Source organism: Algoriphagus sp., assembly GCF_013373065.1.
Taxonomy (GTDB): domain Bacteria; phylum Bacteroidota; class Bacteroidia; order Cytophagales; family Cyclobacteriaceae; genus Algoriphagus.
This window is the reverse complement of record NZ_JABXIN010000005.1, coordinates 57,488-142,615: the sequence shown is the minus strand read 5'-3', so window position 1 is coordinate 142,615 and position 85,128 is coordinate 57,488. Positions and strand designations below refer to the sequence as shown.

At 40.4% G+C, this 85,128-nt stretch carries 77 protein-coding genes, 2 pseudogenes and 1 riboswitch (1 of these 80 running past the window's edge); of the genes and pseudogenes, 39 read left to right on the top strand and 40 right to left on the bottom strand.

Annotated features, from left to right (window positions below; all coding sequences use genetic code 11):
• The 4 genes from HWE15_RS05025 to HWE15_RS05010 all read right to left on the bottom strand — a co-directional run.
• On the bottom strand, nt 1–79 hold a 79-nt coding region (locus HWE15_RS05025; protein ID WP_290506415.1), incomplete at its 3' end, for a cold shock domain-containing protein.
• A 4-nt stretch (nt 80–83) separates the two neighbouring features.
• On the bottom strand, nt 84–329 hold the full coding sequence (locus HWE15_RS05020) for a cold-shock protein (RefSeq protein WP_290506410.1): 246 nt from the start codon (nt 327–329) through the stop codon (nt 84–86).
• Between the two features lie 10 nt (nt 330–339).
• On the bottom strand, nt 340–1,536 hold the full coding sequence (locus tag HWE15_RS05015) for a DEAD/DEAH box helicase (protein ID WP_290506409.1): 1,197 nt from the start codon (nt 1,534–1,536) through the stop codon (nt 340–342).
• An 11-nt stretch (nt 1,537–1,547) separates the two neighbouring features.
• A complete protein-coding gene (locus tag HWE15_RS05010) occupies nt 1,548–2,513 on the bottom strand; it encodes an acyl-CoA desaturase (RefSeq protein ID WP_290506408.1) in 966 nt (321 codons plus the stop codon).
• Nucleotides 2,514–3,062: 549 nt separating this feature from the next.
• Between HWE15_RS05010 and HWE15_RS05005 the strand changes: the two genes are divergently transcribed.
• From HWE15_RS05005 to HWE15_RS04980, 6 genes are all read left to right on the top strand, one after another.
• A complete protein-coding gene (locus HWE15_RS05005; protein WP_290506407.1) occupies nt 3,063–3,479 on the top strand; it encodes a hypothetical protein in 417 nt (138 codons plus the stop codon).
• 112 nt (nt 3,480–3,591) lie between these two features.
• Nucleotides 3,592–4,680, top strand: coding sequence for an efflux RND transporter periplasmic adaptor subunit (locus HWE15_RS05000; RefSeq protein ID WP_290506406.1), 1,089 nt, complete (start codon nt 3,592–3,594; stop codon nt 4,678–4,680).
• 27 nt (nt 4,681–4,707) lie between these two features.
• A complete protein-coding gene (locus HWE15_RS04995; RefSeq protein ID WP_290506405.1) occupies nt 4,708–7,962 on the top strand; it encodes an efflux RND transporter permease subunit in 3,255 nt (1,084 codons plus the stop codon).
• Complete coding sequence (locus HWE15_RS04990; protein ID WP_290506404.1) at nt 7,952–9,406, top strand: TolC family protein; 1,455 nt, start codon at nt 7,952–7,954, stop codon at nt 9,404–9,406. Before HWE15_RS04995 ends, HWE15_RS04990 begins: the two co-directional genes overlap by 11 nt.
• A gap of 137 nt (nt 9,407–9,543) precedes the next feature.
• On the top strand, nt 9,544–10,080 hold the full coding sequence (locus HWE15_RS04985; RefSeq protein ID WP_290506403.1) for a hypothetical protein: 537 nt from the start codon (nt 9,544–9,546) through the stop codon (nt 10,078–10,080).
• A gap of 161 nt (nt 10,081–10,241) precedes the next feature.
• Nucleotides 10,242–10,709 carry a hypothetical protein gene (locus tag HWE15_RS04980; protein WP_290506402.1) on the top strand — a complete coding sequence of 156 codons (468 nt, stop codon included), beginning with the start codon at nt 10,242–10,244 and terminating at the stop codon, nt 10,707–10,709.
• A gap of 36 nt (nt 10,710–10,745) precedes the next feature.
• Here HWE15_RS04980 and HWE15_RS04975 read toward each other — a convergent pair whose 3' ends face one another.
• The 3 genes from HWE15_RS04975 to HWE15_RS04965 all read right to left on the bottom strand — a co-directional run bounded on the left by HWE15_RS04975 (nt 10,746) and on the right by HWE15_RS04965 (nt 13,003).
• Nucleotides 10,746–11,732: an esterase gene (locus tag HWE15_RS04975; protein WP_290506401.1), complete on the bottom strand. Its 987-nt coding sequence runs from the start codon at nt 11,730–11,732 to the stop codon at nt 10,746–10,748.
• Complete coding sequence (locus tag HWE15_RS04970) at nt 11,729–12,214, bottom strand: hypothetical protein (protein WP_290506400.1); 486 nt, start codon at nt 12,212–12,214, stop codon at nt 11,729–11,731. The genes HWE15_RS04975 and HWE15_RS04970 overlap by 4 nt, the downstream gene beginning before the upstream one ends.
• Before the next feature lie 282 nt (nt 12,215–12,496).
• Nucleotides 12,497–13,003 (bottom strand): hypothetical protein, encoded by a 507-nt coding sequence (locus HWE15_RS04965; RefSeq protein ID WP_290506399.1) that lies wholly within the window; start codon nt 13,001–13,003, stop codon nt 12,497–12,499.
• 148 nt (nt 13,004–13,151) lie between these two features.
• Here HWE15_RS04965 and HWE15_RS04960 point away from each other — a divergent pair, with 148 nt between their 5' ends.
• The gene (locus tag HWE15_RS04960; RefSeq protein WP_290506398.1) at nt 13,152–13,847 is read left to right on the top strand and encodes a hypothetical protein; all 696 of its coding nucleotides are present in this window, start codon (nt 13,152–13,154) and stop codon (nt 13,845–13,847) included.
• Nucleotides 13,848–14,046: 199 nt separating this feature from the next.
• Nucleotides 14,047–15,093, top strand: a complete 1,047-nt coding sequence (locus HWE15_RS04955; RefSeq protein WP_290506397.1) for an NAD(P)-dependent alcohol dehydrogenase — start codon at nt 14,047–14,049, stop codon at nt 15,091–15,093.
• 445 nt (nt 15,094–15,538) lie between these two features.
• Here the strand turns inward: HWE15_RS04955 and HWE15_RS04950 are convergent, their stop codons facing one another.
• Nucleotides 15,539–16,252 (bottom strand): DUF2807 domain-containing protein, encoded by a 714-nt coding sequence (locus tag HWE15_RS04950; protein ID WP_290506396.1) that lies wholly within the window; start codon nt 16,250–16,252, stop codon nt 15,539–15,541.
• A 191-nt stretch (nt 16,253–16,443) separates the two neighbouring features.
• The gene (locus HWE15_RS04945; RefSeq protein ID WP_290506395.1) at nt 16,444–17,259 is read right to left on the bottom strand and encodes a sterol desaturase family protein; all 816 of its coding nucleotides are present in this window, start codon (nt 17,257–17,259) and stop codon (nt 16,444–16,446) included.
• Nucleotides 17,260–17,521: 262 nt separating this feature from the next.
• Between HWE15_RS04945 and HWE15_RS04940 the strand changes: the two genes are divergently transcribed.
• The 3 genes from HWE15_RS04940 (at nt 17,522) to HWE15_RS04930 (ending at nt 20,532) form a co-directional block, all read left to right on the top strand.
• Complete coding sequence (locus HWE15_RS04940; protein WP_290506394.1) at nt 17,522–17,971, top strand: GNAT family N-acetyltransferase; 450 nt, start codon at nt 17,522–17,524, stop codon at nt 17,969–17,971.
• Nucleotides 17,972–19,051: 1,080 nt separating this feature from the next.
• Nucleotides 19,052–19,555: a CIA30 family protein gene (locus HWE15_RS04935; protein ID WP_290506393.1), complete on the top strand. Its 504-nt coding sequence runs from the start codon at nt 19,052–19,054 to the stop codon at nt 19,553–19,555.
• 344 nt (nt 19,556–19,899) lie between these two features.
• Nucleotides 19,900–20,532 carry a hypothetical protein gene (locus HWE15_RS04930; RefSeq protein ID WP_290506392.1) on the top strand — a complete coding sequence of 211 codons (633 nt, stop codon included), beginning with the start codon at nt 19,900–19,902 and terminating at the stop codon, nt 20,530–20,532.
• An 88-nt stretch (nt 20,533–20,620) separates the two neighbouring features.
• Here HWE15_RS04930 and HWE15_RS04925 read toward each other — a convergent pair whose 3' ends face one another.
• The 5 genes from HWE15_RS04925 to HWE15_RS04905 all read right to left on the bottom strand — a co-directional run bounded on the left by HWE15_RS04925 (nt 20,621) and on the right by HWE15_RS04905 (nt 28,250).
• Nucleotides 20,621–21,034, bottom strand: a complete 414-nt coding sequence (locus HWE15_RS04925) for a hypothetical protein (RefSeq protein WP_290506391.1) — start codon at nt 21,032–21,034, stop codon at nt 20,621–20,623.
• Nucleotides 21,035–21,623: 589 nt separating this feature from the next.
• The gene (locus tag HWE15_RS04920) at nt 21,624–22,244 is read right to left on the bottom strand and encodes a hypothetical protein (RefSeq protein WP_290506390.1); all 621 of its coding nucleotides are present in this window, start codon (nt 22,242–22,244) and stop codon (nt 21,624–21,626) included.
• 151 nt (nt 22,245–22,395) lie between these two features.
• Entirely contained in the window at nt 22,396–24,375 is a 1,980-nt protein-coding gene (locus HWE15_RS04915) for a DUF2075 domain-containing protein (protein WP_290506389.1), read from the bottom strand.
• 45 nt (nt 24,376–24,420) lie between these two features.
• Nucleotides 24,421–27,960, bottom strand: coding sequence for a chromosome segregation protein SMC (smc, locus tag HWE15_RS04910; RefSeq protein ID WP_290506388.1), 3,540 nt, complete (start codon nt 27,958–27,960; stop codon nt 24,421–24,423).
• Between the two features lie 152 nt (nt 27,961–28,112).
• Nucleotides 28,113–28,250, bottom strand: coding sequence for a hypothetical protein (locus tag HWE15_RS04905; protein ID WP_290506387.1), 138 nt, complete (start codon nt 28,248–28,250; stop codon nt 28,113–28,115).
• A gap of 59 nt (nt 28,251–28,309) precedes the next feature.
• On the opposite strand from HWE15_RS04905, the gene HWE15_RS04900 reads away from it, so the two are divergent.
• The 8 genes from HWE15_RS04900 to HWE15_RS04865 all read left to right on the top strand — a co-directional run bounded on the left by HWE15_RS04900 (nt 28,310) and on the right by HWE15_RS04865 (nt 41,396).
• Nucleotides 28,310–28,864, top strand: a complete 555-nt coding sequence (locus HWE15_RS04900) for a transposase (protein WP_290506386.1) — start codon at nt 28,310–28,312, stop codon at nt 28,862–28,864.
• Between the two features lie 446 nt (nt 28,865–29,310).
• Nucleotides 29,311–33,612, top strand: coding sequence for a PAS domain S-box protein (locus tag HWE15_RS04895; RefSeq protein ID WP_290506385.1), 4,302 nt, complete (start codon nt 29,311–29,313; stop codon nt 33,610–33,612).
• Between the two features lie 54 nt (nt 33,613–33,666).
• Nucleotides 33,667–34,983, top strand: coding sequence for a hypothetical protein (locus tag HWE15_RS04890; protein WP_290506384.1), 1,317 nt, complete (start codon nt 33,667–33,669; stop codon nt 34,981–34,983).
• Between the two features lie 87 nt (nt 34,984–35,070).
• Nucleotides 35,071–35,170, top strand: a riboswitch (SAM riboswitch).
• A 67-nt stretch (nt 35,171–35,237) separates the two neighbouring features.
• A complete protein-coding gene (locus HWE15_RS04885; protein WP_290506414.1) occupies nt 35,238–36,293 on the top strand; it encodes a homocysteine S-methyltransferase family protein in 1,056 nt (351 codons plus the stop codon).
• A complete protein-coding gene (gene metH / locus HWE15_RS04880; RefSeq protein ID WP_290506383.1) occupies nt 36,286–38,979 on the top strand; it encodes a methionine synthase in 2,694 nt (897 codons plus the stop codon). The genes HWE15_RS04885 and metH overlap by 8 nt, the downstream gene beginning before the upstream one ends.
• 4 nt (nt 38,980–38,983) lie before the next feature.
• Complete coding sequence (gene metF / locus HWE15_RS04875) at nt 38,984–39,937, top strand: methylenetetrahydrofolate reductase [NAD(P)H] (RefSeq protein ID WP_290506382.1); 954 nt, start codon at nt 38,984–38,986, stop codon at nt 39,935–39,937.
• A 52-nt stretch (nt 39,938–39,989) separates the two neighbouring features.
• Nucleotides 39,990–40,838 (top strand): hydroxymethylglutaryl-CoA lyase, encoded by an 849-nt coding sequence (locus HWE15_RS04870; RefSeq protein ID WP_290506381.1) that lies wholly within the window; start codon nt 39,990–39,992, stop codon nt 40,836–40,838.
• A 6-nt stretch (nt 40,839–40,844) separates the two neighbouring features.
• Nucleotides 40,845–41,396, top strand: a complete 552-nt coding sequence (locus tag HWE15_RS04865; RefSeq protein ID WP_290506380.1) for a PepSY-associated TM helix domain-containing protein — start codon at nt 40,845–40,847, stop codon at nt 41,394–41,396.
• 1 nt (nt 41,397) lies between these two features.
• On the opposite strand, the gene dprA is transcribed toward HWE15_RS04865, so the two are convergent.
• From dprA to HWE15_RS04800, 13 genes are all read right to left on the bottom strand, one after another.
• Nucleotides 41,398–42,516: a DNA-processing protein DprA gene (gene dprA / locus HWE15_RS04860; RefSeq protein ID WP_290506379.1), complete on the bottom strand. Its 1,119-nt coding sequence runs from the start codon at nt 42,514–42,516 to the stop codon at nt 41,398–41,400.
• Nucleotides 42,503–42,850 carry a MerR family transcriptional regulator gene (locus HWE15_RS04855; RefSeq protein WP_290506378.1) on the bottom strand — a complete coding sequence of 116 codons (348 nt, stop codon included), beginning with the start codon at nt 42,848–42,850 and terminating at the stop codon, nt 42,503–42,505. The genes dprA and HWE15_RS04855 overlap by 14 nt, the downstream gene beginning before the upstream one ends.
• A 126-nt stretch (nt 42,851–42,976) precedes the next feature.
• A complete protein-coding gene (locus tag HWE15_RS04850) occupies nt 42,977–43,681 on the bottom strand; it encodes a 16S rRNA (uracil(1498)-N(3))-methyltransferase (protein ID WP_290506377.1) in 705 nt (234 codons plus the stop codon).
• A 74-nt stretch (nt 43,682–43,755) separates the two neighbouring features.
• On the bottom strand, nt 43,756–45,477 hold the full coding sequence (locus tag HWE15_RS04845; RefSeq protein WP_290506376.1) for a DEAD/DEAH box helicase: 1,722 nt from the start codon (nt 45,475–45,477) through the stop codon (nt 43,756–43,758).
• Between the two features lie 216 nt (nt 45,478–45,693).
• A complete protein-coding gene (locus tag HWE15_RS04840; protein WP_290506375.1) occupies nt 45,694–46,485 on the bottom strand; it encodes a queuosine precursor transporter in 792 nt (263 codons plus the stop codon).
• Complete coding sequence (locus tag HWE15_RS04835) at nt 46,482–47,399, bottom strand: ribonuclease Z (RefSeq protein WP_290506374.1); 918 nt, start codon at nt 47,397–47,399, stop codon at nt 46,482–46,484. Before HWE15_RS04835 ends, HWE15_RS04840 begins: the two co-directional genes overlap by 4 nt.
• Complete coding sequence (locus HWE15_RS04830) at nt 47,396–47,779, bottom strand: STAS domain-containing protein (RefSeq protein WP_290506373.1); 384 nt, start codon at nt 47,777–47,779, stop codon at nt 47,396–47,398. Before HWE15_RS04830 ends, HWE15_RS04835 begins: the two co-directional genes overlap by 4 nt.
• Before the next feature lie 104 nt (nt 47,780–47,883).
• Nucleotides 47,884–48,828: a phosphoribosylaminoimidazolesuccinocarboxamide synthase gene (locus HWE15_RS04825; protein WP_290506372.1), complete on the bottom strand. Its 945-nt coding sequence runs from the start codon at nt 48,826–48,828 to the stop codon at nt 47,884–47,886.
• Nucleotides 48,829–48,897: 69 nt separating this feature from the next.
• A complete protein-coding gene (locus tag HWE15_RS04820; protein WP_290506371.1) occupies nt 48,898–49,974 on the bottom strand; it encodes a toxin-antitoxin system YwqK family antitoxin in 1,077 nt (358 codons plus the stop codon).
• Nucleotides 49,975–50,018: 44 nt separating this feature from the next.
• Entirely contained in the window at nt 50,019–51,200 is a 1,182-nt protein-coding gene (locus HWE15_RS04815; protein WP_290506370.1) for an acetyl-CoA C-acyltransferase, read from the bottom strand.
• A 44-nt stretch (nt 51,201–51,244) separates the two neighbouring features.
• Nucleotides 51,245–51,856, bottom strand: a complete 612-nt coding sequence (locus HWE15_RS04810; protein ID WP_290506369.1) for a hypothetical protein — start codon at nt 51,854–51,856, stop codon at nt 51,245–51,247.
• Nucleotides 51,846–52,490: a hypothetical protein gene (locus HWE15_RS04805; protein ID WP_290506368.1), complete on the bottom strand. Its 645-nt coding sequence runs from the start codon at nt 52,488–52,490 to the stop codon at nt 51,846–51,848. Before HWE15_RS04805 ends, HWE15_RS04810 begins: the two co-directional genes overlap by 11 nt.
• A 2-nt stretch (nt 52,491–52,492) precedes the next feature.
• Nucleotides 52,493–53,458: a VWA domain-containing protein gene (locus tag HWE15_RS04800; RefSeq protein ID WP_290506367.1), complete on the bottom strand. Its 966-nt coding sequence runs from the start codon at nt 53,456–53,458 to the stop codon at nt 52,493–52,495.
• A 139-nt stretch (nt 53,459–53,597) separates the two neighbouring features.
• Here HWE15_RS04800 and HWE15_RS04795 point away from each other — a divergent pair, with 139 nt between their 5' ends.
• From HWE15_RS04795 to HWE15_RS04770, 6 genes and pseudogenes are all read left to right on the top strand, one after another.
• Nucleotides 53,598–55,991 carry a TonB-dependent receptor gene (locus HWE15_RS04795; protein WP_290506366.1) on the top strand — a complete coding sequence of 798 codons (2,394 nt, stop codon included), beginning with the start codon at nt 53,598–53,600 and terminating at the stop codon, nt 55,989–55,991.
• Nucleotides 55,991–56,824 carry a DUF4249 family protein gene (locus HWE15_RS04790; protein WP_290506365.1) on the top strand — a complete coding sequence of 278 codons (834 nt, stop codon included), beginning with the start codon at nt 55,991–55,993 and terminating at the stop codon, nt 56,822–56,824. The genes HWE15_RS04795 and HWE15_RS04790 overlap by 1 nt, the downstream gene beginning before the upstream one ends.
• Before the next feature lie 131 nt (nt 56,825–56,955).
• Complete coding sequence (locus HWE15_RS04785) at nt 56,956–57,330, top strand: BlaI/MecI/CopY family transcriptional regulator (RefSeq protein WP_290506364.1); 375 nt, start codon at nt 56,956–56,958, stop codon at nt 57,328–57,330.
• Nucleotides 57,327–58,061 (top strand): annotated as a pseudogene (locus tag HWE15_RS04780) (M56 family metallopeptidase); the annotation flags it as partial. The gene HWE15_RS04785 and the pseudogene HWE15_RS04780, both read left to right, overlap by 4 nt.
• A 219-nt stretch (nt 58,062–58,280) precedes the next feature.
• Nucleotides 58,281–58,601 (top strand): annotated as a pseudogene (locus tag HWE15_RS04775) (energy transducer TonB); the annotation flags it as partial.
• 17 nt (nt 58,602–58,618) lie between these two features.
• Complete coding sequence (locus HWE15_RS04770; RefSeq protein WP_290506363.1) at nt 58,619–59,032, top strand: energy transducer TonB; 414 nt, start codon at nt 58,619–58,621, stop codon at nt 59,030–59,032.
• 48 nt (nt 59,033–59,080) lie between these two features.
• Here the strand turns inward: HWE15_RS04770 and HWE15_RS04765 are convergent, their stop codons facing one another.
• On the bottom strand, nt 59,081–59,860 hold the full coding sequence (locus tag HWE15_RS04765) for a DUF1080 domain-containing protein (protein ID WP_290506362.1): 780 nt from the start codon (nt 59,858–59,860) through the stop codon (nt 59,081–59,083).
• 122 nt (nt 59,861–59,982) lie between these two features.
• On the opposite strand from HWE15_RS04765, the gene HWE15_RS04760 reads away from it, so the two are divergent.
• The gene (locus HWE15_RS04760; protein ID WP_290506361.1) at nt 59,983–60,876 is read left to right on the top strand and encodes a neutral zinc metallopeptidase; all 894 of its coding nucleotides are present in this window, start codon (nt 59,983–59,985) and stop codon (nt 60,874–60,876) included.
• Here HWE15_RS04760 and HWE15_RS04755 read toward each other — a convergent pair.
• The 5 genes from HWE15_RS04755 to HWE15_RS04735 all read right to left on the bottom strand — a co-directional run bounded on the left by HWE15_RS04755 (nt 60,873) and on the right by HWE15_RS04735 (nt 68,284).
• Nucleotides 60,873–61,793, bottom strand: coding sequence for a universal stress protein (locus tag HWE15_RS04755; protein ID WP_290506360.1), 921 nt, complete (start codon nt 61,791–61,793; stop codon nt 60,873–60,875). The genes HWE15_RS04760 and HWE15_RS04755 overlap by 4 nt on opposite strands.
• Before the next feature lie 442 nt (nt 61,794–62,235).
• Entirely contained in the window at nt 62,236–63,711 is a 1,476-nt protein-coding gene (locus tag HWE15_RS04750) for a lipopolysaccharide biosynthesis protein (RefSeq protein ID WP_290506359.1), read from the bottom strand.
• Nucleotides 63,712–63,877: 166 nt separating this feature from the next.
• The gene (feoB, locus tag HWE15_RS04745; protein ID WP_290506358.1) at nt 63,878–66,013 is read right to left on the bottom strand and encodes a ferrous iron transport protein B; all 2,136 of its coding nucleotides are present in this window, start codon (nt 66,011–66,013) and stop codon (nt 63,878–63,880) included.
• A 3-nt stretch (nt 66,014–66,016) separates the two neighbouring features.
• Nucleotides 66,017–66,241: a FeoA family protein gene (locus tag HWE15_RS04740; protein ID WP_290506357.1), complete on the bottom strand. Its 225-nt coding sequence runs from the start codon at nt 66,239–66,241 to the stop codon at nt 66,017–66,019.
• A gap of 783 nt (nt 66,242–67,024) precedes the next feature.
• Nucleotides 67,025–68,284 carry an FAD/NAD(P)-binding oxidoreductase gene (locus tag HWE15_RS04735; RefSeq protein WP_290506356.1) on the bottom strand — a complete coding sequence of 420 codons (1,260 nt, stop codon included), beginning with the start codon at nt 68,282–68,284 and terminating at the stop codon, nt 67,025–67,027.
• Nucleotides 68,285–68,541: 257 nt separating this feature from the next.
• Between HWE15_RS04735 and HWE15_RS04730 the strand changes: the two genes are divergently transcribed.
• On the top strand, nt 68,542–69,198 hold the full coding sequence (locus tag HWE15_RS04730) for a Crp/Fnr family transcriptional regulator (RefSeq protein WP_290506355.1): 657 nt from the start codon (nt 68,542–68,544) through the stop codon (nt 69,196–69,198).
• A gap of 1 nt (nt 69,199) precedes the next feature.
• Here HWE15_RS04730 and HWE15_RS04725 read toward each other — a convergent pair whose 3' ends face one another.
• Complete coding sequence (locus HWE15_RS04725; RefSeq protein WP_290506354.1) at nt 69,200–70,000, bottom strand: universal stress protein; 801 nt, start codon at nt 69,998–70,000, stop codon at nt 69,200–69,202.
• Nucleotides 70,001–70,287: 287 nt separating this feature from the next.
• On the opposite strand from HWE15_RS04725, the gene HWE15_RS04720 reads away from it, so the two are divergent.
• The 4 genes from HWE15_RS04720 (at nt 70,288) to HWE15_RS04705 (ending at nt 72,631) form a co-directional block, all read left to right on the top strand.
• Nucleotides 70,288–71,097, top strand: a complete 810-nt coding sequence (locus HWE15_RS04720) for a sulfite exporter TauE/SafE family protein (RefSeq protein ID WP_290506353.1) — start codon at nt 70,288–70,290, stop codon at nt 71,095–71,097.
• Nucleotides 71,098–71,106: 9 nt separating this feature from the next.
• Nucleotides 71,107–71,982, top strand: coding sequence for a sterol desaturase family protein (locus HWE15_RS04715; protein ID WP_290506413.1), 876 nt, complete (start codon nt 71,107–71,109; stop codon nt 71,980–71,982).
• Nucleotides 71,961–72,215: a hypothetical protein gene (locus HWE15_RS04710; RefSeq protein WP_290506352.1), complete on the top strand. Its 255-nt coding sequence runs from the start codon at nt 71,961–71,963 to the stop codon at nt 72,213–72,215. Before HWE15_RS04715 ends, HWE15_RS04710 begins: the two co-directional genes overlap by 22 nt.
• Nucleotides 72,216–72,295: 80 nt before the next feature.
• Nucleotides 72,296–72,631, top strand: a complete 336-nt coding sequence (locus HWE15_RS04705; protein WP_290506351.1) for a rhodanese-like domain-containing protein — start codon at nt 72,296–72,298, stop codon at nt 72,629–72,631.
• 31 nt (nt 72,632–72,662) lie between these two features.
• Here HWE15_RS04705 and HWE15_RS04700 read toward each other — a convergent pair whose 3' ends face one another.
• Nucleotides 72,663–72,947 carry a TIGR03643 family protein gene (locus HWE15_RS04700; RefSeq protein WP_290506350.1) on the bottom strand — a complete coding sequence of 95 codons (285 nt, stop codon included), beginning with the start codon at nt 72,945–72,947 and terminating at the stop codon, nt 72,663–72,665.
• 39 nt (nt 72,948–72,986) lie between these two features.
• Between HWE15_RS04700 and HWE15_RS04695 the strand changes: the two genes are divergently transcribed.
• The gene (locus HWE15_RS04695) at nt 72,987–74,456 is read left to right on the top strand and encodes a deoxyribodipyrimidine photo-lyase (protein WP_290506349.1); all 1,470 of its coding nucleotides are present in this window, start codon (nt 72,987–72,989) and stop codon (nt 74,454–74,456) included.
• 1 nt (nt 74,457) lies between these two features.
• Nucleotides 74,458–74,619, top strand: a complete 162-nt coding sequence (locus tag HWE15_RS04690) for a DUF2256 domain-containing protein (protein ID WP_290506348.1) — start codon at nt 74,458–74,460, stop codon at nt 74,617–74,619.
• On the opposite strand, the gene HWE15_RS04685 is transcribed toward HWE15_RS04690, so the two are convergent.
• Nucleotides 74,591–75,238: a sulfate ABC transporter permease gene (locus HWE15_RS04685; protein WP_290506347.1), complete on the bottom strand. Its 648-nt coding sequence runs from the start codon at nt 75,236–75,238 to the stop codon at nt 74,591–74,593. The two genes, HWE15_RS04690 and HWE15_RS04685, sit on opposite strands and share 29 nt — an antisense overlap.
• A gap of 110 nt (nt 75,239–75,348) precedes the next feature.
• Here HWE15_RS04685 and HWE15_RS04680 point away from each other — a divergent pair, with 110 nt between their 5' ends.
• The 6 genes from HWE15_RS04680 (at nt 75,349) to HWE15_RS04655 (ending at nt 81,555) form a co-directional block, all read left to right on the top strand.
• Nucleotides 75,349–76,512, top strand: a complete 1,164-nt coding sequence (locus HWE15_RS04680) for a tol-pal system protein YbgF (RefSeq protein ID WP_290506412.1) — start codon at nt 75,349–75,351, stop codon at nt 76,510–76,512.
• A 209-nt stretch (nt 76,513–76,721) separates the two neighbouring features.
• Nucleotides 76,722–77,204, top strand: coding sequence for an Lrp/AsnC family transcriptional regulator (locus HWE15_RS04675; RefSeq protein ID WP_290506411.1), 483 nt, complete (start codon nt 76,722–76,724; stop codon nt 77,202–77,204).
• Nucleotides 77,205–77,258: 54 nt separating this feature from the next.
• On the top strand, nt 77,259–77,804 hold the full coding sequence (locus HWE15_RS04670; RefSeq protein WP_290506346.1) for an NUDIX hydrolase: 546 nt from the start codon (nt 77,259–77,261) through the stop codon (nt 77,802–77,804).
• The gene (locus HWE15_RS04665; protein ID WP_290506345.1) at nt 77,801–79,144 is read left to right on the top strand and encodes an MATE family efflux transporter; all 1,344 of its coding nucleotides are present in this window, start codon (nt 77,801–77,803) and stop codon (nt 79,142–79,144) included. The genes HWE15_RS04670 and HWE15_RS04665 overlap by 4 nt, the downstream gene beginning before the upstream one ends.
• Nucleotides 79,145–79,195: 51 nt before the next feature.
• Nucleotides 79,196–80,548 (top strand): M24 family metallopeptidase, encoded by a 1,353-nt coding sequence (locus tag HWE15_RS04660; RefSeq protein ID WP_290506344.1) that lies wholly within the window; start codon nt 79,196–79,198, stop codon nt 80,546–80,548.
• Between the two features lie 125 nt (nt 80,549–80,673).
• Complete coding sequence (locus tag HWE15_RS04655; protein WP_290506343.1) at nt 80,674–81,555, top strand: sterol desaturase family protein; 882 nt, start codon at nt 80,674–80,676, stop codon at nt 81,553–81,555.
• Between the two features lie 49 nt (nt 81,556–81,604).
• Here HWE15_RS04655 and HWE15_RS04650 read toward each other — a convergent pair whose 3' ends face one another.
• From HWE15_RS04650 to pfkA, 4 genes are all read right to left on the bottom strand, one after another.
• Nucleotides 81,605–82,783 (bottom strand): MFS transporter, encoded by a 1,179-nt coding sequence (locus HWE15_RS04650; RefSeq protein ID WP_290506342.1) that lies wholly within the window; start codon nt 82,781–82,783, stop codon nt 81,605–81,607.
• Between the two features lie 42 nt (nt 82,784–82,825).
• Nucleotides 82,826–83,927 (bottom strand): peptide chain release factor 2 gene (prfB, locus tag HWE15_RS04645; RefSeq protein WP_290506341.1). Its coding sequence is split into 2 segments (ribosomal slippage): nt 82,826–83,866 and nt 83,868–83,927, totalling 1,101 coding nucleotides; the frame shifts between segments, so codons are not numbered across the junction.
• A 67-nt stretch (nt 83,928–83,994) separates the two neighbouring features.
• On the bottom strand, nt 83,995–84,501 hold the full coding sequence (locus HWE15_RS04640; RefSeq protein WP_290506340.1) for a hypothetical protein: 507 nt from the start codon (nt 84,499–84,501) through the stop codon (nt 83,995–83,997).
• A gap of 130 nt (nt 84,502–84,631) precedes the next feature.
• Nucleotides 84,632–85,128, bottom strand: partial view of a 6-phosphofructokinase gene (gene pfkA, locus HWE15_RS04635; RefSeq protein ID WP_290506339.1) — the 3' portion only. 490 nt of this gene lie beyond the right edge of the window; the window shows 497 of its 987 coding nt (coding positions 491–987); its start codon lies beyond the right edge, outside the window — the gene reads right to left on this strand; it ends in the stop codon at nt 84,632–84,634.

Genomic DNA, 85,128 nt, shown 5'->3' with positions numbered 1-85,128 from the left:
TATCTTCGCTGTTGTCAGATGGGGTAATGAATCCAAATCCTTTGGAGTCATTAAAGAATTTTACTGTTCCTTCATTCATAATTTTACTTGTTTTGTACAGCGCCTTTGCTGTGTGTTTTGGATTGATTTACTTGTTTTTTTGGTGGGGTTGGCTCAGGCGGTGAGTCGGAAAAATTCCCGAATTCATCGACATAAACCATCATATTTTCAAGACTTCCGTCTTTTGGTTGTGCTTTTCGTTCAAGTCGTTGTTCGAATTTTTCCTTTTTCTTCCTTCGCTTGAGTTCGGCTTTTTGTTTTTTGATAAATGAGTTTTGGTTTTTTGACATAAATAAATGTTCAATTGATAAAGGTGATAGCCTGACCGGTTTTCCCAGCTCTCCCGGTTCGGCCGATTCTATGGATATAGGAATCCATGGTCATAGGTATTTGATAATTGATGACGTGACTTACGTCTACCACATCAATCCCTCTCGCCGCCACATCTGTGGCTACCAGTACACGGATGGATCCCTGTTTGAAATCACTAAGGATTTTATTTCTGAAATTTTGGGATTTATTTCCGTGTATTTGTCCTGCCGGAATTCCGCATTGATTCAATTTTTTGGAAAGCCGGTCTGCAAGTCGCTTGGTTTCTGTAAAAAGGATGACCTTTTTAAGCGCTCCGTTTTGAAATAGATTCTGTAGAACCACAAACTTATCTTCCCCTTCCGATACTCGAATGGTTTGTTGGTCAATATGCTCATTTGCTGATGTTCCCGGATCTACATGGATTTCCTCTGGGTTATCCAGGAGGTCAGCAATTAGTTTTTCTTGTGTGGGATCCAAAGTCGCTGAGAATAAAAGAGTTTGTTCCCTCAATCCAATCAAAGCTACCAGTCGCTTGACATCATGGATAAATCCCATATCCAGCATTCGGTCAAATTCATCCAAAACTAAGGTGTTTACCGATTTTAGATGGAGTGCCTGCTGATTAGATAAATCCAATAATCTTCCCGGCGTTCCTATAATTACATGTGGCTTTTGAGCTAAATGCTTTCGATCCATATTGATGTTGGTGCCTCCAATGAACGTAGCAAAGCGTAAGGACATGCCTTGTGTAAGCCCTTTGAATTCATCTCCTATCTGTAAGGCAAGTTCTCGGGTAGGTGCGATGATTAAAATTGAACCGTTCTGAGGTTTCTTTAAGAGCCGTTCGATGATAGGGATTAGAAATGCTGCTGTTTTACCCGAACCTGTTCGGGCGATGGCTAGCATGTCTATTCCTTTCAAAAGAACCGGAATAGCCATTTCCTGAATAGGGGTTAGGTACTCATATCCTTTCTTTTGGATAGCTTCCTGAAGTTTGGCCTGAAGATTTAATTCCTGAAACTTTTGCCCTTTGAGTGCAGAAGAAACAGCTGAAACAGGTTTGGCTTTTTTAACCAAAAGATTGGGGTCTAGGGAAGAAACAGGCTTTCTTTTGGACTGATTTCTCCCTGGACTTGTATGTGTGCCCCGAAAATTGGAGCGTGTGTTTTTTCGAAATGTGTTCATAAATAAAATAATTAGCTTTTTACCGGGACAGTTTCTACCGTTCCCAAGTGGTGAAGCATTTGGAAATGGGCTTTAAGAGCCTCAAAAAAGGATTTTTTAGAATAATAAGGTAGCTGGAATTCAGCGGCAGTTTTTTTGACAATAGGAGCAATATGTCGGTAATGTACGTGACAGATGTCTGGGAATAAATGATGTTCTACCTGGTAGTTCAATCCTCCAATCATCCATGAAAATATTCTGCTTTTTGGAGCATAATTACAGGTGGTGACCAATTGGTGTACCAATCGCTCTCCTTCTATCATTCCATTTTCATCCGCTACCGGAAAAACAACGTCAGGCATAATGTGAGCCGTTTGAAAGACTAAGGAAATACACAGTCCTGTTACAAAATGCAGTGCAAAAAAGGCTAACAGAATTTCCCAAAATCCAAAAGGAGAGAAGATGAGGGGAAGTCCCAGTGTGAAGGCAAAATAAACTACTTTCCAGCCTAAAATCTTTAGAAAATGGTTTCGGTAACTGTTTTTTCCTTTGATCAAACCCATCTTATGGTAGCGATTCAATCGAATAAAATCCTTAGTCGTTACCCAAGAAAGCGTAGATAGACCATAAAAGAACCAGGTATACCATTGCTGATAGGCGTGCAATTTGTTTTTCTTGACATTGGGAGAAAATCGTAAAAAAGCAGGGGCATTGATATCGTCATCACCTTCGTGGATATTCGTAAAGCTATGGTGAAGAACATTGTGTTGAACGCGCCAAACGTTGGCATTAGCTCCGACCATATTTAAGGTATAGCCAAGCAGTTTATTGATCCCCGCATTGGAAGAATAGGTGCCGTGAATTGCATCGTGCATAATCCCCATGCCGATACCTGCCATACCAAATCCGCTTAGAATGAAGCAGGCGAATAATTGCCAAGTGTAGGTAAGCAATCCCGAACTAACTAATAGCACGGGAACAAAGTATAATGATAGCATAAAAATGGTCTTGAGAACCATTTCTCTATTTCCGAACTTGTTTTTTTTAGAGGTTTTGAAATAAGAATTGACGCGGCTGCGCAGGGTAAGAGAGAAATCAGATAAAGCTGATTCCGAGAATCGAATGGTCTTAATAAGAAAAGGTATTAAATAAAATAAAGTAGTTAATCAAAGTGTATTAAAATCAAACTGCGGTATTCAATTCATAGAGTGGCATTGCCTTTCTCAAGAATTAAAAGTAGAAGAGAAGAATTGAAACCGTTGGGAAAAACTCTTTTTACTACTTGCTGCAGGGTAATTTACCGATGCATTGTTGATGAATTGGCCGAATATTTTCAATTTAGGCTAATTTCAACTAGACAAAGGTACGGAAACATTCGGTCTTTATGCTTTTTAATTAATTTTTTTTAAAAAGTTTAGGTGAATTTATTTTTAGAGGATGAAACTTCTGTGCTTTATTTTCATTTTTGGATCAGATTGATGATTTCCTTGCCAGTTTGAAAAAAAATCTTTTGGATAAATGAAAAATATTCAAATACATTTGTAACGATGTATAGAAAATCCTACAGGGTTATTGGGCTGATGACAGTGATTTCCTCACTGCTTCTGACTTTTTTTGTCCCAGGTCTTGTCTCTGGATTGCAGTTTTCCAATTATATCCAGAAGGACTTTAAGGAAACTGCTTTTTCTACTTCCCATGAATCTAACTTCATTGTAAACAGCCCCGAGGAGTTAAAATCTCAAGCAAATCTTCTTTTATCTGCAGAACCTGAAGGACTTGAGCAGCTTGAAGAAAGCTTCTTTGATCTGGATTCAGAATTGAAGATGGCTCTTTCTGCCATTTGGTTTTGTCTTTTGGCATTCAGCCTTGGAAAAGATCAGACGCGTTTTCTACGTTTCTGCAAAAACTTCTTTAAGCCGACTTCTAATCGGCTACACATTTACCACTGCGTTTATCGTATTTAGGATTTTTTGATTGGGCCAAATAGGCCATGGTACGAGTTCCGGAGCAAGTATGCCTATCATCGCTCAGGAACTGATTTATTTTCTTTTTACCTACATTTCAAAATTCATAAATATGAAAACTACCAGGAATTTATTGTTCCTAGCAGTGGGCTGTGCGATGTTTTTTACATCCTGCGGTTCATCACATGATACTCACGAAGAAACTGCGACATTCAAAGTTTCTCAACCTATTAAACAAGACACAGTCTTAATCAAAGAATATGTCAGTCAAATCCGGGCCATTCAACACATTGAGCTTCGGGCCTTGGAAAAGGGGTACCTTCAGAAAATTTTCGTAGATGAAGGTCAGCATGTCAAAAAAGGTCAATTACTCTTTCAGATTCAGCCTACCATCTATCAGGCTGAGTTTCAAAAAGCAAAATCTGAAGTTGAGTTTGCCCGCGTAGAATATGAAAATACCAAAGCGCTTGCGGATAAAAATATCGTTTCCCAAAACGAAGTTGCCTTAGCAAAAGCACAATTGGAAAAGGCAAAAGCCGAATTGACCTTGGCTGAAACGCACTTGAACTTTACTGAACTGCGAGCTCCTTTTGATGGCATCATCGGGAAATTCGAAGAAGTGCGTTTGGGAAGTTTGTTGGATGAAGGGGAATTATTGACAACCCTTTCAGATAACAGCAAAATGTGGGTGTATTTCAACGTACCGGAAGCGGAATACTTGGACTATGCCATGACGGAGAAAGATTCTGCTGAAATGGTTCAGTTACGATTGGCTAATAATCGGGTGTTTTCAGAACCTGGGGTGATTGAAACGATCGAATCCGATTTTAACAATGCGACGGGTAACATTGCTTTCCGGGCTACTTTTTCAAATCCAGCAGGCTTACTTCGACATGGCCAAACCGGAAATATCCTTTGGCCTAAGCCATTGTATGAGGTGACGATGATACCACAGAAAGCCACTTTTGAAGTTTTGGACAAGAAATTTGTCTTCTTGGTAGATGACGAAGGAAATGTACGTTCCCAAGAAATCAAAATTGAAGGAGAGCTGAACCACGTTTATTTGGTTAGTGCCGGGTTAACGACCCTGGACAAGTTTCTTTTGGAAGGCCTGAGGAAGGTGCAAAATGGTGGAAAAATTCACTTTGAATTGATTCAGCCAGAGGAAGTATTTGAGGGATTGCGTTTGCATGCCGAATAAGTTCCATCACCTTAAAATCCGAAAGAAATGTTTAAAGATATATTAAGAAGGCCTGTATTGGCTATTGTAGTCTCATTCATGATTGTGTTTGTGGGATTACTGGCCATTACCCAATTGCCTATTTCGCAGTTTCCTGAAATCGCACCTACTACCGTCAATATCTTTGTAGCCTATCCAGGTTCCAGTGCGGACGTTTTGACAAAATCCACCTTGATTCCTTTGGAAACCTCCATAAATGGGGTGCAAGGAATGCGATACATTGCATCCGACGCAACCAGTGCGGGTGAAGGAACCATTCGTGTGGTGTTTGAACCAGGAACCGATCCAAACCAAGCGGTAGTCCGGGTAAAGACACGAGTGGACCAAGTGATGCCTAATTTACCTCCCTTGGTTCAACGGGAAGGTGTAATTATTACCCCTGTTCAGCCAAGTATGCTCTTGTATGTTGACATCTATGGCGAAGAGGGAGCTGATATTGATGAAAAATTCCTCTATAACTATGCCTATACCCGGATTATCCCGGAATTGCAGCGGATTAACGGGATTGCACAAGCCCAGATTCTAGGTTCCAGAAAATATGCCATGCGAGTATGGTTGAAACTGGATCGCATGCGCGCCTACAAAATCTCCGCTGAAGAAGTGCTTGAAGCCATGGATGAGCAAAGTGTGATCGCCCGTCCAGGTCGATTAGGTCAAAGTTCCGGTAAGCAAGCCCAATCCGTGGAATATGTATTGACGTATCAGGGTCGATTCAATGAACCCGAGCAATACGAAAACATCATTATCCGAAGTAACGAGGAGGGGGAACTGATCAAATTGAAGGATATAGCTGAAGTCGAATTGGGAAGTGAATTCTTCGACATTTACTCCAATTTGGATGGTCGGCCATCTTCTTCCATCGTATTGAAGCAAACCCCCGATAGTAACGGTAGTGAGGTAATCGAACAGGTCAAGGAAAAACTCAAAGAATTGGAGGTTGATTTTCCTGTAGGGGTTCATTATGAATACAGCTACGACGTATCCAAATTCTTGGATGCTTCTATTGAGCAGGTGGTTCATACCATTCGGGATGCCTTTTTCTTGGTGGCCTTGGTTGTGTTCCTCTTCTTGGGAGATTGGCGATCCACTTTGATTCCAATCATTGCAGTGCCGGTGTCCTTAATTGGGGCGTTTTTTGTCCTCCAGCTTTTTGGTTTGTCAATCAACTTGATCACGCTATTTGCCTTGGTTTTGGCGATAGGGGTGGTAGTGGATGACGCGATTGTGGTGGTAGAAGCCGTCCACGCCAAAATGGAGGAAGATCCGCATTTGACTCCGTACAAGGCGACCCAAAAAGCTTTGGGAGAATTGAGTGGTGCGATCATCGCGATTACCCTTGTAATGACCTCCGTGTTCGTTCCTATTGCCTTTATGAGCGGTCCGGTTGGGGTTTTCTACCGACAATTTTCCATTACCATGGCAAGCTCCATTATTATCTCGGGGATTGTCGCTTTGACTTTGACACCTGTTCTCTGTGCGATGATTTTGAGAAATCATCATGGTAAGCGAAAGAAATCCCTTTTCGATCGCTTTATCGATGGTTTCAATAAATTATTTGAACGGTTTACAGGGCATTACATTCGGGTGCTCAACGTAATCGTGGCTAGAAGAATCGTAACCTTCGGAATTTTGGGACTTTTCGTCGCTGGAATAATCTATACGAATGAAATTCTTCCTTCCGGCTTTGTTCCAAATGAAGACCAAGGTACTATCTACGCCATTATTCAAACTCCTCCAGGCTCCACTTTGGAATTGACCAATAAAGTCGCTCAGGAACTCCAGCAAATTGCTGAGGAAGTGGAAGGCATCGAATCTGTAACCTCTTTGGCTGGTTATGAAATTATGACAGAAGGGCGGGGATCCAATGCAGGTACTTGCTTGATCAATCTCAAACCATGGTCTGAGCGCGATAAGAGTGTCCATGAAATCATGGAAGAGTTGGAAGAAGAGACCAAGGATTTGGGAGCTGTAGTGGAATATTTCGAACCACCGGCTGTTCCGGGATTTGGTTCTTCAGGTGGTTTTTCACTTCGTCTCTTGGACAAAACCGGTGGAGATACCGACTATGATGAATTTGACAAGATCAACCAGGAGTTTTTGGCCGCTCTCCGTGAGCGAAAAGAACTCAAGGGATTGTTTACCTTCTTCGCTGCCAATTATCCGCAATATCATTTGGAGATTGATAATCAGGCAGCCATGCAGAAAGGAGTAACCATTGGTAAAGCCATGGAAAACCTGAATATTCTTATAGGTAGTACTTATGAACAAGGCTTTATTCGCTTTGGTAGATTCTTCAAAGTATATACGCAGGCTGCACCGGAGTTTCGTCGCTATCCTTCCGATTTGACTGATTTGTTTGTGAAAAACGAAGAGGGCGAAATGGTTCCTTATTCATCTTTTATGAAGGTATCTAAAACCCAGGGACCTAATGAGATTACCCGATACAACCTCTTCAATTCCGCAGCGATTCGTGGCTTACCAGGAGATGGATTTACTACCGGGGATGCCATTCAGGCCATACGGGAAGTAGCTGCGCAAACACTGCCAAAAGGATATGACATTGCCTGGGAAGACTTGTCATTTGATGAATCGAGAAGGGGGAATGAGGCTATCTATATTTTCGCAGTGGTTGTACTCTTTGTCTACCTTGTTTTGGCAGCCCAATATGAAAGTTTTGTATTGCCTCTTGCGGTACTTCTTTCTCTTCCTATAGGGATATTCGGTTCATTCGCAATGCTCAAACTCATGGGGCTAGCCAATGACGTTTACGCCCAGATTGGGATGATTATGTTGATCGGTTTGCTGGGTAAAAACGCCGTGTTGATTGTGGAGTTTGGGGTGCAGCGTCACCGCGAAGGAGCTACAGTTTTGGCGGCTGCCATTGAAGGGGCTAAGATGCGTTTCCGTCCTATTTTGATGACCTCTTTTGCCTTTATCGCTGGTTTGATTCCTTTGGTCATCGCACATGGTGCAGGAGCTGTAGGAAACAAGACTATTGGTTCATCTGCCATGGGAGGGATGTTTCTCGGGACGATGATTGGGGTTTTGGTGATTCCAGGTCTCTATTACTTCTTCGGTAGTATGATTGAGGGTAAGAGTCTATTGCAAAATGAGGCAGATTCTTCGCTTTCTGAAGCATTTGTAGAAGAAGGTCAAAACAGAGCATCCCTTTTGAAAAAAATCGGAAAACTCAGTGTGTTACTTCAGGCCGCAAAACGAAACAATAGAAAAAATGACAAGTAAACGTATTAATCTATATACAGGAATTTCCTTGGTCATGTTGGTTGGATTTTGGGGCTGTAAATCCCAGGAGATCACCTTCAAGGAACCAACAGAAAATCTTCCTGAGGAGTATAATCAGCAAGGGGAGGATACTACAACCATTGCTAGTTTGGATTGGCGTGGCTACTTCGAAGATGAGTATTTGAATGCTTTGATCGATTCGGCTTTGCTGCACAATCAGGAACTGAATATTGTCTTGCAAGAGATAGAAATCAGTAAAAATGAAGTCCTTGAGAAGAAGGGCGAATACCAACCATTTGTTAACCTTGGATTAGGAGCAGGGGCGGAAAAACCCGGAAGATTTACTCGGGATGGTGCTGTGGAGCATAATCTGGAAATCAAAGAAGGAAAAGAGTTTCCCGAACCCTTGGGAGATTTTGTCTTGGGAGCCACGGCTTCCTGGGAAGTGGATATTTGGCGAAAACTTCGTAACGCCAAGGATGCCGCCCAACTTCGCTATTTGGCTCGGACAGAAGGCAAGAGCTTTTTGGTGACTCAATTGATTTCTGAGATCGCTGAATCCTACTATGAATTGATGGCTTTGGACAATTTGCTTCAAATCATCAATCAAAACCTGGAGATTCAGAAGGATGCTTTGGAAAAAGCCCGTCAATTAAAGGAGTATGCGAAAGCCAATCAATTGGTGGTCAATCGGTTTGAAGCGCAATACCTCAATACCAAGAATCAGCAATATGCGATTCGTCAAAAATTGGTGGAAACTGAAAACCGTATTTACTTCTTGGTGGGAGCTTATCCAAGCCGGATTCCTCGAAATTCGGACAGGATGATGGAAATCACCTTGGATAGCCTTCTGGCTGGCATTCCAGCTCAATTGTTAGAGAATCGTCCGGATATACGTCAGGCTGAGCTGGAAATGGCAGCAGCTAAACTGGATGTGAAGTCAGCCAAGGCCAATTTCTACCCAAGCTTAGATCTGAGAGCGGGAATAGGGTACCAAGCCTTTAACCCGTCCTATTTGTTCAATCCAGAATCTTTGATTTTCAATGCTGCAGGCGATTTGATGGCCCCTCTTATTAATAGGAAGGCCATTCAAGCGCAGTTTAATATGGCCTCAGCTCAGCAGATTCAATCGGTGATTGCTTATGAGCAAACCTTGCTTCAAGCCTACACCGATGTGCTGAATCAGTTTGCCAAATTGGATAATTACACCCAAAGCCTTGAAACCAAGTCTCAGGAAGTGGAAGTGTTAAATCAATCGGTTGATGTAGCAAATAGCCTATTCCAGTTTGCCAAGGCCGACTATGTAGAGGTTTTGTTGACGCAAGAGGAGGTACTAGATGCTCAAATGGAGCTTATCGAAACTAAATTGAAGCAGCTTCAAGCCAAAGTACAAATCTACAGAGCCTTAGGTGGCGGCTGGGATCGAGATGCCATAGTTGAGTGATAGGTAAAAAGATAGGCTTTTGAGTGGAAACCATCCGGCTTGTGGCTGGATGGTTTTTTTAATCATATCCAAAAACTACTATTCTTTTATTTTTTTATGATATTATTTATTTTGTTGGTTTAGAAATTAGAATCACTATGAAAATAAAGGTTCCTGTAGTAATTGTTCTAATCCTTTTTTACATCGTGCTAAGCCATGTCTCTTTTGCACAAACTGAAAAAATTCATTTGCAGAATGTGAATCAAGAAAAGCTTGAAATCAAGGCCCTAATTGACAGTTTGTATGCGGGATTTCGGGTCGAAGGAGATCTGGTACCTGATTTTCAAAAGATCAGGACTTATTTTAGCCCGGAAGCAAAAATGGGCTCAGTCGTTGACGGAGATTTACGTTTATCCAGTCCAGATGATTATTTAACAGGAATGGAAAAAATGGTTAAAGAAGATCCTCCTAAATTATTGAAGGAGTTGGAATTAAGTGGCAAAACTCAAGTTTTTGGACATCTTGCACAGCATATTAGCTCCTATGGGGTTTATTTCAATACCACGGATTCCTTTGCTGAAAAAGGGGTGATTGCATATCAATTAGTGAAGCTTGATGGCAAATGGAAAGTACTTTCAATGATTTGGGATAAAGAAACAGAAACTAGACCTATTCCTGATTTTGGTTCTAATTAAGTTTATTTACTAGACCTTATTATGAAAGCTATAAGGAGTTACTTTTTCCTCGTTTTTGGTGTTTTGACATCTTTTTCCTGAAAAAACTTACCGCCTGAATTGATTAATGTCATGTTTCAAGTTTAGTGAATAATCTAGGTTTGAGGATTAACCTTAATCCTATGAATCACTTTACTACACTGGGACGCGTCTCCCTCTTCCTCATTTATTTCTGGTTTGGCTTTTTGAAAGTCATTGGGATTTCCCCAGCAGAACCTTTGGTTCATAACCTATTCGATCAATTATTTGCTGGTTGGATTCCTTTCGAGCTGTTTAATCCGCCTTTTGGACTATTCGAATGCCTGATTGGAGTCATTTGGTTAATTCCTCGTTTCACCAAATGGGCACTTTATCTGCTCTTGGCTCATATGGTCATGACTTTTCTCCCGGTCTTTTACCTGCCAAATGACACTTGGCAAACCTGGTTTACCCCAACCTTAGTAGGGCAGTATATCATTAAAAACTTTGCCCTGATCTCCTTAGGACTTCTGATTTTCAAAGAATACCAATTGAAGGTTGTTATTAAATCTCCTGAAGAATTGGCTAAGAATTTTATTGCAGAAGAAGTAAGTAGAAAAAATGTAGCTTGATTTTGGCTTTTGACTGATAGCGGTTGTCCAAATTATTTATTGGGACAGGGCTATTTCCACCATTTTCTGAAAAGTTTGTTCTTGATTGTTTCTATCTAGTGCTGAAACAACTTCTACTCTTCCTTGCAGGCGTGTAAACACATGTAAAGCTGAATTGATCATCTTGATATCAAGTTGGTTGGCAGGACTCAACTCTTTATTGATCAGTACAGCACTGGCTGGATCTGCTGTTGGATCTTGAATAGATTTAAAAACAAATAATTTTGTTTGTGAGGGTAGGATTACGCCTTTTTGTAAAGCAATGCGAACCTTTTTGAGTAGTTCCTGGAGTTCCTGAAGTGTCTCTTGTGGTCTATAAGTATACCAATAGGATTTTTCTCCCTCTGTATTATTTGATTCCATATATCCGATTAGGGGACCTACTACACCTATAAGTGGTAGGAGCTTGTCTGAGGGAAGGACAATTGGGTCGATAAGTATAATGTTTCTTGGTGGATTGATTCCTTTGAAATAACCAGAAGAAATGGCCTCTAAAATAAGCGCTCCACTAGCGGATGACCCAACCAAATGAATATTTGTGTAACCAGCTCCAATGAGTGCCTCATATTCATCAAATATAGATTGCTGCCATTCTTCCCAAGAGGAAGATTTAAAATCTTCATAGGATTTCCCATGACCACCTAGAAGTACCCTTGAAGTATAGTAGGAATCAGTTTCCCCAGACCATTCGACAAATTCAGACCATTCAAATGTAGTAGCACTATAGCCATGGCAAAGTATAAATACAGGTCTTGAAGCTTCTTTTGGACTGGGGTTTGGATTGCTGACAGATATCAAATAATTCTCCGGTGTCATTATAGAAGGATCAATAATCAACTTCCCGTCTAAGAGATCATCTCCAATATTGGATGGATCGCCACAAGACCCCAAACTGAAAATAACTAGGAAAATCAACCACAATGGAAACTTTAAAAAAGATGCTAATAGGGGCGATTTTAGGGCAGGATAGGTGTAGGGTTTCATTTCAATGGATAGAAAAGATTAAGCTGTGCGAATGTAGGGTATAAAGTTCCAGGACCTTTTTCACCATTCCCAGAGATAAAATTATACCCTAAAGCGAGGTTGATTTTCAATTGGAAAGGGGATGCCCACTCCAAGCCCGCATTAGTTGAAATTAAGGCTGATTGGTGATCCAATTGCCTAAAAACATCCGATTCATAATCCGCACTAAAGAAGCCACTTCCTACGCTAATAAATGGTCTAAACTTTTTCCCCTTCATTAGGTAATATGAAAGCCAAATTTGGAAATTATCCTGTTTAATAGCGTTGGTGCCAAGGGCGGATCCTATTCTGCTGGTGATATATCCAGCACCCAAGTAAAACCTTTGAGGTACAAATTTTTCAAAGGAGAATTGCGTGACAATTCCATTCTCAAAGTAAAGGCCAAAGGATTTTTGACTTCGAAAACCCAACTCGATATGAGTTTGCTGGGATGTAGATTCCATGGGATAAATCGAAAGAACCAGGAACAAACAAATAGCGAGATATTTGAGCTTTCTTTCCATTTTAAATTCAAAAAAACCGAGAACGAAATAATTGGCCAGATAGATTTTTGAATATCTGACTAAAAGAAAGTTACGTATTAATTTCCGTATGTAAATCAAGTAAGGAATGAAAAATTTATATCATAAAAAGCTTAAGATTTCTTTCAATAATTGAGAAAAAAAATTGAATAAAAAGTCTGGTTTTGAGTTAAAATAGAATGACTTCTAATGGGAGAATGTGGATCAAAATGATAACCCCATTCCAAAATAAATTGATTCTGGTAAAGCTATTCCGGCTCGATATAGGAAGCTTTTCCCTGGCCTTTGGTGCCTATAGCCAATGCTTGCTGCTACAGGCAATTTCATATCTCCATTGACAACGAAGTTAGGACCAGCACTCATTTCAAAATGACCAGCTTTTTTTCCTGTTAAAAAACCATATTGGATAAATAGATATTGTCCAGAATCCCCCCAAGCACCGTAAGTCCCATAGCCAACTTTTGCAAATGTTGCTGTAATTTTTTTGTCAAGGGATTGGGTTACCATCCGCTCCAAATTGATTGTAGCCGAACCATAAAGCACTGCAAAACCTAGTCCTCCATGTAAAGTGGTTTTTAGATAGGAATTTTGAATGCTCTTGGTTTCCTGAGCGTGCAGGCTTGCTGTAATACACCCAATAAAAATGAGAGTAAGGAAGACTTTTTGAGGATTTTTGTACCAAAAATGAGTGATGAAGTTCGGAATGGTCATAGTATTTATTCAATTGATTCGTGAGAAAATGATTTATACTTTCGAATTGTACTCTACGCTTTATTCAAATCACAGCACCATTCCTTCTGTGACATAATTTACTGAATTTTAGGAGTAAATTTTTAAATTTTGATTTTAAAAATTTGCGATGATTCAAGGCCCTTCTTGCAAGTTGGAAGATAAAAACAAAGCCTGCTGTTCTTCGGAAAAAACCAGCGAGAAAGAATTTTCTATTTCTAAGCATTGGGATCAGGCTTACCTCAATAGCCCAGAAGGGAAATTGGGATGGTATGAGGACGATTTCAGTCCTAGTTTTCGGCTGATCAACCAATGCCAAATGAATGAAAATGATTCTATTTTACTAGTCGGTTCAGGAAATAGCCGATTACCAGATCAACTACTAGATAAGATATCTTCTGAACTTTGGGTTTCTGATGTCTCTGGAGTTGCCCTTCAAGAAGTGAAAACAAGACTTGGTGAGCGAATAAATTATCGGGTGGGGGACATTTTAACTCCGGATACTTTGGAAGGAATACCTCCAGTAAATTTATGGTTTGATCGGGCTGTGATGCACTTTTTCATGGATGAGAGAGAGCAGTCCGTCTATTTTCAGAATTTAAAGCAAAAAGTAAAATCCGGCGGTTATGTGATTTTCGCTGAATTTCATCTTTCGGGAGCTGATAAATGCTCCGGTTTGTCAGTTTTTAGGTATGATGAAAAAATGTATCAGGAGCGATTGGGAGATGAATTTATTCTATTGGATTCTTTTATCCATACCTATCACATGCCTTCTGGAGAGGAACGTCCGTACAGTTATGCTCTTTTCAAGAGAATAAAAAACTAAAGGTTATAAAAAGTTAGTAGTGATAAAAATGGAGATTGCTGGACAGATATTTCTATTTAAAAAGAGCCAAACCCTTTACAGATTAATTAACAAAGAATAAATATTCATTTTTCAAAAGTTATTTAAAGATCAACCATATCAATTCAGTTATTTTTTGTAGAATCACATATCATCCAAATACAATTTAAATTCCTTAGTCATGCCCATTGTAAAAGCCTATGCTGCCACCCAAGCCGATCGTCCTTTAGGTCCTTTTGATTTAGAACGAAGAGAAATCGGTTCTTTGGATGTTCAAATTGAAATCCTGTATTGTGGGGTTTGTCATTCGGACATTCACACAGCTAGAAATGAATGGGGAGCTACCATGTATCCCGTAGTCCCCGGTCATGAGATCGTAGGGAAGGTCAGTGCTATTGGGGATCATGTTACACGGTTCCAAGTGGGAGATACCGTAGGAGTAGGGGTATTTGTGGATTCCTGTGGACATTGTGCCAATTGTCATGAGCATCTGGAACAATACTGTGAAAATGGTCATTCCCAAACCTATAATTCCCTTTTGCAGGATAAAAAGACCATTACTTATGGTGGATATTCTACTCACATTGTTGTGACTGAGAAGTTTGTCTTGCGGGTTCCGGGCAATCTACCATTACCAGGAGTGGCACCATTACTTTGTGCTGGTATTACTACTTATTCACCTTTACGTCATTTAAATGTTAAAAAAGGCGATCGAGTAGCAGTGGTAGGCTTGGGAGGATTGGGACATATGGCTGTGAAACTGGCTGCGGCGATGGGAGCAGAGGTGACTATGCTCAGTCGAAGTCCCGAAAAAGCCCAGGATGCCAAGAAATTGGGGGCACAACATTTTGTATTGACTACTGACGCCGAACAGATGAAAATGGCAAAGTCCTATTTTCATTACATTATCAATACGGTTTCGGGAGTGCATGATTACAACACCTACATTCCCATGTTAAAAACTAATGGAACAATGGTGGTTTTGGGTGCTCCTCCTGAACCAAGTACTGTTCAAGCAGGACTCTTGCTTCGTGGAAGGAAAAGTATTCTAGGATCTTTGGTTGGGGGAATCAAAGAAACCCAAGAGATGCTGGATTTTTGTTCCGAACATGGGATCGTGTCGGAAGTGGAGGTGATTCCTATTCAGCAAATCAACGAAGCCTATGAACGCACCATTGCAGCGGATGTACATTATCGTTTTGTTATTGATATGGCTTCCTTGAAGTAAAAGGGATTAAGTAAAATCTATCAACTACCGGGCTTTCGTACGCTTTTCTTCTTCATGGATAGTTGTCCCATCGTTCCACCACAAACAAAGATTGTTATTGCAGGCATTGTAGAATTATTGTTTTTAGTTTATTAATGTCCTTTCGAAGGGCAAAACAGTCTCTTTTCTTCCTGTTCTTTTGCCTTGACGCAAAAGAACCAAAAGGTCAAGACGCAGCAAAGCTTCCTCGCGCATATCCAACGCGCACCCCGCTGCTGCGTCGGGCCACCGCGCACCTTATGCAATAATTAGTACAGTTTTTTACTTTTCTGATAACTGCTGATAGGCACTGAATGAGGGTAAAAAAAAGGTCCTAATATTTTCATCCGTGCCGTAGGTACGGAACTATCCAAGAGCCGGTTTTTTACCTTTGTTTAAATAATGCTTTGAAATTTAGCGGGTTAATTTAATTCCGATCAACTCCACCTAATCCCTTGATTTCTTCTTTTAGGATGGTAGGGTTTCCAGTGTAGCTCACCATTCCCATTCCTTCCGCTGTGATGGATAGCTCTCCTTCGCAATGGACAGCCACCCTTCCCATGCCTTTGGAATTAATGTCCATTTTTTGGGTGATTAACTTTGAGGCTTCCAGATTTCCCATACCTTCAAATTGAATGTTTGCTACTTCAGCCTTTCCCGAAAGTTTGGTATTTCCCATCATGTCAAAATCGGCATCCAATCTATCTGCCTCAAAGTCTAATTCCAAATTGACAACACCTTTACCTTTTAATGTTAATTCCCCTAATTGCAATTGATTTTTGGTTCGGATATTTCCAACACCGTCAAAGGTTAGCTTATTTAGGTCGCTGAGAGTCAAATGAATTTCAGGGGTTTTGTCATCCAAAAAATCCGCTTGCTCTGGATCAAAATCAATCAACAGTTCGGAGCCATTTTCAGAAATGATCAAATAATCCATGACTTCTTCGTAGGCATTGATTTCCAGGGATTCATCATCCCCTTGCCGGAGATAAATATTAAAAACTCCATCAAGTTTTAATTCATTAATGCCGCTGATCGCTCGGGTTTCAGTGATCAATTCTCCCAAGTTCTTTTCTGAACGGGGATTACAAGCTAGGGCTAGGAGAGCCACTAGGAAGATAAGTGTGGTTTTAGTTTTCATACTATTGCTGGGTTGGTTTCTATAAAGTACGAAATTTTGCTAGGAATAGATGTTATACAGTTCAAAAATCAAGGTTGGCTTCCAAGGGGTTTCAGGGGATACCTCGAATAGAAACCCATTTTCCAGCAAGGCAGATAAAAAAAGCGTAGATTATTTAGTCTACGCTTTAGATAGAAATCAAGGTTTTTTAATTAATCCGTTTTGATGGATTTGTTTAAAGGAAGCCCTAGCTGATACCCTAAATTCTCATCCTTTGAAGGATCTGTAACGTCTACCCCATATAGGATTTTTTTAGGGTCATCATAGACGAAGGTTCCAAATGCACGATCCCAAAAGGAAAAGATATTGCCAAAGTTAGTGTCGGTCCAAGGACGCTCGAAATGATGGTGGAACTTATGCACATTGGGAGTGATAAAGACATAGCTCAACGGCTTGTCAATCCATACCGGCAAAGAAATATTAGCATGGGTCACATAGGTGAAAAACACCGTGCAAATTCGATAGAAAACATAGAAGGCTACCGGAATCCCAAATACGATGACTGTCGCGATGGAAAAGAGTTCACGGATAAAGTAATCTCCAGGATGGTGACGCGTACCTGTGGTCGCATCTACTTTGGTATCACTGTGATGAACCAAGTGAAACTTCCACATCCATCGTACCCGGTGCAAAAGGTAATGAGCCACATACTGAGCAAAAAAGTCCAAAGCCATTACGGCAATCAGAAGTTCCGCCCAAAAGGGTAAATCAACTAGGTTTAAAAGACCAAATTTGGAGGTGCTGATCCAATAGAAGACACCCACTGTAGCGATGCCTACCAATACATTGATCACCATGGACATGCTTAGAAAAACCAGGTTGATGCCATCATGACGGACTTTATCGTATTGGTGGCGAACCAGAGGGATGATTAATTCCAAGGTCCAAACAAAGCCCAGACAGGCAACGACCCAAAGGAGTTTGTAGAGCGGGGAAAGGTCTTCGAAATAGGTAATAAACTGTTCCATAAAGATTCGTATTCGCTCAAAATATAATCAATTTGATCTTTTTTTGTTTGTGGTTTTATGTGAAGAAAAGGGAAGATCTTTTTTGAGTTTGAATGCCTTTTTCCGATTAAGTTGCATTGGATGAAAGTATTAAGAAAATTTAGGGTCATCACATAAAGGGAAGGCTGTGGGTAGAGGCAAAGAATTACGGCCAATTCTTCTGAATACAGCTATATTTGATCTTCCATAAAATGAATGAGTAATTAACCGGAATTCTAACCCCATGAATCTGTCGCATCGCCTCAAAGCATTTTACGAACTCACCTTGGATGAATTGTATAATTTGCTTCGGTTACGAAGTGAGGTTTTTGTGGTTGAGCAAGACTGTGTTTTTCTGGATCAGGACAACAAGGACCAAAAATGTCATCATCTTCTCCTTTACCAAGAACAGGATTTGGTTGGGTATTGTCGGATCGTTCCTGCAGGATTATCCTATGAAGAAGTGGCAATAGGTCGAGTAGTAACAGCCCCTTCTGTGAGACGCAAAGGTTTTGGGAGAAAGGTCATGGAGCTAGGGATTGAAGCCTGCCAAGAACTCTATGGGCCATGTGCTATTCGATTGGGAGCTCAAACCTATGCCTTAGGTTTTTATGAATCCTTGGGTTTTCAATCAGAAGGAGATGTCTATGATGAAGATGGGATTGAGCATATAGAGATGGTAAGGAGGATTTGAATAGGATTGAAAGATTTGAAGATTTAAAATTGGTCTGGGTTCAACGGAATTCGTTCGATGATAATTGCCGCTAGGCAATTGATCTGGGTAGAAAAGGTTGTTCCGAAATCTTTTCCCGTGCCGTAGGTACGGCATTTTTTATATGTTCTTTTGGCCCCGATAAATCGGGACAGGCTTTGACCCAAAAGAACCAATCCCGATAGCTATCGGGACAAGTCGCACCCCGATAAAAATCGGGGCTCCCCGCGCATTTTCAGCGCGCTCCATGCTCCTGTCTGTTACAGGCACGGCTGCGTCATCCCACCGCATACGTTGGCAAAACGGAATTTTCTTTGAAGTCCTCCTGATTGTGGACTAGTGCCGTTAGGCACTTGATCTGGGTAGCAATAAGAATTTCATAATCCATTCCCGTGCCGGAGGTACGGAATATTTTTTATGTTCTTTTGGCTTAACCCAAAAGAACCAATCCCGATACCTATCGGGACAAGACGCACCCCGATAGCTATCGTGATTCCACCCACAAACCTACCGCACACCCCGTTCATGCCTGCTGCAGGCGGGGCTGCATCGGCTCACCGCACACGGTGGTTAGACTTTTAATTATGGTTTTTCTTTGCTTTGTGTCGAAACGTCACTGCGAGTCCCGAAGGGCGAAGCAGTCTCAATGTGTGGATCATTGATTAATCTATATTTCTTGAAAAGTGCCGCTAGGCACGGAAGCTGGGTAGCTAAAGGCAATACGATGTAATTGCAAGTGCCGTAGGTACGGAATAAAAGGGGATGGAATTCAACCTTTCGTGAAGACCTGCCTGCAGCAAAGGCAGGCACGAACAGTGGCGGCTTGTAAGTAGTAAAGGGTAAGTGGTAAACAGTCACTACCTACCATTAACCACTCACTTTTGCAATACTATTTCCAGCTTCTAAGTCATTACTTATCCTATTAGAAGCCCGACAAGCAGTGCATGGAACACCCAAGAATTTTTCTCCTAAAGCAAACAAAATCCTGCCTTTCGCTATTGTCCAAGTATGTGGCTGTTCGGTATTTCCTTATTATTTTGGTTAAATGTTAACCCGCTGATTATGAAAGAGGCATTGATTTTTGATTTTGGAGAGGGCAAGGATTTTGGAAGGTGGTCAATTGTCAATGACGGGGTAATGGGAGGACTTTCCCAATCCCAAGCGAAATTGAGTGCCGATGCTTTACTGTTTGAAGGAAGAGTTTCCTTGGAGAATAACGGAGGTTTTGTTTCCCTTCGAAGTCCATACGGAAAGTATGACTTGTCTTCCTACAGCTATTGTGAGGTACGCTTTAAATCCGATACCAAGCGTAAGTTTGAGATTTTGATTGAAAAAGATCTTCCTTTTTACTTACCCAAGTACCGAGCAAAGTTTGGAGCTGAGTCTCAGGAATGGGTGACTGTAACCATTCCTCTAAAGGATTTTGAGATCAGCCGGATGGGTTCCACTTTACAGCAAGGTATAGATCCCCAGCGCTTGAAGGATATTCAGCGGATAGGTTTTATTCTTGCTGATAAGCAGGAGGGAAGCTTTCACTTGTGGATTGATTATTTGAAGTTTTTCTAAAGCTTATTCTCGTATGAGCTTTTGAAAGGCTCGAGGTTCGATTTTAAAATAAGCAAAACTTCAATCTGCAAGGCCAACTCAAGCCTCACTGTCGCCTTGATCCATCGCACACATTGACGAATCTATTTTTTTATGCATTCTTATTTATATCAAGTGCCGGTATTTGGAACAAATTGCTCTTTGTGAAGACAAGAACTGGGGCAATCTCTTAAAGGCTGGTTTTTTATTTCATTCCTACAAGCATGATAATTATCACCAAACTCCCTGATGCCTATACTTTGTTTGAAGGCTATTGATTGATATCTTTTTGATGTTGTTTGATCTAATTTGAAATACAATAAAAAATGCTGGCTGAACTGAAAACAATGATTTTAAAGGTAATGATTGGTTTGACTTTTCTTTTATTGATCATTGGATTTTCCTCTTGTGAGGATGAAGAGCCTCAACGGCCCGAAATGGCCATTCATTATTTTCCGATTATGAGAAATAATTCTTGGAACTATGAGGTGAATATGGTCAAAGATAATGGGGAGGTTACAAGTACCCACCATGAAACTTGGACTGTGGGAGACGGTCGTATTGATAAAGAGAGTGATTCTCCCCATTTTGGTGGGTATTGGATTATGTACATAGGTGGTGATACAAATATCTACAATGTAGTAGGGGAGTTTTTAACGACTCGATATATCAAAGAAAAGCCTTCAGAATGGTTTCTTTTGTATCACAGAGAAGACAATATCCCTGCTTGGCATTGGATAATGGGTGGGAAAAAAGTAATTAATGGTCAGGAATACCTTATTGCAAAGGACTCTTTAGCTTATGATCTCTCCCAAAGTAGGGTAAGGATTTATACATTTCAAAAGGGGGTTGGGATTTCTGAAAAACGAGAACTATTCTATACGATTGATCAAAATGGAGTGGTTACCAAGAGTGATTCTGATCGGGTTCATACGTTGACAGGTTACCAACTTCGATAGGCAAAAGAGATCGTTTTTGAGGAATTAATCAGATGCTTTATAGTTTAATTTTTTCAAAAAAGCTGGGAATAATCCATTTAGAAGAAACTCAAAAGGAAAACCCTCCAAAATTCATATTTGAAATCGCCGTGTCAATCATAATGTAAATTCCAAGTGCAGTAAGACCTGAAAGAAGAATTGTAAGTGGAATATCTGGTTTTGATACTTTTAACTCATCAATTTCCTGTAGGGCAATTTTAGTAGGGAATTTATTTTTAGGCATATTAAATTTTGCATACAAGGTATCCGATGTATGTGATTCGTAGGTTAGTTCTAGTTCCCGTCCTGATTTGGTTGAAATTTTTATATCAGCATCTTTTTCTAACAAGCTGAGGTATTGTTCGATAAGTTCTGAATGATTTTCTGCTGTAGTTTCTGGAAGGTTTTCCGATGCAATTGGCTTATACGTTTGACAAGAAAAGATTAGCCAAAAAAATGCTAGAATGGGGCTAAGTGATCTCATGGTTTTACAGCTTTTGATTTAATAATTTACATATTTTTTTCGAGTATACTATTGGTTTATAGAGGCTTATAGCTATTCAATCGTACCGGTCTACTTTGAACTTGAGCAAAAAAATTTCCAAGAGATGCTGTCGATTCTTGCTAAGTGCCGCTAGGCACGTAATCTGGGTAGTAATCGGCAAATCGAAATTTTCCTCGTGCCGGAGGTACGCAATCATGCCATGGGGTTTGTAAGTAGTAAAAAGTAAGTGGTAAGTAGTACTACTTACTTTTTACGATTTACTGTTTACAAAAAACCTTCCATTATAAAGGTATTTCTTTCCATCAACCATTACCGTAGGTACGACACAATCTTATAGCCCTGGTTTTTAATCCAAAGGCTATGAGTTTATTATTTATTCCAGCGCTGGCCCTTAAATTACCATTCGGAAAATGAATCCGAATGCCAGCGTAATGAAGATGTGAAATAGGCTTCTGAAGTGGGAGAGGGTACTTGGGAAGCTTTGACAAATAATTCGATACTCTATTATTTATGATATGAGAAAAGATACAATTTTTTCTTAGTTGAGAAAATAACTTATTCTTTTTATCTAAACGCTTTCAAAAAATTGGGTTGCGAACTTACAGAATTCAATGATTACCTCCTTATCTAAATCAAATTCTTTTCTTGATACCAAGTAATTTTTTGATTCCGGATTGATTTCCTTTCCATCCATCAATTCCGGTACAGTTATACATTTAATATGTTTTTTGGACACCAAAATAATGTAGGCGTTTGCATAAGGATAATTCTTGGGAAGGTCATTTTTAGTAAATGTACCATTAGCTCGAAACTTCACTTCAATAAAATAGACTTCCTTATTAACAGGATTTTGCATGACAAAGTCTGGCATTCGGCGGATTTCATGAGCTACATCTGTCCGAACTCCTTTTAGTAATTCCATAATTCCAGGAATGGTATTTTCCATCCCAAATCGAAATACATTGAAATTCAAACTCAAAAATAATTCTTGAATTAATGTCTCAGCAATTCGCCCTTTGATCATGTTATACCTATACCGCTTTTGGTCTTCTGGAAGACCTGATTTTGGCTCGACTTCTAGATTATCATTTTCTTCTGCTCTATGAGTTTCATTCTTTTTGGAATAGCAGGAAATACAAAGGCCTCCGGTAAACTTGGTGTACTCACCGCAAATAATACATGTTGCCATAACGTAATTAGTTTGTGGTTAAAAGTTATATATAGAAAAGAATGAGTTTAGCTTTAAAGGAAATTAAATTTCATAGGGATATAAAATGTTATTGGTAATTTATAATTAGCAGAAGGAAGCATTTCCTAATAAATAAGCGCCGTGATATTAGTTAACTTATAGTTCGTAATCCCATAGACTTAAAATATTCAAATGTTTTATCATAAAATTCGGGCAACCTTGAGTGATCTTCTGGATTACCTTCAGGGACTACCAGTACCATTCCTTTCCTAGCTCGAGTTAAAAGCACTCGATAAGCATTGATTAGATACTTTTGTCTTTCTTCTTTATTGATTTTTTGCCATTTATTTCCTTTAAATGAAAATGTTTTCCATCCGGAATCTGAGTATCTCAAATCTCCATCCCAAGTCACGCATGCCCAATCAAGTTCTAATCCTTGGACTTGGAATTCAGTAGCAACATCCTCTAAAAAATAGGATGATCTTATGTCATCTTTCCCATTAAGAAACCAATGAACAGGATTTATTGGTGATCTTACATCAATTGCAAGTGGCTTTAATCTATATGCTTGGGAGGACACAACAATACCATATCTTTCAGAACCTCTCGCTTTTTCCTTTAACCAAGTTTTTGCAGATTCAATTGATCTTGTTATAACAATTGGATATTGTTCTTGAAAACTTTCCAAAGTTTGTTTTGATTCTTCTTTCTTTAAATCCAATAATTGCTTTACAAAAAGAGAAAGTTTTTCTGCTCTAATTGATCGCATAGAAACACCTAGATGGAGATCGGGATTAAAAACTACCTTGCATTCATTTTTTAGATCAAGAATTGAATCCATGGCATTATACTCTGAATCAAAAAGGTGAGGAGAAATATGAGTTTCCCAATCTCGAAATTTAGTCTTAATTGCTGTTATCCATTCAGAAATTCCTGCTTCCCCTGTGTTAATTTCCTGTCCTCCTCCCACTAGGCAAACAATTACTGCCCAATCTTTATGTCTGTCTAAGCAAGAAATAAGGAATTCAGGTTCTGAGGAATCAAAGCCTAATATCCCTTTCTTCCTTACCATGAAATTTATTGTTTGGTCTTTTGTCCAAGCTCGTTGGGCTTCATCAAAAATAGCTACATGGTCGTATGGAGCTGATTTATCACGAAGGTATTCGTCTCTGTAGTGGTGTATTATTTGTATAAATGATTTTACACCTTTTAATGCCTCATTCTTCGTGATTCGATTTCCTTTGGATCTTTCTTGCTCTACTTTATCTCTTGCCAGGGCTTCTTGTAAAACAGCAACTAATGGACCATTTCCAGATAAATAAACACTAGAATCCCCAAGTTCTTTATCCAAATGGTCAGTCGCTACCTTTAATCCAACTAGAGTTTTACCAGCACCAGGGACACCAGTTACAAAACAAATTATCTTTTTTCCAAAGGATTTGGCAAATCTGATTTGTTCTGAAATGTAATTCGTAGTTCGATTTAGGTTTTTTGCATCCGAATCACTTTTTGTTATTTCTTCAACAGTATGATTTTTGTATAAACTAACCGCTGCTTCAATAATTGTAGGAACGGGTTGGTAACTTCCCTTTGCATAGGAATTACCTATTTTCCTTTCGAGGTCCCCAAAAGAATCTAAAGCTTTTTCGATTGCAATTTTAAGGTCACTTGCATTTGTTTTAATGGGTTTAAATAGAAAGTCATTATGAGAGGTAGTTTTAAATTCAATTATTGAATTTTTAGCATTAGTTGCGATAAGTATTGGAATCAAAATAGAATCATGACTTGGTTGATGAAAACTTTTTAAATCAAGTGCATAATCCCATACCTGTTCAATATTATGAGTATGGAATTCTTTTTCCCCAACTTTGAATTCAAGAATAAATACGATGTTTTGAATAATGAGGAGGCAATCAATTCTCTTTCCCATTCTTGGAACTGAAAACTCAAAGTATAAAAGGCCATCTTTACCTCCTAATGCCTCTTTAAGAATTTTGATCTGGTTTTCCCAGGCAAAAACTTCATTCTGGTTATTTCCAAATTGATTTGTTATAGCTATTTCACCAATGATAGATTCAATACTTTTTTCTAGAAAAAGATTTATTGAATCACTGTAATAAAAATTAAGCATTCATTAAAAATTCAATTCAAAATCAAAAATAATCAATTAGTTTTTTCAAGCCAACTCCCTTAAATCCACTGGAACCACTCTTGAAACCCCTGCTTCGATCATGGTGATGCCGTAGATGATATCAGTGCTGGCCATGGTGCGCTTGTTGTGGGTCACGATGATAAACTGGCTCTCCTCGCTGAAGCGGTGGATGATCTGATTGAACTTGTCGATGTTGGCATCGTCCAGCGGGGCGTCCACCTCATCGAAGATACAGAAAGGCGCCGGCTTCAGCAGGTAGATGGAAAAGAGGAGGGAAGTGGCCGTCAGGGTTTTTTCCCCACCGCTAAGCTGATTGATAGTCAGGGGACGCTTGCCCTTGGGCTTGGCCATGATTTCGATGCTGGACTCCAGGGGATTGTCCGGATCAGTGAGCTTGATATCGCAGTCGTCCTGCTCGGTAAAGAGGGACCGGAAGACCTTGACGAAGTTGTCCTTGATTTTGCCGAAGGCATCCAAGAAGGTCTCCTTGGCGACTTGATCGATCTCGGAAATGGTGGTAAGCAGGGATTCCTTGGCCTTGACTAGGTCTTCCTTTTGCCCTTGGATAAAGGTATGGCGCTCCTTGATCTCGTCGTAGGCCTCCATGGCCATGGGGTTGATCGGACCCATCTTTTCCAGTTTGTCCTTTTGTTTTTGCACCAAGTTGCGGAGATTCTCTTCGGAAAAGTCTGCAAATTCGGCATCCAGGGCTGGATTTTCCTGCATCAGTTGATCCAAGTCCAGTTCGAATTCAACGCTGAGGCGCTCCTTCATGGAGGTCATTTTCAGCTTGATCTCGTTGATTCCTTGCTGCAGCTCCTGTAGGAGAATATCATGCCCTTCCTTGGCTTTTTGCAGGCTGCGGATTTTTTGATCGGTCTCATCGATGAGTCCCCTGCTGCCGTAGTAATCCTTTTCTGCCTCAGTCACGCCCTGTTCGATGCCTTCTTTTTCAGCATACAACTCGATCAGTTCCTCATCCTTGACCTCGTTGTTTTCGAGTAGGCTTTTGATCTCGGAGTCGAGCTGTCCGAGTTCCTGTTGGGATTTCTCGATGCGCTCCTTGGAGGAATCGTAGGCATTTTGCTTGAATTCAATTTCCTGATTCAGGCTATTGACGCGGTTGAGTTGTTGATGGTAGAGAATGTTTTCCTGATTGTAGGCCTGGGACTTTTCGGAAAGTACCTGGGATTCCTTTTCCACTTCCTCGGTGAGGATGTCCAGGTCTTGGGCCAGGGATTCAAACTCTGCCCGCTCCTCCAGCAAGGCCGGTTGAATGTCGGTCAGGCTCTCTTCCAGTTCGGAGATGCGATCCAGAATATCCTCCCGCTTGTTGGCATTGGAGGAAAGAAGTTCGGCGAGCTGTTCCTTTTTGGTGCGAACCGATACATAGGATTGGTTGAGCTCGTTGAGTTGAGCCTGCTTTTCTTCCAGTTGCTTTTTGAAGGAAATTTCCTTCAGCTTGGAGAGCTCGGAAAGCTTTTGGTCCAGATTGGCGCGGGTAGCGGAAACCTTTTTATTGAGGTCTTTGATTTCCTTGTCCAGCTTTTCCAGGTTTTTGGCCCGGCCGATACGCTTTCCTTCGAAGAGACCTACCGAACCCCCGGAAAGGGAAAACTTCCGCTTGGTGTATTTGCCGCTTTCGGCAATGAAAATGGCTTCCGAATCCGTTGGGAAATCCTTGTATTCCCCCTGCACGATGTAGACATTGTCCAGGATAAAATTGATCAAGCGACTGTATTTGACATCGAATTCGATGATTTCTGTGGCCGCGATGGCATTGGAAAATAGCTTGGTTGGGCTGGGCTTGAAGCGCTCAAAATGCTCCAAGACAAAGAAATTGGCCTTGCCTCGAGAAGCATCCGAGAGTAATTGGATGGCGGCGATGGCCTGGGCTTCGGTATCTACCACATAATAATTCATGTAGCCCTCTAGGTAATTCTCAATGGTCACGCGGTACTGTTCGTCCGTTGTCAGGAGATCGGAGAGGAGAGGTACATCCTTGGCCCAGGTGGAGTTTTTCTTAAGGAATTTGATGGCTTCGGGGAAACCTTCCAGATTTTCTACCAAGGATTTGGTGAGATTAAACTCGTTTTGTTTGGAATCCAGCTTGCGGGAAGTCGTGGTCAGTTCTTCCCGGATCATTTCGATCACGCGGGAAGACTCTTCCATCTTTTGATCCAGGTCTTCCTGTTTGCTTTTCAAAACCTCAAATTCCTTGTTTTCCTGATCGAGTTCTCGGGAGAGGTCCATCATTTTGGCTTCGAAGTCCACCAAGGAAGCTTCCTGATTGGAATCATCCGTGGATGTCCGCTCCAATTCCTGCTTAAGGGTAGAAAGCTGGATTTGTTTGATCTCCAAATCCTTATTGAGCTGATATACCCGTTCTTTCAACTGCTCATAGCGCGCTTGAAGGCTTTTTTGCTGGTGCTGCTTTTCCGTTTGGATTAACTTTTGGGAGTCATAGGCTTCCCGGAGTTCTGCAACGATGTGTTCTTTTTCTGCCAGCATTTTTTCGGCAGATTCGAGCTCCTGTTGCAGGGAACGAATGGAGAAACCTGCGCGGTCATTTGATTTGCGATCTGCATCGATTTGTTCGCGCAACTTTTGGGAGCGGTCTTCTAAGAAACGGAGGCGTTCGTTTTTGATTTTCTTTTCTGATTCGAAGGAGCGGATTTTATTAACATGCTCGTTGAGGGTGCGCTGTCGAGAAGCGAGCAGCTTTTCCTTGGAGATCAGCTCGGTCTTTAATTGAGAAAGCAGGGCTTCCTGATCCGCGATTTGTGATTGGATTTGGACTTTTCGATCCGTTTCCTCCTGAATGCGCCGATTACTATCGAGCAGGGATTGACTTTGCTTCTCGATGCTTTTCTTGGCCAGATTGATGCTAGCCGTTTTGTATTCCGCTTTGATCTCAAAGTATTTGGAAGCTTGTCTGGCCTGCTTTTCCAGAGATTTGAGGTTTTTCTCGATCTCATAAAGCAAATCTTCCACGCGATCTAAGTCTGCGTCGGTGTCTTCCAATTTTCGGAGGGTTTCTTTTTTGCGGGTTTTGAACTTGGAGATTCCTGCTGCCTCTTCGAATAATTCGCGTCGGGAGTTGTTTTTATCATTCAGCAACTCGTCGATCATTTTGAGTTCGATGATGGCGTAGGAGTTGGAGTTGATCCCTGTATCCATAAAGAGGTTGGTAATATCCTTCAAGCGGCAAGTGACGCCGTTGATTTGGTATTCACTTTCACCGGAACGGTAATAGCGCCGGGTGATGGTAACATGCGTGTACTCAGTAGGGAGGAGGTTTTTGGTATTTTCAAAAGTCAGAGAAACTTCAGCCAAGTTGGAAGGCTTCCGGTTTTTGGTCCCGTTGAAGATGACGTTTTCCATCTTGTCGGAGCGCAGCATGCGGGTTTTTTGTTCACCTAAAACCCAGCGAATGGCATCGACTACGTTGGATTTTCCGCATCCATTTGGCCCCACCACACCGGTGATTCCTTTATCAAAATGGATGACCATGCGGTCCCCAAAACTCTTAAAACCCTTGATCTCCAGTTTACTAAGTAACATGTAGTTTTTTCCTCCTTGTAAAAAGGAACAAAATAGTAGGAAAAATTGAAAGATTAAACTGAAAAAGGGAAATAGGCCTTTAGCGAAATGGGGTTACTCATTCTAGCGCAAGTCTCCCGACTTGTGCATCAATCAATACAGTCTTCAGACTGTTAGTTGGATTGGTTGGCAGTCAAAATTCTGCCTATTCGATGTTCCAAGCCTGCCTGACGGAAGGCAGGTCTGGAGACTTGAACCAGATTCCCTTTAACCCATAGCGCAAGTCTTCTGACTTGTGCTTTAAATAACACAGTCTCCTGACTGTATTTTTATTTATAAATATTATTTTAGTTAACAGGAAATCAATCAGATGAGTAGAAAGTACAAAATATGGGATCAGGAAAAATTGTATTTCGTGACTTTTACAGTTATTGAGTGGATTGATGTATTTACAAGACAAGAGTACAGAGATATTTTCTTGAATTCACTGAGGTACTGCCAACAAAACAAGGGGTTGGATTTGTGTGCCTTTTGTATTATGTCCAATCATATTCATTTAATTATTGGAAGAAATGGAGAATCAAGAATTGAAGATCTAATAAGGGATATAAAAAAATACACATCTAATAAAATTATTGAAGCAATTAAAAAATCCTCCTCAGAAAGTAGGAGAACCTTTTTATTAGAAAGATTTGGGAAGGCAGGAAGGAAAAATGTTAACAATACAAATTTTCAATTTTGGCAGCAACATAATCAACCAATAGAATTAAATACGAATGATAAGGTAATCCGATGTTTGAATTATATCCACCAAAATCCTGTGAAGTCAGGAATTGTGTGCCTAGCTGAAGAATATTTGTACAGTAGTGCAAAAAATTATGCTGGATTACCTGAAAAACTAATTGATGTTATTTTGATCGATTAGGATGATTGAATAGCAGTCTGAAGACTGCCTTTCCAATGGTCCAAGCCTGCCTGACGGGAGGCAGGTCTGGAGACTTGAACCACTTAAGCCTGCGAGACAGAAGGCAGTTCCTGAAACTTGAACCAGTTCCTCCTTAACCCATAGCGCAAGTCTTTTGACTTGTGCATCAACCAATACAGTCTTCAGACTGGTTGTTTGGATTGATTGGCAGTCAAGAGACTGCCTATTCGATGGTCCAAGCCTGCCTGACGGAAGGCAGGTCTGGAGACTTGAACCAATTAAGCCTGCCTGACGAGAGGCAGGTCTGTAGACTTGAACCAATTAAGAGACTTGATTTTTTCTCAAATTCCCTTGTTACCCCTAGGATAAATATCTCTTAAACTTGTTTTTTAAGTGATCTTTTTGTGATATTAGGGCCATCAACACCCAAGCTCTATTACTTTTTCATGAGTAATTTTAAACAATTTGATATTTCTGATTTTCTGAATGAGATTCAAGAGCCTTTGTTCTTGATGGATCGGGAGGAGATTATTTTTTGGAATCGTTACTCAACAGAGAATTTTAAAAATCTGCCCCAAGCTTGGGAGACTTGGTTTTCCCAACCGGAATTAATCGAACAGATTCAATCCTTTTATGAAGGGGGAGAAGTTCCTAATTCCCGCTATTTCAAGTCTATTGAGCAAAAAGACGGGAAAATGTTGCGGATGGAATGGTCCTTTACCAATCTGCCTTCTACCTATAGTTCTCGATTTTTGATCGTCAAGGCAAACCCGATCCGTTATTTCGGGGATTCGGTAGGGGAGAATTTCTTGTTGGAAAAGGATATCGAAGCCCGGGAGGAACTCAGCTATATGCAGAGTATTTTGAATCACAGTCATGATTTGATTGCGATTCTGGATGAAAAAGGGAATTACAAGTTTATTTCTGATTCGGTCAGCGAAAAATTAGGCTTTCCTTCCGAGGCGATTGTAGGACGGAATTTTAATGAATTTATCCAAGCAGGAGTCATCCAAATCGTGAAGGGGAGTTTTGAAGACGTATTGCTTTCTGATCGGGAGGTCGCTGTTGATTTTTGGATTAATCGCCAAAATGGAGAGCGGATCTACCTAGAAAGTTTTGCAAAAAACTTGCTCCATCACCCGGAGATTAACGGGGTTCTCTTTTCAAGTCGGGATATTACCGATTTCATACAGATGGACCGGGACTTGCAGCGCCGTTATGAAATTGAAAACCTGATCAATCAGGTATCTGCTCGTATTATCAATGCCTCCCTTACACAGCCTGAAAAGGAATTTCAGTTTTTATTGGAAAAATTTGGTCAGTTCCTGCATGCGGAATTAGGACAAATATGGATTGTCAATCGGGATACAGATGAACAGGAACTCCTGAATAGTTGGGTTAGTGGCGAAAACACCAAGACGAATTTTCAAGATATTCATCAAGAGATCACGGCCCGAAAAACCCGGTTGGAAAAGGGGATCGTCAAATTGGTGGAATGTCCTGATAAAAAGGAAAACTGGCGCTATTTGTTATTGATCCCAATGATCTCTGCGAACAAGCTTCGTGGCGTTTTGAGCTATGAGATTGTGAGCGCTAAATTGGAATACACAGAAAAACAATTGCAGATCTTCCGACAGCTGGGAGATATTTTGGCAGGAGCTTATTCGGGTAGTTGGTTGACAAGAAGAATTCAACGGAATGAGAGTTTGCTGGCCACGACCGAGCGACTTTCTAAATCTGGCTCTTGGCGTTACAGTACCCAAAAAGACCTTTTCTACATTTCAGGTGGATTGGCCGAACTTTTTGGATTGGGAACAGAACCTTTGACGGCGGAATTTTCCACCTTGATTTATAAGATTGACAAGGGGACTCGGTCAGATTTTGTCAAAAAGTTAAAGAAAAGCATTCAGGAAAAAAGTCAGGAATCTGGGGAGTTTACTATAAAAAATGACTCTGGAGGAACAGCCTTTATAGCTTATGAAATAGAAACCCGTGAAAACTTCCTGAGTCAGGGACTGGAAGTTACAGGCTTTTGTACGGATGTGACCCATAAGCGCGCTGCTGAGGAACATTTGCGGTTACAATCCCAGATTTTGGCACAGGTAAGCGATCCGATTGTGGTGACTAATTTGAATTTGGATGTCATCTACCTCAATGGGGCTGCCATACAACTTTGTTGTCCGGAAACTTCCGCTTCCTTTCGGGGAAATGTAGATGACTTGTTGCAATGTGATGTCGAAAATGGTTCGCCATCTATTTCTACCTTAATTAAAAAGGTCGAGGAGGGGAAAGTTTGGAAAGGTGAAGTGACATTGGAGACGCTCCATACTCCCATTTCTCCTTTTGAAATTTCTATTCAGGCTATTTATTCAGAAAATCAGGATAAGATTGGCTATTCACTGATTCTGAGGAATTTGAGTGAAAAACGTGAAAGTGAGAAGTTGGCTTCCCGAGCTCGAATGATTGCTGAGAATAGTCCTGCGGTTTTGTTTCAGGTGGACCCGAACGATAATTACCGCATTGAATACATCTCGGAGAATATCAGTCAATTTGGCTATCAGTCGTCTGAATTGATGGGAAAAAATATTTCATTCCTAGACTTGATCCATCCGGATGACCGTGATGCTATTGTTTCCCTTCGCGATTCAAGAAAAACGGATTCAGGAATCCTTTCTTTTTCCGGAGAGTATCGAATTCAAAATGCTGCAGGTGACTATGTTTGGGTAGAGGACAGGACTTCCGATGTACTGGATTTTCAAGGAAAAATCACCATGCATCAGGGCTTGTTCCAGGATATTACTGAGCGAAAAAACTTTGTTCAGTTTAAAGAGGAAAAAGAAAAGCAGTATCGGATGTTGGCATCCCAAATACCCGGAACCAATATTTTCCTGCTTGATAAGGATCGGAAATATATTTTGGCCGAGGGTACCAATTTTGAAAATTGGGGTTTTAGCCGTGATAATTTTGAAGGAAAATACCTTTCAGATATCTCAATCACTAATTCAAAAGAAGTCTCCTCTATTTTGGATCGGGTGTATCAGCATCAGGAGGTGGTCGAATCCGAATTTGAGTTTAAGGATCGAAATTATCACCGGATCATTCGTCCCATTATCGAAAATGGGGAAGTTGCCTATGCGCTGAGCATTATTCGGGATGTGACTGATGAATATCTGGCTAAAAAACAGCTGGAAGATTCAGAAGAAAAATACAGAACCTTGGTAGAGGAATCCACGGAGATTATTTTCTCTTTGACGGACAGTTATGTTTTTGATTATATCTCACCCAATGTCAAGCAATTCCTAGATTATGAGGTTGAGGAAGTGGTAGGTAGAAGCATTTTTGATTTCCTCCATCCGGATGATTTGAACGTCTTTCAGGAAATGCAGCAGGAAAGTCGAGACTTCCTCTCCGAACATCAATTTTTGGAATTCCGATTGATGCATAAAAACGGCGAAACCCGAATTTTTAATTCCCATGGAAAGATCATTTCCGACAAAGACGGAAAACGCCGTCTTTACACCGGTATTGCTCGGGATATTTCCAAACTGAAGGAGGCTCAAAAAGAGTTGGTGAAGGCAAAGGAAAATGCAGAAGAAGCTTCGCGTATCAAGTCCCAGTTCTTATCGGTGATGAGTCATGAGATTCGGACTCCTATGAATGCGGTGATTGGACTTTCCCATTTCTTGATGGAAGATGACCCACGTCCAGATCAATTGGAAAACCTCAAGACGCTTCAGTTTTCTGCGGAAAGTCTGATGGCGCTTATCAATGACATTCTGGATTACAATAAAATTGACTCCGGAAAAATTGAATTGGAGCATTTGCCTTTGGACCTACGCCACCTTTTACATCGGATTATTCATTCACATAGTTTCCAAGCGCATGAAAAAGGCTTGAAAATTTCCTGTGAGTTTGATGAGTCTATTCCACAATGGTTATTAGCAGACTCGCTGCGCATTGGACAGGTGATTAATAATTTGGTGAGTAATGCCATCAAGTTTACCGAAAAGGGTTTCATTCGAATCCGTCTTCAGGAAAGGGGAACCGATCCAGATGGACGAATCCGGGTTCAGTTCCGTTTTGAGGATACCGGAATTGGGATTCCTGCCGATAAAGCAACACACATTTTTGAAGCCTTTACCCAGGCTTCGTCGGATACAACCAGAAAATATGGAGGAACAGGTTTAGGTTTGGCGATTGTCAAGCGCTTGGTTGAGCTTTTTGAAGGAGAAATCAACTATTATCCGAATCCGGAAGGTGGAAGTATTTTTGAATTTGAGGTACCATTCCAGGTTGACCGACGGCATCTGGAAGAAGATCAAGAGCCTGCCCATGCAGCTTCCCGTTCCCTAGAAGGGTATTCGGTTTTGGTGGCAGAGGATAATGCGGTAAATCAGGTTTTGATTAAAAAATTCCTTCAAAAGTGGAAGGTGGGGCATTTGGAATTGGCTGTGGATGGGAAGGATGCCATGGATAAATTCGATCATGAAACCTTTGATATTTTATTATTAGACTTGCAAATGCCACATTTGGATGGTTTTGAAGTAGCTAAAAAAGTAAGGAAGAATCCAAACCCAAAAAAGGCTCAGGTTCCTATTCTTGCCTTGACGGCATCTTCCTTGGAAGAAGTTAAGAATGAGTTGCTTGAGGCGGGCATCAATGATTACGTGCCAAAGCCATTTTCTCCTGAAGTTTTGTTTGAAAAACTCTCAAAATACCTGCGTGCAAAAAGTCTTTTATCGGATTAGCACAAATTTTGCCACAAAGGCTGATAAATTTGTTTACCGAAAAAGCCATCTATAATGCCTAATTTTTTCAGGATATTCATTCTGATTTCTTTATTGCTTTCACCAGCACTAAGCCGTTCTCAAGGATTGATAACGAAGCGAAGTACTTTTTACGCTGTGATGGGCACTAGTGGGGCCAAGCTCAATCAGTTTAATCAAATGCTGGAAGATCGAGGACTGACGCCCTTGCGAAATCGCTATCAAACAATAGGGCTGGGCTATCAGAATCGAATCAATGATTTTGTATTGGGTTTGGAACTTTACCATAATCAAGGGAAAAGAAGCGAATTGGATGGCTATCGCCTAAGTTATAGGACCTCACGCGTATTGTTGAACGTTGGGTATTCTTTTACCGAAGAATCCAAGTTCCAGTTGATTCATTACATGTCTTTGGGAATGGGTTTTTTGAATTTTCAAATGCTACCCAAGGAAGCACCAAACAATCTGGTGGATTTTTTAGCAGATCCTGAGTTGGGTTTTATTCTGCGAGAAAACAATATCCATAAAGGTAGCAGGAAGTATGGGGATTTTTTAACGGAGATTGGATTTCAGCTGAGCTACGATTTTCCTCTTCCCGGGAGAAAAGAATCCTTGGACGTGATCGCCAAGCTCGGATATGCTTTTAGCCCTTTTGAAGGAAAGTGGAATCTTTCGGATATGTCCTTTCAAAATACCCAAAGTGGGGCCTTTATTCGGGTAGGGGCAGGATTAAGTATTCCCGATCGTAATTTCTTTTACAAGGATGCCTCCATCGCTTTACAATTGGTTTCAGGTATTCACTTTACAAAACCTGATCGTCTGAATAATCAATTGGAAGAGGCTGGTTATGAACCATTGAAGGGCAGGCCATCTAACCTGGGTATTAAAATTACCGGGGAAACTGAAGGTGTTCTGTATGGCGTGGAAGTCTATAATCTGTCTATGGATGGTTCGGCTAATTCATTAAAATCCCAAACGCTGAATAGTCTTCGAATCTATGCCAATGGAGGATTGAAGTTTTTGAAATACAAAAATTTTGGCATGGGTGCTTTGGGTGGTGTGGGCTTTGGTAATATCCGCTATACCTTGAGTCAGGTCGAAAAACCTGATTTTCCAGAGCTATTTGAACAGCGAAAGTTTGACGGGTATTTAAAAAACAGTGGCTTGATGGCCAAACCGGAAGTATTCGTAGAGTATGCGCACCCGATGACCAAACGAAAATGGTTTGATTTAGTCTTTTCGGTATCCATGGGCTATGAATTGGCCTTGGCCAATTACCGTTTAGGTGAATTGGATATGGCTGGATATATGTCAGCTCCTTATCTGATGTTTGGGATTGGTGTAAGACCTTAAGGGTAGACTTGAAGGATACCTTTACATGCATACTGCTTTTCATCCGGATCATCTAGTTTTATTGCGCTTTTGCTATTACCTTTGGGAGGCTTATCGAGAAAGACCGAGGGAAGGGCCCTACGACGTCTTAGCAACCTGTAAACAAGGTGCTAATTCCCATTCCGGATTCGCCGGAAAAAGATGAGCGGAAAAGATTACCCTGTACTTTTCTCCGTGTTTTGCTCGATTAGCTTTTTGAACGATTACAACGAATGATGCAAAACAGAACGCAATTACTCCTAAATGTCATTAAAAACAGAATCTTGGTGCTCGATGGTGCCATGGGTACGATGATTCAACGGTATACCTTGACCGAAGATGATTTTCGAACGCCTGCGCTTAAAAACCATCCCAAGGCTCTGAAAGGCAACAATGATTTACTCTCATTAAGCAGACCTGATATCATCAAGGCTATTCATCGTGAATACTTGGAGGCTGGAGCCGATATCATTGAAACCAATACATTTTCTGGAACTTCGATTGCGCAGGAGGATTATGGTTTGTCACACCTTGCCTATGAGTTGAATCTGGCTTCTGCTAAAATCGCCCGGGAAGTCGCTGATGAATTTACCGCAAAAGAACCCCATAAACCTCGCTTTGTGGCTGGAGCAATGGGGCCTACCAATCGGACTGCTTCTATTTCCCCGGATGTCAATGATCCAGGATATCGCGCCATTACTTTTGATCAGTTGGCTGCAGCCTATGCCGAACAAGTAAGAGGACTTTTGGATGGAGGTGTGGATATACTTTTGGTGGAGACGATTTTCGATACCTTGAATGCTAAGGCTGCATTATTTGCTATTCAGGATGTATTTGAAGAGCGGTCCATGCCTTTAGATCCTCACGAAGGCGGAATTCCAATTATGATTTCCGGAACGATTACCGATGCTTCTGGTCGGACCCTTTCCGGGCAGACTACCGAAGCGTTTCTGATTTCTGTTTCTCATGTGCCATTGTTTTCAGTGGGTTTGAATTGTGCTTTAGGGGCCAAAGAATTGCGCCCTTATCTCAAGGTCTTGGCAGACAAGGCTCCCTTTTATGTTTCAGCCTATCCCAATGCCGGGCTTCCGAATGAATTTGGAGCCTATGACCAGGGCGCAGGTGAAATGGGACATGAAATGGAGCCATTCTTAAAAGATGGTATGCTTAATATTTTGGGAGGATGCTGTGGAACTACTCCGGATCATATTCGGGAATTGGCGAAGATTGCAGCTTGTTATTCGCCTCGTAAAGTAGAGGAAGAACTAGTAGAAGGGGAGGAAAATGTATAAGTCGAATTATTTGAAATTATCGGGGCTAGAACCATTGGTATTTACCCCTACGATCAATTTTGTCAATATTGGAGAGCGAACCAATGTCACTGGTTCTAAGAAGTTTGCCCGTTTGATCCTCAATGAACAGTATGATGAAGCCTTGGAAGTGGCTTTGGATCAAGTTCGAGGAGGGGCGCAGGTATTAGATGTCTGCATGGATGAAGGCATGTTGGATGGAGAGGCCGCTATGGTCAAGTTTCTCAACCTGATCGCCTCTGAACCTGAAATCAGCCGGATCCCAATCATGATTGACAGTTCCAAATGGAATATCATTTTGGCTGGTCTGAAATGCATCCAAGGAAAGGGAATTGTGAATTCAATCTCACTGAAAAATGGGGAGGAAGAGTTTATCCAACAGGCAAAAACCATTAAGAAATTTGGAGCGGCAGTTGTTGTGATGGCTTTTGATGAACAGGGGCAGGCTGACACCTTGGAGAGACGGATTGAAATCTGTTCAAGGAGTTATAAGATTTTGGTTGAGCAGGTCAAATTCAATCCTCAGGACATCATTTTTGATCCTAATATTTTCCCGGTTGCGACTGGGATGGAAGAACATCGACGAAATGCCTTGGATTTCTTTTTGGCTACCAAATGGATCAAAGAAAATCTACCCGGCGCGAAGGTAAGTGGAGGGGTTTCCAATGTATCTTTTTCCTTCCGAGGAAACAATCCGGTACGAGAAGCCATGCACGCTGCTTTTCTTTACCATGCCATCCATCATGGAATGGACATGGGAATCGTTAATCCAACCATGTTGGAGGTGTATGATGATATTCCAAAGGATTTGCTGGAGCGTGTTGAGGATGTACTTTTTGACCGAAGGTCAGATGCTACTGAGCGTCTCTTAGATTTCGCAGAAACGGTGAAAGCTTCAGGTAAAAAGGAAGCCATCAGTGAAGCTTGGCGAAATGATCCTGTTTCCAAACGAATAGAGCATGCCTTGGTAAAAGGTATTTTGGATTACATCATTGAGGATACCGAAGCGGCTAGATTAGAGTTGAAAGATCCTTTGAAAGTAATCGAAGGTCCTTTGATGGACGGGATGAATGTGGTAGGGGATCTCTTTGGAGAGGGGAAAATGTTTTTGCCTCAGGTAGTTAAATCTGCCCGGGTGATGAAGAAGGCAGTAGCCTATTTGGAGCCCTTTATGCCTTTGCCAGAAGAAGGACAGGAAGCTTCCAGTTTGAAGAAAATTTTGCTTGCTACGGTGAAGGGGGATGTGCATGATATCGGAAAGAATATCGTGGGGGTTGTCTTGGCTTGCAATAGTTACCAGATTATTGATTTGGGAGTGATGGTAGATGCTCAAAAGATTATTGATGAAGCCGTGAAAAATAAGGTAGATATCATCGGTTTGAGCGGGTTGATCACTCCTTCCTTGGATGAAATGGTGAATGTGGCCTCTGAAATGGAGCGACAAGGGTTAAAGATCCCTTTATTGATTGGAGGGGCTACTACTTCCCGAATCCATACAGCAGTGAAAATCGATCCGGTATATTCCGGAACTGTAGTACATGTAACAGATGCCAGTAAGTCTGTGCCCATTGCAGGAGAGGCGATTTCAGAAGAAACACGAGCCGCTTATCATCAAAAAATCAAAGAAACCTATAAGCAGCTTCGCATTGAGCATGAAGCTAAGCAATCCATCAAGCAGCTCATTTCTTACGAGGAAGCAAAATCTAACCCTGTAGCCATTGATTGGGCTCATTTTGAACCTGTAAAACCAAAGGTTTTGGGAAAGACTGTTTTGGAAGAGTTGGACCTGAATATATTGCGGGAATATATCGATTGGACACCTTTTTTCAATACCTGGATGTTGAGCGGACGCTATCCCAAGATATTGGAAGATCCAGTAGTTGGAGAGGAGGCTAAAAAACTTTTTGCTGATGCTCAAACCATGTTGGATCAATTAATTGCTGAGAAATGGCTTTCCGCTAAAGCTGTATTTTCCCTGATTCCTGTAAAACGAAATGGGGATGATGTGAGTCTTTTAGATCCTCATAATTCAGGTTTGACTTTAGGTCAGTTTCATTTCTTGAGACAGCAGGGTAAAAAAGGGAAGGGGGTTCCAAATCGTTCTTTGGCTGATTATATCCATCCCGATCAAGTAGATTATTTGGGATGTTTTGCAGTGACTGCTGGTTTGGATATGGATAAAAAATCAGCAGAATTTCAAGCAAAAGGAGACGATTACCATGATATTTTGTTGAAAGCCTTGGCAGATCGTTTGGCTGAGGCAGCTGCCGAATATGTGCATGAATTGGTGAGAAGAGATTATTGGGGCTATGTCAAGAATGAACAGCTGGATAATGATGCTTTGATCCGAGAAGCGTATCAAGGAATTCGTCCTGCTCCGGGATATCCGGCTTGTCCAGAGCATTCAGAGAAGGAAACGATTTCTAAGATTCTGGATATGGAAAACACCGTTGGCATTACACTAACCTCCAGTTATGCCATGTTGCCTACTAGCTCCGTTTCTGGCTTTTATTTTGCTCATCCTGAAGCCAAGTATTTTGGTCTCGGGAAAATAGGAGAGGATCAAGTAGCTTCCTATGCAGAGCGAAAAGGAATTTCCGTAGCCCAAGCCGAACGATTATTATCACCCAATTTGGCCTATCAACCAAAACCTACTGTAGAAGCTTAATCGCATGAAAATAACTGAACACCTAAAAAACGCGAAGTCCACGCTTTTTTCATTTGAGATTTTACCACCCTTAAAAGGGCAGAGTTTGAAGGATTTGTTGGAAGGAATTGAGCCTTTGATGGAATTCAAGCCTCCCTTCGTGGATGTAACCTACCATCGAGAGGAATACATTTACAAAAAGCATCCGAATGGACTTTTGGAGAAGATAAGTACCAAAAAAAGACCTGGTACGGTGGGGATTTGTGCAGCTATCATGAACCGCTTTCATGTGGATGCTGTCCCGCATTTATTGTGTGGAGGATTCACCAAGGAAGAAACGGAGAACGCGTTGATTGATTTGAATTTTATCGGGGTGGATAATGTCCTGGCTTTGCGTGGAGATGCCCCTAAAACTGATGGGAAGTTTATTCCTGAAAAAGACGGGCATCACTATGCAAGCGAATTGGTGGAGCAAATCGTCCGAATGAATCAAGGAAAATACTTGCATGAGGAAACTGAGACCAGTTTTCATACCGAATTTTGCGTTGGCGTGGCCGGCTATCCTGAGAAGCATTTCGAGGCTCCTTCCTTGAAATTTGACTTGAAATACCTGAAAGAAAAAGTTGATAAAGGAGCCGAATACATCGTGACTCAGATGTTTTTTGATAATCAGAAGTATTTTGAATTTGTCAAGAAAGTCCGGGAAATAGGAATTGAGGTTCCAATCATTCCGGGAATTAAGCCCATCACGACTGTAAATCAAATCACCATGTTGCCACGAACTTTTTATTTGGATCTTCCGGATGCACTGATGGATGAATTGGAGAAGTGTAAGACGAATGCAGAGGTAAAAGAAGTGGGGATTGATTGGGCTATTGAGCAGTCCAAGGAATTGGTAGCGGCAGGAGTTCCAAGTTTGCATTTCTATACCATGAGTAAGGCGGATGCTACTTACAAGATTGCCAAGGAGGTATTTTAACCGCTCTTCCAAATCCTCCCATTCATTTTCTTGATTCTCCCTATCTTCGAGTATGATTCAATTAATCGAATGTCCGAGGGATGCCATGCAAGGGCTTCCCGATTACATCGACTCTGCCATCAAGGCTGCTTATATTAATCAATTGCTCGAAGTGGGCTTTCATACTATTGATTTTGGGAGTTTTGTGAGTCCCAAGGCCATTCCACAGATGCGGGATACTGCAGAAGTTTTGGAAATGCTCGATCTTCATAAGAGCAAATCCAAACTTTTGGCAATTGTTGCCAATGTTCGAGGCGCTGAGGATGCCCTTCAATTTGAAGAGATCGATTATTTGGGTTTTCCGCTTTCTCTTTCTGAGACTTTTCAACAGCGAAATACCAAAGCCAGTATAGCCCAGGCATTGGAAACAGTAGAAACCATCCAAAATCTTTGTCACGTGAAGGGAAAAGAGCAGGTGGTTTACCTTAGTATGGGGTTTGGAAATCCCTATGGCGATCCGTATTCCCCTGAATTGGTGGCAGAATTTGTTCAGAAGTTAGATGAATTGGAAATAAAGACCATTTCGTTGAGTGATACCATTGGTGTGGCCACTCCGGAATTGATTTCCAAACTATTTGAAGTACAAACCCAGGCATTTCCCCACATTACTTTTGGAGCTCATTTGCACAGTCGAAAAGATCAAATTGAAGAGAAAGTGATTGCAGGGCTAAAAGGAGGTTGTAGAAGATTTGATGGGGCCTTGCAGGGTTTTGGAGGTTGTCCCATGGCCAAGGATGAATTGGTGGGGAATATGGCTACAGAGGTGATGATTGAAACTTTGGAGCAAGAAGGATATGATTTGAATTTAAATCATGGGGAACTTGGGGAAGCCATGAAACTCGCGAATACGATTTTTTTATAAGTACCTATGGGAAACTCCTCCATTCAGCAAAAAGCAAAGACAGTCCGGCTTTATAGAACTATTCATAAGTGGTTGGGGATTCCCTTGATCATTTTTTTCTTGTTGATCGGCATCACTTCCATTTTACTTGCCTGGAAAAAGAAAGTTGAGCTGCTGCCTCCAACCCAAAAGACACAGGTAGAAAACGGAACTTGGATTTTACCCTCGGAAATGGTTAGAATCGGGGAGGAGGAAATGCACAAACTTGGAAGAGATCCAGCAGTAGATCGAATTGATATTCGACCGGATAAGGGCATTGCAAAGGTTACCTTTAAAAAACACTTTTCAGAGGTTCAGGTAGACGGATATTCAGGAGAAGTATTATCCATTTCTACCCGTCATTCAGACTGGATCGAAAAGCTTCACGATGGAAGCATTGTGGATTATTACACAGCAGGAGACGAAGGCGCAAAGCTTTTTTATTCGACCTTGACTTCTTTGGGATTAATCCTTTTGGCTTTAAGTGGCTTCTATCTTTGGTATTACCCAAAGTTGATTCGTAAGCTTAAGTCCCGCTAAGTCAAACCAACAATTTGAATTTTTTACCCGGTAGGGACTTGACTATTCCTTCAAATTCGAGAGATAATAATTTGGAGGATAATATCCCTAAAGGAATATCTGTAGCGTAAGAGATTTGATCGATTTCTGATTCTCCTTTTTCCTGCAGAAGTGAAAGGATGAGTTGTTCTTCTTTGTCCCGGTGTGTCAAGTCCAATTTGGGTTTGGAAACTTTGCTTTCACCCGGTTTGGACCAAAAAAGTGCCTCTGCAATATCATCAGGACCGGTGTAGATAGAGGCTTTCATTTTTTTGATCAAATGATTGCAGCCTTCGGAATAGGTCGATTGGAGGTTTCCTGGTACCGCAAAAATTTCCTTATCATAACTGTAGGCAATTTCGGCAGTGATCAGTGCTCCTCCTTTTGCTGCAGCTTCTACGACTATCAATGCATCTGAGAGGCCAGCAATGATTCGGTTTCTCGCCGGGAAATTCCCGGGCATCATCTTCGACCCAGGTGCATATTCACTGAGTAAGGCACCTGTTTCTTGCAATTGCTCTGCAGTCTTTCGATGGACAGCAGGGTAAATTTGATCGATAGGGGACCCCATTACAGCTATGGTGGGTAAACCAGATTGTAATGCTGCCCGGTGAGCCTCAATGTCTATCCCGTAGGCAAGTCCGGAAACTATCACAGGTTTATAAAGTGCAAGGTCTTCTACTATTTTTCGGGTGGCTGATTTTCCATAATCAGTTGCACTTCGGGTACCTACTATTCCAATGGATTTTTCAAATTCTAAGTCATTAACACCTTTTGAAAAAAGAAGGGCAGGAGCATCTTCAATCGATTTAAGGCGATTGGGAAATTTTGGGTCCAAAAAGGTTCGAATTTGAAAATTCTTTTTCTCAGCAAGATTGATGAGCTCATCTGCTTTTCGAAGCAACTCATTTTTGGATTCCCGAATGGCAAGAAGTTTAGGGCCTACTTTCGGGATTTTAGAAGCTTTGCCTTTGGGGATTTCAAAAAATCCTTTCGCAGAACCAGCGTAGGCAAGAATAGCTTTTAAAACGCCCGGTCCAATTTTAGGAGCTAAGGATAAGGCTAGAAAATAACGGATTTGTTCATGATCAAGATTTCCCATTGATTTCGTCCCGCAAAGTCATTAAAAAATCTTTGATTTCTTGAAGCTTTTGGACCGCTTCAACTTTGTCCAAACCCTTTTCTTTCCCTTGTGCGATCACTTCGCGGGCCCCATCCAAAGTGTAGCCTTTTTCCTTGACCAAATGGTAAACGTATCGGATTTTCTGAATATCATCCTTGGTATATCGGCGATTTCCCTTTTTATCCTTCTTGGGTCGGATGATATCAAATTCACCTTCCCAATAGCGGATTAAAGATGGAGCTACTTTAAACATAGAAGCCACTTCACCAATGGAGTGGTATTTTTTCTCGATAACGCGTTCTTTGTAGGGCACAACTCTAGACTTTAAAAATGTAAAAACTTATAAACCTCTAGCGTGAAGGTTTTAGCACAACTCTAAATTAAGAATTTCTTGAGTTAATTGGCTACGTCCTCAAGTGAAATAGGAGGTAAAAATTGCTTACCTGTTGATTATCTGTAGCATCTGTACGGCTGCCAATCCCGCAGTTTCGGTACGGAGCCGACTTTTTCCCAATGAAACAGGTAGGAATCCATTTGCTAGGGCTTCTTTGATTTCCTGAGGATCAAAATCTCCTTCTGGTCCAATTAGAATCAAGTACTTTCCTTTTGCTTTTGCTACATCAAAAAGATGATTTTGATGATCCTCGTCTACATAAGCAATGAATTTTTGGAAGTCCTCGAATTCTTTGGAGCTAATCAAGTCCTTGAAATCCCAATCACTTTGGATATTAGGTTTTCGATATTGCTTGCTCTGTTTGCAGGCTGAAACAATCTTTTTTTCCAGCCGATCTGTTTTCAAAAAGGTCCGCTCAGAATGCTGGCTTTTCATTAAATAAAGCGTATCAAATCCGATTTCAGTAATTTTTTCCACCATCCACTCTATTCGGTCTGGACTTTTGGTTGGGGAAATTGCCAAATGAATTTGAAAATCTTCTTCCGGGATGATTTCTGTAGATACGACTGTCAGTTGTGTTTTTTTGGGATCAGGAATGCTGATTTTGCAATGAAAAAGGTTTCCGGCTCCATCGGTAACTTGAACTTCATCTCCGGTTTTGTGCCGTAATACCCGAATCAAATGCTTGGACTCATCGAGACTTAGAGTGATGATAGGAGCGGTGCTATTTTCCTGAAAAAAGAGAGGCATAGATCCATTTTTACACAAAAAAAGCACATTTCCCGAAAGAAATGTGCTTAAACCAAATTAACCTTAACCTATAATCAACCTTTTGATATTTCCATGTTTACGGATTTTCCTTTGATGGTGTTCTGCTTCATGGTGCGAATCACGTGATCTGCATCTTTTTTCGGCACATCCACAAAAGAGAAATTCTCATAGATATCAATTCCACCAATGCTCTTTCCGGGGATTCCGGCTTCTCCTGCGATGGCTCCTACGATATCATTTGGGCGAATTCTATCCTTTTTACCTAAGTTCAGGAACAGACGTGTCATATTGGCTTCGGTAGCTCTTCCGCCACCTCTTCGCTCACGGCCACCCTCTCTACGATCGCCTCTTCGCTCACGACCTCCATCTCTTCCTCCTCTTTCGAATCGACCGCCTCTTTCAGATCGCTCGCCTCGCTCTCTTCTTCGATCTTGGTAAGAAGGCAAGGAGAAATCCTGATCTCTTAATTCTTGAACAGCCTCACCCATAGTCATTTTGATAAGACCAAGTGCAACTTGCTCAGGAGTCAAACCTTCTGTTAATAGTTGACCCAAGGTTTCTTCAAAGATTTGATTGTCTTCTTCTTTGGCAAGGGTACGATGCACGTCCTTTACTAACTGTCGCTTTTTCATTTCGATCAGTTCAGACACGGAAGGAGGGTCCATTCGGGAAATACTCGCTTTCGTGAACCGCTCTAAATCATTGATTTTGTGCATGTCACGTCGACCGGTCACAAAGTTGATCGCCACACCGGATTTTCCAGCACGACCTGTTCTACCGATTCGGTGAACATAGTATTCTTCATCCAAAGGCAAATCAAAATTGAAGACAGCCTCTACATTGTCTACGTCAATTCCTCTTGCAGCTACGTCAGTTGCTACCAAGACATTGCAAAGTCCTTTTCGGAATTTGCCCATCACCTTGTCACGTTGAGCTTGCGAAAGGTCTCCGTGTAGGGCTTCGGCTAAGATTCCTCTAGAACCCAAAGATTCGGTCACCTCGTCAGTCATTCGCTTGGTGTTACAGAAAACGACTGATAGGTTGTAATTATTTACGGTCATCAATCGAACCATCAATTCCATCTTTAAGGTTGGTTTTACCTCATAATAGATTTGCTCTATCCGATCTACCGTCAATTCTTTTTTAGCGATTTTGATGATATGTGGCTCGTTCTGATACTTTCTGGTCAAATCCATGATAGGTTTGGCCATGGTTGCAGAGAAGAAGACGGTTTGTCTTTCTTCTGGCATTTCCTGAAGGATTGCTTCAATATCGTCCCGGAATCCCATATCTAGCATTTCATCTGCCTCGTCCAAAACGATGATTCCTGCATCATCCAATTTCAATGTTCCTCGATCAATATGATCTTGAACACGGCCTGGAGTACCGACTACAATTTGTACACCTTTCTTGAGGATTCGAATCTGCTTGTCAATTGATTCGCCTCCATAAATGGCTACAGAACTGATTTTTCGGTGATACTTGGCAAGTTTTTGAAATTCCCCTTCAACTTGAACAGCAAGCTCTCGGGTAGGGCAAAGAATAATTGCCTGAGGCTTGTGAAAATCTGGATCTACCAAATCAATGATTGGAATGGCAAATGCAGCAGTTTTTCCTGTTCCAGTTTGAGCCTGACCAATTACGTCATGACCTTCTAGGATGTAGGGGATAGCTTGTTCTTGAATGGGGGAAGGTTGGGTATAGCCCATCTCTTCCACTGCCTGTAAGATTTCTTTAGAAATCCCCAGGTCTGAGAATTTTGTGTTGTTTTCCATGATGTTTCCTTACTTTTTCCTGCCATGTTCCTTGATCCCAGACAAGCGACAGTAAGGAAATCACGGTTCAGAAAAAAAATTTCTGTATCAAAATTGACGGTGCAAAAGTATGGATAATTATTTTGTAAAACAAAGGATGTGAATAATCATTTAGAATATTCTTAAAAATATTTAGCAATTCTTAGAAAAATATTCGGCAAGAAAAAGTATAATGGACTATAAAAAGGTTCGATCTGAGGATGCTTCCTTCATCATTTTTTCAGCTAATTCTTTTCCTAGATACTGATCAATAAGGCTATGGCCCACATATAATAGTGGGGTGAGGACAATTGCTACTGTGAATTTATAGACATAATTGATGATTCCAACCGCAACTACCTGACTGATGCTCCAATTACCAAACAAATAAAATGCAATGCCCAAGACGACAAAAGAGTCAAAAAACTGACTAACCAAGGTGGAACCGGTTGCTCGAAGCCAAATCATTTTTGATCCTGTAACCGCGCGTAGGCGTTGGAAAACAAAGACATCCACCAATTGTCCCAATAAAAAGGCGGTTAGCGAACCAACAATAATTCCTAAGCCTTGTCTGAATATGGTATTGAAAGCATAGGAGATGTCAAACTCTTCTCCAAAAGGTGTTATCGCGTTAACTTCCAGCCAGAAATCAGCAGGAACTAATTTGGTGACTACTGTGATGACAACAAAAATATAGGCAATCAAGCCGGCAGTAATAAAACTTACTTTTCGAACGCCTTGCTTTCCGAAATATTCATTGATGATATCGGTAGTTATAAAAACGATGGGCCAGATAACTGCACCGGCCGTCAAATTGAAATCCAGCACATACTCATCAAAGAAGGTCCAACTTACCGGCTCAAAGCCGAAGGTCTTTTCTGCAGAAAAGATTTTAACTCCAATGATTTCCGCTAAAATGGCATTGGTTAGGAATATCGATCCCAGCACCATAAATAGATTGGTTTTTTTTGCGGATTCGGTGTGAGTCATATGCTGTAAGTTTTTCCTTCTTCACTCAACTCAACCTCTTGGAAGATGGTTTCAGCTTCATTCTTCATCCCTGTCAAATCTTTGTATCGAGAAGAAAAATGTCCTAAAAGGAGTTTTTTGACTTTACTCATTTTTGCAATTTCTGCCGCTTGAGAAGCTGTGGAATGGAATGTGACCGAAGCTCGCTCTTTATCTGGTTCAAGAAAGGTGGATTCATGATAAAGCAAATCAACCCCTTGGATATAGTCTTTCAAGTCCGGCCAATAAATCGTGTCCGAACAATAGGCATACGCTCTGACGGGATCCGGTGGATAGCAATATTCCCTTACGGCATAAAATGAGCCATCAACTCCGATGTGATCCATTCCCTGTCTCAGCGATTGAATAGCTTCTAATGGTAATTTTTGCTCCTCTAATTTTGCTTTGATCAAGTTCCTCAACCTTGGTTTTTCACGGACAAGAAAGCCTGTAGTAGGAAGCCGATGTTTTAGAGGAAAGCTATAAACCATAAACTTTGGATGATTCAGTAATAAATTTAGCTGATCATCCTTAGTTTCCTGAAAATGAATAGGATAAGAAAGTCTCGTATTGCTCCAGCGAAAGTGAGTGGTGATGATTTCATCCAAACCTTGTGGTCCATAAATTGTCAAAGGCCTGCTTCGTTTTCCTAAATGGAAACTTGAAAGCAGGCCTACTAATCCTAAGTAATGATCTCCGTGGAGATGGGAAATGAAGATGTAGTCTAGTTTGGAGGTTTTGATTTTGAATTTCCGAAGTTGGATTTGGGTTGCTTCTCCGCAGTCGATAAGTATCAACTCCTGTCCAATTTGGACAATTTGAGCAGAATGGTTTCTGCCGTGTACGGGAATAGAAGAAGTATTCCCCAATATCGTTACCTCGAATTCAGGTCTCAATCTTCCGTTTCCTCTTCGCTTTCTCCGTTTTCGATTTCGTGCATGAAGATAGTTTCTCCAGCTTCTTCCAAATCTGCCACCAGATTAAGCTTTTTATCCAGCATTGAAATCTTTAATAATTTCATGACGTGATCCTGAACTCCTGAAATCAGAAAAAGGCCACCATTGTTTCCATACTCACGGTCTCCAACCAATAGGGCGCTCAATCCAGAAGAATCCACATATTTTACATTGCTCAAATCCAACACTAGTTTGGCGTAGCCTTCTGCGTGCACCGTCAATAATTCGGATTTCAATTTTGGAGCCAAGGAAGAATCTAATTTCTCTTCCAATGGGGTGAAAATTACATATTGCTCTTTCTTATCAATGCTGTATTTCATCTCTTTAATATTTGTTTTAAGTGGCTGCATGGAATGCCCAACCCTGTTAAATCAGGGCATCACCCTGAATGAGAAGAAGTCTCATGGGCATTTCATAGTTCTGTTTAGTTTTCTGATAAATAGTTTAGAATTGCTTTTTCAATTCGTTCTTCAATATGGTTGGTGTTAGCTTTTTGGAATTTTTCGCCTGTTATTTTTTCAAACAACTCAATATAGCGATCAGAAATGCTATCTACAATTTCATCCGTCATTTCAGGAACTTGTTGTCCTTCCTTGCCCTGGAATCCATTTTCGATCAACCATTGTCGGACAAATTCCTTTGAAAGCTGTCGCTGTGGAAGTCCTTTTTGCTGATTTTCTTCGTAACCATCAGCATAGAAGTAGCGACTTGAATCCGGAGTATGGATTTCATCGATGAGATAGATTTTTCCATCCTGTTTTCCGAATTCATATTTGGTATCCACCAAAATTAATCCTTTTTCAGCGGCCATTTCCTGTCCTCTTTGGAACAAAGCTCTTGTGTATTTTTCCAAAACAACATAATCCTCCTCGCTGACGATTCCCTTTCTTAGAATATCTTCTCGGGAAATATCTTCATCGTGTCCTTCAGATGCTTTGGTAGTAGGGGTAATGATTGGGGTAGGGAATGGATCGTTTTCCCTCATTCCTTCTGGCATGGGAACTCCACAAATCAACCTTTTTCCTGCTTTATATTCCCTTGCAGCATGTCCTGAAAGGTAACCACGGATGACCATTTCCACTTTGAATGGTTCACAACGCTTTCCAATAGTTACATTTGGATCTGGAGTTGATGCTACCCAATTCGGAACGATATCAGCTGTAGATGCTAGGAATTTTGCCGCTATTTGGTTGAGAACTTGTCCCTTAAACGGAATCGCTCGGGGTAATACGACATCAAAAGCGGAAATCCGATCAGAAGCAACGACCACCAATTCCTTTTCGAAAATATAGACATCCCGCACCTTTCCTTTATAAAAGTCAATCTGTCCGGGAAATTGGAATCGGGTTTCCTTGATGGCTTGGTTCATGAGCGTATTGTTTTGACAAAAATAGAAAAGCTTTCTTTTTGATGGATGATTTGTTCAGGAATCCTTTCGCTAGATTTTGTTTTCCTTTGACTCTGACCGGATCTGATTTCCTTCCTCGTCAAAGAAAAGCCATGTTCCTGTAGGGCGGTTGTTTTTGAAATAACGGATTTCCTCTAGACTTCCATTCTCACGATACACTCTCACTTCACCTTCGGCATAGCCATTTTCATAGTTTATTTCCATGTAGAGTTGACCATTGGGATGGTAAACCGTCTCTTTCGACACCAAATCTGATTTTGGTTCAAACTCCCGGATGAGTGAAATATTCCCGTTTTGATGATAACCTTTAAGAGGGCTTGTAGGGATCCCACTTTTGAAACTAATTTCTGAACGGATTTGGCCATTTTCAAAATATTCTCGGGTGGTCCCCGTTTCTATTCCATTTTTATAAATTGCCTCCGTTCTTTTTTCTCCATTTGGAAAGTATTCTAGAAAAGCTCCATGATAGACTCCCTTTTTAAATTCTATGTCAGATTGGGTTTTTCCATTTTCAAAATAGGTAATCTCATGGCCTTCTAAATCGCCATTTTCATAGGTAGCTTTTCTTTTTAGGTTTCCATTGGGATAGTATTCAAGCAATTCACCATTTAGCTGACCATCCTTATAGAAGGCGATTCGCTCAGCCTGTCCATTTTTAAAAAATCGTTCGCTTTTTCCCGTTGGTAACCCTGATTCGAATTGGGTGACGTCTTGGATTTGACCATTTTCAAAATGGGTGGTTACTTTCCCTTGGATTTGGTCGTCTATGTAAGTCAATTCTTGATGAATAGCTCCATTGACGTAAAAGTTTTTACCTAACCCTTCTTTTTTATTTTGGACATAGGGGATAATACGTAAGGTGTCTCCAGTTTCAGGATTGAGTTCAATGAATAACCCTTCCCGTTGATCATTTTTCAATTGTCCGATCAATACGAGCCGACCTTCTTCATCATATCGTTTTAATGGACCTTCTGCTTTCCCATTTACAGTATAGTAAAACTCTTTGAGCATTAATTTCTGCTCGTCATAATAGGTGCGTACCGCTTCCTGTCCCAAGACGGTATGTAGGCTGAGGCACAAAAAGAGACTTAAAAAGAGCTTTTTCATAAAAAAATCCGCGACAGATTCGCTGCCGCGGATTACAAATTAATTTACATTTTTTCGATAACCATGGCAGAGGCTCCACCTCCTCCATTACAGATTCCGGCTACCCCAATATTACCTGCTTGTTGGTGCAATACTGAATTCAAGGTGGAGATAATTCTCGCACCGGAAGCACCTAATGGATGTCCTAGTGAAACAGCTCCACCGTAGACATTAAGTTTTTCTGGGTTCAGGTTCAATTCTTTTTGATTCGCCAAAGCAACAGCAGAGAAAGCTTCATTTATTTCGTAGAAATCGACTTCATCAGCTCCTAAACCTGCATGCTTAAGGGCTTTTGGGATGGCTAGGGCAGGAGCTGTGGTAAACCAAAGTGGGTCTGTGGCAGCATCTGCAAATCCACGAATTTTAGCTAAAGGTTTTAAGCCTAATTCATCTGCTTTTTCTTTACTAACCAAAACTAAGGCAGAAGCCCCGTCATTCATTGTAGATGCATTGGCAGCAGTGACAGTTCCATCTTTTTCAAAAACAGGTCGGAGCGAAGGGATTTTTTCAAACATTACGTTTTTATATTCCTCATCTTCTTCAATCAGAATTGTTTCTCCCTTTCTACCCTTCAATTCTACAGGAACTACCTCATCTTTGAAATATCCTTTTGCCCATGCATCGGCAGCTCGCTGATAGGATTGAATGGCATAGGCATCTTGTTCTTCCCGGCTGATGTTCATTTCCCTGGCTGTATTGTCTGCGCAATTTCCCATTGGGAATTTGTAGTAAACTTCAAAAAGCCCATCCTTCACCAAGCCATCTACTAATTCTGCATTTCCATATTTATATCCAAAACGTGCTTTTGGTACATAAAAAGGTACATTGGACATGCTTTCCATACCTCCTGTAACTACCACGTCATTTATGCCTAGCATAATAGATTGTGCTCCAAACATGATTGCTTTCATTCCGGAAGCACAAACTTTATTGACAGTTGTGCAAGGCACATTGTAACCAATTCCCGCACCAATGGCAGCTTGACGAGCAGGAGCTTGGCCAAGGTTGGCAGAAATCACATTTCCCATAAAGACTTCTTGAACGGCATCAGCCTTAACGCCGGATTTTTCAAGAGCTCCTTTGATAGCTGTTGTTCCAAGTTCGATGGCAGTTAAGCCTGAAAGTTTACCTCCAAAACTTCCAAGAGGTGTTCGAACTGCAGAAACGATATAAACTTCTTTAAACATTGTATTTGGGTTTATCTGAGAAATAAATTTTAGAATCTAATGACTTACCAATCAGGAATTCCCCGCTTGGGCCGTTGGGTTGCTTTCTTGCGATTTTGCTGTATGTATCGTAAATCAGCAGCATTCATACTTTCTAGGATTTGAGCTGCTTGCTCGGGTGTCAGGTTCATGGCTTTTAGTTTTTCCTTGAACTCCTCCAATGCTTTTTGCCGATCGGCTAGATTCGCATCCATTTGATCATTCGCGTTTTCGCTTGCCGGATCTTGACTTTTTTCCTGTGGATCTCCTGATTGTGATTCCTTGGCTTGGTCTTGATCGGTTTTATCCCCTTGCTCCTGATTTTCCTGTTGCTCTCCTTGCTCGCCCTGGCTTTGTTGGTTTTGTTGCTGCTGCTCCTGATTTTGTTGGTTTTGTTGTTCCTGATTTTGATTTTGTTCTTCTTCTTGCTCTTGCTCCAGCTTTTCCTTTAAAGCCTTCAGTTTTGGGTCGCTGGGGAATCTGCTGAGACCTTCATTTACGGTATTAAGGGCATTCTCCCGTTCAGTTTTGACATAGGAGCGAGCTGCCCGGTTAAAAAAGTCTCCGGCAGTTTGAGCATTCCCCTGAATACTCAGGAAGCCAATTAATAGGAGCAATAAAAAGAACTTATTTTTCATTGATTTCTGTAACTTCTTGTAGATGGGTAATAAACTCTTGATAGGCTGCAACTGTAGGATCCTGTTCTAGCGCATCCGTCATTAAATTTAACGCATCCTTGAACCTAAATTGTTCAACCAATCGGTCTGCTTCTGCTTTTTTTCGTTTTGCGAATTCCGAAGGTTCAGGCTGATTCTGTTCTTGATTTTTTCGCTCTTCATCCCGCTTCAGCCATCTTGCCAATAGCTCATAATTGTGTCGAGCTACCTCATTCAATGGGTCTTTAATGAGAGCAGTTTTAAATTTACTCAAAGCCACTTCGTATTCCTTCTTATTGCCAAGTAAAACACCTCCTTGGTTAAAGGCAAAAGATGCCAATACGGCATCTGGACTTATACTCGCTTTGTCATAAAAGCCACTAGCTTCTTCCAATTTTTCAGAATTTTGTGAGCTTAGACCTAAATCAAAATCCAATTCCGAAGACTGAATACCAAATTGTTCTTGCAGGGCTAGATGATTCTGGAGGGATTGCTCATATTCCCCATTTGCATAACTTTCTGCTGCCACATCAATTGCAGCATTCATCTTGGAGTTAATAGTCCAAGAGGAAGGAATTAGCAATAAAATACCTATAACCAGTTTTGCCCAATTCATACCTATAGTTTAATGGTTTTAATGGGTAAAATCATATCGATAATGGAAAGTACTAAGCCTGCCAGCAGAAAATAGAAATATTTATTGGAAGAGGTTTCGACTTGACGGGTTCCAATTGTTCCGCCTTTCAGCTGTTCCAAATTGGCTACTAAATTTGAAATTTCTTGGGTTTGATCTGAAATTTCAAAATACTGGCCACCAGTCTCTACAGCAATTCGCTGAAGGGAGGTTCGATCCAATTTACTTTCAGCAGGTTTCCCAGTGTTTGGGTCTATTACAACTCCATTTCCTCGCGGAATAGGACTGCCGGATTCGGTACCAATTCCCAAAGAGTAAACTTTGATACCTGCATCAGCTAAAGAGCTAATCACTGACTCATAATCCTCGCCAAAATCCTCACCATCGGAAATCAGAACTACCGACTTGGATTTTACCTCTGGTGAAGGGTCATTGGAAAATCGGTCAAACGCCATTCGCAGCGGTCCGCTAAGATCCGTTCCGGCATTTGGGACCAAGCCCGTATTTAACCCATCAATATATAATTGTAATACATTTTGGTCAAAGGTCAAGGGGCATTGCATGTAGGCTTCTGATGAAAAAATGATCAAACCTATCCGATCTGAAGGGAAGCTTTTAATTAGTTCTTTTAATTCAAATTTGATTCGTTGAAGCCTGCTTGGACCGATATCAGTCGCATTCATGGATTGGGAAAGGTCCACTGCAAGAAAAATGTCCTTGCCTTCTTCCTTCACCTCTTTGGTAGAAGTTCCTATAGAAGGCCCAGCAAAGGCTATTAAGAAAAGGATAAAGTAAAGGCTACGGAGAAATAACTTGGTTAGTAATCTCCTTTTTTCAACCTTTAGGCGTCTATTTATTCTCCAAAATCTAGAAATATAGAATAGGTAAAGGAGTACGAAAACAGCTCCTAAAATTACTATCAACCGAAAATCTGGATAGGCCCAAATCATGGCCTGAAATTAAAAAATAATTGGGAAGGAAATAACCTTTAGGATGGACGGTTGGTTTAGAATGGGAACAGAAAATAAAAATTAACAAACATTAATTTTCTCCGCACGTCTTGAAACAAGTGTTTCCACCTTTTAACTCATGAAATTTCGGTTTAAAACCCTTTTTGTTGTTTTCTTTCTTCTTTTTTTCACGCGTCTTTCAATAGCTCAGGGCCTTCCTCAGTTACAGGGAATCATATTCGATCGGGAAAATTCACTTCCACTTCCGGGAGCAAGTATTTATTGGGAAGAGGATTTCAGCTCTGGTGTAGTTGCTGATTTGGAGGGAAGGTTTTCGATTACCACACCTAGCCTTCCAGCGGTTTTGACCGTCTCTTTTATTGGATATGAAACTTCTACTCGAGAAATAACTGCCAAGGATCTAGAGAAGCCATTGCGCTTTTTTTTAAGTCCTGAAGAATTGTCTTTGGAGGAGGTTTTGGTTCAAGAATTACGTCCGGATGAAAATTTGAGAAGCTTAGAAACAGGGAAAAATCGTGTACCCATTCAAACGATCAAAAACATTCCCGCCTTGTTTGGAGAAGTGGATTTATTGCGGAGTCTCCAACTTCTTCCTGGTGTTCAGACTGCAGGAGAGGGCACAACAGGGCTTTTTGTAAGAGGGGGTTCAGCGGATCAGAATTTAGTTCAACTAGATGGAGCACCTGTTTACAATCCTTCTCATTTTTTTGGATTCTTTTCCGTTTTCAATCCGGATGCATTAAGTGAGGTTGAGTTGTATAAGGGAAATATGCCTGCTTCTTTTGGAGGAAGATTGTCCTCCTTGATTGATGTTTCCCTAAAAGAAGGGAATAATTCAAAAATTCATGGGGAAGGTGGGATCGGTACGATCTCTTCTCGTTTGACTATAGATGGTCCGCTTTTTTCTGAAAATTCAACCTTTGTTGTTTCTGGAAGAAGGACCTATGCAGATGTGTTTTTAGGCTTTTCCTCCGATGAGGAAATTAGAAATAACAAACTCAACTTTCATGATTTAAGCGGGAAAGTAGTTTTTCGGGTTGGGGATCGGGATCGAATCAGTATTAGTACCTATCAGGGGCGAGATTTTTTGGGTTTGGATGATCAATTTGGTCTTGGATGGAGCAACTGGGTGACTGCTGTTCAATGGTCTAGAAATATCACAGATCAAGCTTTTTTTGACTTAGATGCCTACCATTCCAGATATAATTATCAATTGGATTTTGATGATCCTGACAGTGGGTTTATCTGGGGGAATAGCCTTTCTGAATCTGGTTTAAAGGGGACTTGGTCTTTGTTAGGGGATAAGTTTTCTTCCTATTGGGGTTTTCATTCTCAGTTTTACCGGTTTTCACCAATTAAATTAGAACCCAGTCCTGGAAATACTTTCCAACCTATTTCTACCAACCCAAAAAATGGATTATTGAATAATTTATTTGTAGGGACAAGTTTGGAATTGAGTTCCAAGTTTAGCGTTGAAGGAGGTTTGCGCCGGGGTTTGTTTAATCAATTAGGGTCAGGAGTAGAATATATTTATGAAGGGGGTATTCCTGGACCAGATGCAGAAGTCATTGATTCTGTCCGCTACGATCGATTTGAAAACATTCAGTTTTATCAGGGATTGGAACCTCGGTTAGCATTTCGATACTTGATTAATGATCGATTTTCGATCAAATCTGCCTACAATCGAAATTTTCAATACGTACAAATCGCATCCAATAGTTCAGCAGGTTTGCCAATAGATCGTTGGATTTTGGCAGATCGTTATGTCAGTCCTATTCGAAGCGATCAAGTATCTCTTGGGTTCTTTAGGAATTTCCAAGAAAATAAATGGGAATTATCTATCGAAGGATATTATAAGACACTCGAGGGAATCATTGACCTTCGGAATGGTGCGCAGGTTTTATTTACCGATAATGTAGAAACGGAGCTTTTGTCGGGAAGAGGGTGGAGTTACGGTGTGGAGTTTTTGTTGAGGAAGAACATGGGGAAAACAACCGGTTGGTTGGCATACACCTGGTCAAGAGCCTGGAGACAAATCGAAGAAATAAGCCTAGGAGAGCCCTATAATCCAAGATTTGATCGGCCTCATGATATCACCTTGGTTTTAAATCATGAATTTTCCCCAAAATGGTCTGCAGGGGTAACTTTTGTTTATACCACAGGGCAAGCTGTCACCTTTCCTATTGGAACTTATACTTCCGATAACCAGCAACTTCCTTTGTTTTCACCTTTCCGGAACGAAGACCGATATCCAGACTATCATCGGATGGACGCTTCCATAACCTGGAAAAATGCCAATAAAGGAAAAAAATGGAGAGGAAGCTGGAACTTTAGTGTCTATAACCTTTATGGAAGGAAAAATCCTTTTGCCTATGAATTTCGGGAAATCTATAATGATGATATTGGTTTTAGCCCGGGAGATGGAGAGCCCATTACCTCTTCTCGACAGGGAATTATCATGACTTACCTCTTTACTTTTCTTCCTTCGATCACCTATAATTTTCAATTTTAATGAGAAAGTATCTGGTTTGGCTTTTTGTAGTGTTATGTTTTGGGTGTCAGGAAGAAGTTGATCTTCCTTTGGCTACGATCGATGGTGAAATTCCTATGATTGAAGCAAAATGGACAAATGTTCCTGCACTTAATGAAGTTAAAATTACCCTTGCCCAAGACTATTTTGAAAATACTGATGCTCCAGTTATTGCAGATGCTGAAGTTTCAATACGGAATTTAAGGACAGGAGAGGTTATTCCTTTTTCCTTCGTTAATCAGCTTTCCTTTTACAAGCCAGTTGATCCAAGAAGAATAGCGCAAATAGGGGAGACCTATGAACTTGAAGTTCGATGGAAAGGAAATATTTATACAGGCAATGGCGAGATGTTGGAGGCTCCCATTTTGGATAGTCTGTCTTATGAATTCCAGGAGGAACGCTTGTTTCGGGATGAAGGATATTATATCAAAGCCTACGGGAAAATTCCTTTTGAAGAAGACAATTACTATCGGATTCGGGTCATTGAAAATGATACCTTAAAGAATGACCGGGATGATTACCTACTATTTGACGATACGTTCGGAGTTGAATTTTTTGAAGAAGGGCTGGAATTAAATTATGCTTTTAAAGAAGGTGATCGGATAAGACTGGAACTCTTTCGGATGAATAAAGGAGCTTATGAATATTTCAGCCAGTTAGTAGGTTTGTTGTTTAATGATGGTGGACTTTTCAGTCCTCCTCCTCAAAATCCTGATAGTAATATTCGACGCGTTCAAGGTTTAGGAGAACATTTGGGATATTTTTTGGTTGGCCCTGTATTGTTCGAAACCATCGATATCCTTCCTTCAGATTGATTCTCTTTCTTGTTTTTAAATAACTTTTTTCCATTCCTCTTATTTTTAATAACTTGAGGATAGTTTGTGATTCTCGTAGAATTACGAAAAAATAGTTGTTTAAATAAAAAATAAATTATAGTATTGGAATTATGAAAGAGATTTCAGCACAAGAGGAGCGAATCATGCGTGTACTTTGGAACTTGGGGCAAGGCTTGATTCGGGATGTACTTAATGAATTGGAAGAGCCCAAGCCTCCATATACGACCATAGCCTCAACGGTTAGATTGCTTGAGAGCAAGGGGTATTTAACCCACAAAGTGTATGGAAATACGCATATGTATATTCCTTTGATAACTCAGGAGGAATATTCGAAAGGAAGAATAAATCATATGGTAAGTAATTTCTTCCAAGGTTCGGTCAGCAACTTCCTTTCGTTTATGGTCAAGGAAAAAGAGATTTCTCCAAACGAAATTGAGGATTTGCAAAAGTTTATTGATGAGGCAGAGAAAAAACCCAAGAAATGAATGCACTGATAGATTTTTGGGTAGAGGGTAGCATAATTCTGGGAATAGGCTTATTATTCTATAAGCTTGTCTTGGAAAAGCTTACGTTTTTTGATGAAAACAGGATTTACCTCCTGTTATTAATGGCTTTTTCGGTGACTTTACCCTTTTTATCCTTTCAAGTAGAAAGTTCTACAGCTGCTATTCAGGAATATTTATTGCCCACTTTTGAGATAGGGGTTGAGGATTCATCCAGCCAAGGGTTTAATTGGTTAATCGTTGTTTCGGTTCTTTATTTCTTAGGTCTGGGCTTCAGTTTGATTAGGGTTTTCCTTGGCTTGCTTAAACCGATTTTCCAGCTACAATTAGCTGAAAAATTTGAGTATCAAGGAAAGTTATTGGCTATCCATCCAAAGTTTGAACCTGCTTCTTTCTTTGGGGTGATTTTACTCCCCAAGTTTGATCCGGAAAACTCAGATCATCAACAAATTTTCCTACATGAGTCTGTTCATGTTGCCAAAAAGCATTCCTGGGATTTAGTGTTTATCCATGTTTTTAAGTCGCTTTTTTGGTTTAATCCCATGGTTATTCTTGTTGAGAAATTTCTCCGGGAAGTCCATGAATTCCAGGCTGACCAAGGGGTGATTTCCACTTATTCTTCTTTTGATTATTCTAGGTTGCTTCTTCGCTTGATTGTTCAAGATAGAGGATGGCAACTCGCGCATAGTTTCAATCAATTTCAAACCAAAAAACGAATTCTTATGATGAATCGAGAGAAGTCAAAATATTTAGCAAAAAGCCGTTTTTTGATGATTTTACCGCTTGCTGCCTTGTTTGTGCTGGTTTTTGCTTGTGATCAAAATATCTCTGATGAAGAAAATATTAAGCCGGAAAATATTGTCGAGGTTATTAATGAAGACGGTGATACAGAGTTGAAGGGTATGGTTAACGGTAAATTAGTGGAGATAGGGGCAGATGAGATTTTTGATGTCGTGGAAGATATGCCAAAGCCCAGTGGAGGAATGTCGGCATGGAGTGACTATTTGATGAATAATTTGAAATATCCTGCAAAAGCAAAAGAAACGGGGATAGAAGGTACCGTGGTTTTGGCATTTGTGGTAAACACTGATGGATCAATTTCTGATGTGGAAATACTTCGGGGAATTGGAGCTGGCTGTGATGAAGAGGCATTACGAGTGATTCAGAATGCTCCAAATTGGGAGCCTGGAAAGCAAAGAGGTCGGGAGGTCCGAACTCGTATGCGATTGCCAATTCGATTTAAACTGAGTTAATACCATAATTCATTAGGATGAAATATTTGATAAATAGAATTGGAGGAATTGCTTTTGTACTTTTTTTCCTAGGAACGGCGCAGATGGTTTTGGCTCAGGAATCTATTGTTTCAATTAGTGAAATGGAAACCTTGGATTCTCCACCAAAACCTCCTGGAGGCATGGATGGTTGGATTACACATATAGCCACTAACTTGAAGTATCCTACCACTGCACGCAGCAAAAAAATTGAGGGGACAGTTGTTCTAAAATTTGTAATTGAAAAGGATGGATCTATTTCCGAAACTCAAGTACTTCGAGGAATAGGAGGAGGCTGCGACGAAGAGGCCTTACGAGTGTTAAAGCTTTCTCCAAACTGGACTCCTGGAATCAAAGAAGATCAACCTGTTCGAACAGAAATGCGACTTCCTATTCGCTTTAAGTTAGGTTAATTGACACGGAAAATAAAGAAGGCTTCCATTTTTGGAAGCCTTTTTTTATTAAAAATCTGTCGATTTACCGTCTAGGTTCTCGGGTTTGATCCAAATGTTTCGATAGAAAACCTCATGCCCTTCGGCTTGAAGTTTTAATCCTCCTGGACGGTCTGTGATTCCCTTTCCTCCATCATTTCCTCCGTCAATTCCAGAATTTGGGCCACCCCATACTTGCTGGATTTCTACATCCTCATGGATTTTTTTTCCATTGAAATAAATGGTGACTCGTGCTTTTTCAGTCAACTTTCCATTTTCAAATCGGGCAGCTTTGAAAAGAATGTCATAAGCATTCCATTTTCCAACCCCATTGTAGGCTTGTTCCTTTGGTAGGTGTTCGTTGATGACTGCAGCCATGCCGTGAAGTCCATAATCGCCATCCAAAATTTGAATTTCATAGCGGTTTTGGAGGTAAACTCCACTATTTCCTCCTTCATTATTCACCAAAAACTCTACATGAGCCCGGAAATCTCGGTATTCATTTTTAGTTACAATGTCTGCTGCTCCATATTTTCCGCCAGCAGCTGCTGGGTCATTACTGCTGATTGCCTTGCCACCATCTACAGGGTCGGTCACTTCCATCCATTTAATAGGAGCTTGGGCAGAAAATCGAGGCCCTTCCCAGTATTGCCAATTTTTAAGAAGCATTTCCTTGCTTCCATCTAATAATAGTTCTGCACCTTTAATAGGTTTTACACCTACGCCAACTTGGCCAAATAAAGGCGCAATGGTAAAGGTGAAAAGAACAGAGGCTGCCAAATAGTGAAGCAGGTTTTTCGGGAATTTCATAGGTTTGGTTTTTGGGTTTTGAATAATAAGTCCTTCTAATTTGGCTATTTTTAGCGTTGATAAAAAGTAGATCTTGTCTAGAAACAATCGATTAGGCTCATTTATTTTTAAAATAGAACATTATGAAGTGGCAAGGCAGAAAGAAAAGTAGCAATATCGAAGATCGTAGAGGCCAGCGAGCCGGATCGGGCGGAGGATTAAATCCTTTACTCCTTGGATCATTGGTAAGGTTGTTATTTTCTAAAACAGGATTGATCATTGTAGGTGTTTTGGTGGTCTTTTCCTTAGTCACAGGCACCAACCCTCTCCAATTTTTGGGAAGTATCATGGGGAGTGGAGGACAAGGTTTTGCCACAGAAGTTGCGTATACACCTTCTGCGGAGGAAGATCGTTTGGCTGAATTTAGTGCAGTGATTTTGGGTGATACCGAACTCATTTGGAGCGAGCTTTTGGAAAATTATCGAGAACCGACCTTGGTTCTTTTTTCTGGTGCGGTTTCCTCAGCATGCGGAAATGCAAGTGCGGCGACTGGTCCTTTTTATTGTCCTGCGGATGAAAAGCTATATATCGATCTTAGCTTTTTTGAAGAAATGGAGCGTAAATTGAATGCACCGGGTGATTTTGCCCAAGCTTATGTGATTGCCCATGAGGTGGGTCATCATATTCAAAACTTAATGGGGATTACTGATGAGGTTCAGTCCTTACGCGGTCAAATTTCAGACAAAGAGTACAATCAGTATTCTGTTCGATTAGAGTTGCAGGCAGATTTTTTGGCTGGGGTTTGGGCGCATCATTCCCAAAAAATCAGTGGGATGATGGAAGCTGGTGATTTGGAAGAAGCACTAAATGCAGCGAATGCTATTGGAGATGACCGACTTCAAAAGCAGGCCACAGGTGGAGTGGTCCCAGATTCGTTTACGCATGGGACATCTGCTCAACGCATGCGTTGGTTCAAAAAGGGTTTTGATACGGGGGATTTAACTCAAGGAGATACTTTCGGCTCTGAAAGACTTTAGATTTCAAGAATGTAATCCAGAATTCCGGCATTCTTTCCTTTTGGTCGAGTGACCAGTAAAGGAAGACTGTCGTTGAACTGAATCAAGCGCTCTGCCATACTTCCAATAAATAAGGCTGTTGCAGCCGTTCTTCCTTTTGCTCCAATGATGATTCCGTCAGCCTCAATCTCAAGCGCTTTGGAAATAATTTCCTGTACAGGATCATCATCGTCATCTTGTGTATAGATAGGAGTGATTTTGATTCCCTTGGTGTCTATCTTCCGGATAAATTTCTTATAATTTATTTCGGCATGCATCTGCATGATTTGGGTAAATTCCTCGTAGGTTTTACCTGTAAAGTGATATCCAGAAGGGACGTTGTATACGTTTTGACAGATGATTTCTGCATTTCCGTGGCGTTCGGCAATCATGATTGCTTCCTCCATGGCATCTTTTGAATACTCTGAAAAATCAGAAGGAACCAATATTTTTTTCACCTTTGGAACAGAATCTTCCGGGACTATTAATAAAGAACAACTTGCTCTTCTTGCAAGTCTCAAGGCAGCAATACCGGTTCCAGGAAGGTTTGTTTTACGCCCAATCAGGATCATATCCACTGATTTCTCCTCGGCGAGTTTCAATATTTTTTTGGATAAATTCCCTTCCTTGACAATGTAATTAAGTGAGACGTCTTTCTGATTTCCAAAAACTTCCGCTACGGCTTTTTTCATGGCATCCTGCCGCTCAGAAACCATGTTTTCGATCAAATTTGGGAACTCTTCAAGGACTTCTTTCGGAACAGATAGGTTTTTAATAACATTTACAAAAAAAATCTTTTTGCTATGATTAACTGAAGCAACAAACCTGGCAAATTCAATTAAGGTCTTGTCCAAAGGACTTTGGTCAAGACAAACAATCATTTTCTTAATCAAGTACATGGGTTTCTAAAATTTTAGAATGCAAAGTTAAGTTTATATTGGAAGAGCTAGGTTAAATTTTGAAATAAAATATTGAAAATTCCAATATTTTAAATGATTATTCAGAATTAATCCCTCATAACCTCTTCATTACAGAATAAATGCTATGATTTACGGGTTCTTGGGACTTTTTGTTTTGTTGTGTATTCAGACCTTATATTTTTTGAAAAGAATTAGAGGCATCGATTTTCAACCTCTTGCTGTATTATCCGTATATTTGCACAAGCCTGGATCGCTGACATGTTCAAACTTCACAATTTAATTACAATACCGAGTGAAGCCCTTTCCAAAAACAGGCCTCACCCTGATATCTATCGGGGCCTCGTCCTTCGGGCAGGATAACAGTGGAAGTTTGCGGACTTCAGGCAGCTCAAATCTTGTCTATATGGAGGTTTGTAACACTCTAAGATCCAGGCTTTTTTACTTTTTTAACTAGCCATTGGAGTTCCTCTTTTCCAGAAAATCCTATCAGTGCTGCACCCAAATAAATAACTATAATCAAGCTGCTTTTCAAGAAAAGATCAATAAAGGGGGCTTCGCATTCTGGAACAAAATTCAACATAAACAAAGTCGCTATCCCTAGGACGATGATTTTTAGACTTTCTAGGCTAAATGGAGAAAATCCAAGCTTCATTTTTAGATAACCATACTTGGTCAAATTAAAGGCAAGCATGACCAATGCCGATGCGATGGCAGCACCTTCAATTCCAAATACAGGGATTAAGAGGTAATTCAAAAAAATGATCATTGCACTCATAATAACTGTCGCAGTGAGATTGAACTTGTAATACTTAGAAAAAACGAGAATCTCCGAGTTAGCAGAAAATCCAGCGTCAATTACTTTACCTAAGCCAATCCAAAAAACTACCCATTTCCCACTTTCATAGATCGCACGGTTTGGAATCAAATAATAAATGGAATCAATATTGATCCAAATCCCCAGAAAAAGTAATAGGCAGAGGTATAATTGTCGCTTGGATACTTGCTTATAGAGTTGATTGATTTCATCCAGTTTATTGTCTGCAAATTGCTTTGCGATGACGGGCATAATGACCTGCGAGATGGCTCTGCGTGGCATTTCAATTACCAAAGCCATGCTGAAAGCAATGGTGTAAATGGCATTGGCTTCCAAACTAATCATGGAACTGACCATTATGGAATCAATTTTCATTATCAGGGTAGAAGCCGCTGTTGCTAAAAATGTAATCAAGCTAAACCGAATAAATGCACCTCGGAAGCCAGCGGGGAATTGGTTCCAAGAAAAGTCAATATTGATGACTTTCAACCAGGACAAATAAATGAGCATGCCGAGAAGAGGAAGTGCATAGACTCCAATTAAGCCGGCCATCATTTGATCAAAATTGATCCAATTCATTAGAAAGGTTAAAATCCAAAGTCCAGTGAGTAGTCTTAAGAATACCTCTCGAAAGAAGGTTGGAATGGAAACTTTTAAAAAGGAACGACTATAGGCATCCAAAATCGAATTAGCCAATGCCAAAAAAGTAATAAATAAAACGATCCATAAATACCGAATAACTTCTGGGGAATTGGAAGCGAAAAGGGAGATAATTTGATTTTGAAATACCCAAAAAATGGTGGCAACTATAAGAAAGCCGAACATGGACAGCAACAGACTGAAACTTAAAAACGCTGTTTGTCCTTTTTCCAACTTTGGGAAATATCGGGTAATTCCATGCCCCAAGCCCAACTGAGCAAAAGGTACAATCAGTAAAGCTAAATCTTGAATGGTCCGAAAGGTGCCTAATTGGGCTGCTTCTAATGCATAGGGATAGAGCCAAAGGACATTTATATAGCCAACGACCACTCCTAGGTAGGAAAAAATTGCTGTTTGAAAGCTTTGATTGGCTACTTTGCCCATGGGCTGAAAATATCAAAAAATCAGGAAAAGCTCATGAAATGTGAAAGTTCAATAACCTGCGCACTTTTCACAGCCCGGCTTTTTGCTTGGTTTTCCGAAAAAATGCTTCCATAAATAAACCAATGCTCCAAGTCCAATTAGCGCTATGATGATTTCTTGCCACATATCAAGAGAAGATTTGGTAAGTGATGAGGGCTGCAATATAAGCCAAGGAGGTCATGTACACAGTTTGAATAATTGGCCATTTCCAACCCTTCGTTTCTCGATAAACCACCGCCAAGGTACTCATACATTGCATCGCGAAAACATAAAACACCATCAAGGAAAAGGCTGTCGCTTTGTTGAATACCTTATCACCTGTATTCGGGTTGATCTGTCTATTTAAAGTTTCGCGAATAGTTGCATCATCCTCCGGATCACCTCCTATACTGTAGATGGTAGCCATAGTAGAGACAAATACTTCTCTCGCGGCAAAGGATGTTATCAAAGCAATTCCAATTTTCCAATCGTATCCTAGGGGACGAATAGCCGGTTCTATTGCTCTACCCATGATTCCTATAAAGGAATTTTCTAATAGGGCAGAGGAGGCTTCAGTTTCTATGGTCTCGATTTCTTCTTGACTGCTTGCATTAGCAATCTTTAGATCCCGCTCTTGACGGATGGAATCCATGGTTGATGGAGGTCCATAGGAACCAAGAATCCAAAGGATAACCGAAATGGCTAAAATAACCTTTCCTGCTTCAGTGATGAAAGTCAAGGATTTGTTATACATCGTCAACAGAACATCTTTCCATCTTGGCGTACGGTAAGTAGGAAGTTCTACCATTAAGAATGATTTTTCTTCGGTTTTTAATATTGATTTTAAAACAAAAGCCGTGACTAGAACGCCTACAATTCCTAGCAAATACAAACCCAAGAGGGCCAAGGCCTGAAGATTGATAAAACCAAATAGGAATTCATCAGGAACTACCAAGCCAATCAGGATGATGTAAACAGGTAATCTTGCCGAGCAACTCATCAATGGGGTTACCATGATGGTGATAATTTTTTCTTTCCAGTTTCCGATGTTTCGAGCGGCCATCACACCAGGAATCGCGCATGCAACCCCAGAAACTAAGGGCACTATACTTTTTCCATGTAGACCAAATGGCCTCATCCACCGGTCCATCAGAAAAACTACCCTGGACATGTAGCCCGTGTCCTCCAGAATGGCGAGAAACCCAAAAAGCAAAGCGATCTGAGGAATAAAAATCACCACGCCTCCAATCCCAGGAATAACACCCTCAGCCAATAAGTCAGCTAGAGGTCCTTCAGGTAGAGCATCTGTTAACCAGGAACTTATATTGGCGAAAAACCCATCGATCAGATCCATGGGAACAGATGCCCAGGCAAAGATTGCCTGGAAAATCAAAAGAAGGATTCCGATGAATATTGCATAGCCAAAAAATGGATGAAGAAGAACCTTGTCTAATTTAGATTCCTCTTTTTCAACCTTGCTTTTTTTTGATAAAACCTGCTGAATGATTTCGCTGATTTTCCGATATCGAATTTTCGTTTCTTCCAGCTGTGCCGCCTCAAGATCGATTTTTATGGCTTTAAGCTTGTTTTGAATCCAAGATCTTTTGTTTTCAGAAATCCCTTTGTCCTTTAATCCAAAGCGAAGTATCTGGTAGGCCCGGTAATCGTTATCGATTTTGAAAAATTCTCGGACATCGTTAAGCTCGCTTACATCTAAAAACTCTCCGGTGTCAATAAATGGGCCTGGATTTGAGAAATTCTGTTGATGAATCAACTCTCGGATCTGTTCAATCCCTTTTTGGTGCCTTGCGTCTGTTTGAAGTATAGGAACTCCAATTTTTTTGAATAATTCAAAGGTTTTGATTTCTAACTGGCTTTTCTCTGCCAAATCAGACATGTTCAAAACCACTGCGAGGTTCAAGCCCAAATCGATTAATTGGGTGGCTAAAAATAAACCTCTTGAAAGCTGAACCGAATCAATTACCATCAAGACAAAATCAGGCTTTTCGATTTCGCTTAATTGGTTTAATACCCTATGAACGATGACCTCATCTTCTGAATTTGGATATAGGGAATAGGTACCGGGAAGATCGATTATTTCATAGGAAGCACCCTGATAAACCATCACTCCTTTTTTCTTATCTACTGTGACCCCAGGATAATTCCCGATTTTTTGATTCAATCCGGTCAGGGAGTTGAAAATAGTCGTTTTTCCAACGTTCGGATTGCCAATAAGGGCGATTTTCAGAGTCTTTGTCAAGGTAGAAGCGAGTGGTTCAGCCATGAATTATTGAATGATTTTGACCTGAATTACCGCTGCTTCTTCTTTTCTTAAAGCAAGTAGGGTTTCATCAAGTCGGAAAGCCATTGGGCCATTGGCAGGGGCTATGTGCTTTAATGTAATTTTCTTTCCAGGAAGAAAACCTAATTCCATCAAATTCACTTTCAAGGGAGAATCTTGAAGTAATTCGATAGTGGCCGAATCAGAAATGGATAGTTGGTCAGCTGTCATGAAGAATTTGGCTATCTCCTTTGTGGTGCAAAAATATACTATTTGGAATGAATCTAAGTAAAAATTCGAAAGATTTTTGGTGATTTAAATCAGTTTGCGGAGCGAATACTCTAGATTTCATTGGAAAGGTTGAAATCTAGACCATTTTCCATGAGAATTCGAATGCTAAATTGAAGCTAAACTTCCTTGCCGGGATCCTTAATCCAAACCAATTTGAATAAGTCTTCCAAAAATAAGGGGAGTGGAGTTTCAAAAAATTCAGGAATAGGTCTGGTTTGTTCAGTAAAAAATCGATTAATCTCAAAGTAATCACTCAGATCCTGACCGACTTTTAATATTTCTCCATTTCCTAGTTCTACTTCTTTGATTGGGGAGAAGGAGGGCTACATGCGTATGCTGTACCAAAAGGAGCAATTGAACTAGGAGTTCGCTCCGTGAGGGTTACAATATCTTTTATGCGAAATGACTTGGTAATGAAAATATAAGGAAGTGTGGTGTTTGGGCTTACCTGCTGCCCTTAAGTTGTTAGGGAAATGGTTTCAAATGATTGGATTCGAAAATCATTTACTTCGAATACAGGACCACAGCAACAGGGATTTCCACAGAAATCACTGCATGCCATAGGTAAAAGTGCCAAGATCAAAAAAAGCGAAGTGGTTAGAAGAATCTTCTTCACTGTATATGGTATTGGTTTACAATCGATTAAACTTAAAAATAATGTTTTGGTTATAAAAAAAGCCCGAATTTATTCGGGCTTTTCCTTTCGTTCTTTCGGGTGTTGCCTTAGGCCTTTCCTCGAAGCATGAGATTCCAATACATGAACGGTAGACCGTATTTTTTCAACAGCCACATACTGTATTGCTCCTTAGAAGTATCCACAAATTTTGAAATCATTGGATCGGAGTCTCTCACATTGTCATATTTAAATTCTGCCAAAACCATTTTTCCATATCTGGTTACCAATGGACAGGAAGAGTATCCTGAATAGGATGCATGCCCAACTTCTTTGGACTTGATTAATCCCAAAAGGTTTTCTACAACAACAGGGGCCTGTTTACGGATGGCTGCTCCGGTTTTCGCAGTTGGTAAATGTGCAACGTCACCTAATGCGAAAATATTTGGAAAACGAGAGTGTTGTAATGAGTGGATGTCTACATCTACCCAGCCTTTTCCAGGGCCTTCCTGAATGGAAATTTCAGACTCTTGGATGAATTTAGGCGCCGCCTGAGGGGGTGCCAAATGCAACATATCGAAATGAACTTTGATTTCTTTTGAATCATCTAATTCTTCACCCATTGGATTGTTTTCAGGAATGGAATATTCCTCCTCGGGCTTGATATATTTAAAATAGATGTCCTGATTTTTCGCATCGATTCGTACGGGAGCCATAAATGGCTTGAAGTGGATATTACGATCGTGGATGATTTTATTTAATGTTTTTGCAAAATCCGGAACACCGAAAATAATGGTTCCAGGAGTATAGAATGCAACATTAACTTTGTCTCTAATCCCGTGCTTGCGGAAATAGTCTTCGGCCAAATACATAATTTTCTGAGGTGCACCTCCACATTTAATTGGCGTGGTTGGTTGGGTGAAAATCGCATTTCCGCCTTTGAAATTTTTAAGAACTTCCCATGTATGCTCAGGATCTGTGTAATTGGAGCAAACTACCCCTTTGTCCATGGCTTCTTTTAATCCAGGAATTAATTCAGGAGCCATCACCAAGCCGGGTGCCACAATCAAATAATCATATTTCACTTTTCCAGATGAAGCTGTATCAACCTGGTTTTTATGAGGATCAATTCCAGTTGCTTTGTCTTTAATCCATTCAACACCTTTGGGAATATAATCCCCTTCATTTCGTTCGGTGTCTTTAAAATCAAATGTTCCAGCTCCTACCAAAGTCCATGCAGGTTGATAATAATGCTTGTCGGAAGGTTCAATTAGGGCAATCTGAAGATTTTTATCTTTTAGTTTAAGTTGGGCTGCCACTGTGATACCGGCGGTACCTCCACCGATGATTACAATCTGATAATGTTTCATAGCAAAAGGTTATTTTGATAAAGAAAAGGTATAAATATCCTCCACTTAATTTAGTGACATTCGTCACCTTATTGAATGATTTCATCTAATTTGTGAAAAAACTAAAGGGATGTTACTGATTTCTGGAACCTTAGGTCTTATGTGATTTTTATCACATTAGGAAAAATGGCCTAAATTTGATCTAGAATTATATTTTTGTTACCAGAACATCTTTTTTCTAAACTGAACACTATACTTACTCTATTAGCGCATTACAGATGACTACAGAAGAATTAAAAACATACCTTCCCGAATTTACAGATCCAAGACTTCTTGAGACACTTTTGGAAAAAGGACAGGTGATGAATTTGGAGCCTGGTAAAGTACTGATGGAGCCAGGGAAATTTGTCAAGATGGTTCCTATTGTTCTGGAAGGCTCAATTAAAGTGATGCGGATGGATGAAGATGGAAAGGAACTTTTCTTGTATTATTTGGACGCGGGTGAAACCTGTGCGCTTTCTTTGACATGTTGTTCAGCTGCAAGACCAAGTGAGATAAAAGCTGTAGTAGAGGAACCTACGACTATCATCGCAATCCCTGTTTCTCTTCATGAACAACTGACTGATGAGTTTAAGCAATGGAAAGATTTTGTGTCCGAAACCTACCAAAGCCGCTTTCATGAAATGCTCGTGGCACTTGATGCAGTTGCCTTCAAACGGATGGATGAACGCTTGATGCGCTACATCGTCACCAAAATGAAACAACATAAAACAAACGAACTCAATACCACCCATCAAGAAATCGCCAATGAGTTGGGAACCTCAAGAGAGGTAATTTCACGACTTTTGAAGCAGCTCGAGAAAAAGAAATGGATTGAGCTTGGCCGCAATGTGATCTACATTAGAGACGATTTTGAAGAGTTGATCAGCAAATAATTCAGAGCATCACCAAAAGAGGGTTATGTGTCTGATAGGCCATTTCAAATGATTTTCCTTTTGCAAAAAATTGATCCCAAAGGCTTCTCTGAGAATGGCACATTGCAAGCATGGTATCAGGATGTTTCTTTAAAAATTCCTGTAATCCTTGAATCACATCTGAGGAAGTTTGAGAATGTATTTTAGGAAGGTATCCTAATTTTTCTTGAAGGTATTTTTCCAGTCCAAGCATTGAAAGTTTTTCGACAAAACTGTCGGACTTTGAAACATGGATCAACTGTAAATCCATATCCCATAGTTTCGACCAGGTTGCTACCTTTTCAATCATTTGTTCTTCATGGTTGGCTAGTTCTATACCTAAGGTAATCTTTCGAACACTGGATAGAGAGGCTTCTTCTGGGACCAACATCACCGGGGTGGAAGATTCTTTAAGAACATTGACTGCCGTAGAGCCTACCAGCACTTTTTTTAAACCGCTGATTCCATGGGTTCCCATAATTATTAAATCAACTTTCTTTTCTAGGGCCAATCGTGCTAGCTGGATGGAAGGAGTTCCTTCCAATATCTCCGTTTCAAAAGTTGCATGAGGAGATTCGTAGGACCTGACAAGCTCGGCTAAGTGTTTCTTGGCACTTGAGTGCATGCCATCAATTGCAATAGCCGTCTGTGAAGCAAAGTCATAGACCATTTCGATGACATGACTGAGGACAAATGAATTTTGGGTGTCTTGAAACAAACCCAAGGCATACTCCAATGCTTTTTTTGAATTATTGGAAAAATCCAAAGGAATCAGAATTCTCATTTCGGTTTATTTTTTACCTAAGATAAGAAGGATTTATCCCTAGAAACATGAGAAAAATCAATTTGGAAAGAGATAAAAACAACCCGCTTATCATGATCTAATGTCGGAAATTGATGCATGTAAGTCGCCAAAATTCATTCCCTTCCTTTAGTTTGATGTGTTTGGATTTTTATTCTAGCTGTCCAGTATTTGGCAAATAAGGATAGGGTAGGTAATGTAACATTTGTTACTGCTGCTGCCGTAGGGGGTGTCTTACTTTTGTTACTTAATTAGAAAATTCTAGAACTATGGACATCATAATTATTTTAGGTTATTTAGCTGCTATCCTTATCGGAGTTAGTCTTGGACTAATTGGAGGCGGTGGATCTATTCTGACCGTACCTGTATTGGTATATATTTTAAATATAGATCCGGTGTTGGCAACTGCCTATTCACTATTTGTGGTTGGTACCACTTCCTTAGTCGGGGCAGGAAATTACATGCGTCAGGGATTGGTGGATTACAAAACAGCAATTGTATTTGCTATTCCATCTTTTATTGCGGTATTCCTAACCCGAAAATTTCTAGTTCCTTGGCTTCCTGACCCATTGTTTTCAATTGGAGAAATGGAAATAACAAAGAATGTCGGAATCATGGTGTTTTTCGCCATTATCATGTTGGCAGCTTCTTACTCGATGATCAAAGGCAAAAAGAAAGGGTCAGAGGAAGAAGAAAATGGAGAAGTAAAATTCAATATTCCAATGATTGCATTGGAAGGATCTGTTGTAGGTGTCATTACCGGAATTGTTGGTGCAGGAGGAGGATTCTTAATTATCCCAGCCTTGGTTTTATTGGCTCGACTTCCGATGAAGCTTGCAGTAGGAACATCTTTGTTGATCATCGCAGCTAAATCCCTTATCGGATTCTTGGGTGATTTGGGAAACCAAACCATCGACTGGCAAATGCTGTTGATATTTACCGGGCTATCTGTTATCGGGATATTCATCGGTAGTACCCTGTCCAAAAAGATCAATGATAAAGCCTTGAAGAAAGGATTTGGTTGGTTTGTATTGATTATGGGAATTTATATCATTGGCAAAGAATTATTGAGTTTGTAAATCAAAATGTTGGAAAAGTATTTTAAAATTTTTCTTGACGGTTACTACGGATATTGGAATTATCTAAAAAGTGAGATTCTATATCCTTCTTGGCATAATTACTTCTATTGGTTAGTAGGCCTTTCCCTTGTGGTTTGGCTTCTAGAAATAGTATTTCCATGGAGGAAAAACCAGCCAATTTTCCGAAAGGATTTTTGGCTGGATGCCTTTTACATGTTTTTTAACTTCTTCCTCTTTTCGCTGATTGTATACAATTCCTTGAGCAATGTGGTGGTAGAGGCGTTCAATGATTTCTTGGGGCTCTTTGGAGTTACTAACCTTGTGGCTATTGAAGTAGCTACCTGGCCAACTTGGACGCAGTTTCTATTGATGTTTTTGGTAGCCGATTTCATTCAATGGAATACTCATAGACTATTGCATCATGTCCCTTGGCTATGGGAGTTTCATAAGGTTCACCATTCTGTAGAGCAAATGGGTTTTGCTGCCCATCTTCGCTATCATTGGATGGAGACAATTGTCTATAAATCAATTCAATACATTCCGCTAGCAATGATTGGTTTTGGTCTTGATGATTTCTTTATCCTGCATATTTTCACCATTGCTATTGGCCATTTGAATCACGCCAATGTGAAGCTTTCATACGGACCTTTTAAATATATCCTGAATAATCCCATCATGCATTTGTGGCATCATGCCAAACATTTGCCAGAAGGGAGTCATGGTGTAAACTTTGGGATTTCGTTGAGCCTTTGGGATTATTTATTTGGCACGGCTTACATTCCTAATGAAGGACGAGATGAACCACTAGGTTTCGAAAAAATTGAAGAGTTTCCAAAGACCTTCTGGTCTCAAATCACTTATCCATGGCTACGCAAAAAGAAGTAAGACCAACAAACCCACTTAATAATTGGGGAACCGTTTTAATCCTAACCATGACCTTGGGTTTAGCTCCGTTTTTCCCGGAACCTCACTTCTTTGGGAAAGTCCGATGGGTGATGGGAGGTGCTGTTGGTATGAAGTTAATTGATTGGGGGGATTTGGTTTTTCATGGATTCCCTTGGGTTCTTTTGGTTCGGTTAAGTATTATTTCTATTCGGAAAAAATTCGCAAAAGCCTAATTATGTGATTTTAATTACTGCCAAAGGCCTATTGAAGGCTGTATTTTTGAGGCTGTATTAAAAATTGAAATGTAACAACCATGTTTGACTTCTTTAAATCAAAACCTAAAAACTACGAAGATATCTCTGTTGGAGAATTCCATGATTTGATGCTTCAAAAAGACACAGTAATTCTAGATGTGCGTACTCCTGGTGAGTTTTCATCAGGTAAACTTCGTGGAGCTAGAAACATTGATATCATGTCCCGAAATTTTGTGGACCAAATTAAAAACCTTCCAAAGGATAAAACTTATTTGGTTTATTGTCGAAGCGGAAACCGAAGTGGTCAAGCTTGTGAGATTATGGCCGATATGGGTTTTACCAATTGTAAAAATATGGCCCGCGGAATAATGAGTTGGCCATTTGAAGTAGTTTAAAAAATTAAAAGCGGGTCTAGGCCCGCTTTTTTTATCTTTTTGAAATTTTGTTGTTGCTGATTGACCGCTGCCGAGTACATTTAAATCGCTCCATTTGAATACCGGATTTTTTGGAATGTTTTGTACTTCTTCCTTGAACCCTTTCTCTCCACATTCTGAAGCTACTTGCTTTCATATTTTTTCGCATTAGTTGAATCACCTCAGATTCATTGACGCCAAATTGCCGTTCAATTGCGTCAAAAGGAGTCCGGTCCTCCCATGCCATTTCAATGATTCGGTCTAATTCTTCCTCAGAAAACGTCCTATTTTTCTTCATGTTGAAAAAACCATCTTTTCGCCTCGTGGTTTAATTTATGTGCAAAAAATTTCTATTGTTTGGCTAAAGAGGGATCTTCGACTTCATGATCATCCTCCATTATATTATGCTTCTAAAGCTGGACATCCTGTACTAGTCCTTTTTGTATTTGAGCCTTCTTTGATTGCAGCACCTCAAAGTGATCTTCGTCATTGGCGATTTGTATGGGAGAGCTTGATGGATTTACAGGAACAATTAAAGCCTTATCAGGCAGGCATCGCAATTTTCCATGCCGAGGTTTTGGAGGTTTTCGAATTTTTGAGAAAACATTTTGAGATCCAGGGACTTTATTCCCACAAAGAAACGGGCATAGGAATCACCTTTGAACGTGACAAGAAAGTGTCGGCTTTTTTACGAAACGCAATGATTCCCTTGTGTGAATATTCGCAACAAGGAGTCCAAAGGGGTAGAAGAAACCGAAAAGGCTGGCGAGAAGCTTGGTTTGCTTACGCAAAGGAATCCATAGCTCAAATTCCATTAGCAGGGATACCCTTTTTTTCACTACCCCAAGAGCTTTTTGCTTCCTTTCCCAATCAACCGATTCCAGAGGATTGGAAAACTTCCAATGCCTATATGCAAAAAGGAGGGGAGCGATTAGGGTGGAGATACTTGCGAAGCTTTCTAGACCATAGAGTGAAAAATTACAATCGGCACATCAGTAAACCTGAATTGAGCCGAACAGGTTGTAGCCGACTTTCACCTTATTTAGCTTGGGGTTGCCTTTCAATAAGACAAGTGTATCAAGCTTCAGAGGATAAAAAGAAAGAAAGTGGCCAAGCTCGAAACTTTACAAATTTTCAATCCCGACTTCGCTGGCATTGTCACTTTATTCAGAAATTTGAAATGGAGTGCCGGATGGAGTATGAGCCGATCAATAGGGGTTTCCTGGATTTTTATACTTCCCCGAATGAAGCTTTCATCAAAGCCTGGGAAACAGGACAAACAGGTTTTCCTTTGGTAGATGCTTGTATGCGTTGTTTGATTCAGACAGGGTACCTTAATTTTCGCATGCGAGCCATGTTGGTTTCTTTTTTGACACATCATCTAAAACAAAATTGGATAAGTGCCGCTAACCATTTGGGTCGGATTTTCTTGGATTTCGAACCGGGAATTCACTATCCACAAATTCAGATGCAGGCCGGAGTTACTGGTATAAATACTGTTCGGATTTATAACCCAGTAAAGCAATCGCAAGATCATGATCCCGAAGGAGTTTTTATTAAAAAATGGGTTCCTGAATTATCCAAAGTTCCAGGGAAATTGATTCATGAACCATGGAAAATAGCTCCCTTGGAACTTGAGGAATTTGGATTACGCTTAGGCGTGGACTATCCTTTTCCAATTATTGATTTGGAAAAAGCTGCGAAAGAGGCTAGAGATCGGGTTTGGGGGGCTCAGAAAATGCCAGCAGTAAAAAAGGAGGCTGAACGAATTCTTTCTAAACATACGTTGCCAAATCGATGGGCTTGATATGAAAAAGCAGTTTTTACCACAAAAAATTTGTCCCGTATGCAATAGGCCATTTTCTTGGCGAAAAAAATGGGAGCGAAATTGGGAGCATGTGAAGTATTGTTCCAAGCGATGCGCTGGGAATTCTAAGAAAATTAGCGATAAACCATCGCATACCAAGTGACCCAGATGAGCAAGGGTAGGAAGTAGGATAGCAGAATGACCCAAACGGACTCCTGTATACTTCTTCTGCTGATACTATGAAATCCTAATACCCATACCGCACCATAGATTAATTCAAAGAAATTAAAAGTTCCAAATGGGTAGCGGAGACGTTCTTCTACCTGTTCATAGCCTATAAAACTCAAAAGCGACAGAGGTCTATTTTCTTGGATTTCGAGGTAGGTGATAGATGTATCGGGATTTAAATAAATCAAAAAACGAACTAATTCAGGAAGTAGAAAAACAATCTCGGCAACCAAAGCGAATTCCCAGAGTTCTTTGTAAGGAACCTTATAGCCCAGCGCAAATGCTCCCACCCATATTAGAAAAGATATGACCGTAAATTTCCACAAAAGGGCAAAAGGAGTCCATATATATTCCAGTGTGTTAAAAATATAGAAAAAGGTCAGGGCTCCGGATTTCTTTAAATTTTGTGAATCTGGAATTGCTTCAACGATTAACGTGTTTGTTAAAAAGCGAATGAGTACAAACAATAAAACCAAAAGCAAAAAATAAAGTCGTTTGTCAAAATCTAGGAGCTCTTGAATTCGTTGTGATAATCGACTTGAAGGTAATGCCATGGTAATAGAAGAGTATGTGGAAAGATAGCATATTTATCAGTTTTAGAGGTAATTTTGCATCCATGAGGGGAAAATTTCAAATGTTGTTTTGGCTATGGATTCTTGGTACCATGGGGATTTCTACGGAAATATCTTTGGCCCAGTCGCCTCCAGCAGATAGCCTGTATGAGGCCAACGTATCTCCTTATTTACTTTTGGATCGTGGATTACAATACCGGATTACGAAATCCATCAACAGCATGTACAATTTTGATTTTGAAACAGCTGAACGGGATTTTCGGGTTATTGCTTATCAATATCCAGAGCACCCCTTGCCGGAATTTTTGATGGCTTTAGGTTACTGGTGGAGAATTGAGATAGATGTAACCAATGAAAAATACGATGATTTATTCTTGGGTTATTTAGATAGGGCCAATGAAAAAGCAGAAACGCTCTATGACTTGGATCCTACAAATAAGGAGGCGGCCTTTTTTTTAGCGGCAGGTTATGGTTTTAAAGGAAGATTATTAGCCGAGCGAAAAAGTTGGACGAAGGCAGCGTGGGCAGGAAAAAACGCGCTAAAATACATGGAACTCAGTCGAGGAGAAGAGGAATTCAACCCTGAGTTACTTCTTGGAGATGCCTTGTTTAATTATTTTGCCGAGTGGATTCCTGAAAACTATCCATTGCTAAAACCTGTCTTGGCCCTATTTCCAAAAGGGAACAAGGAATTGGGCTTACAACAATTAGAGGAGGTTGCTAGTAATGCCTTTTATACTCGGATAGAGGCTATGTATTTTTTATTCAGGCTTTATGCATCTGAGGAAAAAAAGCCCTATGAAGCACTCCGGATATCTTCTTATTTGCACGAGAAATTCCCCAATAACCCTTATTTCCATCGCTCTTATGCCCGGCATTTATATACTGTGGGGAGATGGGTCGAGGCTGTAGAAGAGTCTGAGGAAATCTTAAAACGAATTGATGAAGGTTGGGAGGGATACGAATCCAATAGTGGCCGACATGCGGCATTTTACTTGGGTCAATTTGAGGAACGAATTGGAAATCGGGATAAAGCCAAATATTATTATTTGAAAACCATTTCGTACGGAGAAGAATCAGAATCCCAAGAAAGTGGATATTACCTCCATGCATTGGTTCAATTAGGACAAATTGCATTAGAGGAAGGTCAAAATAAGCTAGCCAAAGAATATTTTAAGAAGGTAAAGAAATACGCAAAGCGTAAACACCCCGCCCATCAGGCAGCGAGAGATTTTATCAAAAAGAATAAACTTTAACTCAAGAGTTTACGTTTTTTTGATTTGAGACAAGAGAAAATTTGAAAATTTCTTAAATGATTGAAGGATTTGAATTATTTCTTTGCCAAAATCGACCGAAAATTGAATAAAATTTCGATTTTTGTCATCTAAAAAGTTTTAAGCGGTTTAAAACTTTCAGTAAATATTATAAATTTGCACCATATTATATTTTGTATATGCAAGAGAACATAGATAATAGTATCCGAATCAAGTTTGACAAAATTGACCGAAAAATCCTTGAGATTCTTCAGGCCAATGCAAAGATAACCAACGCCCAACTTTCAAAGGATATTGGTTTATCTCCAGCTCCGACCTTGGAGCGTGTAAAGAAATTGGAGCAGTCAGGCATTATCAAGAGTTACCATGCTAAACTTGATCCAGAGAAAATTGGATTGGGAGTTAGTACTTTTGTATTGGTAAGTCTAATTGGTCATAACAAAGCAAACATTGATGCCTTCATGAAGGAAATTAACGGGATTCCGGAAGTCATTGAATGTCATCACATTACGGGTACAGGCGATTTCATTCTTAAAATCATCGCAAAAGATATCACGGCATATCAGAAATTAATGCTTGAAAAAGTATCAGAAATCAAGGAGGTAGATTCCATGCAATCCATGGTCATTCTTTCTACCTTTAAGGATTCAAAAGTATTGCCTATTCCCGCTTAATTGAATTGGAAAAAATAATTGGAGGGGTGGCGTAAGTCACCCTTTTTTTATGCTATGGAAAATCCTTGGAAAACCCTTAAAATCAAGCCTCTATACGAGAATCCCTGGATTAAATTGGAAGAACATGATATTCTAAATCCAGCTGGTAATCCTGGAATTTATGGGAAGGTTCATTTTAAAAATAAAGCTTTGGGTATTATTCCCATTGATTCAGAGGGGAATACTTGGTTGGTTGGTCAATATCGTTATACCCTTGAGGCTTATTCTTGGGAAATCCCCATGGGAGGAGGCCCTATTGGTCAGGACATCCTTCAAAGCGCACAACGTGAATTGAAAGAGGAGACGGGTTTAATTGCTTCACGTTGGACCGAAATCATGAAAATCCATACTTCCAATTCTGTGACAGACGAAGAAGGTTTTGTTTTCCTTGCGGAAGAATTAACGCAAGAAGAACCGGAGTTTGAAGAGACTGAAGTCCTACAGATAAAGAAATTGCCTTTCCAAGAAGCTTTGAATTGGGTAATGGAAGGAAAAATTACAGATGGAATTAGTATTGCCGGAATCTTAAAAGCTGCAAGAATCTTAGGCTATTTGGAATGAAAATAAGGGAGCATTTTTCAATTACTTTTCAACTTGCCTATCCTGTCATTTTAAGTCAATTGGGGCAAGTGATGGTTGGTGTGGCAGATAGCATGATGGTCGGGCAATTGGGTGCTTTGCCACTGGCAGCCGCCTCATTAGCAAATTCAATTTTTTTCGTCTTGATGATGTTCGGAATGGGGGTTTCTATGGGGATTACACCTTTGGTTTCCATAGCCGAAGGAAAGGGAAAAGTCAAGAGAATTGGTCAATTGCTACGTCATGGACTGTGGATCAACCTATTTACAGCCTTGATTCTAACCTTTATTGTTTTGGGGCTTTCTTCGGGTTTATCGGCACTTGATCAGCCTCAGGAGGTCGTTGATGCTGCTATTCCTTATCTTTTTGTAATCAGTGCCTCAATGCTGCCATTTATGGTTTTTCAGGCTTTTAAGCAGTTTGCAGAAGGATTAAGTCAAACCCGGCAGGCTATGTATGTGACCATTTTTTCCAATTTGGTCAATGTGTTTTTAAACTGGGTATTGATTTTTGGAAAATTGGGTTTTCCGGAAATGGGATTGATGGGAGCAGGATGGGCAACTCTAATTTCCCGGGTATTAATGGCCCTATTGATGGGAGCCTATGTTTTGGGGTCCAAACGCTATCGGCAATTCAATTTAAGTCTGGGTTTAAAAAAAATCAGTTTTCCCATGATTACTCGGATTTTGAAAATTGGTATTCCCACAGGATTCCAATTTATATTCGAGGTTAGTGCCTTTGGTTCGGCAGCTATTATGATGGGTTGGTTGGGTGTTACAGCGCTTGCCAGTCATCAGATTGCTATTAATTTGGCTTCCATAAGCTATATGATGGCAGCAGGTTTGGGCACTGCGGGAATGGTTCGGGTAAGTAATCAAATTGGAAGGAATGATTACAAGACCATGCGGGAAGCAGGAATGATGGTATTTGCGATGGTTTTGATGATTATGAGTACTTCGGCCATTCTATTTATTAGCCTGAAAAATTTTCTTCCTACGCTCTATATAGATGATCCGGATGTCATTGCCACTTCAGCGGTTCTTTTGGTAATTGCAGGAATGTTTCAATTATCAGATGGTGTTCAAGTTGTTGGCTTGGGAGTGCTAAGGGGAATGGAAGATGTTCGCTTTCCCACTTGGCTGACTTTTATTGCATATTGGATAATCGGTCTTCCCTTGGGGTATTTATTGGCTTTCGAATGGGGATATGCAGAAAGAGGAATTTGGTATGGTCTATTGATTGGACTTACTTTAACAGCAGCCCTGCTCTTTTATCGGTTTTACAAATTGAGTCAAAAAGCAATTCAGTTGGGAAAGGTCTGAAATGTTTTTTCTATTTTTCTGATGAAAATTTAAAACCTAATTTCTCCCATCATGAAGCAATACTTTTTGTTTTTATCAGTCATTCTCTTGTCTTTTAATCCTAGCCATGCGCAGGAGCCGGCAGTTTTGCCTCTTAAAGCCCAGGCAGAATTGATAGATTCCTGGCTGGATGAACGTATTGAAATCGTTTTGCCTAATCTGATGACAGAAACGGGCATAGATATGTGGGTGGTGATTTCGCGAGAATACAATGAGGATCCAGTAATTCGAACTTTATTACCCGCAACCTGGATGGCCGCCCGAAGACGTACTATTTTGGTTATGTACCAACCCCAGCCGAATGCAAAAGTGGAAACCTATGCTATTGCGCGATATGATGTAGGAAAAGCATTTAAAAGAGCTTGGGATCCTGAAAATCAACCTAACCAATGGAAGGCATTGATGGAGTTGATTTCTGAAAAAAATCCAAAGAAAATCGGCTTGAATATGGCAAAGGACTATGGTCATGCCGATGGATTAACTCACTCAGAGTATGAGGATTTCATGGCCTACTTGCCTGAGGCATTCCAAGATCAGGTAGTTTCAGCACAGACATTGGCCGTTCGGTGGTTGGAAACACGAACATCATCGGAGATGGCTACCTACCGGCATATCCAAGAATTGGCACATTATATTATTCAAGAGGGGCTTTCTGCCCGTGTCATTACTCCAGGAAAAACCACTACGGAAGATGTAGTATGGTGGTATCGGGAAAAAATCAAGGAAATGAAGCTTGACACTTGGTTTCACCCAACCGTAGATATCCAACGTCCTGATCCGGATTCAGATGGGGCAACGCGATCTTTTTTTTCGAGACCTTCGGAAATGACGATCATGCCGGGAGATTTGCTGCATATTGATTTTGGTATTACCTATCTCCGCTTGAATACCGATACACAGGAGTTGGCTTATGTCCTAAAACGAGGCGAAACAGAAGTGCCGGCATATCTGCAAAAGGCTTTTGAAGTGGGGAATCGTTTGCAGGATATTTTGACAGATAACTATGTAACTGGCAGAACTGGAAATGAGATTCTTCGGGCAGCTCGTTCTCAAATGGAAAAGGAAGGAATCAGAGGAAGTATTTACACACATCCGCTTGGGTCTTATGGTCATTCTGCCGGCCCTACAATTGGAATGTGGGATAATCAGGGAGATACACCGGGAGCAGGAGATCATCCTCTTTATGCCAATACGGGTTATGCTATCGAACTCAATGCGGTTGTGTATGTAGAAGAGTGGAAGAAGGATGTGCGAATTATGCTAGAGGAGGGAGCGTTTTTTGATGGAGAGAAAGTTACCTATTACAATGGAAGGCAGCGTAAGATTTTAGCTATTCCTCGGACTTCTGATTACTTAGGGAATTAATAAAAGGGGCGAAAGCCTCTTTTTTGTGATAATTGGAAATTTTCCCACGACTTTTTTAAAACGGATGATTTTCTTTTAAACTTTTTGTAATTTTTGAATATGGGTAGGATGAAAACCACATTGCTATGTTCAGTCTCGATAATGTTGGAACTGTCTTATTGATCATTCTTATTTTTTTGGAATTTGTCTTTGCCTGGAGAAAAAAATTAGGTGAAGATCTTCTGAAAGATATGATGGCCAATTTTTCTGTGGCTCTAATGATTTTGCCAGTTGGTTTAATAATGAAAGGAATTGCTTTTGGGCTTTATTCTTTGGTGTATAATTTCTCTTTTTTTAAGCCGGAGTTAAGTATTGGGATGTGGGTTTTTGGGTTTATTGCCTGTGATTTTATCATGTATTTGTGCCATCTTTTGGGCCATAAATCCAGGTTTTTCTGGGCCGCTCACGTTACCCATCATTCTTCGTTACATTTTAATTTTTCAGTAGGTATACGGGTAAATCTTTTTCATGCATTATATCGATTTCTATTTTGGACACCACTGTGTTTAATCGGAATACCACCTCTGATTATCTTACTACATGAATCTGTTTCTTATTTATGGAGTGTAATGATTCATACTGAAAGGGTGAAAAAGCTGGGATGGTTGGATTATATTTTTAATACTCCATCCAACCATAGAGTACATCATGGAAGTAATCCTCAATATTTGGATAAAAATCTTGGGGGGATTTTGATAGTTTTTGATCACATTTTTGGGACTTATCTGCCTGAAACTGAAAAACCTATTTATGGTATTACGGACAATATCTATTCTCACAATCCATTAGATATTTTGCTTCATGAATACAAAAGTATTTTTAATCAATTGCCAAAAATCCCGAGTTGGAAAGGTAGGCTTCAGTATCTCTTTTTAGCTCCGGGTTCGGAAAAATGGAAAAATCAATTAAACCCAAGTCCTGAGTTAAGCAACTCTTTATACCCTTCTGTAGGTGAAAGAACTGATTAATTAAAAAGGGTGGGTACCCTGGATTTTTGCTGGTTTTTTCTCATTAATCTTATGAGGATTTATAGTTTGCCTGCTTGGTAAAAAGTAGCATCACTAGAGCCAAACCTGCCATGGAGGCGCAAAAGATGAATACCCGGGGGAAATTATTGGAATTGTTCCCGTATATAAGGCTTGAAAATATCGCTCCTAAACCAATTCCACCCTCCAAAAATATGTACATAGTTGCCAAAGCCCTTCCTCGATAAGCATCTAAAGACAAATCAATTACCCAAGCTGCAGTTGTAGGGCTGTTCATTCCTACAGCCGAACCAAATAATATTCCTGCCACAAATAGCATCCATTTACTGTCGGCCAAAGCAATGGTTAACATGGCTAAAATCATCAAGAAAGCAGCCATTCGTAATACGGGAACTCGCCCATAACGATCCGAAGCTCTTCCTGCTACGAGTCTTATTCCTAGGGAGGATAAAGTGAAAATCGCAAAGAATAAGCCTTTGTTTTCTATGCCTAAATGCTCACTGAAATCAGGGATAATGGTCAAGACGGCACCAAAAGAGAATACTGAGAAAAAAAGGATAAGGGAAGGTAATAGAACTCGTTTTTCTATGATTTCATCTTTCTTAAGTCGGAAATGATGAAAGCTGAATCGCTCTGGTTCTGATACTGTTTCTTTCAGGCGAATTAATATCAAAATGGAAAATATGGCCGTAAACGCAGATGCATAAAAAAGGTATTCGATTGGCCAAAATGTGGCAATCCAACCTCCAATCGCTGGACCGGCGGCCATTCCTAAAGAACCAAAAAGAGACTGTATTCCCATGGCTTCTCCTCGGCTGTAAAAAGGAACAATATCAGCAACATAGGCTGAAGTTCCGGTAGGAGTAAATCCAGTCGAAAATCCATGGATAAATCGTAGAAATAAAAATCCGCCAACAAAACTTAAAATGGGATATAAAAGACCCGATATAAAGCAAACAGTCGCTCCAAATATCATTACTGGAATTCTCCCAATTTTATCAGCCAATTTCCCTGAAAATGGGCGAGATAATCCAGCTGACAAGGTGAAAAGTGAGATGATTAATCCTTTGTAGTCTTCCCCGCCAAGGGACGACAGATAAGAGGGGAGTTCCGGAATAATCATGTTGAAGGAAGAAAAAAATAAAAAGGAGCTCAGACAGAGCAAGAAAAAATCCAGCGTGAAAAAACTAGGTAAAAAGGATTTTTTCATAGTTGATGGTTAAGAAAAAAGGCCGGATAGTACCGGCCGTTATTATTCCTTGTTTGCTTCTTCCTCGCTTTGTGCTAACAGGTAGGCCTTCATAAATTCATTTAAGCCGCCATCTAACACATATTGGGTATCTGATGTCTCGTATCCGGTACGGTTATCTTTAACCAATTTGTATGGGTGAAGAACATAGTTTCGGATTTGCGAACCAAAGTCTACTCTCAGTTTTGAAGCTTCAATTTTGGCTAGTTCCGCATTTCGTTTTTCGAGCTCCATTTGGTACAACCGGGATTTAAGCATTTGCATCGCCTTTTCTCGGTTTGCCAGTTGAGAACGTTCGATTTGACAGACCACTACAATACCAGTAGGCTTGTGAGTCAATTGAACTTTGGTTTCTACCTTGTTCACATTTTGTCCTCCCGCACCACCAGAACGGGAAGTTTGCATTTCTACATCAGCTGGATTGATCTCGATTTCGATCGTGTCATCCACTTCTGGATATGCATAGACCGAAGCGAAAGAAGTGTGTCTTCTTCCTCCAGAGTCAAAAGGTGAAATTCGAACCAATCGATGAACCCCTGTTTCTGATTTCAAAAATCCATAGGCTAATGGACCTTCAAATTCTAGGGTTGCGGATTTGATACCAGCAACTTCTCCAGGCTGAACATCTACCTCCCGAACTTTGTAACCATTTTTCTCACCCCACATGATGTACATTCGCATCAAGATGGAAGCCCAGTCGTTACTTTCTGTACCGCCTGCTCCAGGATTAATTTCAAGAACGGCATTGAGTTGATCCTCTTCTGAGGAAAGCATTTTCTTGAGTTCGAGTTCTTCAACAGCCTTTTTAGCCTTTTCGAACTCTGTTTTTATTTCATCTTCACCCACTTCATCAGCGGTGTAGAATTCATAAAGTACTTCCAAATCCTGGATAATCTGTTCCAAATCTTCATAAGAAGAGGTCCAGCCTTTCCGAACCTGGATTTGTTTCATTGTCTTTTCTGCTTCTTCTGGATTATTCCAAAAGTCGGGCTGAGAGGAGACGGCCTCTAGATCTTGGATTTCTGCTTTCTTCCGATCGTAGTCAAAGATACCTCCTTAAAGCCGAGGTGCGAGCTTTCAAGTCTTTCAGTTGTTCCGAAGTCATGATAGATGATTAAAATTTCAAGCTGCAAAAGTCTCAAAAATTTCTGCTTTTGGCAAGAAGAATGGATTTAATCCATCCGCATGAGAATAATTTGCAATTTATTTCTCCCTGTATTTTTGAAGGTCTTGTAACGAACCGGAAGCAATGCGATACCGGTTCCGACTAAAATCCCTCCAATAATCCCTACCTCACGGTCTATGGTAAGCTCACCTTGCTGATAAATTGAATTAATCGCATCGACGCTTAACAACATAAGACCTGATCCGAGTACCAAAAAATTTAGAGCTTTCAGTCTCGCATTTCTCTTATCCTTGTTTTGAATGTCTATTTCTAGAATGTCGTTTGGAGAGATGATATTTTCAGACATATAAATGTAATCCGTGCTAAACTCTTTGATCACATCTGTCACGAAATAGCCCAGTTTTTTACTTTTATAAGTGATCTGTTCCCCAGGATAATAACGGATTTGTGACTTGAGGTTACTTCCTCGCTTGAGTAATAAAAAGTCCGATGATTGGGCAGATGCAAATCCTATCCAGATGAAGCAAATCAGAAAAAGCAGGAATCGTTTCATTCAAAAGTTCAAATACCAAATCAATAGGTCCTAGTTTAGGGATTTTATTTCGAATTTGATAGTATCCTAAAAAAATACCTTTTTAAAGAAAGTTAAAAAAGGCTGCCTTTTCAGACAGCCTTTCATGATTTTAAGTAGAGAGGATTTTCGCTACTCTGAAATCATCCTCATCAACGGTTTTATCATCTACGATAGCTTTTTTGATCGGAGTGTAAACAACCTTATGGTTGATCAATCCGGCCATTACATCATATTTTCCATGTAAAAGCCCTTCAACTGCAGCTACTCCAAGCTTAGAAGCGAGCAATCTATCAAAGGAAGAAGGAGCTCCGCCACGTTGAAGGTGGCCCAAAATGGTAACCTTGATATCGTAGTAGGGAAGGTATTTCTTTACTTTAGAAGCGATTTCTGCCGCTCCACCACTTTTTCCTCCTTCAGCCACGATCACAATATTTGATGTTTTTTTGGCCTTAGTTCGAACTTTTAATTTTTCAACCAATTCCTCTACAGGCATTTTTTTCTCAGGAATTAAGATTGCCGCAGCTGCCGAACCAATACCGGCATTGATGGCGATAAATCCAGCATCCCTTCCCATTACTTCTACAAAAAACAGGCGGTCGTGGGAAG

Coding starts and splice junctions, on each gene's coding strand:
- HWE15_RS05020 (WP_290506410.1), bottom strand. CDS start 329: ATGTCAAAAAACCAAAACTCATTTATCAAAAAACAAAAAGCCGAACTC.
- HWE15_RS05015 (WP_290506409.1), bottom strand. CDS start 1,536: ATGAACACATTTCGAAAAAACACACGCTCCAATTTTCGGGGCACACAT.
- HWE15_RS05010 (WP_290506408.1), bottom strand. CDS start 2,513: ATGCTATCATTATACTTTGTTCCCGTGCTATTAGTTAGTTCGGGATTG.
- HWE15_RS05005 (WP_290506407.1), top strand. CDS start 3,063: ATGTATAGAAAATCCTACAGGGTTATTGGGCTGATGACAGTGATTTCC.
- HWE15_RS05000 (WP_290506406.1), top strand. CDS start 3,592: ATGAAAACTACCAGGAATTTATTGTTCCTAGCAGTGGGCTGTGCGATG.
- HWE15_RS04995 (WP_290506405.1), top strand. CDS start 4,708: ATGTTTAAAGATATATTAAGAAGGCCTGTATTGGCTATTGTAGTCTCA.
- HWE15_RS04990 (WP_290506404.1), top strand. CDS start 7,952: ATGACAAGTAAACGTATTAATCTATATACAGGAATTTCCTTGGTCATG.
- HWE15_RS04985 (WP_290506403.1), top strand. CDS start 9,544: ATGAAAATAAAGGTTCCTGTAGTAATTGTTCTAATCCTTTTTTACATC.
- HWE15_RS04980 (WP_290506402.1), top strand. CDS start 10,242: ATGAATCACTTTACTACACTGGGACGCGTCTCCCTCTTCCTCATTTAT.
- HWE15_RS04975 (WP_290506401.1), bottom strand. CDS start 11,732: ATGAAACCCTACACCTATCCTGCCCTAAAATCGCCCCTATTAGCATCT.
- HWE15_RS04970 (WP_290506400.1), bottom strand. CDS start 12,214: ATGGAATCTACATCCCAGCAAACTCATATCGAGTTGGGTTTTCGAAGT.
- HWE15_RS04965 (WP_290506399.1), bottom strand. CDS start 13,003: ATGACCATTCCGAACTTCATCACTCATTTTTGGTACAAAAATCCTCAA.
- HWE15_RS04960 (WP_290506398.1), top strand. CDS start 13,152: ATGATTCAAGGCCCTTCTTGCAAGTTGGAAGATAAAAACAAAGCCTGC.
- HWE15_RS04955 (WP_290506397.1), top strand. CDS start 14,047: ATGCCCATTGTAAAAGCCTATGCTGCCACCCAAGCCGATCGTCCTTTA.
- HWE15_RS04950 (WP_290506396.1), bottom strand. CDS start 16,252: ATGAAAACTAAAACCACACTTATCTTCCTAGTGGCTCTCCTAGCCCTA.
- HWE15_RS04945 (WP_290506395.1), bottom strand. CDS start 17,259: ATGGAACAGTTTATTACCTATTTCGAAGACCTTTCCCCGCTCTACAAA.
- HWE15_RS04940 (WP_290506394.1), top strand. CDS start 17,522: ATGAATCTGTCGCATCGCCTCAAAGCATTTTACGAACTCACCTTGGAT.
- HWE15_RS04935 (WP_290506393.1), top strand. CDS start 19,052: ATGAAAGAGGCATTGATTTTTGATTTTGGAGAGGGCAAGGATTTTGGA.
- HWE15_RS04930 (WP_290506392.1), top strand. CDS start 19,900: ATGCTGGCTGAACTGAAAACAATGATTTTAAAGGTAATGATTGGTTTG.
- HWE15_RS04925 (WP_290506391.1), bottom strand. CDS start 21,034: ATGAGATCACTTAGCCCCATTCTAGCATTTTTTTGGCTAATCTTTTCT.
- HWE15_RS04920 (WP_290506390.1), bottom strand. CDS start 22,244: ATGGCAACATGTATTATTTGCGGTGAGTACACCAAGTTTACCGGAGGC.
- HWE15_RS04915 (WP_290506389.1), bottom strand. CDS start 24,375: ATGCTTAATTTTTATTACAGTGATTCAATAAATCTTTTTCTAGAAAAA.
- smc (WP_290506388.1), bottom strand. CDS start 27,960: ATGTTACTTAGTAAACTGGAGATCAAGGGTTTTAAGAGTTTTGGGGAC.
- HWE15_RS04900 (WP_290506386.1), top strand. CDS start 28,310: ATGAGTAGAAAGTACAAAATATGGGATCAGGAAAAATTGTATTTCGTG.
- HWE15_RS04895 (WP_290506385.1), top strand. CDS start 29,311: ATGAGTAATTTTAAACAATTTGATATTTCTGATTTTCTGAATGAGATT.
- HWE15_RS04890 (WP_290506384.1), top strand. CDS start 33,667: ATGCCTAATTTTTTCAGGATATTCATTCTGATTTCTTTATTGCTTTCA.
- HWE15_RS04885 (WP_290506414.1), top strand. CDS start 35,238: ATGCAAAACAGAACGCAATTACTCCTAAATGTCATTAAAAACAGAATC.
- metH (WP_290506383.1), top strand. CDS start 36,286: ATGTATAAGTCGAATTATTTGAAATTATCGGGGCTAGAACCATTGGTA.
- metF (WP_290506382.1), top strand. CDS start 38,984: ATGAAAATAACTGAACACCTAAAAAACGCGAAGTCCACGCTTTTTTCA.
- HWE15_RS04870 (WP_290506381.1), top strand. CDS start 39,990: ATGATTCAATTAATCGAATGTCCGAGGGATGCCATGCAAGGGCTTCCC.
- HWE15_RS04865 (WP_290506380.1), top strand. CDS start 40,845: ATGGGAAACTCCTCCATTCAGCAAAAAGCAAAGACAGTCCGGCTTTAT.
- dprA (WP_290506379.1), bottom strand. CDS start 42,516: ATGGGAAATCTTGATCATGAACAAATCCGTTATTTTCTAGCCTTATCC.
- HWE15_RS04850 (WP_290506377.1), bottom strand. CDS start 43,681: ATGCCTCTCTTTTTTCAGGAAAATAGCACCGCTCCTATCATCACTCTA.
- HWE15_RS04845 (WP_290506376.1), bottom strand. CDS start 45,477: ATGGAAAACAACACAAAATTCTCAGACCTGGGGATTTCTAAAGAAATC.
- HWE15_RS04840 (WP_290506375.1), bottom strand. CDS start 46,485: ATGACTCACACCGAATCCGCAAAAAAAACCAATCTATTTATGGTGCTG.
- HWE15_RS04830 (WP_290506373.1), bottom strand. CDS start 47,779: ATGAAATACAGCATTGATAAGAAAGAGCAATATGTAATTTTCACCCCA.
- HWE15_RS04825 (WP_290506372.1), bottom strand. CDS start 48,828: ATGAACCAAGCCATCAAGGAAACCCGATTCCAATTTCCCGGACAGATT.
- HWE15_RS04820 (WP_290506371.1), bottom strand. CDS start 49,974: ATGAAAAAGCTCTTTTTAAGTCTCTTTTTGTGCCTCAGCCTACATACC.
- HWE15_RS04815 (WP_290506370.1), bottom strand. CDS start 51,200: ATGTTTAAAGAAGTTTATATCGTTTCTGCAGTTCGAACACCTCTTGGA.
- HWE15_RS04810 (WP_290506369.1), bottom strand. CDS start 51,856: ATGAAAAATAAGTTCTTTTTATTGCTCCTATTAATTGGCTTCCTGAGT.
- HWE15_RS04805 (WP_290506368.1), bottom strand. CDS start 52,490: ATGAATTGGGCAAAACTGGTTATAGGTATTTTATTGCTAATTCCTTCC.
- HWE15_RS04800 (WP_290506367.1), bottom strand. CDS start 53,458: ATGATTTGGGCCTATCCAGATTTTCGGTTGATAGTAATTTTAGGAGCT.
- HWE15_RS04795 (WP_290506366.1), top strand. CDS start 53,598: ATGAAATTTCGGTTTAAAACCCTTTTTGTTGTTTTCTTTCTTCTTTTT.
- HWE15_RS04790 (WP_290506365.1), top strand. CDS start 55,991: ATGAGAAAGTATCTGGTTTGGCTTTTTGTAGTGTTATGTTTTGGGTGT.
- HWE15_RS04785 (WP_290506364.1), top strand. CDS start 56,956: ATGAAAGAGATTTCAGCACAAGAGGAGCGAATCATGCGTGTACTTTGG.
- HWE15_RS04770 (WP_290506363.1), top strand. CDS start 58,619: ATGAAATATTTGATAAATAGAATTGGAGGAATTGCTTTTGTACTTTTT.
- HWE15_RS04765 (WP_290506362.1), bottom strand. CDS start 59,860: ATGAAATTCCCGAAAAACCTGCTTCACTATTTGGCAGCCTCTGTTCTT.
- HWE15_RS04760 (WP_290506361.1), top strand. CDS start 59,983: ATGAAGTGGCAAGGCAGAAAGAAAAGTAGCAATATCGAAGATCGTAGA.
- HWE15_RS04755 (WP_290506360.1), bottom strand. CDS start 61,793: ATGTACTTGATTAAGAAAATGATTGTTTGTCTTGACCAAAGTCCTTTG.
- HWE15_RS04750 (WP_290506359.1), bottom strand. CDS start 63,711: ATGGGCAAAGTAGCCAATCAAAGCTTTCAAACAGCAATTTTTTCCTAC.
- feoB (WP_290506358.1), bottom strand. CDS start 66,013: ATGGCTGAACCACTCGCTTCTACCTTGACAAAGACTCTGAAAATCGCC.
- HWE15_RS04740 (WP_290506357.1), bottom strand. CDS start 66,241: ATGACAGCTGACCAACTATCCATTTCTGATTCGGCCACTATCGAATTA.
- HWE15_RS04735 (WP_290506356.1), bottom strand. CDS start 68,284: ATGAAACATTATCAGATTGTAATCATCGGTGGAGGTACCGCCGGTATC.
- HWE15_RS04730 (WP_290506355.1), top strand. CDS start 68,542: ATGACTACAGAAGAATTAAAAACATACCTTCCCGAATTTACAGATCCA.
- HWE15_RS04725 (WP_290506354.1), bottom strand. CDS start 70,000: ATGAGAATTCTGATTCCTTTGGATTTTTCCAATAATTCAAAAAAAGCA.
- HWE15_RS04720 (WP_290506353.1), top strand. CDS start 70,288: ATGGACATCATAATTATTTTAGGTTATTTAGCTGCTATCCTTATCGGA.
- HWE15_RS04710 (WP_290506352.1), top strand. CDS start 71,961: ATGGCTACGCAAAAAGAAGTAAGACCAACAAACCCACTTAATAATTGG.
- HWE15_RS04705 (WP_290506351.1), top strand. CDS start 72,296: ATGTTTGACTTCTTTAAATCAAAACCTAAAAACTACGAAGATATCTCT.
- HWE15_RS04700 (WP_290506350.1), bottom strand. CDS start 72,947: ATGAAGAAAAATAGGACGTTTTCTGAGGAAGAATTAGACCGAATCATT.
- HWE15_RS04690 (WP_290506348.1), top strand. CDS start 74,458: ATGAAAAAGCAGTTTTTACCACAAAAAATTTGTCCCGTATGCAATAGG.
- HWE15_RS04685 (WP_290506347.1), bottom strand. CDS start 75,238: ATGGCATTACCTTCAAGTCGATTATCACAACGAATTCAAGAGCTCCTA.
- HWE15_RS04680 (WP_290506412.1), top strand. CDS start 75,349: ATGGGGATTTCTACGGAAATATCTTTGGCCCAGTCGCCTCCAGCAGAT.
- HWE15_RS04670 (WP_290506346.1), top strand. CDS start 77,259: ATGGAAAATCCTTGGAAAACCCTTAAAATCAAGCCTCTATACGAGAAT.
- HWE15_RS04665 (WP_290506345.1), top strand. CDS start 77,801: ATGAAAATAAGGGAGCATTTTTCAATTACTTTTCAACTTGCCTATCCT.
- HWE15_RS04660 (WP_290506344.1), top strand. CDS start 79,196: ATGAAGCAATACTTTTTGTTTTTATCAGTCATTCTCTTGTCTTTTAAT.
- HWE15_RS04655 (WP_290506343.1), top strand. CDS start 80,674: ATGTTCAGTCTCGATAATGTTGGAACTGTCTTATTGATCATTCTTATT.
- HWE15_RS04650 (WP_290506342.1), bottom strand. CDS start 82,783: ATGAAAAAATCCTTTTTACCTAGTTTTTTCACGCTGGATTTTTTCTTG.
- HWE15_RS04640 (WP_290506340.1), bottom strand. CDS start 84,501: ATGAAACGATTCCTGCTTTTTCTGATTTGCTTCATCTGGATAGGATTT.